Below are 86,743 nucleotides of genomic sequence, written 5' to 3' on the forward strand. Positions count from 1 at the left end.
ACGGCGGGTCTTCCCGCCGTCGTCCGCTTGGTCTGGACCGGCTCCCCTACAACGCCGACCAGCCGCCGTCGGAGGCAAGGATGGCGCCGTTGACGTTCGTGCCGTCGTCGCTGAGCAGGAACGTGATGGAGGCGGCGAGCTGCGCCGCGGTGGTGGGCGTGGGGACGGTGGCCTGCATCAGCGGGCCGAGACGTTCGGCCGCGAGCTGGGATCCCCCGTCGGTCACCACCCGCAGGACGGGCTGCATGTACAGGTGCTGGCGGAAAAAACCGGCCGGCCAGCAGCAGTCCGTGGTGCAGGTTGGTGCCCCTGTTAGCGCAGGGCCGGCAGGGCAGTGAGCTCGCCGATGTCCGGGGTCTGCGCGTAGCGGCCGAGCGTGATCAGCTGCAGCCGGGCCGTCGTCGGACGCCCAGCGTCGGAAGTCAGGCCGCAGAGGTCCGGCGTTTAGACCGCCCTATCTCCTGAGCAGCCCCTCCACCTGGTCGCCGATGAACGGGCCGTTCCGGTCCATCCAGTAGCGCCGCGTGACGTCGATGGCCACGCGCGTGTCCATCGACTGGATGCCGGGAAGCGCGCCGATGTCCCCGGTGATGAAGTCGGCCAGGCTCCCGGGATCCCGGAAGACCCCATGGAACACCACGGGCGCCTGGCCGGTCACCATCGTGACCATACGGGCCGATTCGTGACCGCCAAGCTGATCCAGCACGTGGGAAATCGCCTTCGGCTTGACCTGCAGGGAGACCACAGCGGTGAGGGGGAACCCCACGGCTGAGGGTTCCACCTCCACGCGAGGTGAAATCGCCCCGGTGCCCAGGAGCATCTGGATGGCACGGTAGGCCGAGGAGCTGCTCACGTTCAGGGTCCGTGCCACCTCGGCGGCGGAAGCCCTGGCGTTGCGCCCCAGCTCGCACATGGTGCCGAATTCCAGATCCGACAGTTCATCAATGGAGCTCAAGGCGGGCAGGTTGATGGGAACCACGTGCGCGGCCAGTGCGTCGTTCTGGTCCGCCGTCAGGCGCTGGATCCGCCAGCTCTGGCCCACGCGCCTCGAGTCGAGGATCAGCCGGCTCTCAACCGACCTGATGCCGGGCAGTGAGGGGATCTGGTTGCTGAGCAGATCATTCATGTCCGTTCCCAGCAGGGGGAATACATCGGCGTAGATGTCGCCGGTGCCGGAGGTGGTGATGGCGAACTGGACTTCAGGGAACGCCTTGAGCTGCTCCGCCACCTTGGCCGACCGCCCCGGCTCGCAGCAGATCCACAGCTGCTGCGGGTTGCCGGAGAGGATTAGCGGCCACGCGTACCGGCCAATCACCTTCATCAGCCGCTCGCTCTGCAGCCGGTTGAGCCGGCGGGTGATGGTGCTCGTCGGAATACCCAATATCTCGGCCAGCGCATTGGCCGGGACCCTGGGTGCGATCTGCAAGGCCGCGATGATGTCCAGGTCCGTCTCGTCGATGAGTGAAATGGTGGCCTCCGCCGGTCCGTGATTTGTGCCGCTGTGTTGACTCAAGGCTACCGCCAAACCACGAATTTGAAAGAAGAAAAAACCATTTGATTGAACTTTTTTGAATGATTTTTTCACCAACTCTTGTTACGCGACACGATCTGCCCTACGTTTGTAACTTGAGAGCTGGATCACTCTCAGCTGACGCCGACCCCCCAAGCTGTGGTCCCCGTCGATCCTCCGCATCGTGAAGAACAAAGGAGCGCTTGTGAACAACGCCCAATCGTGGCAATGGCCCGAAACGGAGTGGCGAGGGCACGTCAACCGCGTCCGTGCCGGGCAGTCCCTCATTCATCCCGATCCGGCCCAGCGTTGGAAAGGCGGCGCCAGGGCCGCGGTCCTGCTGTCCTTCGACTCGGACCACGAGACGCCCTCGCTCCGCGACGGCGAAACGTCGCCGGGGCGGATGGCGCAGGGAGAGTACGGCGCCCGGGCTGGGGTACCCCGCATCCTGGAGCTCCTCCGTCGCTACGAGTCACCGGCGTCGTTCTACATCCCGGCCGTCTGCGCGCTGCTGCGCCCCGATGAAGTCCCCACCTACGTGGAGCAGGGCCACGAGGTGGCCGTGCACGGCTGGATCCACGAGCGGAACACCCTGCTCACCCACGAGCAGGAACTTGATCTGCTGGGACGTGCCACCGACGTGCTGCACCGCCAGGCCGGCATCCGGCCGGTCGGCATCAGGACCCCGTCATGGGACTTCTCCGACTCCACCCTCGATGTCATCCGGGAACTGGGCTTCATCTACGACTCGTCACTGATGGCCGACGACGAACCCTACGAAATCCTGGCCGACGGCGCCCAAACAGGAATCGTCGAGATCCCGGTGGAGTGGATCAGGGACGACGCACCGTACCTGATGATGGACCGCTTCACCGGGCTGCGCCCCTACATGCCGCCCCGCCAACTCCTGCAGATCTGGAAGGACGAGTTCGACGCGGCCTACGCGGAGGGCGGAGTTTTCCAGCTCACCATGCACCCCCACATCATCGGGCACCGGTCCCGGCTGATGATCCTGGCAGAACTCATGGACCACATCCGATCCCACAACGATGTGTGGATCACAACCCACGCCGACCTGGCAGCCCACGTTGCCTCCCGGCTCACCACAAGGACGACCATCTCATGACGCAGCAGCTGACCGTGGACGAGGTCCACGCAACCAAACTCTCGCCCCAGGGCCGCAAGGCAATCGTCGCGGGAAGCATCGGCAACGCCGTCGAATGGGTGGACTGGGCCGTCTACACCACCTTCTCGTCCGTGTTCGCCCACCACTTCTTCCCCCAGGGCGACCCCATCGCGGCCCTCCTGGCCACGCTCGCCATCTTCGCCGTCGGGTTCGTTATGCGGCCCGTCGGGGCCGCGATCATGGGCGCCTACGCTGACCGCCACGGACGGAAGAAGGGCCTGGTTCTCACCATCGGCCTGATGGCCGGGGCCACCGCCCTGATCGGCATCGCCCCCACCTACGGCACAGTTGGCATCCTGTCGCCGATCATCCTGGTGATTGCCCGGATGGTCCAGGGCTTCGCCGCCGGCGGCGAGTTCGGTTCCTCCTCGGCCTTCCTGGTCGAATCCGCAGCACCCCGCCGCCGCGCCTTCGCCGGCTCCTGGCAGCAGGTCTCGGTCGGCGCCGGCGTCCTGCTCGCCTCCGGCATGGGCGCGATCATCACCAGCACGCTGTCCAAGGACGCCCTGGACAACTGGGGATGGCGGCTGGCCTTCATCGTGGCCGCACTCCTCGGCCTGGTAGGCCTGTGGCTGCGCTCCTCGGTCGAGGAAACCGAGTCGTTCGTCAACTCCAAAAGCCGTTCCGAGGCCGCGGGGGAAACGCGCCGCAACTCCGTCTTCACCATGTTCGTCAAGCACCCCAAGGCCACCCTGCGTGTGTTCGGCGTGACCATCGCCGGCACGTTGCTCTATTACATGTGGGTCTCCTACATGCCCACCTACGCGGCAGTTTCAACCGGCATCCCGCTGAGCCAGGCACTCCTCGCCAACTTCATTGCCGTCGGCCTGTTCCTGGTCCTGCTCCCCTTCGCCGGCCTGCTGTCTGACAAGATAGGCCGCAAACCCACGATGACGGCCTTCGCCGCCGGGTTCCTGCTCTTCTCCTGGCCCGCATTCGCCCTGCTCAACGGCAACTTCTGGATGCTGCTGCTCATCGAGGTCATCGGCATCATCCTACTCCTGGGCTACTCCGCCAACTGCGCAGTCATCATGGCCGAGCAGTTCCCCGCCGAGGTCCGCGCCACCGGCATCGGCCTGCCCTACGCCCTCGCGGTAGCAATCTTCGGCGGCACCGCCCCGTACATCACCACCTGGATGAACACCAGCGGCTACGGCGGCTTCGTCTGGCTCTACTGCGCGGTGGCCGCAGCGATCGGCGTCGCCGTGTACCTGACCATGCCGGAGACCAAAGGCAAGGCCCTCGATTGAACCGGCATGCGCTTATCACAGGGGCGGGCAGCGGCATCGGCCGCCAGGTGGCCCACCGCTTCGCGGGACTTGGCTTCCGGATCACGCTGGTGGACATCAATCCCGAGGCGCTGGCCGCCGCCGCCGAGGAGTGCCGGGCGGCCGGCGCGGAGGACGCGCAGGTCCTGGCGGCGGACCTCGCAACCCCCGCCGGGCCGGAGGACATGGTTGCCAGGGCCTGGGCCAACGCTCCGGTGGACGTGCTGGTCAACTCGGCCGGAATCTATCCGGCCACCCCCTTCCTCTCCCTGGACGCCGCCATCTGGGACGCGGTGCAGAACCTCAACACCCGCGCTCCCCTGCTGGCCACCGTTGCCCTCGCGCAGCGGGCCATCGAGGCCGGGCGGGGTGCCAGCGTCATCAATATCTCCTCGGGCGCGGCCTTGAGGGCCCGTCCCGGCGCCGCTCCCTACTCCACGTCCAAAGCCGCGATTGAAATGGTCACGCGGACCTCGGCCCTGGAACTTGGGCCGCACGGAATCCGCGTCAACGCCGTCGCTCCCGGCTTCGTGACGGTCAACAGCGATGCCAACCCGGTGACGGAGGAATACGCCGCGGCCGTGTCCGGCAACCCGCTGGGGCGCCGCGGCGAACCCGACGACATTGCCCGCGCCGTCGTATGGCTGTCCGGCCCCGAGGCCGAATGGATCACAGGCGAGACCCTGCGCGTCGACGGCGGTTCCTCCGCCGGCGCCATGAACCTGCCGCTGCACTGGCCGGCCAACGCGGCGGCGGGGTCCGGCGGCAACAACACGAAAGTATCTTAATGACGGAAAATCCATACACAGTAGTCGGCGCCGGAGCGATCGGCGGCACCCTGGCCGCGCACCTCCACGCGCAGGGCGTCCCGGTCCAGCTGGTCGACGCCGATCCCCTCCACGTCGCGGCCATCCGCGAGAACGGGCTGCAGATCAAGAGCCCCTCGGGGGTCCTGGCCGCGGACGTTCCCTGCTACGGCCTGGACGACGCCCCCGCCACCCTGGAACGGGTCCTGCTGGCGGTCAAAGCCCAGGCGACCGATAGCGCCGCGGCGTGGATAGCCCCCAGGCTCAGCAGCGGGGGCTACGTCGCCTCCCTGCAGAACGGCCTCAACGAGGCCACCATCGCCCGGCATGTCGGGGCCGACCGGACCGTGATCGCCTTTGTCGACCTCTTCGCCGACGTCCTGGAACCCGGTGTAATCAACGACGGCGGCATCGGCGCCATGGCGCTCGGGGAGTACGCCGGCGGCACCAGCGACCGGGTGCGGCAGCTGGCCCACGACCTGCGCCACTGGGGCACTCCGGCGGTCACTGACAACGTCGCCGGTTACCTCTGGTCCAAACTGGGGTTCGGGGCCATGCTCACTGCCACGGCACTGGCCGACGCCGACATGAGCGAGCTGATCGACCGGCACCGGCCCGCGATGAACGAACTCGCCGCAGAGGTTTTCGATGTGGCCGCGGCCGAAGGCATCACCCTGGAAGGGTTCGACGCGTTCGACCCCTCCTGCTACACCCGCGGCGCCAACACCGACCGGAACTCCGAGGCCACGGACGACCTCGTCAAATGGCTCTCCACCCAGACCAAGACCCGCTCCGGCATCTGGCGCGACATCGCGGTGCGGAAACGTCCCACCGAGGTGCCCACCCAGTACGGCCCGGTCCTGGAACTGGCCGCCAAACACCAGCTGGAAGTGCCCCTGATTGAGGAGCTGGTATTGATCATCACGCAGCTGGAGACGGGTGCCATCGCCATGGACGAAGAACACCTCACCGCCCTTGACCGGAAGGCCACCCGATGACCGCGATCGAGGAACTGCCGGCCTGGGTGGCCGGAAAACGTGCCGACCTCCTCGAAGACCTGACGGCTTACGTGTCCCGGGAAACCCCCTCGGATGACAAGGCGCTGCTCACGTCGGGCCTGGCCTGGGTGGAGGAATGGATTGCCGGCCGCATCGGCACGCCAGCCGCCCGCCGCCACATCGACGGCGGGGGCTGGGGCGACACTGTCGTACTCGACTACCCCTCCGACGACGGCGGCGAGGGCTGGATCACGGCCCTCTGCCACTACGACACCGTCTGGTCCGCCGGGACCCTCCGCGACTGGCCGGCGACCGTGGACGGGGACCGGTTCTCGGGACCCGGCGCATTCGACATGAAGGCCGGGCTGGTGCAGCTGGTGTGGGCCCTGCGCGCCGGGACCGAGCTCGGCCTGCCCCGCCCCAACGTCCGGCTGGTCCTCAACGGTGACGAGGAGGTGGGCAGCCCGGCGTCGCGGTCTGTCATCGAGCAAGAAGCCGCGCGGGGCAACGCGGTCCTGGTGTTCGAGGCCAGCGCCGCGGGAGCGTTGAAGACGGCCCGGAAGGGCGTGGGGATCTTCCGGGTCACCGCGACGGGAAAGGAGGCGCATGCCGGGCTGGATCCTGAAGTAGGTGCAAGCGCCATCGATGAGATAGCGCATGTGATCGTCCAACTTCATGCCGAAACGGACCTGGAAAAGGGAACCACTGTGAACGCAGGGCTTGTGGGTGGCGGAACGCGCACTAACGTCAAGGCCGGATCAGCTACCGCCGACCTCGACGTCCGGGTTACCTCCGATTCTGAAGTGGCGCGGATAGATGCTCTTCTGGGTGGTCTCACCGCGCGCAGCCCGGAAGCCTGCTTGCAGGTCAGCGGCGGGTGGAACAGGCCGGTGATGCCCCGCTCCGCCGAAACTGTGCGGCTATTCGCGGAGGCCGAGCAGGTGGCGGCCCGACTGGGCTTCGAGCTGGCGGAAACCTCGGTCGGGGGCGCCAGCGACGGCAACTTCGCCGCGGCACTCGGCCTGCCGGTCCTCGACGGGCTCGGCGCAGTGGGCGACGGTGCGCACGCCCGGCACGAATGGATCAGCATCGCCGGCATGCTCGAGCGGACCTGCCTCGCCGCGGGGCTGCTGGCTGCCCTAGCAGAGGTCCCGGAGGGAGCCATCAGCGCTGTCGTGGGAGCGGCCGCAGGCTAAGAAGTCCGACGGCGGGCGGCTTAGCAGTTCCGCTGCCCGCCGTCGTCGTGCATCACCACAGGGCCGACAACACCGTTGGCCGGGACGCTTGATTCGAAGAAGGATTGGAATGGATCGCGGAACATTCACAGAGCCGTTGAAGCTGCGCGGGGTCGAAATCGCCAACCGGGTCTGGATGTCCCCGATGTGCCAATACTCGGCCGGCCACGACGGCGTACCGACCGGCTGGCACCGCGTGCACTACGGTTCCCGGGCAGTAGGGGGAGCAGGAATGATCATGGTGGAGTCAACCGCCGTCGGCCCCCGGCACCGGACGACGGCCCACGACCTTGGCATCTGGACTGCCGGGCAGATCGAGGGGCACAGGCTGCTTGCCGCCCAGATCAAGGAGCTCGGATCCGTCGCCGCAGTGCAGCTCAACAGCGCAGGCCGGAAGAGCTCACACCGGCAGCCATGGGTCCTGAGCGGACAGAACAGCGCGGTTCCGGTCCAGGATGGGGGCTGGGTGCCACTGGCTCCCTCGGCCAGGGCATTCGGCACGCTGACCGTGCCCTCTGAAATGACAGTCATGGACATCGACGACGTGGTGGACGCGTTCGCCGCGGCCACGGGCAACGCCCATAAGGCCGGGTATGACGTGGTGGAAATCCACGCCGCACACGGGTACCTGCTCCACCAGTTCCTGTCCCCGGTTTCGAACCACCGCCACGACGGGTACGGCGGATCGCTGGAGAACCGGATGCGGTTCCCGTTGCAGGTCGCCAAGGCCGTGCGTGATGCCTTCCCGCCGGAGAAACCCGTATTTGTCCGGATAACCGCTACGGACTGGATCGACGGCGGCATCACCCTGGAGGAGGCGAAAGTGTTCGCGCAACGCCTGGGCAGTTTGGGGATCGATCTGCTGGACGTGACATCCGGGGCCCTAGCCGTGGACGCCCCGCCGCCAATCAGGCAGGGCTTGAATCTGGACTTCGCGGAGTCGCTGAAGGAAGCCGCCGGAACCGCGGTGGCACCGGTAGGCCAAATGGCGGACCCGGACCTGCTGCGAAACGTCTTCGAGTCGTCCAGCGTCGACGCCGTGATCGTCGGAAGGGCGCTGCTGCGCGACCCCTACTATGCGCTTCGGCTGGCGGGCGGCCAACCACAGGAATACTGGCCGAGTCAGTACCACCGCGCGCTGTAGCGGCGCCACGCAAGGCGCACGCCAAACAGACCGCCACAACGCGCTGAACCCCCACATCATGCTGAACCCGTCGCGGTGGCGGGGGTGGGGACGGTGGCCTGCATGAGCGGGCCGAGGCGTTCGGCCGCGAGCTGGGATCCCCAGGTGGCCACGATGTTGGTGATGGTGGGGCCGGGGGCAACGGCGTTGAAGCGCAGGCCCCTGGGCCCGTACATCACGGCCGAGTTTTTGGTCAGGCCGACGACGGCGTGCTTGGACGCGGTGTAGGCGGCGCCGGCGGCGGATCCGCGGAGGCCGGCCTCGGAGGCGACGTTGACCACGGAGCCGGAGCCGGCGTCCAGCACCAGGGGCACCACGGCGCGGGTGAGGCGCATGAGGGCGCTGACGTTGATCCGGAAGACGCGGTCCCAGAGATCGGCGTGCACCTCGTGGATCGGGGCGAAGTTGTCCATGATGCCTGCGACGTTCGCCAGGGCGTCGACCCGTCCGCCGGCGGCAGCGACGACGGCGGCCACGGTCTCCGCAGTGGAGATGTCGCCGGCCACGGGGACCAGGTCCACCCCGGCGTGCTCGGCCACGAGGTCGTCCAGGCGTTCCTTGCTGATGTCGGCGGCGATGACGCGGCCGCCTTCCCTGGCTATGCGCAGGGCGGCGGCCTGGCCGATGCCCGAGGCTGCGCCGGTGACGATGACGGTCTTGCCGGCGAACCGGCCGGCGGTGGTGGCTTCCTGCCATGTGCATACAAAGAAGCCCAGCCCTGCATCGCACGTTGTGACGCGCTGACAGTCCAGGCTTATGCTTCCGCGTTGGGCTGTCGGGTCCGCGGCCCGTCAGCGGTGGCGGAAGATGGTGCGTCGTAGATGTCTGCTTGTAGGACGGCCCGAAGCAGCTGTTCGATCACGCCGGCTTCGCGTAGGACCCTGAAGTGATGTGTCGACGTTGATTTGGTAACCGGTAGCTGGAAGGCGCTGCAGGCTTTGCTCGCATGGGGCGTCCGCCAGGTGACTCACGATCTGTCGTCGTATTGGGTCCGACAAGGCGGACAGTACCGCGGGTCGATCGTGCCTTGATCCTGACACAAAAAACGGGTGTGTCCCGGGAGGGTTCCTGGGACACACCCGGTTAAGACGTCGCTAATCAGCCCATGTAGGCCTTCGTGATGAGGTTGACGTACTCCTGCGGCGAGCCCATCACGTCGTTGACGAGCTTCTGTACATCGTTGCCGCTCGCGTAGTGGACCGGGCGCTTGGCGTCGGCCGCAGCCTTGACGAAGGCCTTGTCGGTCATCACCCTCTCGAAGGCGTCGCGGATCACCTGCAGCGTGCCCGGGTCCATCCCCGGGGGGGCGGCGATGAGGCGTCCGCTGGAGATAAGCTTCGTGTGCAGCGTCGCGAGCTCCTTCTGGTCTTCCTTCACGACGTCGACGAGGTTGTCAACGCCCTTGATCTCGTTCTCGCCGGTGTTCTGGCCGATGACGAGGACCGGTTTGAGATCGCCGGAGTTGATGCCCGGCTGCTGGCTGCCGAGCGAGCGCGAGTGCAGCTCGACGTTGCCCTGGATGACATTGAGGCTAGCCTCGTTGCTTGACGCGAAGCCGGTCACGACTTGGTTCTTCATGCCGAGCAGCTGGTTCAGGACGACGGCGTCGATGTACTCGTTCGAGCCGGGGCCGGTGGCCGCGAAGCGCTTGCCGGAGATGTCATCCTCCGATGCGATGCCGGAGGACTTGCTGGTCACGAGTACGTCGGGCTCGGAGCTGATCTGGCCGATGTAACTCATCGTCTTGGCGTCGTAAAGGACGCCGTTCGTCTTCGCGATCGCCGCACCGAGGTGGCCGGGGCCGTTCAGCAGCACGAGGGTTTTCCCGTCCGGCTTGGCGTGTACGGCCTCGTTCGTGGCGAGGATACCGCCCGCACCGGGTTTGTTCTCGACGATCACTGTGGCGCCGAGCTCGTGGCCAAGCTTTGGGGCGAGCATCCGCGCGTAAGCGTCGTAGCCCCCGCCCGGGTCGAAGGGGACGACCAGTGTGATCGTTTGGTTTTTGAGCTTCGCCGCTGCGTCCTCCGGGGAGGTCGACGCGCCGGTGGCGCCTGTCGACGAGCAGCTGGTGAGCGCGCCGCCGACGAGGGCGAGGGCGGCGGCGAGTCCGAGTGCGAGCTTGCGCATGGGACGGGGTCCTTTCGATTTCTGTGCGCCCCGATCGTAGGTGATCGGGCCGGGTGACACGGGAAGAGAGAGCAAGAGGGAGCAGGGAGCGGGCGCTCAGCCGAGGCTGAGCAGCCCGGCCGGCAACGGTAACTTGAGGGCGATCCCGAAGATTCCGTAGATGACGCCGCCGAGCACGATCGCGTAGATCCAGGCGAACCACCACGACTTGGCGGCTTGAAAGCGCAGGTAACTCACGGCGAAGGCGACCACGGCGACGTAGATCCCGAAGACCACCAGCGCGACGAAGAAGCCGCCGAGCCAGCAGATCGATGTGATCCAGTCCCGCAGCGCGAGGTTCTTGAAAAACTCGTACTCTTGCTCGGCCACCGACTTGGCGGCCTCGGGCACATCAGTCTTCGGGGCCTCCGGCTTGGGCGGGAAGAACAGCACCCGCACGAGGAAGGACGCGCTGGCGATCACGCCCGCGCCGCTGACGCCGAGCGGGAAGTAGGCGGCGAGGTCCCTCCAGCCCTTAGCCATCAGGAACGCCACGACGAACACCACGAGCAGAACGGACGTGATGATCAGGTCGGGCTTGTGCGCGCGGCGCCACGGCGAGCCGCCCTCGCCGTTGCCGTCGCCGTTGCCGTCGCCGTCGCCATTGCCATTGCCGTCGACGGAGCGGATCATTTGGGTGCTCATGCGTGGCCTCCGATGGTCAGGAGCTCGCTCTTTGCGGCGCGCTTTTTGCGAGCAATGCGGATCGCGGTGAACAGGATCATGCCGGCGATGATGACCTCGATGACGATCACGCCTGGCCGGCTGATCCAGCTGAACTGGAACAACGCGTAGCTGACGGTAAAGTACCGCTCAAGGATCTCGCCGAGCACCAGACCAAGCAGCAGCGGGATGCGGGGCCACTTGAAGCGGCTGCACAGCACGCCGATCGCGAGGAAGACGAGCATGATCCCGACGTCGTCAAGCGAGCTAGTGTTCGAGAACGCGCCGATGGTGAGCATCGCGACGAGGAACGGGACGAGCAGCCTTCCGGTCACCGAGGTGAGTCTGGCAAGGGGGCGGATCAGCAGGTAGCCGAGGATGACCGCCGCGATCGTGCTCAGCACGATGATCCACACGAGCGAGAGCGTAACGTCCAGGTGCTTGTCCAGCATCTCGGGGCCCGGGTTCAGGCCGAGGATCAGGAACGCGCCGAGTAGCACCGCCATGCTCGCGCCCGACGGTACGCCGAAGGCGATCGTCGGCACGAGGTGGCCGCCGTCCTTCGCTGTGGTGGTAGCGCCGGCGGCAATCACGCCCTCGATCGCACCGTTGCCGAACTCCTCGGGCCGCTTCGAGGTCTGCTTGGCATGGCCGTAGGCGATGAACTGGGACACCGATCCTCCGAGGCCAGGCAGCATGCCGAGGACTGCACCGATAGCGCTGGCGCGCAGCATCAGCCACCAGTGCCGGAAGGAGTCCTTGACGCCGACGAGGATACCGCCGAGGTGTGGCGCCACGGCCGCCTTGGTGTGACCGGACTTGTCGAGCATGGACTGCAGCACCTCGGCGCCGCCGAGGAGGCCGACGACCACGGGGACGATGCCGATGCCCTCCCAGAGGTGCAGGCTTCCGAAGGTGTAGCGCTCGATGCCTAGGTTTGGGTCGATTCCGACGAGCGAGAGGAGCACACCGATGGTGGCCATGACGAGGCCCTTATGAATGCTTCCGCCGGAGAGCGACGCGATGAACGTCAGGCCGAGCATGGCCGCGGCGAAGAGCTCGGGCGCGCTGATGCCCATGATGAGCGGCCGCATCACCGGGATCAGCGCCATGAGCAGGAACGCGCCGAAGATCGACCCGATCGCTGAGCTCGACAGGGAGGCACCGAGCGCGCGTCCGGCCTGCCCCATCTTGTTGAGCGGATAGCCGTCGAGCACCATGGCTGCTGCCGTGGGCTCGCCGGGGATCCCAAAGAGGATCGAGGTGAAGTCGCCGGCGATCGCGGAGACGACGTACATGCCTAGCAGGAGCGAGAAGGCCGGCACGGGATCCATGCCGAAGGTGACGGGGATGAGCAGCGCGAGCGTGACCGCGCCGCCGAGGCCCGGGAGGATGCCGACGAGGAAGCCGATCACGACACCGATGAACAGCATGAGTAGCGACATCGGGCTGACGGCCTCGCCAAGCGAGCTCCAGATAACGTCGAGCATTGGCGCTCCTTTCTGGCGTCCTTGCCAGGGTTGGATTGGGTCCCTGTATGCCGCGCGCTCAAAGGCCGGGGCGAGGGTTTCATAGTTCAGAGAACTTATTCTTAGGGAGCTTAGGGGCATTGGCCTTGCCATGTCAATGGACTAACCAATACATTCGAGGAGGGCGATGACGCTCCGCGAGAGGTATCCGATGCTCGCCGCCGATAACGAGACTTTCTCAGTCCGGTGGCGGCAGCGGGGCCACTCCACAGGCAACGGTGCATGAAAGGTGAAAGTTATGGATCCAAATCACGTGGGAGTCGTCGGACTCGGAGGGATGGGCAAGTCCCTCGCCGAGAGTCTCATCGCGGCCGATCATCCGGTCGCGGTATGGGACCGGCACATGGATCGCGTCGCGACAACGGCGATGATCGGCGCGGCCCCGTCGGTGAGTCCCCGCCAACTCGCGGAACAGAGCGATGTAATTTTCCTTGCCCTGCCGAATCCGACGGCAGTGCGCGAGGTGCTCTACGACGAGGAGACCGGAGTGCTTGCCGGGCTTCGTGCCGGTGCCGTGATCGTGGATATGACGACGGGAGACCGGGAACTCGCGCAGGACGTCGCGCGGCGCGTCGCGGCACTCGGCAACGGTGCCCGCTACGTCGATGCACCGGTGTCCGGCACGGCCCCAAAGCTCAGTGTCATGATCGGCGGCGAGGCGGGTGTGCTCGGCGGCGCGGAGTCGATCGTGCAGGACATCGCCGGTGCCCTGATCTACATGGGCGCCCTGGGTGACGGCTTCGCCACCAAACTCGTGCACCAGCACGTGAAGTACGCGACCCATCTGGCTGCGGCCGAGGCCCTCGTGATCGCCCAGCAGGCTGGTCTCGATGTCCAGATGGTGATCGATGCGATCGAGCGGTCGAGCGGTGTCATCGGCGGTTTCAAGGGCGTCGCTGAGTACTACGGCGGGAACAAGCGCGCGGTGGCAAAGCACGCGCCCGCGACGACGATTGCCAAGGACATGCGGCTGGCCGCAGCTCTCGCCGACTCGCTGGGTGTTACGAGCGCGACGCTGTCTGCCGCGGCGGAATTCTTCGGTGCTGCCGCGGAAGGAGACTATGCGAAGCGTCCCTATCCGGAGAGCACAGAGCTTCTCGCACAGTTGCGCACGACCGCGCGGGAGAGCTGATGGCGTTCGACGCATCGGCACGAGAGCTGCTCGCCGAGGCCTGCCGAATCATCGCCCATGCCGGCTTAGCGGAGGATGTCCTCGGCCACGTCAGCCTGCGAACCGACGCCGGCATCGCAATCCGCTGTCGCGGGCCGCAGGAGAGCGGGCTGCTGTTCACCAAGCCGGGGGACATCCACGAAATCGTCCCCGAGCGCGCGCTTGAGGGGGGATACCACGCGCCGAATGAACTCCCGATCCATGCTGAGGTGCTGGCGGCGCGCCCTGACGCGCAGGCGGTGGTGCACGCGCACGCTCCCGCGGTCATCGCGGCCGACCTTGCCGGTGTCGGCCTGCTACCAGCGGTCGGCGCGTACAACATTCCGGCGATGCGCATGGCCGCGGAGGGGATCCCGACCTACCCGCGCAGTCTGCTGATCAACACGTCCGAGCTCGGACGGGAAGTCGCCTCCGCGCTCGGCGCGGCGCCGGCGCTGGTTCTGCGCGGACACGGGATCGTGACGGTGGGCGCCACGGTCGAACAGGCCCTAGTGCGCGCGCTGAACGTGGAGATCCTCGCGCGGATGCTCGTGAGCGCGAACGCGCTAGGGACGGTGAGCTACGAGGTCCCGGAAGCCGATATGGCGATGATGCCCGACCTTGGATCAGCGTTCAACGACGGCTTCGTCTGGAACTACCACCGCGCGCGGCTTCGACACGCCGGTCTCGCTGTGCGCTGAGCGCTCGGGGAACACAAATGATGCCCGCCTGGCACTCCTGCCGGGCGGGCATCCTCATTGGTTTGGCGCAGCGCGTAGCGCTTCCTCAATCTGCACGGCAGCAGCGTGAAGCTGGCGGGCGATCTGCTGCTGTCCCTGCTGCGCCGTACGGATCGACGGGCCGGCCGCGTCTATCGCGGCGATCGTTGTGCCGCGCGGATCCTGGACGGTCATCGCCGAGGACGTGATGTCATCCGGACGAGCGTTGAGCGCGGAGCCGAACTCGCGGATCTGAGCGGGCTGCGCTTCGAGGGCGGCGACATCGGCGTCCTGGACCGCGAGCCGCTGGAGCATCTGCGCGAGGTGGTCTGGTCGGAGATCTGCGAGCATCGCGCGTCCCGATGGCATTTGTATGCGCAGGGAGCACCTGGCCGGTGCGCTCCGCAATGCGCAGTTGCTGCGGTCCCGCGGCGCGGGACACTAGCGGACGTTGGCGCCTTCTAGGTGTACTGAGCCATCAGGTTGGTGACACCCGGGAGATGGGTGTGGTTCCGATGCCGGTGTGGATTCGTTCAGTGTTGTAGTGCTGGAGCCATGGCGCAAGGGTGGCATGGCGGTGGTTGCTGCTGGTGAAGACCTGCCGGTAAGCCCATTCGGTTTGCAGGGTCCGGTTGAAGCGTTCGGCTTTGCCGTTGGTCCAGGGGCAGTGGGGCTTGATGAAGCGCTGAACGGCTCCGAGGTCCAAAACGGCCTGATGGAACGCGGCGGAGTTGCGGTAGGCGAAGGCATTGTCGGTGATGACGCGTTCGATCCGGTGGATGCCCTGTGCGGCGAAGTAGCCTGCGGCGCGCGTGAGGAACCCGGCCGCGGTGGCACCCTTCTCGTCGGGGAGGACTTCGGCATAGCCGATGCGGGTGTGGTCATCGATCGCGACGTGGACGTAGTCGTATCCGATGCCGCGTCCCTTGACCTGCTCCGAGCGGCCGTGGGCGCGCCAGCCGCCGCCGTCGGGGATGCGTCCGAGCTTCTTGACGTCCAGGTGGACGAGTTCCCCGGGCCGGGCCCGCTCGTACCGGTTCGCCGTGGTCCGGGCCGTACGGATCGGGGCGCCGGTCAGCGGATCGCAGTCCGCCAGCCGCGGAACCCCGTGCCGGTGCAGGATCCGGGACACCGTCCGGGCCGGAACGCCGGTGAGCGCAGCGATCCGCAGTGGCCCGAACCTCACAGAACGCCGGGCGTCCAGGACGGCCTGTTCACGTTCGGAACTCGTCCGGGCCGGTGATGACTTCGGCCGGCTCGAACGGTCCGGCAGGCCGGCCGCGCCCTCGGCCCGGAATCGTCTGACCCACCGGTACGCGGTCTGCCGGGAAACGCCCAGCTCCGCAGCGATATGGGCGACCGGGCGGCCTGCGGCCACACGGTCAACGATCAGGCGTCTTCCATGAACTGTCAGACGGGCATTAACGTGGGACACGAGGACCTCCGAGCGCAAAGTGTGTGAACTAGACAGCTCCACTTAGCCCGGAGGTCCTCCTCGTTTCAAGACCTACATGTCAACAACGTCCCGGCTCAGTACATCTAGGACGGCGAGATGGACGGAGTCGTCCAGTCGCATGGCCAGATCTGCGAGAATGGGGCGTGCCAGCAAGCGCGCATGCATGTACCGCACGGCAGACAGGCTGAGGTCGAGAAGCACCGAGCCCGTCCGGACTTCTGGCTCATGGGAGGAGACGGAGGCTGTTGCCGACCGAGGAGACCGGATAGTTGGGCTGTGTTCTCGTTTCGGCGGCAGGCATACTCCAGCCCTACTCTCGCTAAAGAAGGTTCCCACCTTGCGGAAAGGCAGGGGGCGCCTTTCCGCAGGGCGGGAATGAGGGAGGGAGACGTGTTCTCGGGCGGCACCTGTCGTCAGAGGAAGACGGAGAGGTTCTTGGCGAGTAGCACTGTCTGATCCAGCAGCAGGGAGCGGTTAACGACCTTCCATCCGTCGTCCGTCTTGCGGAGGGTGTCCTTGCGGCGCCCGACGAAGAAGTCGGTCTCGTCGGCTACACGGTTACGGTAAACGAGGAATCGGCTCGAGAGCTTGATCTCTGGCCAGGTTACTTCCTCGATGCGGATGTTGGTCACCAGGTGTGAGACCCGGGAGACGGGTTCCTCCGCCCAGTGCACGCCGGTGGCGAGCTGCATCACACGCAGCTCGACCGTCGATTTCGGCTCATCGAACCAGCAAACCTCGGACCCGGCCTTCGTCTCACCACGGGTGTCCGCATCGGCGTATTCGACGTTCATCCGCAGCGGAACGCTGTACTGGTAGTCGTCTGCGAGCAGATCCAGCCAGTCCTCATACCGGCGTTCGTCCAGGAGGTCCGCTTCGGTGAACAGAAACTCCGAGACCTCCTGCAGGAGCGCCCAGCGGTCCGGTCCCTTGGAGTAGTCAGGCGTCAACATCAGTGGTTACCTTTCCTGCGGCGGCTTCGGCAGCTGCTTCTTCGTCCTGGCGGCGAATAATCGCGTCAATCCGGTCGTCCGACTTCGCTATCTCCATGAGCTCGTCCCAGCTGAGGTTGTCGACGAACTCCGACCAGCGGCGGTAGAAGGCCCGCGCGTTCACTTCACCGGAGATCGCGTGGTTGGAATGCACCGCACCATCGAGCTCCGAGAGCTGCTCTGTGCCGAGACCCTGCTGGTAGTTGTACGGGTACCGCTGGGCGATGACGCCCTTTGACGCCTGGGTAGCGTAGTCCCAGTTCTCCATGTCGTCCTGCTCGGTCATGCCTGCAGGCCCGCCGTAGCGCATGTAGTACTGGCGCAGCCATTCGCGCACGTGCTCGGGGGCCTTCTTGTCCGTGAGGAACCAGCGCCACACCTCGGTCTCCGTGGAACTGATCGGATGCGCAACGAGGATGCTCCGCGGGAAGCCGGCCGCGAACGACATGTTCGGGAACATCGTCGCCGGGCCGCGACCGCCTAGGCGGCGGTCCTCGGCGTCCAGACGCTCCTTGCGGGTTGCCCAGGCCTGGTCGAAGTACTCGTTCATCTCCGGCTCGACAAACTCGGGATAGGCGATCTCATAGGCGAGGTTGTCGCTGGCGCCGTGACCATTGCGGAACGAGGTCTTCATGCGGCCTCTTGAGTGGCCGCCCTGGTCCTGACGCTCGCCGTGGCGACGTTTGCCGCGGCCGCCTGGGCCGATGCCGATGGCCTCGACGGAGGCGTGCGTCGAGGCGCCGTGGTATGTGTCGCCGAGGAAGTTTTCCGAAACGAACTTCCAGTTCGACTTGATGCGCCACTTGAGCACACCGTGGAACACCTCGGTGTCGCCGGGGGTGCCGTCGAAGGCGTCGGCGAGGTTGTCCAGCCACCAGTGGAAGTCGCCAACGTAGTCGAGGAAGTCCTCCGCGTTCTCATCCCAGTTGGCGAAGACGAGGCCCTTGTAGTTGTAGACCTTTGGGCAGCGCACCAGGCCCCAGTTCTGCTTATCGAGCTTGCCGCCGTAGGCGACCTTCATGTGCGGGACGCCGAAAAGGTCACCGGGCACGTTGACCAAGCTGCCGTCCATCGAGTAGGACCAGGCGTGATAGGGGCAGGTGAACTGCATGGTATTGCCCTCATCATAACGGGACACGCGCATGCCGCGGTGGCGGCAGGAGTTCAGCAGCACGTAGATACCACCGTCCACATCGCGCGTGAGCAGGACCGGGTCGCTGCCCATCCACGAGGAGAAGTAGTCACCCGGGTTGGGGACCTGCGACGCATGGCCGACGAATAGCCAGGCACGGGGAAACAGATTCTGCATTTCGAGATCGAAGATCTCCTGGTTGACGAAGATCTCGCGGCTGACCTGTCCGGTCTGCAAGTCGACCAGATCGCGTGCGCGGCGCGGGTCCTCGGTCTGAGGAGCAGGCGTGAGACAAGATTCTGACGTGGGACAAGTTTGTGAACTGGAGCAAATGTTTGTGGTCATCGTGAAAGCTCGCTTTCGTGTACGGAATGGGAAGGAAACGACCGGCTTCAACCGGCGGCGACAGTGCGTGCGCCCGCGGCGAGCTTCTCGAGCTCGCTGAGCATCTCGGCGGTCGTCGGTTCGAGCGGCATCAGGCGGCGCACGGCGACCATGCCACGCGGCCAACCGAATGTGACGACGGCACCGCAACCGTCGTCGTCGCCGTGCGTGTAGATCGCGATCCGACGCGGGGTGGGGCCGTCCAGCGTCAGGAGATCGACGTGGGCGTCCGGCTCCGGGTGTCCGGCGACCTGGATCTTCTCGCCGAACTGGTCCGACCAGAAGTAGGGCGCCTCCCGGTATCCGATCGGATCCTGCGGATGCAGGATGTTGTGGGCGACGACGGTAGCCTGATCGGCCGCGTGCGTCCAATGGCCGACCCTGCGGGGCTTGGCGGAGTGGACATCGTAGAAGTGCGCAACGTCCCCCAAAGCGTAGACCCCGGCAGCGCCGAACGCGCGGCACCGGGCGTCGGTGATCACGCCGACGTCGACGCGTATGCCCGAGCCCTGGAGCCAGGCGGTGTTGGGCTCTGATCCGATGCCGGCGACAAGGGCGCCCGCGTGGATCCGCTCGCCGCCCTCCAGCGTAATCACGGCGCCGCTGCCGTCACGCGTAATCGAGGTGATCCGTGCGTGCGTGCGCAGGTCGACGCCGCGATCGCGATGGGTAGCCGCGATGTGAGCGCCGACGACGGCACCGAGACTGCGCTCGAGCAGTGTACCGCGCCGGTCGATGATCGTGACCGGAAGGCCGAGTTCGCGGGCCACGGACGCTGCTTCGGCCGCGATGAACCCGCCGCCGACCGCGACGACGTGCTCGCCCTCGCGGAGCTGGTCGCGGAGGGCATCGGCGTCGGACGCCGTCCCGATGACGTGGCCGATCGGCTCGCCGTCGTCCGCGACCAGGCGCCGGGGCGAGAGACCGGTTGCGATCACCAGTGCGTCGTAGCCGATCACTGGTCCGTCGGAGAGCGTAATCCGGCGTTCCTGCACATTCAGCCCGGTGGCGTGTGCTGGGATTACCGTGGCATCCAAAGACGCCCAACCACCGGGGATCAGGTCGAGTTGCGCGCGCGACCACGTGCCGGTCAGGTACTCCTTCGAGAGTGGCGGGCGGTCGTACGCCTCCCCGGCCTCGGGCTCGATGACGATCAGCTCGCCTGAGAAGCCGTCCGCGCGTAGTGCCTGCGCGGTGCGGGCACCGGCCACGGAACCGCCGACGATGACAACGCGCATCGGAGGCGCGGTGAGGGTGGGCACGGTCACTCCCCGTCAACGAGGACGAGCGCGTTCACGGGGCAGCTGCGGATTCCCGCCTGAACGGTTGCGAGCTCACCGTCCGCGACGGAATCTCGGTTGATCACGACGAGCCCTTCGTCGTCAAGGTCGAGGTGCTCCGGGTCGATGGCTACGCAGTTGCCGTAGCTCTGGCAGAGGTGTCGCTTGGCTTCGATCCGCATTGATCACTCCTGGGACGTTTTCTTCACCCGGGAACATCTGAATTCCCGCGTGAATGGTTAGACCATTTGTGATAGCGATAATGGTCGATGTGGCCCTGCGTGTCAAGAGGGAGCTGCGTGAGGGCCTTAGGCTTCGGCTAGGCGAGCGGCCGTGCCGCCCAAGTGATCGCGCATGATCACGATCGCGGCGTCGACGTCGCGGGCGGCGACGGCATCGACGAAGCGACGGTGCTCCTCGACCCGCTGGCGTCATGGTGACCCGCATCCTGCAGTGACCGGAGGATCGGCCGCTGGATCGACGTGAGCAACATGAGGACCGTGGGGTCGTGCGCCGCGGCGGCGATCGGGGCCGGCGATCCCGGTGATGTCCTCGAGCGTGATGCCAAACATCGGCTGGCCGCTTCCTCAGGTTTTAGCCGCGCCGCATATGGACAGCGATCGACCCAATGCCTTTCGTCCTGGAAAAGCACATCTGTATAATGGACAAACCATTACACTCAGGGAAGGAGGCCGACATGTCACGCACCGACGATTCCGCATCACCGAACGATCCGCGGCGCCTTCGACGCGACCACTACCTCACCCAGTCGGCGAACATCGCCTTCTCGATCGCGCAGGCAATGGCGGCCGTCGTCGTGCCGATCCTGGCCGTTCAGGCCGGGCACTCCATCGAGCTGATCGGGATCATCGTCGCGGTCTCCGCGGTGTCGCAGACCGTCGCGCGCCTCGGCATGGGCACCCTAATGAGTCGGCTGCCCACCAAGCACTTCATCGCCGCAGCCACGCTGCTGCTGGCCACATCCTGTTTCCTCCTCGGCCTCAGCACCGCATTGTGGGCCTTCATCATTGCCCAACTCCTGCAAGGAGCGGCACGCGCCTATTTCTGGACCGGAAGCCAGACGCATGTCGTCCGCGCATCCGAATCCGCCGTCACCGCACTCTCCCGCCTGAACGTCGTCCAAGGCGTCGGCCAGCTGATCGGGCCGGCACTGGCGGGCTTCATTGGCGCCTGGTCACTGCAGATGTCCCTCCTGTCAGCCGCCGCACTCGCGGCGATCGCGCTCGCGCCGGCGATCGCCCTCATCCACTTCGCCCCGTTCCCGCAGCGGAGCCGCCACAGCACCGGGCGCCCGCGGCAGATCTGGCGGCAGCCAGGTGTCAGCATGGCCGCCAGCATGACAGCGGTCGGCGGTGCGTGGCGCGGGATCCTCAATTCCTACCTACCCGTCATCCTGACCCAGGTCGGCTACAGCGTCCCCGTCGCCGGCACCCTCGTGACGGTCGCCAATCTCGCTTCGCTTGGCGGCAGTGCCTTCTCCCGCCGCATCCAAGCCGCGGGTCCGCGCGTCGCGAACGCGATCGGCACGGCGGGGGCAGGTCTGGGACTCGCGCTCGCGTCGTTCTTCCCAAATCCGATCTGGGTGGTCGTTGTCGGGCTCGCCATATCGGGCGCAGGTGCCGGGATTCTGCAGACGGTCGGTCCGGCCTTGGCGGCAGATTCCGTCAGCGACGACGATCGTGGGCGCGCCATCGCATCCATCGGGACGTTCCGGTCCGTGTCGCTGCTCGCGTCCCCGCTGGCGACCGCAGGCCTCATCCTCATCGTCCCCAGCGCTGCTGTCGCCGCGGGGATCGCCGGTATCATCATTTCCACGCCGACACTGACCACCCTGCTCAGACCCGGACGCCAGGCGAGGACGCCCCAGGAAGGCACCGCACATGAAAGCAACGAGGACTACGACGAACAGTTCACAAACTGACCGCCCAGGGAGAACGGTCCCCACCGATCTGTTCACCCCGATCGAGGCGCAGCGTTCCTCTCAGACGGTCGCGGACAGGATCCGGACCATGATCCAGGAGGGCGTGATCGCAGTCGGAGATCGCCTGCCCTCCGAGCGCGACCTGTGCGTTCAGCTAGGCGTGAGCCGCGTCACGGTCCGCGAAACATTGCGAATCCTCGAGACGAACGGGCTGGTCGCCGTCAAGGTCGGTGTGAGCGGCGGCGCATTCGTCACGGTTCCACCGATCGATGTCGTGCGCGACAACATCGGCGACCTTCTCGCACTCTCCACTCTGATAGCGGCCGAAATCACGGAGGCGCGCACGCTTCTCGAGCTGAGCGTGATCCCGCTGGTGTGCGAGCGTGCAACGGATGCAGACATTGTGGAGCTCTACGCGCTCTGCGACCGAGCCCTCGCAGAGCGCGAGCGAGGCGACTACAATGTGCGCACATCCCTGAGCTTCCACCTCCGCGTCGCCGCCGCGGCGCACAACCCCGCGGTCCTCATGCTGCTCACATCGATCCAGCAGCCGATCCTCCGGTCACTGCACGACGCGGCTCACCACGACACCAGCGGCGTCGAGGAGCACCGTCGCTTCATCGATGCCGTCGCCGCCCGCGACGTCGACGCCGCGATCGTGATCATGCGCGATCACTTGGGCCGCACGGCCGCTCGCTTAGCCCAAGCCTAAGGCCCTGATTCTTATCGAAGGCGTCAGCCGAAGCTTGAAACCGCAATCAGGTCCGAAGCGACTTTCTCACCGCCCAGGAGTCGACAGTCTCACTCCGGGCATGACTGTGCGCCTGCAGGGTCTTCGTTTACGTGATCACATCACAGCCCAGGGCGGCACGTACGAAGAAGCTAAGGCGGCACTGGAGGCAGCAGTTCCGGAGAACGTTCACCATGGTGAAAGCTGTCCCCGTTACTACGGGTGTCGGTGCGATCCCACTGGACCTCTCGCGGCGGCGCCTCGGAGGCGCGCCGCCGCGTCCGTTCTACGATTGCCGCGTGCACTCAACGATGGAAAAGCCATGAATGAGCCCGCCGAGGAACTTTTGCCGGGAGGCGGGGTGGCCGGCTTGTCCCGCTGCGGATCATCGGACCCCCGACCGGTGCGAAGAGTCAACGGGCTACGGGCGGCCGCGTCCGAGCGTGGAAGACCGCCGAAACGGCCCACCCTATTGAATATCGGGGCAATTTCCTCGGGAACCGGCGCATAAGCCGTCGAGCCCGCGCCCCTGTACTTTACCCGCTGCGAAGAGAAAGTCGAGCCGATGGCCTGTACCGGGGAATCGAGCTCCTCCGCGACGGCGTCGTGATGTTGCCTGCCCCGGGTCCTCCCCGCTCATCTCATCTACGACACTCCCCTGATGGTCCGCGAGGGTCTGGATAGTGCCGAATGCCAGGGATGGATCCACCGGCAGCGCCATAAGGGACGCCCAGAGTGAGTCCCCGCCGAACAGGACCATGAACCAGGGGGCGCCAGATGTCGCCCTTCCCGCCGGAGAACCAGAAGAATGAGCCCTCAACTAAGGTGACCGCACCCGCGCCCAGTGAGCCGGCCGCCGTGTCAGCATTCCAACCAGCCCATCCCGCGTTCTACGCCCGCTGTGTGCTTCACACCAGCCACATACGCTGCCTGATGCGACTAAACGGCGCTGTAGGGGGCTGGGATTCCGGTGGAGTCGGCGCCGCTTGCTGCGCCCCTCGGCAGTGGCGCGTCCGTCTTGCGGTTAGAGCGTGCCTCTTACAGAAGTGCGTCGCAGGCCGGAGTGCCAGCAAGCGCCGAACGAGCCGGCAAATGGTCAGAGGGACCTCTTCCGGGCATCGAGCTGTTTCGTGTAGCCGAAGGGGACCGCTTCGCTCAGCCTCACGGTAAAGTGTCCGTCTCTCAGACGGGATACCAAGATGACGAGGCCGCGGCCCCGCCGGGCGACTCGATCATCCGGGCGACCGCCGCGTCCAAGCCACAGTCCATCGCGGCCCTGTCATGGACATTGACTTCGATGACGATGTCAGCTCCGGCGTCCATGAACTGTCCTTCGTGTTCAAAGACCGGCAGAAATGTGGAACCCTGCGCCTGCTCATACAGGGCGCGCAGTTCGACTCCGTGGGCTGCAATCCAGAGCGCGTCAGAAGGGCGTGATCGTTGAGTGAATGTCGACAGAGACATTCAAGGACGGGGACAAGAACGTCGACCGCAGCCCTGCGGCCGCCTCGGAGCGACGGTGCTCGCTATGGGTCGCGGGTGCACTTACCCGTCAAGTTTTCCATTGCCGTGCCTTATCCAGCTATGCCAACAGAGAGGCGTCTTCTAGGCGTCCAACACCAGTTTGGGGCACTTGGAGCGGCTGACGCAGATGAACATGGTGTCGTTCCTGGCCCGTTCCTTTTGCGAGAGGATGGTGTCGCGGTGTTCGACTTCACCTTCCAGGACCTTGGTTTCGCAGGTACCGCAGAACCCTTCCTCGCAGGAGGACATGAAGGAGGGGTTTACTTCGAGTACGACGTCAAGGACGGACTTTTCTGGTGGAACGGTCAGCGTGCAGCCGGATTGCCGCAGCTCAATTTCAAATGGTGCGTCTGCCTCTGTTTCCGCTGTGTCCTCGGTGCGGCTCGGTGGCGTGGCGGCGGCAAACAGTTCCGCATGGAAGGCGTCTGCACCGAGTGTGTATGCGGTGATGTCCTGAAGGTCGGCCAGGAGCCGTTCCGGTCCGCACGCGTAGACGGCTGTTCCGGCGGGCGCGTTCTTGATTTCGGCGAGCAGGTCGGCACGGCCGCGCTCGTCCCGGGGGTAGAGCGCAAGGGAGTCTCCCATGATCTCCTGGATCTCGTCGATGAACGCCATGGTCTGCCGGCTGGATCCGCAGTAGACGAGACGGGTGCTTTTACCGGCGGCCACCAGTTCCCGTGCCATGGCCATGATGGGCGTGATGCCGATGCCGCCGGCGACCAGCAGGTAGTGGGCTGCGCCGTCCTCTATCTTGAAATGGTTGCGCGGTCCGCGCGCCGTCAGTTTTGTACCCAGCCGGGTCTCGGAGTGGAGTTCCTCTGACCCGCCGCGCCCGCCGGTCTCGCGGAGGACGGCGAGACGGTATTTGTGCAGATTACGGGGGTCGGAGCACAGGCTGTAGTGCCGCACCATGCCCGACGGAAGGACGATTTCCAGGTGGGCGCCGGGCTGCCATTCGGGGAGTGTGCTGCCGTCGGGAAGGGCGAGTTCGAGGGAGATGACGTTGGTGGATTCCTGGCGCAGACCGTGCACAACGAGGTCGAGGGTGTCTTGGGACATGGTCAGGCTCCGGTGGGGTGTTGGAAGAGTGTGCCGGGAATGGCTTCCCTGGTTCCGCCTTTGAGGACCTCGATGAAGTCGCGTGCGAGGTCGGTTTTCCTGACGGTGACGAGCATGTCGAGTTCGCGGCGCAGCACCCGCATGGAGGTCGAGCCGGGCTCGGAATCCCAGCCGCCGAGGCCGACCAGGACGCCGGCGAGAAGTGTCCCCTGGTTCCGCCCTGCAGTGGCCATGGCCTCAACAAAATCGTCGGGAATCTCTTCGAGCCGCGACCCGAGGAACACCATCATGTCCGTGCTGGCCGCGAGGTCGCTGATGGTTTCGGTGATGGGTTGGGCCTCGGGTTCGTCGATCCCGCGCAGGAGTACGCCGTCCGGGTGGCTTGCGGGGGCGGCGACCAGGACTTCCCGCAGGCCGGCGTCGGACATTGACGAGACGAGTGCAGCGCCCGAGGGCCCGAGGGGTACGAGCAGGATGCGGGCCTTATAGTAGGCGCGCGACGTTAAACGTGTCATGGGTTTTCCTTAGCTTGGGTTGTCGCTGTTCAGAGCGAAGGTCGAACGACGACGTGCGGACTGCTGGGCCCTGACCGGTCCAGAAGAGTGCGGAAGAGTTCGTCGACGCCGTCGAGCCCCACCTCGATGCTCGGCACGTGTTCCAAGCCGGTGTCTCCGGCCGCCAGAAGTTCGATGCTCCTGGTGATAGCTTGCGGCGAACGGCCGCGTACGCCGACGACACCGGACGCGCCGCGCACCAGGGTCTTCAGGTTCACTTCTGCGACGGGGGTATCCCCGAGTCCGGCCAGGACCAGACGTCCCAGTTTCCGGAGGTGTTCTGTGGTTTGGAGTGCTGGTCCACCAAGACCGACGGTATCGACGATGACGTCGAATCCGCTGGCGTTGCCGTGCCGGCCCAAGGCCGCGGACGTTGATGAGGCGTCGTCGTTGACGAGGATGGAGGCGCCCATGGCCTCGGCGATCTCCAGGCGGTCGCGGCTGGTGCGCGAGTTGCGTCCGAGCACGACGATCTCCTGGGCGCCGGATGCCCTGGCGGCCGCCACGGCGGCGATGCCGTGGTAGCCCGGCCCGATGATGGCCACGCGCGAGCCACTCGTGGCGCCACCGATGTTGATGACCCAATCGACCGCGTTGGCGAAGGGTTGGGTCCAGGCGGCGAGGTTCGAATCCAGATCCCGGGGCAGCTTGTGCAGCACTGTCTGGGTCGACAGTTCCATGTATTCCGCGTTGCCGCCGTGAAGACCAGAACTCTCGTGGAGTCCCAGCATTCCTACCCGGCGCTGTCCGCCCCACAAATCCGCGTCCGGGCAGAAACGGTAGATATCCGGCTGCAGGCAGGTAGCGCAGGTGGCCCGCCCGCAGGGGAGGTACTCCTCCAGTGCCACTCTGTCGCCGACCTCGACGTCCCACGACCACTGCATGACAGGGGTGAGAGAGACGATTTCGCCAACGACGTGGTGGCCCATCACTGTGGGCCGGGCGAGGCCCTGTTGGTACAGGTCCAGATCGGTTCCGCACAGGGCGGAGGATTCGACCTTCAGCCAGCCTGCGGCGCTCGTGGATAGTCTCGGGTCGATCGATTGGACCGTGGTGGTCGAATCAGGCAACGACACGGCCGCCCTGACAGCATCGGGAAGGGGCGCTGCCAGCATCCCGGCCGTGTCGGGAGAGGCAAACATGGAACCGTGGTCTTTCATACGGAACTCCTAGCGGGTTCGGGTCTAGATGGAAACGAAGTCGGTTCCGGGGACCACCTGGATGGCCTGGTGCGCACCCTCGTGGAACGGGACGTCCTTGGGGAGCAGCATTGACGTCGAGCGCACGCGCTGGTCCGCGGTGTCGATGCCCGGCAGGGCCTCGTCCTCCATGGAGTCCAGCGCTGCCAGCAGGCGGCGCCGTGCCAGGATGATGGCGGCGTCGGAGGTGCCCAGCCGCTCCTTGGTGCGGTCCGCGATGTCGCCCATGCTCTCCTGCAGGGAGAAATCCTGCGCGGCGATGCCCTCGATGCCGGAGAAGGTCTTGTTCTGCTTCTGGGCCTCACGGTCCATGAGATAGTCATTGCCCTTGTTGGCGAGGGTCCGATAGGTTCCGGGAATGTATTTGGCGTGGATGCCGTCGCCATTGCGCATCTGCTCCAGTTCGTCTTCCCGCAGGTCGCGCGTCGGGTGGTAGTTCCAGGACCAGGCCCAGCACGTGGTGTCGTCGATCGGGACCCAGGCGTGCCCGCCCATGGGATTGTGGGTGCCGAAGGGCGGAATGATCGTATAAAAGGGCATGATCCACTGGGTGATGCGCCAGTAAAACTCTTCCTCGTTCGCGTTGCGGCGGGCTCCGATCAGCAGACCGCCGTCGCTTTCGGCAACCTCGAACTTCGGGCGGGTGTCAGCCTTGATGTACTCATTGCCCGCCGTTCCGGAGTGCATCGGGTCATCGTCCAGGTTGAAGCGGTGGGCGAAGGACACATGGCTAGAGTCGATGCCACCCTCCATGGCCTGGAGGTAATTAGTTTCCTGAAGGCGCTTGGAAATAAAGCGCTGCCCGTCGCCAAGCAGGGCCCATTCGAGTTCCGGAAGCTCCGGCAGCTGCTCCCCGGCGCCCATGTACGCCCACAGCACGCCTCCCCGTTCTACGAGGGGATATGACTTCTGCTTGATCCGGCACTTGAACTTGGAGTCTTCCGGCTCGGACGGCATGTCCGCCAGGTTTCCCTCCACGTCGTACTTCCATCCGTGGTAGGCACACCGGAGGCCGTTTTCCTCGTTGCGTCCGAAGTACAGGGAAGCAGTCCGGTGTGCGCAGAACTCGTCCAACAGGCCCAACCGGCCGGACGTGTCGCGGAAAGCGATGAGCTTCTCGCCCAGGAGCTGGACTCGCACCGGCGGGCAGTCCGCTTCGGGGAGTTCCTCGGCGAGGAGCGCAGGGAACCAATACCGCCGGAATAAGCGCCCCATCGGCGTTTCCGGGCCGGTCTGGGTCAGCAAGACGTTCTGTTCTGAAGTGAGCACTGTAGGAGCCTTCCGAGGGAGCAACATTTTGTATCCATTTTCCGCGCTTCTGCGCGCTATTCGGTTGAAATAGTGTTGCATGGGTCTCATTGGACGTCAAGCAGGGCTGCGCGGTGGGCAGTTGATTTGCGGGGCAATGGTTTAGATTCGAGAGTGTGAATGCATCAATGCCGGCCGCCGCAGAGCTCGCGGCCACAGACCCGGACTATGTGGACTCCCTGGAACGGGGCCTATCGGTCCTCAGGGCATTCAGTGCGCGGGAAGAGGCGCTCTCCGTCACGGACGTGGCTTCGCTTGTGGGTATTACGCGCACTGCGGCGCGCAGGTTCGCCCTCACCTTGGAGTACCTGGGCTATGCAAGCCAGTCGGCCGAAGGATACAGGTTGACCCCCGGGGTGCTCGCGATCGGCGACGCATACCTTCGCAGCAGCCCGCTGCCGGACGCCGCCCACCCCCATCTGGTCGAGCTGGTCCGGGCGGTGGGGGAAACTGCTTCCCTGACCGTCCTGCACAGGCGCCGCGTCTATTACGCCGCCCGCGTAGCTGCCGACAGGATCGTCACGGCAAATATCACCGTCGGCACCAGCGTTGCGGCCTACAGCACGGCCACCGGCCGCATTCTGCTGGGCGCCCTCTCTCCGGACGAACTCGAGGATTACCTTGAGTTCATTGAGCCCGGCTCTGGTTTCGACCCCGACTACGTGCGGAAACGCATCGTGGAAGCCCGCGAGCGTGGCTGGGCGGTGGCGGATCAGGAGTTGACGCCGGGAATCCGGTCTGTGGCCGTTCCCCTGCGTGACCCGGAGGGCCGGATCGTCGCCGCACTGAACATTGCAGCCCACGCCACACGCGTGGACGCCGAGGTACTCGAGAACGACTTCGTTCCGCTGCTCCAGACTGCCGCGCAACGGACCGCGGCCGTCCTCTGGCCGGCTTCCGGAGCAGCTCCGGCCAGGTCCGTGATGGCGCCTGCCAACGATGCTCGCTCCAAGGTGCGCCCATCGGATGTCATCCAGTCGGTAGAACGGGGGTTGTGCATCCTCACCGCCTTCGATGAAGGCCACCCAGCCATGAACCTGGCACAGATATCCGCGCGGTGCCGGCTGCCGCGCTCGGCGGCGCGTCGCTTCGTCCTGACCCTGGCCTCCCTTGGCTACCTTGAGCAGCAGGGGCGCAGCTACGCCCCGACCCCCCTGGTGCTGGAGTTGGGATACTCCCTGCTGTCCCGGCTTTCGCTCACAGACGTGGCCAAACCCCGCCTCGAAGCATTGGCGCGGAAGCTCGGCGCGTCCGTTTCCATCGGCGTTCTGGACGGCATGGACCTGCGCTACGTAGACAGGGCCAGCGCGCCGAGCCCCTTGATCGTGAACATTCGCCCGGGCACACGGGTTCCAGCAGAGCGCACGGCCATGGGCCAGGTCCTCCTGTCCCTTCTGCCGTCCGCCGCCCTTGAAGACGCCAAGCGTTCCGCGGGCAGAGACAGGGCCGCCAACGGCCTTGCAGACCTCGAGGTCACACTGGCGGCCGTTCGAGAGCAGGGCTGGAGCTACGTTGACCAATTGCTTGAGGCCGGAATACGCGCCGTTGCGGTCCCCCTTCGGAACCGCCGAGGTGAGGTTGTAGCAGCCATGAGCGCCTCAGTCCACGAGGCCACTACCCCTGACCGGGACATGACCGAGAATTTCCTGCCGCCCCTGCGTGCCGCCGCCGAGGATTTCATCATGGATCTAAGGGATGGTCTCAACGCCTAAAGCGTCCGATTTACGCGCATCGTGACACTATGCGGATAAAAAAGATTGCTATCGGTGACTGAAGAGGGTTATATTCATCACACGCAAATTCTTGTTTTCGCGATGTCCCGCGGCAACGACGCCCCTTCAGAATGGGATACCCATGACTACCCTTGACCCTGCCCGAGTCTCCACCAATGTTGATCCATCCGAGCGCCCTTATCGCTGGCTGGTCCTTGTGCTTTGCTGGCTCGCCTTCACCGTCACCTCCGTTGACCGTTCCACGTGGGGTCCGGCGTCGATCTTCATTGGAGAAGACCTCGGCGTGCCCTTGGCAAGCCTGGGGCTGTTCGCCACCTTCTACTACATCGGCTACGTCGTCTCGAACGCCGGCAGTGGATTCCTCACCGATAAGGTTGGCGGGCGCCTACTCATTTCGGTTTCCCTCGTAGGTGCCGGAGCGTCCATGATGCTCTTCGGGTCCACGACGTCCGCGTGGGTCGGAATGGCCGTCCAAGCAGTTATTGGCCTCTTCGCCGGAGCCGAATATGCCGCCGGCATCAAATTGATCTCCAGCTGGTTCCATCCCGAGAAGCTCGGCATGGCAATGGGGATCTACACCTCGGCTACTTCGCTGGGCGTCGTTGTGGCGAACACCGCCGTCCCCTACCTCATCGAGCACTACTCCTGGCATGCCTCCTATCTGCTTTTCGGAGGCATCTCCATCGTGGCCGGCATCGCCTGCTACACCATGCTGAGGCCCGGCCCGGTCATGTCAAAAAAGACCAACCGCACGGAGGGCCGGTCCGTCCTTATCGAACTGGGACGCAACAAGAACCTTCTTCTCCTGGCCCTGGCAGGATTCGGCGGCTTCTGGGGGACCTACGGCTTCATCACCTGGTCCAACGCCCTCATGATCAAGGGACACGGCATAGATCCCGTGGTCGCCGGCGGCATCGTGGCCATCTATGCAGCCCTCGGCGTCCTGGGCAAGCCCCTCATCGGCTGGATCGCCGACAAGTTCAACGGCGCCCGCAGGGTTCCCGCGATGGTCGTCCTTGGCTGCTTCTCCGTCATGCTCGTCGTCTTCGGCTTGCTGGACAACGCCGTCGCCTTCTTCATAGCTGCCCCGCTGCTCGGGCTCGGTGCCTACTGTTACCTCCCGCTCATTGTGGCCCTCGTGCCCCGGCTCGTGAGCAGCCGCGTTCTCGGCAGCGCCGCCGGAATAACAAACGCCATGTGGCAGATTGGAAGCGTCCTGGTCCCCTTGGCAGTGGGCGCCGTCTTCGCCGCAACCAACAATTCCTTCATGGCCGCCCTGATCACACTCGCCGCCGGCCCCTTCCTCGGCATGATCGTCATGTACTTCGTGAACGAGCACCCCGACGACGTCGAAATCGCTGTGGCGGACCAGGCAGAAGCCTAGCCTGCCGCAGACCCCTAGGCCCAACGATGGCCCCCCATCCATCCGGGATGGGGGGCCATCGTGCATGGAGGCGGACGCGTCAGCGCATGACCGTCGTGTCGATCGAGCCGAGGCCCCGCGTGAACTCGCCGCCCTTGAACTTCTCGACGCCAGTCTTCCACGCCGTGCCGCTCTGGTGGTCAAGGGCCACGCTCATGGCGTTGAGCCAGGCGTAGGCCCGCTCGTATGACATTGAGCTGACGTGCCTGCAGGCCTCCTTGGCCGCGGACACGACGGTCGGGCTCTTGGACTAGAGCTTGCCTGCGATCCCGTCCACCGTGGGCACGCAGCTCGGATGTTAGTACAACCAGACACATACCGCGATAAGGGTCTAACCATTGCACCTTTGATGGATTCAAGGCATACTCAAAGAACCATTGGTCCGATAAAAAGGAGTGCCTGTGTCGACGAAGACCACCACCAAGACCAGCCATTACCACGTGCAAAAAGCGCGACGCGAGAAGTACATCGAAGATTGGCGGGCCAACCACCGCGCCGTCATCCGCATCGAAGACGTTGAAGCCCGCCTCAAGCTGACCCAGCGTGGCTCCAAGATCGGTGTCTACATGGGCGAGGACGGCGACAACCCGACCCGCACCATCGATGCCCTGCTGCACGAGATCGACCCCGGCGTCGTCACCACGATTCACCGCCACTCTTGGGACGCCATGGTCTGGGGCGTCGGCGGTGAAGGCTGGATCGAGATCGACGGCGAACGCGTCAAGATCACGCCCGGCGACTCCGTGCACATCCCCGCGTGGGCTTGGCACCGCTCGGGCAACGACGGCGCCGAAGCCGTCCGCTACGTGACCTTCAGCTCGGAGCCGCTCATGGCCACCATGGGCTTCTCCATCCTTGAGGACCGCGGACACGAAGAGTTCTCCACCCTGCCCGGCCGGCCGGGCTACACCTCGGCCGAGGGCATCGAGGGTGACGACGCTTATGCCCGCCGTCTGCGCCGTCTCGGCAACGAGCAGGCCAAGCGCCGCAGCGGTCGTCTGCGCACCGACTGGGAAGAGCTGGAAATGCTCAACACCCCCCGCGGTTCCCGCACCACCTTTCTGCTCGACCGCGCCATCGGCTACGAGGCTTCCGGCATCACGATGGCCATGTTCGAACTCGGCCAGGGCCGACAGCAGTCGATGCACCGCCACCCGGGTGAGGCCTGGCTGTACGTTGTCGACGGTGACGGCCACTCCTACCTCGGCTCGGAAACCGAAGGCGGCGAGAACCACCCGTGGAAGAAGGGCGACCTCGTCTCGGTTGACCACTTCCTGTGGCACCAGCATTTCAACGACTCCAAGGACAACACGGCCCGGATGGTTCGTGTCCACATGTTCGACTCCTTCCTGGACACCATGAAGGCCATGATGGACCCGATGGTGCTCTTCGAAGAGCCGCCGACAGAGATCCGGGACAAGCAGGCTGGCGATGTCAACACCATCGTGTGGCCTGAGATGATCCGCCCGAGCTGGCCATAAGACCCGATGAGCGCAGATCTCCAGCACACCGAGGGGCACTCCCACCATCATCATGATGGGGGCACCCCTCATCGCACCCTTCCGCCGGGGGTCACAGGCCTGCATGCGCTGCCTGCCGACCACCACGACGGGCCGTGGGACTCCATGATTGTGCCCCCGGGCACCAAAGAGCGCTTGCTCAGCACCGCGGTGTTAGTCCTGCGCCAGGGGCGGCTCCTGACTAACCTGTCGGGAGCTCCCCACGGGCTCATCGTTCTTGCCGGTCCTCCCGGAACCGGCAAGACCACCCTCGCGCAGGGTCTCGCTCAAGCGGCAGCCCTCGCGGTGTCCAAGCGAGGTGCGACGACGCTTGTCGAGGTCGATCCGCATGCCTTCCCGAGCGACATGCTCGGCGAAAGCCAGCGGGCCGTCTCGAAGCTGTTCCACGACACCTTGCCGGAAATCGCGGCTCGGCGCCCACACACTGTAGTTCTCATCGACGAAGTTGAGGCTCTGGCTGTTCGCCGCAGCTCGGCATCGTTCGAGACGAACCCGGTGGACGTGCACCGCGCCACGGACGCCGTCCTCGCCGGACTGGACGCGCTCCGCGCGAAGTGCCCGCACGTCGTTCTGATCGTCACCACGAACTTCCTGCAGGCCGTGGACGAAGCTGTGCTGTCGCGTGCCGACCTCGTGCTCACCACGGAGTTGCCGAACGCGGAGACGATCGAAGGCATCGTGCGAGGCTCGCTCGAAGAGCTTGCCGGCCAGTGGCAGGAGATCCGCCCGCTGGCTGAGGACAAGGCCATGCATGTGGAGCTGGCTTCCCTCCTGGGTGGCCTCGACGGACGCCGCGTCCGTAAGACCATGTTGTCGGCACTGGCCAGCCGGACCGAGGTCGCTATGGAACCTGGTTTGGTCACCGCAGATGATCTACGCCGTGCCGCCCAGTTGGCCAGCGACACGGGGGCGCTTTTCTAGGCAGCCTTTCGCCGAGTTGACACTTCACGGCAATCCGGCTCGCGTGGAATGCCGTTGAATATCAACCCGGCGCTGTTCGACGGCGCACCAACAATAGTGCCCCGGCAGGAATTCCTGCCGGGGCACTATTAGCCCTAGGTAATGGGCCCTAGACATCTCGGAGGAGAGCGATCCTACGGGCGAGCACCCGCAACGATGACGACTTTCTCTTGCATGGGACTTCCGTTCTCTCAGCGCCCGGTGACGGTGCCGAAGATGCGGGCGATGGGGGCCAGGACGAGGGGCCGGGCGGCGATCCAGCCTGCGGCGATCACGACGAGCGATGCTGGCCCGCCCGATGATGACGCCGTCGTACGTCTCCGACATAGCGCTCCCCCCTCCTTTGGAAAACCCTGTGATTGTGAAATCTGTTCGCCATAGAAGAACGCTAGCCTGCAAGGAAGAACTTGTGGGATGCGATTCCGCAGGACGCAGCGAAGTCAAGCGACCGGCTCGGCGGCATCGAAGCCGCGACGCCGGATCCAGCAGAAGGGAATCATGTGACCACTCAGACAGCACACGCCGATGGCGGGCAAAGTCGGCCTCATCACCGGAGCGGGGCAGGGCATCGGGCGCAGGTTCGCCCTGGGGTTGCGGCCGCTGGCGCCGCGGTCGTCGTTGCGGATCTCGACGCGGGCAACGCCCGCTCGGGCGCCGAGGTGATCGAGGTGAACCTCACGGGCTCGTTCCTCTGCGTCAAGGCCGTGTCCACACCGATGCGCGAGCAGGGAGCCGGCGCGATCGTCAACCTCTCGTCGGCGACGGTCCTCAGCGGCCGGCCCGACTACCTGCACTACGTCACGTCAAAGGCGGGGGTCGTCGGCATGACCCGCTCCCTCGCCCGCGAGCTCGGCCCCGACGGCATCACCGTGAACGCGATCATGCCCGTCTCGGTGGACACCGGCATCGCCCACGACTCCGCCCGCCCGGAGGGGGTCGAGAGGATCGTCGGGGGGCAGTCGATCAAGCGCCGGCTCATCTCCGACGACATCGTAGGCGCGGCGGTCTTCCTGGCCTCGCCCGGCGCGAGCGCCATCACCGGACAGACGATGGTCGTCGACGGAGGGATGAACTTCCTGTGAGCAGCGGATACCAGGGCGGCGCCGACGAGCGCGTGGAACTCACGCTGGCCATCAACGACTCGGATCAGATCCGCGACATCGCCTCGGGCGTGGTGCCGGTCAACGGGGTGCGCCTGCGCACCGTGCACCACGAAGTCGAGGAGATCTTCTTCCGTTTCACGAAGTTCCGCGAGTGGGAGATCAGCGAGATGTCGCTGGGCAAGTACTGCTCGCTGCGCGGCGCCGGCGACGACTCGGTGGTGGGCCTGCCGGTCTTCCCCTCGCGATCGTTCCGGCACTCCGGCATGTACGTCCGCGCCGACGGCCCCGTCGACGATCCCGCGGCCCTCGCCGGCGCCCGCATCGGTTTCCCGGAGTGGACAGTCACCGCGACCGTGTACCAGCGCGCACTCCTGCAGCACGAGTACGGCATCGACCTGACCGGCGTCGACTGGGTGCAGGGCGGGATCAACGAGCCCGGGCGCATCGAGACGCTGCCGGTCGGCCTGCCCGACGGGGTGCAGGTGCGCGCCGAGCGCGAGCGCTCGCTCAACCGGATGCTCGTCGACGGCGACCTCGACGCCGTGATCGTGCCGCACACCCCGGAAGCGGCCGAGGACGGATCCGGTCGCGTCGTCCAGTTGTTCTCGGATGTGCGCACGGTCGAGGAGGACTACTACCACCGCACCGGCATCTTCCCGATCATGCACCTGCTCGTCATACGCAAGGACGTGTTCGACCGCTATCCGTGGATCGCCCCGAACCTCGTCACCGCCTTCACCGAGGCGAAGAACCGCAGCGTCGCGCGCATGCTCAGCGGCACCGCCCCGCACATCCCGGTGCCCTGGGGACCGACCTCCGCGCAGGCCGCGACGAAGGTGCTCGGCCCGGATCTCTGGCCCTACGGCGTCGAGGTGAACCGCAAGACGCTCGAAGCGTTCACGGCATACGTGCACGAGCAGCGGCTGGTGAAGCAGCCGCTCGCGATCGAAGACCTGTTCCCCGCGTCGGTGCTGGAGAACTTCCTGATCTGAGCCGCCGCGCCGCCGTCGATCGCGTCCGGCCCCTCGATGGCTACGGCAGGAGCTCGCTGATGCGCGCGGCGGCAGCGTGCAGCGCGTCGGCGACCTGTGGGGCGTCCGATTCCGCGAGACGAGAGGGCGGTGCCCCGACGGCGAGCGAGGCGACGGCGGTTCCGTCGTGCCGGCGGATCGGCACGGCGACCGAGGACACCTCGTCCTCGCTCTCGCCGACCGACGTGGCATAGCCACGCAGCACGCGGCCCATTCTTGCTGGAATCCCTCGAGACCTACAAGGGGCTGACGGTCGGTGGCCGGGCCGGGCAGCTAGTGCCCGCCTATGCTGCGGCGAGCCTCGACCTGGGCGATGCGTCCTCCGTCGCATCGGAGCTCAACGCCGGGAGCACGGGTGACCTGCGCGCTTGCCGTCGCGTGCGGCATCCGCTCGGCCGGCTCGGTCCGCGACGCGGTCGACCGCACCGTCCGGGAATTCGGCGAGCTCGACATCGTCGGTGCCCCCGAAGGAATTCCTGCCGGGGCACCGTCATTGCTAGGTACTGGGCCCTACCTGCCCCAGACCTTCTCCACGAAGGAGGTGTCGATCACCTTGGAAAGGTCTACCTTCCGGATGTCCGGATTCGTCTTGGACAAGGATTCCTGAGCGGACTTCAGCTGCTCTACGGTGACCAGCGGCTTCTTCGGGAGAACCTCCTTGGCGTAGAAGTCGAAGGTTTCGTTCAGAGCCTCCCCGTCGTTCTCGTTGAGGCGCGCCTTGATGACCTCAGGGGCGTACTTCTCATCCGAAAGCTCGCGTTCGAATGCCTTCTTGAGGGCCGTCAGGAACTTCGTGACCGTGTCAGCATGGTCCGTCGCGAAGGTGTCGGTGGTGGCGATGCCTACGTTGATGTTCGGCACCTTGCCCTCGGCGCGATTGATGATGCTCTTGAACCCAGCCGCCTTGAATGCCGCGGATGCTGGCGGGTGAGAGACGGCGGCATCGACAGTTCCTGCGAGCAAAGCGTTGTTGACGTTGGTCACCGAGCCAAGAGCAATCAGGTTGACGTCATTGGCCGTCAAACCGGCTTCCTTCGGTGCCGCGAGGGTCGCGACATAGACGGAGCCGCTAGCGGAACTGACACCGACCTTCTTGCCCTTGAGTTCCTTGAGGTCCTTGACGCCCTTAGCCCACATTTCATAGGGGAACACGGGGGTCAGGGTAGCGATGGTCTTGACCTCGGCGCCCTGGGCCACACCGGAGAGAATCTGGGATCCGCCGATGGAGGCAAGCTGGGTCTGGCCAGCGATAAGCGCCGGGAAGCCATGGTCGCTGGGCAAGCTCACGAGCTTGGCTGAGAGTCCCTGCTCCTTGAAATAGCCCGCTCCATCCGCGATCCACAGGGGCAGCTCGTCAGCGATCTCCTCGCTGTAGCTGACGGTGATCGCCGTCGGATCGGCGGGGTGCCGCTGCCATTGCTGTTGCTGCTGCCACACGCTGTCGTGGTGAGCATGAGCGCCGCGATGGCGATCAGGCCCAAAGCTTTGGCTTTCTGTGATGCCTTCATTTCCTTGCTTTCTGCCGAGTACGGATAGCCGGCGCCTCGGCGTCTGACCTCAGTCCCAGTTAACGGCCGAAGCGGGAAGCAGGTGACATACCTGCTTCCCGCTGACTGTTCAGGCCTTAGGACTACTTGCCCCAGACCTCATTCGCGTAAGACGCATCGATCACCTTGGTGAGGTCCACATTCTTGATGTCGGGGTTCTTCTTGGACAGCTCGTCCTGGGCGGACTTGAGCTGCTGGACGGTCGGTGCCGGGTTCTGCGGCAGCACGTCCTTGGCATAGAAGTCGTAGGTCTCCTTCAGTGCCTCGGCATTGTCCTCCTTAAGGTGTGCCTTCAGCAGCTGGGTGGAGTACGCCTCGTCCGAACGCTCACGTTCGAAGGCCTTCTTGAGCGCCGTCAGGAACTTCGTAACGGTGTCGGCATGATCCTTCGCGAAGGCGTCGGTGGTGGCAATGCCGACGTTGATGTTCGGGACTTTGCGCTCAGCAAGATTCAGGATGCTGTTGAAACCGGCCGCCTTGAAAGCAGCGGATGCCGGCGGGTGGGACACAGCGGCGTCAATGGTGCCCGCCAACAGTGCGTTGTTAACGTTGGTCACGGAGCCAAGCGCGATCAGGCTGACGTCATGCGCCGACATGCCAGCTTCCTTGAGCGCAGCAAGCGTAGCGATGTAAACCGAACCGCTGGAGGACGTGACACCAATCTTCTTGCCCTTAAGCGCCTTCATGTCCTTCTCCTTCGACCACAGCTCGTAGGGGAACACCGGGGTCAGGGTGGCGATCGACTTAACCTCCGCGCCCTGGGCAACACCGGAGACGATCTGGGAACCTCCGATGGAAGCCAGCTGAGTCTGCCCGGAAACGAGGGCTGGGAAACCCTGGTCGCTGGCGAGGCTGACGAGCTTGACTTTCAGGCCCTGCTCCTTGAAGTAGCCAGCCTCATCCGCGATCCACAGGGGCAGCTCGTCGGCTACCTCTTCGCTGTAGCTCACGGTGATGGTGCCGCTGGCGTCGGTAGCACCGCTACCGCCACAGGCGGTAGCGGAAAGGGCCAAAGCCGTGACGGCGACGGCGCCGAGAACCTTGGAGTTGAACCATGACTTCATTGTCGGTGCTTTCTTTTCGGGGGAGGGAGGAACAACACATCCGCGCTAGAACGAACCAGCCGGAAATAAACTTAGTGCGACTGCGGGCGCCACGCCGCGAAGTGCTTCTCAATGCGACGGAGGATACCCGTCACTGCGACGCCGGCAAAGGCAAACAGGAACAGACCTGCGAAAACCTTTGGGGTCTGGAACTGCTGCCCTGCGGTGCTCATCATCATGCCGACACCGTGCTCGGCACCGGCCAGTTCGGCAACGAACACGCCTATGAGAGCTTGGCCAACGGCCAGGCGCATGCCACTGGCGATGAACGGAACAGTGCCCGGCAACGCCACAGTGCGGAATAGCTGGAAATCATTCGCGCCGAAGCACTTGGCAACCCGAACTGCGCCTTGGTCCAGGGCGTGAACGCCCTGGACGGTGTTGATAAGGATCGGGAACAGCGCCATCAGGAAGACAATGGCGAACTTGGAGGTGGAACCGATGCCGAGCCAAATGATGAGAAGCGGCGTCAGGGCAATACGGGGCGTGGCATACAGGAAGTTGATGAAGGGATCCAGAGCCCAGCCAACGCGCCGGTACCAGCCGATCAGCAGGCCAAGCGGCAGGCCAATCAGAACCGCGAACGCAAGGCCAACGAGAAGTTCCTGGGTGCTCGTCCACAGGTCAATCCAAATATCGCCGCTACCGAAGAGGTCGGCAAATGCTTGGATGACGTCCGCCGGACCCGGCAGCAGCAATTTCTTGTGCTGGATACCTGCGGCGACAGCCCAGAGAATGATGGCAACGACGACGGCGCCGATGCCCCAGAGTTTCTGTTCATCCAGCCAACTGGGCAGACTTCGCTCGGGCATGCTCTCGCGGGCAGCCTTAGGCTTAGCGGTCGATCCCGAAGAGGTGGTGGTAGTCATCAGTGTTCCTCCTGCGCGGATGATCCGGCGGCAGACTTTGAGCTGTACAAGACGTCGGCGATCTCGTCGCACTTCTCGAGGAATTCCCGCGAGCGGCGAAGCTCCTGGCTGCGCGGACGCTCCCAGGGAATCTCGATCTCCTTGACGATCTTGCCCGGGCGGGGTCCGAAGACGCAGACGCGGTCGGCCAAGAAGGCGGCCTCGGCAATGTCGTGCGTGACGAACAGTGCGGTAACGTCGCGAGCGGCGCACACCCGAAGCAGTTCCACCTGCAGAACCTCGCGGGTCTGGGCGTCGATAGCGGCGAACGGCTCGTCAAGTAGAAGCAGTTCGGGTTCGACGGCGAGTGCGCGGGCAAGGTTGACACGCGACTGCATGCCGCCGGAGAGGTTCGCCGGGTACTGGTGCCCGACGTCGCCCAGTCCGACAAGGTCGAGCAGTTCGCGGGCGCGGTCGCGCTGTTCAGCCCTCGGCATCTTGGTGGACAGTTCCAGGCCATAGGTGACGTTCGCCACCACTGTGCGCCATGGCAGAAGGTTGGGCTGTTGGAAAACCATGGCCCGGTCGGGACCCGGTCCCGGGATGTTCCGGCCATCGAGCTGAAGTGAGCCCCCGCTGATGGGAACGAATCCCGCGACGGCATTGAGGAAGGTGGTCTTTCCACATCCCGAGGGTCCGACGAGGCAGATGAATTCGCCGCGCTTCAGCTCCATGTTGCAGTCTTCGACTGCGGTGACAGTCGGACTGGATTTGTTGGAGTTGTATTGGATGAGGACATCGCTTGCTGTGAGGTGTCCAGATTCTTTTTCGGTTCGACCATCCAGCCCCGTGGGGCCGGAAGCCCCGGACAGCGTCGTCCGACTAGGTATAGCAGTCATGGATTCACCATAGGTTCAATTGTTAGTCCAAAGCAACTTTTTTCGTGAGTTCTGACACATGAATTTTTCGCAACCCAACTTTCCCGGACAAGCGCGCCTCGCAAACCGCGATCCGGGGACACCGGCCACCACACCCCTCCGCGCCTTGGAATTCGCGAGATTGTTGTGACTCGGCTCTCGCCAAGTGGCACCTCGCCGCGCTAAGGTTTAATGGACTAACCAAAGGAGCTCTCATGACCCCCTCCGCCGCCGCTGCCGGAACCCTTATCATCGGCGCCAGCCAGGCCGGCCTGCAGATTGCAACGTCGCTGCGCGAATTCGGTGACACCGATCCCATCATCCTGGTCGGCAACGAAGACGTTGCCCCCTACCAGCGCCCGCCACTGTCCAAGGCCTACCTCGCTGGCAAGGCAACGGTCGAGTCCCTCGGCTTCCGCTCACTGGACTGGTACGCCGAGAAGCAGATCGAACTGCGCCTCTCCACACACATCGAGAACATCGAGCTTGACGCCCCGGGCTCGGGTAGTGGCGTCGCTATCACCAGCACGGGAGAGAAGATCCCCTTCGCGCGCCTCGCGCTCACCGTGGGCGGCACACCGCGCCAGCTCCCGATTGCCGGCGCCGAGCTCGACGGCGTGTGCGTGCTGCGCGATATTGCGCACGCGGACGATCTGCGCACCCGCCTGGGAGCCGCGTCTACGGTCGTCGTCATCGGCGGCGGGTTCATCGGGCTAGAGGCGGCTGCAGCCGCGACGGCCGCTGGCAAGGACGTGACCGTGGTCGACGTCGCTGATCGCCTTCTCGGGCGCGCCGTGGCTCCCGAAGTCTCCGCGTTCTACCTGGCAGCGCACCAGCGCCGCGGCACCAAGGTGCTCCTCTCCACCGGCATCGAGGCCATTGAGGGCACCGAACAAAATTCGGTGACCGGCATCCGCCTCGCCGACGGCACGGTGCTGCCCGCCGACATCGTGCTCGTGGGTATCGGGCTCGTGGCACACACCGATCTCGCCGCGAAGCTCGGCCTCGAGATCGATCGCGGAATCGTCGTAGACACCCTCGCACGCACCAGCAACCCGAACATCGTTGCCGCTGGCGACTGCGCCACCCTCCCACACCCGCTCACCGGTGAAGGCCGCCACCGCATCGAGTCCGTCCAGAACGCGATTGCACAGGCGCAGATCGCCGCGGCAACGCTCGTGGGACGCCCGCAGAGTCCGGCCGCCGTGCCGTGGTTCTGGTCAGACCAGGCGGACCTCAAGCTCCAGATTGCAGGCCTCTCCACCGGCTACGACGAAGTGGTGGTTCGCGGCGAGCCGGACACGGAGCAGTTCTCGGTGCTTTACTACACTGCCGGACGCCTGATCGCGATCGACTCCATCAATGCCCCGCGTGACTACATGGCGGTCCGCAAGCTCCTCGGCACCGGCGGCACCATTCCCGCTGAGCTCGCCGAAGACACGAACATATCGCTCAAGGACCTCGTGGCGGCCCCGGCAGTCTGATCCAGCCAGCAGTGTGAGCGGCATTCAGCACACGACGGCGCCCTTCACCTCCGCGGAGGCTTGGGTTCTAACGGTCGTTGCAACACCCCGGAGTTTGGGAGTTGCAACGACCGTGCCTCGTTTAATAGATGGGACAGCGGGATCAGGCGGACAAAGAACGGACGGATCTATCCGGACGGGCGGCGGATCGATTACACCAGTGGTGTGATGACGATGACCGCTGCCGCCGGCGCTGCCGTTTCCTTCCCGTTTCCAGGTCTGGCCGCACTGGAAAAACAGCTGGATCCGCGGTTCCTTTCGCTGGAGGACCGTCAACGGATCGCAGACCTTCATGCCCACGGGAAGTCGCTTCGGAAGATCGCTGAAGAGCTGGGCCGGGCTGCTTCAACGATTAGCCGGGAGCTCGCCCGCAACAGCGTCAGCGGAGGCGGGTACTACGCCTACGCAGCGCAACCGGCGGCCACCGCCCGCAGACCGCAGCCTAAGGACCGCAAGCTGCTGGCCGACTCGCGGCTGCGCCAGCACGTGAAGAACCGCCTGCACAGACGCTGGTCACCCGAGCAGATCTCCCGGAAGCTGGTCAAGAAGTTTCCCAACGATCCGGAGTTGTGCGTGAGCCCAGAGACTATCTACCAGGCCCTCTACCTCCAGGCCGCGGCGGGCTCAAACGCGAAGTACAGGCCGCCCTGCGCACCGGCCGGGCCCCCGCAAACCCCACAAAGACCCGCGGCAGCGCCAGTCACGGTTCGTTGATCCGATGGTGATGATCTCCGAGCGGCCAGCCGAGGTCGAGGACCGGGCCGTGCCAGGGCATTGGGAATCTAAATGTTTCTGTCAAGCCGCTTGAGCGGTGCCGGATCGGTTTGGTTCCTGGTAGGTGGTGTGGTCGCGGAGCATGGCCCAGAGGGTGTTGATGCGGCGGCGGGCGAGGGCGATGAGGGCCTGTTTGTGTGGTTTGCCTTCCCTGCGTTTGCGGTCGTAGAAGGCTCGTGAGGCCGGCTGTTCTTCAGACTGGAAAGAGCGGCAAGGTAGCAGGTGCGCATGAGCCGTCGGTTGTAGCGGTGTGGTCTGTGGTGGTTGCCGGTGATGCGGCCTGAGTCTCTGGGGGCGGGGCGAGGCCTGCGACACTGGCGAGCCGGTCGGCCCTTTCGAAAGCGCTCAGGTCTCCGCCGGTGTTGGCCAGAAACGTCGCGGCCAGCACGGGGCCGAAGCCGGGCATGCTCTGGAGGATCTCGGCGCTGTCTTGCTGGCGGAAGAGGTCTGTGATCTGTTCCGGCAGCCGCGTTTTCTGAGCCAGCCGGTGAGCCGGGCCAGTCCTGTCCGCCGGATGCCCTCGGGAGTCTGGTGGCCGCCCAGGAGGATCAGGGGAGCTTTCTTGGAGTAGTCGAACGCCCGCTCAAGCGCAGGGAAGTACTCCAGCAGAGTGGCCCGGAGACGGTTTATTGACCGCACCCGGTCGCACACCAGGTCGGTGTGGCGGGCGGTGAGCAGGCGGAGATCGGTGCTGATCTGATCGGCCCCGCGAACGGGCTGCAGATCGCTGCGCATGCGTGCCTGGTCCGCGATGATTCTTGCGTCTTTGGCATCCGTCTTGCCGTCTCCGCGGTAGGTTGCAGCCGCGTGATGGACCGTCCGTCCCGGGATATAGAGCAGGTCCTGCCCATGTCCTGCCAGGAGTGCGATCAGCAGCGCTGCGCCGCCGGAGTTCAGATCCGTTGCCCACACCACCTCACCGCCATCGGCCAGGTCCAGGACCGTGCCCATGAGCTGCAACAAAGCGGTTTCGTCGTTCTCGACCCGCTTCAATGAGCGGTCGAGCTGTCATTGGGGCGGCGGGCGGCCATTCCCATTGAGCCGTCCATGCGGCAGGGCGACCTCAGCCATACCCGCTGCCCCAAGGGGAGCGATCAGGACCCTACTCCAGCCCGGAAATCACCCACCTGAAAATCGTAAGGAAGGGATCTGATCACCGGGGCGAACAACCAGTCCGGGATCGGGACCCTGGTCGAGCGCACGACCCGTTACGTGATGCTGGTCCACCTGCCCGGAGACCACACCGCCGAAACCGTCCGTGACGGGCTGATCGCCACGATCTCCACGCTGCCGGACCACCTGCGCGGCACCCTAGCCTGGGTCCAGGGGGCGGAAATGGCCGCCCATAAATTCTTTACACTGGCCACCGACATGCAGGTCTACTTCTGCGACCCGGGCAGTCCCTGGCAGCGGGGCTCCAACGAGAACACCAACGGTCTGCTGCGCCAATACTTCGAAAAGGGCACGGACCTGTCCGTCTACAACCCCGAGGACCTCGAACACGTCGCCCAGGAACTCAATGGACGTCCACGCAAAACGCTCGGCTGGGATACCCCAGCCGAGCGTCTACGTGATTTACTACTAACCACCTAACCAGCAGGTGTTGCAATGACCCCTGGAAACCGCCAGGTGAGGGGCGCCGTCGTTAAAGCCGGGATGCTCGGCTCAGAAAGCCGCGGGGACGCGCGCGGCCAGTCCCGGATAAACCTCAAGGGCGTTCTCTCGAAGGATCCGGCGTTCATTCTCCTCAGACAGACCGGCACTCTTGACGTAGACCAGGGTGTTGTCCCACTCCACCCCGGTCTCGGGGTCCGCGCCACGCACGGCACCGAGCATCTCCGAAGCGAAGAGGATGTTGCGGGACGGGACAACGCGGGTCAGCAGGTCGATGCCCGGCTGGTGGTACACCGCGGTGTCGAAGAAGACGTTCTTCAGCAGCTCGGAGGGGTCCTGCCAACCGTTACGCATGGACAGACCACGGTAGCGGCCCCAGTGGTATGGGATCGCGCCGCCGCCGTGCGGGATCACGAAACGCAGTCCGGGGAAGCGCTGGAAGAGGTCCGACTGCAGCAGCTGCATGAACACGCTTGTGTCCGCGTTCAAATAGTGCGCACCGAGGGTATGGAAGTTCGGGTTGCACGCCGTGGAAACGTGGATCATGACGGGGATGTCGAGTTCCTGGATGACCTCGTAGAGGTCAAACCAGGACTCGTCCGTCAGTGGCTTCCCCGCCCAGGTCCCTGAAGGATCCGGGTTGAGGTTCGCGCCCACGAAGCCAAGCTCGGTGACAGCGCGTCGCAGCTCGGCAATGACGCCAGCGTGGTTGCCCTCCGGTGTCTGTGGCAGCTGGGCCACCGGCGCGAAGTGCTCCGGGTACAGCTGGCTCACACGATGCACCAGGTCATTCGAGGCCTGCGCCCAGCCGTTCGCGATCCCGGCGTCCGGAATGTGATGTTCCATGCCCGAGGCCCGGGGGGAGAAGACCATGAGGTCCCCGCCGCGCTCCCGCAGCACGCGCAGCTGGTTTGGCTCCACGCTTTCGCAAAGCTCGTCGTCGCTGATCACCGCGAGCGTGGCGTTCTCACCGGCGAGCTGGGCCTTACGGAAGGCGAACAGCTGCGCAGGCTCCGTGGTGTAGTGGCCGTGGATGTCGATGATCACTTCTGGGCCTCCTGAATCCAGTCCTCGTAAGGGATGTAACGGATGCCAGCGTTTTCAATCAGCGGACGCATGTTGTTGACGTCCAAGGCAATCTCGCCAGCCTCGTACCGCGCACGTGCCTTCGCTTCCTTCTCCTCGCGCGCCCTCGAGGCGGCGAGCACCTCGGCTGCCTTAAGGCGAGGCACGACGACGACGCCGTCGTCGTCGGCGATCACCACGTCACCGGGATTAACAATTCTGCCGGCGATCGAGATAGGGACGTTGACATCGCCAAGGGTTCCCTTGCCGGTGCCCTCGGCCGAGACGGCCTTGGACCATACCGGGAAGCCCATCCCTTGAAGATCGGCCACATCCCGCACCCCCGCTTCGATGACGAGTCCGCGCACGCCGCGTGCTTGGAGCGAGGTGGCAAGGAGGTCGCCGAAGTAACCCATATCGCACGGCGCGGTGGGCGCAACAACCAGCACATCACCGTCGGCGCACTGCTCCACCGCAACGCCGATGGTGGTGTTGTCGCCCGGGGCGACCGTGACGGTGACGGCGTTGCCGGCGATCCGGGCTCCTGTCTGCACCGGGTTGATGTGCGAGCCGAGCAGGCCTTCGCGACCCTGGGCCTCGTGAACGGTGGCGACGCCGTAGCTGGCGAAGGCGTCCACAATGTCGCGTTCGGCGCGCGGCGGGTTCGTCACAACAAGGCCGGCCATCAGCGCACGGCTCCGCCGGGTTGACCGATCATTTCGGGCATCATCGAGACGTGGATGGCATCCTCGTCGGTTTCGCCGGCGAGCACGCGGATGGCGTGGTCCACCTGGTCGATGCCGTAGCGGTGCGTGGCGAGCTTCTCCAACGGGTAGCGGTGGGAGGCAAGCTGAGCCACCGCTAGTTCGCAGGCGTTGAAGGAGTGGCCACGGGCCGATTTGATGGTGATGGCCTTCTCGGTAACCTGTTTGACCGGGAAATCCGGGAACGCCGCCAGCTCGCCCTGGATGAGCAGGGTTCCCTCGCGGCGCTTGAGGACGTCGACGCCGAGCAGCACCGGAGCCGTACCGGCGCGGGAGGTGCAGTCGAGCACAAAATCCAGGCCCCTGCCGTTAGTCAGATCCATGATCTTCTCGCGCGGGTCCTCGGTGAGAACGTCGATGACCTCATCGGCGCCCAGTTCCCTGGCCAGCTCGAAACGGGCCTTGTCACGCGTGGTGCCGGAGACGATCACCTGGGCAGCGCCGGCGGTCTTCGCGGCAACAAGCTGGGCAAGGCCCTGCTGGCCGGGACCCTGGATCAAAACGGTGTCGTTGTAGCCGACGCCGGCGGTCAGGAGCGCCCACTCGATGCCGTTGGATAGCGGCATGACCAAGCCGGCCTCTTCCGCGGTGATGGTGTCCGGGATCTTGTGGAGCACCGCGTTCCACGGCAGATACATGTATTCCGAGAATCCGCCCCAGAGAGTTCCGGGGAAGTCAACGGAGGTGTATCCGAAACGGCGCGCGTCCGGGTTGGTGCGCCAGTCGGTGGCCTCACAGTGGCGATATTCGCCAATACGGCACCACTCGCAACTGAAGCAGGCAACATAATGCTCCACGAAGACGCGGTCGCCTTCTTGGAGTCCCTGGCGCTTCTTGAACTTTTCGCCGGCCTCCACGATGACGCCGACGTTTTCATGGCCCATGATCACCGGGCCCTGCGTGGCCGGGGTCTTGGGCGGTTTGGAATAAAGCTTCACATCCGTGCCGCAGATTCCTGCGACCTCGATCCTCAACAGCGCCGACTCATCGTCGATATTCGGCCGGTCAAATTCGCGTATTTCGGTGGTTCCCGGAGCAACCCGGACCGCCGCAAGCACCTTCTCAGACATCTACTGGCTCCCTCGAGCACGGCCCATAGGCCTTGGCAAAATGGTTAGTCCAATCTAACATGCAAGTGTTGACCATCACTAGACCTCATCGGAGGCAACATGCCCGTCCAGCTTTCCGCTCTTAGCCGATCCCAAGGGAATACCAGCCGTGTCAAGGACGGTACGGTTGTCCCTGAAGGCTACTCGCTCGATTTCGAGGAGGTGCCCGTCCTCGTCAAGGGATTCCGTCGCATGGTCCGCGAGCTTGCCTTCGACGTCAGCGAAATGGCGCTCACCACCTACCTCACCGCCAGGGAACACGGCGTGAGGTTCACCGCACTGCCGATCTTCCTGGTCCGCGGTTTCCACCACAACGCGATCGTGGTCCGCCGCGGTTCCGGCATCACCGATCCCGGACAGCTCGTGGGCAAGCGCATCGGCGTGAACCGAGGCTACACCGTGACCACCGGCGTCTGGGCCCGCTCAATAATGGCAAATCAGTACGGCCTTGACCTCGACTCCGTCACTTGGGTCCTCTCCGGCGACGAGCACGTGGAGGCGTACACGCCGCCGTCGAACGTCATCTCCGCCCCCGCTGGCAAGAGTCTCGAACAGATGGTGCTCGACGGCGAGCTCGAGGCCGCGATCGGCGTCAGGAGCGACTCCCCCGGCCTTGTCCCGCTCATCCCCAACGCGAACGACGTCGCCCTCACCGCCTTGCGTGAAACAGGCCTCTACCCGATCAACCACCTTGTGGTCATCAAAGACGAGGTCCTCGAAGCCCACCCCGATGCAGCCGTGGCCGTCTTCGAGGCCTTCGCCGAGTCCAAGCGCCAGTACGTGACAACCCTCAAGGCCGGTGCCATCACTGAGCCCGACTCCGCGGACCGCCTCCACCTCAAGGTTCTCGAGGCGACAGGCTGGGATGATCCGCTCCCCTACGGCATAGAACCCAACCGCGGCGTGCTCGAAGACCTCATCGAACAGGCAAGAAAGCAGCACATCCTGACCAAGACCGTGAAGCTGGACGAGCTCTTCGCGGAGTCCGTTCGCGGGCTCGTTGGCTAGGTCCCCATACGTATCGCCGTCGCCGCCGACCAACGGCATCGAGCTCAAAGCTCGGCTGCCGCTGTGGCTCGGCGAACGTGGTCATGAGACGTTCCACGCCGGAGCTCACGAGCCCGGCGTCGTCGTCGACTATCCCCGCTGCGCGCGGCGGTAAGCCGCCGTGTCGCCACGAAGAAGCGGAGCTGGCGATCGTGATCGGCGGCAGCGGGCAGGGCGGGGGCATCGCGGGGCCGCAATGAGGCGAACGTCATGGTCCTCGGCAGCAAAGTCCCCGGCGACGATCAAGCGCTGGCTCTGGCGGAACGGTGCCTGGAAACACCGTTTAGGGGAGGGCAGGGCGCCGCGCGCATAGAGAGGATCAGGGAACTGGAATCCGCACCTGAAGGGCATTGGCCTGAATGGTCAGCGGGATGGCGGTTCCCAGCTCGCTGCGAGCGGTCTCCTCTAAAGACCTACCCGTGCACAGGTGCATCAGTGCTCGCAGGGCGTTGCCATGCGCAACCAGCACCACGCAACGGCCCGCTGCAAGCTCTGGAGCCAGGATATCGCGCCAGTACGGCGTCATACGTTCCGCCACGTCTGCCAGGCTCTCTGCTGCAATACCCGCCGCCTCGGGAAGTGCGGCGTACCGCGGATCGGTGCGCTGGGCAGCCAGTACAGCGTCATCGGCCAGCGGTGGACGGCCGTCGACGCTGCGGCGCCATCGCTGTACTTTCTCTGCACCAAAGCGCACTCTGGCCTCGTTCTTGACCAGACCCTGAAGCGCGCCATAGTGCCGCTCGTTCAGCCGCCAGTGCGCGCTCGGGGACAGTTCCCAGCCGGCCCCCTCGATCAGCAGGCGGGCCGTTTCCACGGCCCGCCCGAGGACTGAGGTGTGCACCGCGTCCGGACGCAACCCGGCAAGGCTCTGCGCGGCGTCGCACGCTTCGGCACGGCCGCGCTCGGTCAGGGGAACGTCTAGCCAACCCGCGAACACATCGTCGGCATTCGCGACGCTCTCGCCATGGCGCAGCAGCACCAGAGGACGCACTAGTGCTGCTCGAGGAACGCCCGAATCCGGGCAGGTGACGTTTCCGGAGTCTGTTCGACGACGGGAACATCCCAGTATTCATGAACCGGGAGGCATTCTTCGAGATAGCGCGCAGCAGACGGCGCATGGGAGCTGTCCTGGCCCGGCACGATCAGACCGGGCACCGGGAGGGTCATGAGATCCTCGGCCTCGACACCCGGCACCGTATCCCGGTCGAAGAGACCGCGCACGGTTCCGTCCACGATGAGCTCGTACTTCTTCACGTCCATGGCTGCGTAAGCCGCGGCGAACTCATCGTTGCTGCGCAGCGGCGCCGCCCAAGGCCCGACGCGCGGATCCTTACTGAATCCGGCGGTGCTCGAACGGGCGAGCTCGACGACGGCCTGCATCCCGTGCTCCATCGCGAAGGCGAGGTGCTGGGTGAAGCGGCGGTGCTGTCCCATACGGTACTGCGGCCCCCCGGCGGGCGAGAACAGCACCATGCTGCGCACGCGTTCCGGGTGCTGGACGGCCAGTGCGGCCGCGGTCGAGCATCCAACGCAGCCGCCCATGGTGTGGACGGCGTCGTAGCCGAGGTGATCGATGAGCCCCAGCGCCTGGGTCACATAGCGGTCCCAGGTGAGTCGCTCCACACGGCCACCCGACTGTCCGGACTCGCGACGGTCAAAGACCACGCAGGTGTAACTGTCCCTGAGCGCAGCGACGAAGCCGAGGTCGCGGTAGCGGCCGAAAGTGGTCCAGTTTTCCAGGGTGGAGTCGAATCCGCCCGGGCTGAACATCAGCAGCGGCGGGCCATCGCCCACCGTCTCGTAGCGGGTGGGGATTCCATCAATTTCGACGACGGGCATGACCAACTCCTGTTATCCCTGGCCGCGGAGGTGCTGCGCCCCGCGGATATCGGCGATGCACTCAGTGAGGGCGTCATATGCGACGCGACCCACATTGGCGTAGGTGGTGGGTTCCTTGTCGATCCACTTGGCGTTGTAGCCGATGGCGGCGGTGGACATCCGGATCCGACCGTCAAGCCATGGACCGCCGCCGAAACCGCCGAGTACCGGGATGGACACTGCGTCCACCACGGCTGGCCCCACCACGGGACCCGAGTTCGTGAAGTTGAGCGCGACGGCGCCCGCAGACTCGAGCCGCTTGGCCTCGGCAATGAACTGCCCCACCATCTCGTCCGGGACCAGGGCGCCTTCGGCCTGTGAATACGCGACGCCGTACTTGAGGGCCGTCTGCGGCGTGATGCCGAACTGCGCAAAGACGGGCACCCCGGCACGTGTGACGGCCTCGACCGCCTCGGGGAAGTCGGCGGCGCCGTCGAGCTTGACGAGATCAACCCCGGCCTCTTTCGCGAGGCGGATGGCTGCACTGACAGCCTCTTTTAAACCCTCCTGAAGGGGGCCGAAGGGGAAGTCGCAGCTCATGAGCGCATTGTCGACGCCACGGCGCACCGCTTTGGCGGCCACGAGGATCTCCTCCATGGTGATCTCCAACGGATGCGACTGGCCCCATAGGTTGACGCCCACGGAGTCGCCCACGGAGATGATGTCCGCGCCGGCGCGGTCGGCGATGCGTGCCATCTGGTAGTCCCATGCGACGATGCACGCACTCTTCCGGCCGGTCGTCTTCATGGCTTGGAGCTGGGGAATGGTCATGGTGCTCATGCGCGGGTGGCCCTGAGCAGTTCAATCAGATCGTCTTCTTCCGCCGGGACCAGCAGAATCCGCGCGTGGGGACGGAGGTGGAAGAGGGCGTCACTGGTGAGCGCACCCGGGGTGACGACCAGTCCTGCCGTCATGATGCCGCGTTCACGGGCGAGGTCACCGATGGCGGTGACCGCTGTCGCGTTCTCGCCGGAAGTGGCCACCATGACCACCGTGTTGGTGTCGGTCATGACCTCATCCAGGGGCACGTTCGAGCCGTCTACCTCAGCCAGCATCTCGCCCGGGTCGGTTATGGAGAAGAAACGAGCCTGACCCCACTCAAGCAACGCCGCGGAGCGAATGATTCGCTCCGCCTCGTCGTCGAGGGCGACGACGCGGGTGTTCCGCGCGGCCGAGAGAGGGTAGTCGATTCGGTAGGCCGCTTCCTTGGCGGTCGCAGCCTCAGCGCACGAGCTCGGGCCAGCCGGCACCGAGCGCGGACCACTCGCGTGGTCGTGATCGTGGTCAGACATGGCTCAGACCGAGGTGTGCGGCTTGGCAGGTTCGGCGACCATGGCTTCGCCGATGCCCTCGACGAAGGACTGATCGGCCGGGAGCACGATCGCGACCGAGCGGACCTTCTGGTCCTTGGCGCGGTTGCCTGTGGGCTCGACGCCGTCCTGCAGCCCCTTGACGGCCTTGTAGAGTTTCTGGCGCGCCTTGATGATGCCGGCGTCGGTGGCGACGAGGCGTTCCTTGGTCCGGTCGACGAGCGGGCCCATCGACTCCTGCAATGAGGAGTCCTGCAGCGCGATCCCCTCGATGCCCGAGTAGTTTTCGCCGCGCTTCTGGGACTCACGGTCCATCAGGTAGTCGTTGTCCTTGTTCGCCAGCGGCCGGTAGGACGGGTCGTTCGCGCTGTGGACACCCTTGCCGGCGCGCATCGCAGCGACCTCGGTGTCGGTGAGCTGGCGGGTGGGGTGGTAGTCGAAGCTGTATGCCCAGCAGTTATCGTCGTCGATCGGCACCCAGAAATGACCGTGGACGGGGTGGTCGCCACGTGGGGGAACCATCGTGAAGTTCGGCAGTACCCACGGTGTCACGCGCCAGTAGTACTTACCTTCTTCAGCGTTGCGGCGGGCGCCGATCAGCAGGCCGCCTTCGGAGTCGACTACCTCGAAGAAGGGCTTGAGATCGCCCTTGTTGTACTCGTTGCCCTTGGAACCCTTGAAGAGCGGGTCGCTCTCCAAGTTGCCGCCGTGCAGGAAGGTGACGTGGCTCGAGTCGATGCCGCCCTCGAGAGCCTGGAGCCAGTTGCACTCCTGCAGGCGCTTGGAGGTGAAGACCTGGCCGTCCGGAACGGTGTAGGCTTCCCACTCAGGCAACGGCGGCTGAGCGGCAGGGTCGCCAAGGTAAGCGAAGAGCACGTCGCCTCGCTTGACCATCGGGTAGGATTTCAGCTTGACGTTGGCGCAGAAGTTGCTCGACGCCGGCTCGCTCGGGACCTGGACGGCCTGGCCGGTGACATCGTACTTCCAGCCGTGGTACGGGCAGCGCAGGCCGCCTTCTTCGTTACGACCGAACCACAGCGAAACGCCCCGGTGCGCGCAGAACTCGTCCATCAGGCCGTAGCGGCCTTCGGAGTCCCGGAAGGCGATGAGACGCTCGGAGAGCACCTTCACGCGTACCGGCGGGCAGTCGTTCTCAGGGAGTTCCTCGGCGAGCAACACCGGCTGCCAGTAGCGGCGGAAGAGGTCGCCCATGGGAGTTCGCGGACCCGTCTGGGCCAACAATTCATTGATGTCCGTACGCAGCATTGCGAAGGATCCTTTCGTCCTGACTGGCATTGAGGTACTTACTGCTGTCCGGGCACTACATGTACTTGTGCCCGGATCGGGAGATTTAGGGCTGCGTGGGCGGCAGGTCGACAACCAGGCCGTTGAGCTCGTCTTCGAGCACAATCTGGCATCCGAGGCGGCTGCAATCGCGCGGCTCGGAGACGCCCATGTCGATTAGGTCCGCCTCGATGTCGCCCGGGATGCCGACGGCCTCCCGGAATTCTTCGCGTACCCATACGTGGCAAGTGGCGCAGGAGTTGTTCCCGCCGCACTCGCCGATGATGCCGGACACGCCATTGCGGAGAGCGGCAGACATGACCGAATCGCCGGCCTCGGCGTCAACGACAGTGGTTTCGCCGACGGCACTGACATACGAAATCTGAACCATTTGAACCTCCTGATAATGGTCTAACCATTATGCCCTTCGAAGACCTGGGATGTCAACGGCTTTCGGGAAGCTGAGTTGCCGAGGCGTCATTCTTGGGGGAAGGCGAGGTCAGAATGGCGGACCATCGCCGCTCAATCCCGGTGAATTTCCACACCGCAAGCGCCACGAGCCAGACCGCCAAGAAGAGCCCGACAATCGCAAAGCCTGCGTAGTCCAGCCTGATGCCCGCGATGACCGCAATCGGGCCGCTTTCTATCCCAAACTGTTCCGCGATAACGCTCAGCAGCTCAATCCCGCCGATCACCACGGCCACGAGAACGGAGATCAACGTCACCGTGAGGTTGTAGTAGACCTTGCGCACCGGTTTGGCAAAGGCCCAGCCATAGGCCGTATTCATGAATACGCCGTCCACCGTGTCCGCCAGACACATGCCTGCCGCGAAAAGCACCGGGAGCACCATGATGGCGTACCACGGAATGTGCACCGCAGCCGCTCCGCCAGCGAGAACCAGCAGCCCCACTTCGGTGGCGGTGTCGAAGCCAAGCCCAAACAGCACGCCAACAGGGTAGATGTGCCACGGCTTGCGGACCCCGCGGGTGAGGCGCCCCAGGAAGCGACTAAAGAAGCCGCGCGAATCAAGGTGCCTCTCCAGTTCGGCTTCGTCGAAGATGCCCCGCCGCATATTGAGGAATACCCTGCCAATCCCCGCAAGAGAAGTCATGTTGAGGAAGCCAAGCGTAAGAAGGAAGATCGCCGAAACGAGCGGGCCAATGACGCCAGTCCACTGATGGAGCGCCGAAGAATCGTCCCCCACTTGCACAATCAAAGCCTGAGCTCCGAGCGAAATGAGAATGGAAAGCGCAAAGACGATCGTCGAGTGGCCCAGCGAGAACCAGAATCCGAGCGAGAGGGGCTGTGGCGGCAGAACGCCGCCCACGGTTCCGGCCCGAGCACGGTCGTCGATGAGCTTTCGGGTGGCATTGTCGACGGCGGCAATGTGATCGGCATCGAAGGCATGACGCAGGCCAAAGGTGTAGGCCAGCAACCCTACGCCTACCGTAAAGATCGGATAGTCACCACCGAGGCTAAAGCGTTCCGGCGCAACAAGCCCGAAGAGTACGCAAAATCCCACCACATGAAGCAAGACAATGAAGAGACCCATGCCCTTCAGACTTCGCCAATCCCGCACGCTGAGGCCGTTTGTGAACCCTGCAAGTCGCTCTCGAGCAGTGATCCGAAGACTCACGGCGTCCTCCGTCGTTGGATAATGGTATAACCATTATCCTATTCACAATTCCTGCAAGGTCAATAACATGTGAAGGTCGCCCACCCCGGTGGTCCGCGAGTACAGGTCAGCGGCCAGGCCGACGTGGACGAACCCGGACGAGTCCGTTCGTGCCCCCGGTGCGCGCCAGCCGGTTCGCGGCGTGCTGGGCTTCGGTCCCGGTCATGGCCCTGGCGCAGGAGGCCGGCCTGCGGGACTTGGCCGACGAAAGGTTCTCCATGCCTACCGACAAGGGCGCCAATGCCGGGCTGAAAGTCGCCTCGCTGGTGTCGAGGATGCAGGGATCCGGCGATGGCTACTCCGACGTACGGGGCTGAACGCGCTGCTTGCCACCGTGTCCACCCCGGATTCGGCTCCGGTGATACTCGCCCAGCGTCTGCGCAAGGGCTCCGCCGGCTCCCCGCACGGAGCGAACCGGCTGGTCGCCGACGCGCTGGCCACGATGGAACGGCTCCGTGCACGGCACGGATTGCCACCGGGACAGCATCGCGCAATAATGTTTAGCAGAGCTAATTAGCACCGCTAAGTAAATTCGAGGAGACAGCCGAATTCAATGACCACAACCCCCACAGCGGCGGATCACGGACCTGGGGTCAGCATCAGACCGGATGTTTTGGCCATCGACCTGCGGACGGCGGTGATGCGCACATCCCGCAAGCTCCGCGTCGAGGCGACCGGTGATGTCATTACGCCCGGGCAATACACAGTCCTGGCACACCTGCGCAACGGGCCGCAGACCCTTCGCGAACTAGCCGAGCGCGAACACGTACAGGCGCCGTCGATGACCCGGATCGTCAACGCCCTCACCGATCGGGGCTTTGCCACACGGACAGCCCACCCCGAGGACGGGCGCCAGGTACAGGTGAGTATCACTCCGGCCGGTGAGGATGTCCTCGCTGAAGCCCGCGAACAGCGCACCGCCTGGCTGGCCCAACGGGTGGCCGAGTTGGGCGAAGACGACCGCCTCATCCTCAGCCGCGCCGCCCACATCATGCAACGATTGAGCGCGAAATGAGCGCCATGTTCCGGTCGCTTGAGAACCGCAACTACCGGTTGTGGGCAGGAGGGGCACTCGTCTCCAATATCGGCACCTGGATGCAGCGGGTGGCGCAGGACTGGCTCGTCCTGACTATCCTCACCGACCACTCCGGCACCGCCGTCGGCATCACCACCGGACTGCAGTTCCTCCCAATGCTGGTCCTGGGCCCCTACGGGGGAGTCCTCGCAGACCGTCTCCGGAAACGCATGATCCTGCTGTGGACCCAGACAGCCATGGGACTCTGCGGGCTGGCGGTGGGACTTTTGGTGATGACCGGGTCGGCACAGCTCTGGCAGGCCTATGCAGCCGCCCTGTGCCTGGGACTGGCCAGTGCCATTGACGGGCCGGCCCGCCAGGCCTTCGTCTCGGAATTGGTAGGCGCGGAACACGTCGCCAACGCGGTGTCCTTGAACGCCGCATCGTTTAATACCGCCCGGCTTACCGGACCCGCCGTCGCCGGTGCGCTCATTGCCTGGATCGGCACCGGGCCCGTCTTCCTCCTCAACGCGGCCAGCTTCGCGGCGGTCCTTCTCTCATTGTGGCGGATCCGCACCTCGGAGCTGGCATCGGCCGTCCCTGCAACCCGAAGCAAGCACCAGGTGGCCGAGGGCCTAAGCTACGTGCGGCGGCGCCCGGATCTGGTACTCATATTTGTCATGGTTGGGATCCTCGGCGCATTCGGCATGAACTTTCCCATCACCAACGCGCTAATGGCCACGGCCGAATTCCGAATGGGCCCCGGAGAATTCGGCCTCCTAGGCTCCGTCATGGCAGTAGGGACACTGGCCGGCGCCCTCCTCGCGGCCCGCAGGTCCGCCCCACGGCTGCGTTTCCTGCTCGGCGGAGCCCTCGGATTAGGGTTCTTCACGCTTATGGCCAGCATCTCGCCGTCGTTCTGGCTCTACGCCGCCATCCTCATCCCGGTGGGCCTGGCCTCCATCACCTTCCTCAACAGCTGCAACACCAGCATCCAACTTTCCGTGGAACCACGGCTCCGCGGCCGGGTGCTTGCCCTCTACCTCGCCCTGCTGCAAGGCGGGACCGCCCTCGGGGCACCGCTGATGGGATGGATCGGAACGGAATTCGGCGCCCGCTGGGCGGTGGCCGCCGGAGGCACCGTTGTGTTGCTGACAGGCCTCTCCTGCCTAATCGCCATCAGCCGGAACAGCCCACTGACCTTCCGCGCGAACCTTAGGACTGCGTTCCCCGGTAAGAGTGCAGACCGCACCTCCTAAAAGCGCCACGACACGCCGAAAGACTACAGCGTGTCTGCCGCGGCAAGAGGCTGTTTGTTATTCCATTGCGGTATCATGCCATTAGGCTTCTTTGCCCGCAGTAATTACGGGGAGGCTGACACGTTAGTTCCGATCGCATCGCCAAACCGTCTGATTGACGGCCGACCAGGGGGCACAATGGCCACCAACACCCCGGAAATGTTCCTTCCCGTCAACGTTGACCGGGCTTCCCAAGTCATCGTCGACCAGATCAAAGCGCTCATTCGCGAGGGTAAGTTGAAGCCGGGCGAGCGACTGCCAAGCGAACGCGAGTTGTGCCAACGGTTCAACGTCAGCCGAGTGACTGTCCGCGAGGCGTTCCGGGTACTCGAGACCAACGGACTACTCACCATCCGCGTCGGCTCACGTGGTGGCGCCTTCCTCACCACCCCTTCGGCCGAGCGACTCGGAGAGGGCCTGGCCGACCTCATTTCGCTCGCGCCTCTCACGGCACACAACGTTACCGAAGCGCGCATCATCATCGAGCTTGGCACCCTGCCCCTGGCCGTCGAACGGGCCACGGAGGACGACATCGCCGCGCTTTTCGCGATGGTCGAGGAGGCCGAGCAGGCCGTTGAGGCGGGCAAGTACAACGTGGAGCTCTCCGCCAGGTTCCACACCCGGATCGGGCAGTGCACCCACAACCCCGCGATTGAAATGCTCATGCAGAGTTTCAACGGTCCCATGCGGATGTCGCTCGAGGAGTCGCACATTTCCGCGCCTATGGGCCAACAGGGTGTTGCAGAGCACCGCAGGCTTGCCGAGGCCATCGAAGCCCGCAACGTTGAAGCCGCACGAACGGTCATGACTGAGCACCTCGGCCGGACTGCCGAGCGCGTTCGCACTCAGACTTCCTAGGGCGGGACCGGGCGAAGAACGCCCTCGTTGCAGCGCGAAAGCGACGGGCCGGGCCGTGCCGGAGAGTTCCGGCTCGGCCCGTCTGCTCAGTTCCGGCGTTACTGCTTCGCGACGTGTTCGTCGTACTCGGGGGCGTTGCGGGCTCCTCGAACTCATGTCCGGCTGAACTACACCCCAAATTGAGGTCAGGCTGGTGGCCCGGAGCCGTCAGGATTTGGTTCGATTCTTCTTTTTCTGACAATGGCTCATGAAGCTCTTAGGGCGCAGCCTGACACTTCTGATTCGACTTGCCCACCAGCCTGGCAAGGTTGGCACCTCTTCAGGTGCCACAGTTAGCCTCTAGATTCCGCAAACCGACGGCTGGTACATTACCCGCCTCAGACCGACCGGAAACCTGGGAGGAAACCGTGGAAATAGCCGATCCGCACACTTTTCATACCGCATGGGCCGAGCGCTTCAACGCCCGCGACGCTGACGGAATGATGGAACTCTTTGAGCCTGACGGGGTCTTGGTCCCACAGCCAGGCACACCCACCACCGGTGAAGACAGCCTCAACGCCCTGAAGGGATTCCTTCAGGCAGGGCTGCCCATCAGCGTCACCACCCGCCATGTCTACGTCGCGGGCGACCTCGCCCTGGTCATCGCCGAGTGGGCCATCAAGGGCACCGCGGACGACGGCAGCGACGTGGACCTCCAAGGCAGAACTGCCGACGTCCTGCGCAAGGGAAGCCAGGGATGGAAGTTGGCCATCGACAATCCCTTTGGCACAGCCTGAATCGCGCTGCTCCAAACCGCAACGTGCCGAAAAGCTGCGGTCGATGCCCGCTAACCGGGGCGGGTTCTGCGGGCATCGTGCGTCAATCTTGGTTGTCTGCATCTCCCACGATTCCCTGCTCCAGCGCAGCCGATATGGCAGCCGGAGAGGGAAGTGCTGCACGTTCCTCGGCGGGAACTGTCTCATACGTGCAGGAAATGACGGCGATGGGCCGGAAGGATCCATCCAGTGCATAGAGGACCGTTGGTTCGTGCTTGGACCCGCAGACGAGGATCCCTGCAGTGGGGCCATCTCCGGGAATTTCACGAGGTCGTTAACGGCGGCGACGTGGAAGTTCAGCTGCCCGAGGTGCTCCGGCTTGAATTTGCCTGACTTCAGTCCGACAACGACGAAGCCCGTTGACCGCACTAAATCGTCGTGGGACGCCACTCCCCCAGCGCCGTGTCTGCAGATAGCGGATATTTCGTAAGCCTCAGTGAGCCACCCACTTTGATACTTCGCGTCAAATGAGCAAGACCGATGGCAGCACATATGCCAGCCGGGGACCCGAGCCCCGGTGGGCCGCCCCCCTAAACCTCCGCCACCGGAGCCGCGAACTGGGCAGCATAAAGCGCGGCGTACGCCCCGCCCGCCGCCAACAAGGAAGTGTGTGTCCCCTGTTCCACGATCTGCCCGGATTCCATCACCAGGATGAGGTCGGCGTCGCGGATGGTGGAGAGCCGGTGGGCAATGACAAACGAAGTCCGGTCCGACCGCAGAGCGCTCATCGCCTTCTGCACCAGCACCTCGGTGCGGGTGTCCACCGAGCTCGTCGCCTCGTCGAGGATCAGCACCGACGGCCGGGCCAGGAACGCCCGTGCGATGGTGAGCAGCTGCTTCTCACCAGCCGAAACGTTGGAGCCCTCGTCCTCCAGCACCGTGTCGTAGCCCTCCGGCAGGGACCGGACAAACCGGTCCACGTACGTCGCCCGGGCCGCCTCCAGAATGTCCGCTTGGGAAGCAGAAGGCCGGCCGTAGGCGATGTTGTCCCGGATGGTCCCGCCGAACAGCCAGGTGTCCTGCAGGACCATGCCCATCCGCGAGCGCAGCTCGTTGCGGGTCATGGCGGTGACGTCCACGCCGTCGAGTGTGATCCGCCCGGCGTCGATCTCGTAGAAGCGCATCATCAGGTTCACCAGGGTGGTCTTGCCCGCCCCGGTGTGCCCCACGATGGCGACTGTCTGGCCCGGCTCCGCCACCAAAGAAAGGGAAGTGATCAGCGGCTTGTCCGGGGAGTAGGAGAAGGAGACGTCCTCGAACACCAGCCGCCCCCGGCCCCCGTCCGGTGCCACCGAAGGGACAGGATCCGGCCCCTGTTCCTCGGTGTCCAGGAGCTCAAACACGCGCTCGGCCGAGGCCACGCCGGACTGCAGCAGGTTCGCCATGGAGCCCAGCTGGGCCAGCGGCTGGGTGAACTGCCGGGAATACTGGATGAACGCCTGCACGTCGCCCAGCTGCATCGCCCCCGAAGCCACCTGCAGGCCGCCCACCACGGCGATCCCCACATAGACCAGGTTCCCGATGAACGTCATGGCCGGCATGATCAGGCCGGAAATGAACTGCGCGCCGAAGCTCGCCTGGTACAGCTCCACGTTCTTCTGCCGGAACCGCTCCTCCACCTCGCGCTGCCGGCCGAAGACCTTCACGAGCGCGTGCCCGGTGTAGGTCTCCTCGATCTGCCCGTTGAGCTCGCCGGTGTGCTTCCACTGGGCGACGAACAGCTTCTGCGAGCGCTTGGCGATCATCGCCGTCGTCACCAGCGTCAGCGGAATGGTCACCAGGGCAATCAGCGCCAGCGTGGGCGAGAGCAGGAGCATCATCACCAGCACGCCCACCACGGTCAGCAGCGACGTCACGGCCTGGCTGATGGACTGCTGCAAGCTCTGGGAGATGTTGTCGACGTCGTTAGTCACCCGACTGAGCACCTCGCCGCGCTGCACCGAATCGAAGTAGCGCAGCGGCAGGCTGTTGATCTTCGCCTCAATCCGTTCGCGGAGCCGGAACACCGTGCGCTGCACGACGCCGTTGAGGATGTACGCCTGCAGCCAGCCGAACGCCGAGGCCAGGACATACAGCACCAGCGCCCACTGCAGCACGGTGGCCAGCGCGGTGAAGTCGATCCCCGTGCCGGGCGTGAGCGTCATGGCGCTGAGCATGTCCGCCTGCTGGGTCTCCCCCGCGGCACGCAGCTGGGCGATCACCTGGGCCTGGGTCTCCCCGGGCGGCAGCTGCTTGGACACGACGCCTGCGAAGATCAGGTTGGTGCCTTCGCCCAGCAGCCGGGGCCCGATCACCGAGAACGTCACGCTCACGACGGCGAGCAGCAGTACCAGCACCAGCCACAGCCGTTCGGGGCGCAACTCCCCCAGCAGCCGCCGGGCCGACGGGCCGAAGTTCATGGCCTTCTCCGCCGGGATGTTCATCCCGGCAAAGGGCCCGCCGCGGCCGGGCCCGCCCGCGGGGCGGGGAATCCGCATGGGGGTCTGCGCGGCAGGCGCAGCGGCGGGGGCGGCAGAACCAGCGGAAGGCCCGGCAGAACCGGCGGCGGGGGCCGGCGTCGGCGCCTTGTCGGTGCGGCTCATGCTGCCTCCTCCGCCGCGAGCTGGGAGTTCACGATCTCCTGGTACGTCTCGGAGGACTCCAGCAGCTCGGGGTGGGTGCCGTGCGCGACGATCCTGCCGCGGTCCAGCACCAGGATCTGGTCCGCGTCCACAATGCTGGAGACCCGCTGGGCGATGATCACCAGGGTGGCCCCGGCGGTGTGCCGCTTGAGCGCCTGCCGCAGCCGGGCGTCCGTGGCGGTGTCCAGCGAGGAGAAGGAGTCGTCAAAGATGTAGAGCTCGGGCCGTTTCACCAGGGCCCGGGCGATCGCGAGCCGCTGCCGCTGGCCGCCGGAGACGTTGGTGCCGCCCTGCGAGATGGGTGCGTCCAGCCCGCCCTCCAGTTCCTCCACGAAGTCCTGCGCCTGGGCAATGGTCAGGGCCCGCCAGAGCTCGTCCTCGGTGGCGTCCGGCTTGCCGTAGAGCAGGTTGCTGCGGACGGTGCCGGAAAACAGGAAGGGCTTCTGCGGGACCAGGCCGATGTGCCCCCACAACAGGTCCGGATGGAGCTCCCGGACGTCCACGCCGTCGATCCGCACCGAACCGGACGTCGTGTCGAACAGCCTCGGCATCAGGTTCACCAGGGTGGTCTTGCCGGAACCGGTACTGCCGATGATCGCCGTCGTCTGCCCCGCGCGGGCGGTGAAGCTCACGTCTTGGAGCACCGGCTGCTCGGCCCCCGGGTAGGCGAACCCGACGTCGCGCATCTGAAGCTCTCCGCGGGCCGCCCGCCCGGCCGAGCGCGAAACCGGGTGCAGCGGCGGCCGGACGCTGGACTCGGTCCCGAGCACCTCGCCGATCCGGTCCGCCGAGACGGACGCGCGCGGGATCATGATCGCCATGAACGTGGCCATCATGACGGACATCAGGATCTGCATGAGGTAGCTCAGGAACGCGATCATGGTGCCCACCTGCATGGAGCCGTCCTCGATCCGGAACGCGCCGAACCAGATCACGGCTGTGCTGGAGACGTTGAGGACCAGCATCACGGTGGGGAACGCGAGCGCCATCAGCCGGCCGGCGCGCAGCGCGGTGTCCGTCACGTCCTCGTTGGCGCGGGCAAAGCGGGCCGTCTCCACGTCCTCCCGGACGAAGGCCCGCACCACGCGGATGCCGGTCAGCTGTTCGCGCAGCACCCGGTTGACGGTGTCGATCCGGGCCTGCATGAGCCGGAACAGCGGCACCATCCGGATAATGATCGACCCCACCCCGATCAGGAGCACGGGCACGCTAACGGCGATCAGCCAGGACAGCTGCACGTCCTGCCGGATGGCCATGATCACCCCGCCGATGCAGAGCATGGGCGCAGTGACCATGAGCGTGGCGGACATCAGGACCAGCTGCTGGACCTGCTGGACATCGTTGGTGGAGCGGGTGATCAGGCTGGGCGGGCCGAACCGGGTGACTTCCTGCTCGGAGAACTCGGCCACCCGGGTGAAGATGGCACCGCGGACGTCCCGGCCCAGCGCCATCGCGGCCTTCGCGCCGAAATAGACGGCGGCGATGGTGCAGGCGATCTGCAGCAGGGTGACGCCGAGCATCAGCCCGCCGATGTGCAGGATGTAGTCGGTGTTTCCGGTCGCGACGCCCTGGTCGATGATGTCCGCGTTCAGGGTGGGCAGGTACAGCGAGGCGATGGACGCCGCCAGCTGGAAGACGACGACGGCGAGCAGCAGCCGCCGCTGCGGCCGCAGGTACTCCACGAGCAGTTTCCAGAGCATCCGGTCTCCACCTCACGGTTTAGCCAGTGATTCGAACGTCAGTTTACGTCCGCAATCCCGGAGTGGACTGGGTTCCTCTCACGGCGAATCCGACCGCGAGCCCAGCGACGAGGATCGCCGGCCGAGCCTAGCTTGCGGGGTCGTACTGGAAAGCGCGCACCTCCTGCGCGCAACGGCAGGCGACGGCGATCTTCGCGGCCCACTCCAGGGCCGCATCGTACGAGGGCAACTCCAGCACGGAGTAGCCGCCTTCGAGCTGCGCCGTCTGCGGGTAGGTGCCCTCGCGCACGGTCCCGTCGCCGTCGACCATGACGGGCGGGATGCTCTCATCGATGCCGCCGCCGAACACCCAGACGCCGGCGTCCTTCGCTTCCTGAACGACCGCGTGCGACGCATCCGAAACGGCCTGCAGGTCTTCGTCAGGGAAGACCATGGCGGCACCCGGGAACGAGATCAGATACTTGGTCATCGAGTCCAATCCTTCTTCGTAGCATAGGGGATGGCACTCATCCTCGCCGACGCCATTCGGGCCGCGCAAGATCCCGGCGATGCCGGTGCCCGCTCACGGATGCAAGAGACGATGCCGGTGCCCGCTCACGGATGCAAGAGACGATGCCGGTGCCCGCTCACGGATGCAAGAGACGTCGGCACCCGGTGTTCACAAAGCACCGCCAACTAAGCGCCAGGGCCCGCAGTCCGGGTGTAGATTGACCGGATGCTGAGCATTGGCTCGATCGTGATCCGGGTGGACAACCTCGAACGCCAGATGCGTTTTTGGCAGGCCGCGCTGGGCTACCAGCCGCGGCACGAATCCGACGGTGACTTTGTGATCCTGGCGCCGCCGGACGGCGTGGGCACCTGCATCTCCCTGGACCGCGTCCCCGCCGCCGTCCAGATTCCCCCGCGCCTGCATCTGGACCTGTACACGGACACGCAGGATGCCGAGGTGGACCGGCTCCTGGCCTTGGGCGCCACCCGGGTGGAGTGGAGCAAGCGACCGGCCGACGCGGACTACGTGATCCTGGCAGATCCGGAAGGCAACAGGTTCTGCGTGGTGGACACGGCCCGGCCGGACAATCCACCCGAGAACGTGTAGCCGCCCTCTCAGGCCTCCCAGCCCGTCTAGCCTCCCAGCCCTCCTAGCCAGTCTGATCGATGGCCCCCATATCGCCGACTCCAGGCGTGCCATCGGCGAGAGCGTAGCGCTGCAGCACCGCACCCTTCGGTGAGGCGGCCACCGGCTCGATGAGCCTGAGGTTCGTCGGAACCACCCCATCGGCGAAGACCTTCTTTCCGTTGCCGAGGAGGATCGGATACACCCAGAGCGTGAGCCGGTCGAAGAGCCGCTCGGCGAACAGGGTCTGCACGAAGTCGAGGCTGCCGATGACGTGGATGTTCTCGTGCCGGTCGCGCAGTCCGCGCACGGCGGCGACGACATCAGGACCGAGCAGTGTGGAGCCGGCCCAGTCGACCGTCGGCGTCTGGCGCGAGGCCACGTATTTCGGGAGGCGGTTGAACAGCCGAGCGATGTCCCCGTCCGCCTGCGGCCAGTACGCGGCGAAAATGTCATAGGTCCGGCGCCCCAGCAGCAGCGCATCCATCCCCGCCATTCCGGAGTCGACCTGTGCGTCGACCACCTCGTCCCAGAGCGGCGCCTGCCAGCCGCCAAACGCGAAGCCGCTGTCCGGGTCCTCGTCCGGTCCGCCGGGCGCCTGCGCGACGCCGTCGAGCGTGGTGAACAGGTCGATGTGGATGAGTCCCATGCCGTGCTCCTTCTCGTCCGCCCGTCGTCGTCGCCCCGGCGATGGGATCACTTCGAGGCTGGCACACGATCCCCTGCGGAGCAACGGGTATCAAAGAAGCAACGGGTATCAGCTGATCAGCCGCCCAGCACCACATTCACCGGCGGTTCGCCGGCCAGCATGAGCCCGATCTGGCGCTGCAGCAGCCGGCCCATCCGCGGGCGCATCGCCGAGCTCGCCCCGCCCACGTGCGGGCTGATGATGACGCCCGGATTCCGCCACAGCGGGTGGTCCTGCGGCAGAGGCTCGGGATCGGTGACGTCCAGCGCGGCCCGGATCCGGCCCGAGGAAGTGTGCCGGACCAGGGCATCAGTGTCCGCCACCGGGCCGCGGGCCACGTTCACCACCAGGGCGCCCTCCGGCATGGCGGCGAGGAAGGCGTCGTCGATCAGGTGCCGGGTGGAGTCACTCAGCGGGACCCCCACCACCACGACGTCGTGCTCCGGGAGCAGCGCGTGGAGTTCCGCGATGCCGTGGATCCGGCCGCGTTCGTCCGTCCGTTCCCTGCTGGCCACCCGGGTCACGCTGGTCTCGAACGGAAGGAGCCGGTCCTCGATCGCCTTGCCCACCCCGCCGTAGCCGACGATCAGGACGCGGCGGTCGGCCAGGCTGGCGGTGGGCCGGCCATCCCAGCGGCCTTCGGACTGGTTCTGGATGATGCGGGGCAGTTCGCGCTGGCTGGCGAGGATGAGGGCGAGTGCCAGCTCCGCGGTGGACGCTTCGTGCACGCCGGCCGCGTTGGCGAAAACCCGGCCGGACGGCAGGAACTCCGCCACGCCGTCGTACCCGATCGACTGGCTCTGCACCAGGGCCGTGTCCACCGGTGCCAGGCCCTGCAGGACCTGCGGGCCGCCCATGTAGGGCGGCACCACGATGTCGATCCGCGGCAGGGGCGGCTCACCGGTCAGGTCCCACTCCAGGATTGTGACGTCCGGGTGCGGCTGAAGGTATTCACGCAATGCGGCGTCCGGCAGGCTGACAGTAATATTCCGGGTCATGAATGCCAGCGTAGTAGACCGTCGCGCGGGAATTTTGCCCGACTTCGGCGCTTCCCCGCGCGCTCCGTGGACTTCACCCCCGGCCAGGCTTAACGTCAGAGGCACCACCCCCGCCGAGTCCGGAAGGCCACGTACATGACGAATCCGGGGCCCCGGCCGGCCGCTCCCAAGCACCGCAGGAACCTGGTCCTGGTCTGGGCCGCCGCCGCGCTGGTGCTGGCCGCCGTCGTGGTCCTCGGCGTCTCCCGCACCGTCACGTCGGGCGGTGATTTCCTGACCGGCGATTACGCGACGGTCAGCGACAAGCTGGCACCGAGTCCGTCCGCCACTGCGACGGCGGCCCCGGCACCCGCCGTCGACCTCCCCGCCGAGATCCAGCGGATCATCATCGAACACCCGGACCACAGGATCGGCGTCGCCGTGGTGGACACGCGCGACGGCCAGCTCCAGAGCTACGGCGACGTGGCACCCTACACGGCGGCGAGCACCGCGAAGGTCCTGACCGCGGCCGCCTACTACCACCTGGTGGAAACCGGCGATAAGTCCCTCGACGCCCCGCTCGGCTCGTTCAACGCCGCGTTCCAGCTCAAGGCCATGATCAACACCAGCAGCGACGACTCCTGGCTGCTGCTGATGCAGGATATCGGCTACCCCAACCTCACCGCCTACGCCGCCACCCTCGGCATCACCTACGATCCCGAGCAGAACCTCCTGGCCCCGCCGGACATGGCCCGGCTCCTTGCGCAACTCGCCACCGGCAAGCTGCTCAACGCCGACCACACCGCGGAACTGCTCGGCTACATGCAGCACACCAATGACGAGGACCTCATCCCGGCGGCCGTGGACCCCAGCATCACGGTCCATCACAAGTACGGCGTGGTGCAGGGCTACGTCCACGACGCCGCCCTGCTCAGCGTGGGGGACCGCTCCTACGCGGTGGTCATCTACACGTGGGGCCCCGACGACGCCGACAGCGCGAACCGCCTGGACCTCATCCACGATCTGACGCATCAGCTCACCGGTGCCCTGTTCCGGCAGTAGCGGCGTGGGTAGGCGTCCAGTAGGGGCGTGAGTAGGACGTCCAGTGGCGGCGTGCGGCTGCGCGGGAGCTGTTAACAGCCTGAAATTCAATCGATCAGAGGTGGCGCACGCCCCGCTACAGGGGCAGGATGAAAGAAGCTGGAATAGCCTCAGCCGCAGCTGCATGATGGAGCCCACACCGTTGGGCCGTCCTCTGGAGGAGCACCCAGATGCCCATTCCTTCTGAATCTCGTATCTGCCGTCCCGCCGAAGCAGGGACCCCCGGTCCCGCACGGCCGGCCGCTCCTCCCTGACCGGAAACCCGCGCCAATAAGACCGCGGGCCCCGCACCAGGGGCCCGGACCCCGCCCGCACTCCGGGCAGATCGAGGCTGCTGGGGCCTCGGAATTCCTCCCGGCTCGTGCGCAGGAGACGCCGCAGTATTGGGGCAGGCCAGGATCCAGCGCATGACATCCGCGCCAATGCGCGGCCCAAGGGGACCTTCCGGATCCGGGCTTTTCCAGGGAGCCACCTTGATCCGCATCCTCATCGCAGAAGACGAAGAACGCATCTCCCGCTTCATCGAAAAGGGACTGCGCGCCGCCGGCTACGCGCCAACCGTGGTCGCCGACGGCGTCACGGCCGTGGACTACGCGTCCAGCGGCGAATTCGATCTCCTGCTCCTCGATATCGGGCTTCCCCGGCTGGACGGCTACGCCGTCCTGGCGGCACTGCGCCGCGGCCAGGTGGGCATCCCGGTCATCTTCCTCACGGCCCGCGGTTCCTCCACGGACACGGTGGCAGCGCTGGAGGGCGGCGCCGACGACTACATCGTCAAGCCGTTCCACTTCGAGGAACTGGTGGCCCGCATCCGTGCCCGGATCCGCAACGCTGACCCGGGCGACCCGATGGCGACAAACGTGATGCGGTACGGTCCCCTGGAGCTGAACCTGCTCACACGCACCGTGAGCGTCGACGGCAAGATGGTGGAGCTCTCCTCCCGCGAGTTCTCCCTAGTGGAAATGTTCCTGCTCCACCCGGGTCAGGTCCTGAGCCGGCAACAACTCCTCAGCCACGTCTGGGGCTACGACTTCGACGGCACATCCAATGTGGTGGACGTGTATGTGCGCCAGTTGCGGAGAAAGATCGGCGCCGAACGCATCCTCACCACCCGCGGCGCCGGGTACCGCCTGAGCTAGGCGAAGAGCGGCACGGGAAGGGACGTCGCAGAAAGGAGCGCAGTGACCACGTCGGATGAACACCGCAGCGGGAGCGGCCAGGCCGCGCCGGCCGCTGGCTCCCCTGCGGCCGAAACCCAGGACCCGTCCGGCTGGGGCGCAAAGTTCCACTCGGTGCGTTTCCGGGTGGTGGCCGCCATGCTGGGCATGATGCTGGCCGGGCTGGTCACCGCCGGGCTGGTCACGTTCATCGTCCAGTTCCAGGAGTCCGACTCCAGGATTGACCAGGCGATCCTGGACAAAGCCAACGCCGTGGTCAAGCTTGTCCAGACCAACAAGAAGACGTCCGGGGACTACGCGAACCGGACGTACATCAGCGCGCTTCACGAGGCCGCGGAAGATATCGAGCCCCGCAGCAACGAGGTCATGGCCGGCATTGTGGACGGGCGCGTGGCGTGGACCGTTGAGGGCAACTCGGACAATGCTCTCCTGGATAACACCATGTTCGCCGACGCGGTCGAGCTCAGGAGTCAAGTCGGCGCGTCCTTCGGCGAGCTGAACGCGGACGGCAGACCGCTCAGGACTGTGGTGGTGCCCATGAAGGGCGCCACCGGTACATTTTTCCTGGTTGGCCGGGACGCCGGCGATCAACGCGAGCATAACGCCGACTCGGTCCGGACGTACTCGCTGGTGGCCCTCGCCATGCTCATGGCTGCGGCGGTGATCGGCGGGATTGTTGCCGGCCGCCTGCTCAATCCGCTCCGCCGCCTGCGCGAGGCCTCCAGGGCGGTGGGCCCGGAGGACCTCACGCAGCGGGTAGAGGTACGCAAGGGCGAGGACGACGTCACGCTGCTGGCCAAGACCTTCAACACCATGCTCGAACGCCTGGATGAAGGTGCCCAGCAGCAGCAGCAGTTCCTGGACGACGCCGGCCATGAGCTGCGGACCCCGCTGACCATTCTCCGCGGTCACCTCGAGCTCGTGACGGTCGATGATCCGGACGACGTCATCGCCACCAGGGACGTGCTGCTGGATGAGGTGGACCGCATGCAGCGCCTGGTGGACGACCTCCTGCTGCTCGCCAACTCCGGCGATCCCGGCTTCATCCGGCGTGAGCCCGTCCGGATCCCCGAACTCATGGACCAGGTCATGGAGAAGGTGCACGTCCTTGCCGACCGCAACTGGCTGATCGATGAACAAGCAGACTACGTCGTGGAGGCGGATCCGCAGCGCCTCACCCAGGCCCTGGTCCAGCTCGCCGCGAACGCCGTCAAGTACACCGGCCGGTCCTCCACGATCGCGCTCGGTTCCAGGGTTGAGAGCCCGACGACGAACGACGGCACTACGCTGCCCCAGCACGACACCCTCCTGCTGTGGGTGCGGGACGACGGCATCGGAATCGCCGCCGAGGACCAGCAACGGATCTTTGAACGGTTCGGCCGGGCGCACACGGGCCGCGGCGAGGAAGGCTCGGGACTGGGCCTGGCAATCGTCGCGGCAATCGCCCAGGCTCACGGCGGCGTGGCCACCGTGGAATCCGAATACGGCCACGGGGCCACCTTCCTGATCAAGATCCCCCTGCAGGCCGCCGGCGTCCGCGTCTGACAGTGTGTGCGTCTGATCCGGTCCGCTGATTAGCGCGTGGCCGCAAAATCCGGCCCTTGGATGAGAAATCCTTAATCTTCCCCTCATCCCGCCCTCACTCTAGGGGCGCAGGCTGATGCATATCATCAGACAGCGCCGGCATCGGACCCAGCAGCGATCAGAAACAGTTGCGATCACGGCTGTGTCCCGTGCACCGGGGGCGGGAGGATTTGCTGTGGAGCCAATGCGGATCGTGCTGTACTCACATGATTCAGTGGGCCTGGGACATGTGCGTCGGAATCTCGCACTGGCCCACGCGCTGAGCAATCAGCTACCCGGGCTCATCGGCCGCCCCGTCACCGGAATCCTCATCACCGGCACGTCCCTGGCCCCAGCCTTCCTGTTGCCCGAGGGGTGGGACTGGGTTCTGCTGCCCGGTGTGGCGAAGGGGTCCGAGGGTTACCTGCCCCGAAACCTGGCGTTGCCCATGCAGGAGTTCGTGCCGTTGCGTGCCCGGCTGTTGCAGGCAACGCTGGCCGGTTTCTCCCCCCACCTGGTGGTGGTGGACCGGCACGCCACCGGCGTCCACGGCGAACTCGAAACAGCCTTGCGGCACGCACGCACTGCCGGGCCGGTGCGCGTGGTCCTGGGCCTCCGCGAGGTCCTTGACGCGCCCGCCGCGGCCCTCGCCGAATGGGCCAAGGTGGGCGGGCCCCGCGTAGTCAGAGACCTTTTCGATGCCATCTGGGTCTACGGCGATCCTGCCGTCCACGATCCCGTGGCCGCCGGCGAGATACCGTTCGCCCTCCGGAAGCTCATTCGGTACACGGGCTACCTCGCCGAGGGACGCCCGGCGGTCTCCGGCACCAGCTGCATGCCCGGGCGGTACTGCATGACAACTGTCGGCGGAGGCTCGGACGGCTACGCCCTGGCCAGCGTCGCCGTGGCCGCGCCGGTCCCGGACGGGCTGGGACATCTGGTGGTTGCAGGACCGCAGATGCCCGCCGAGCAGCTCTACGACCTCCGTAAGCGGGCCCGCCCCGGCGTCAAAGTGGTGGCCGCTGTGGATGACCTCGTGTTCCACATCCGGCACGCCAGCGCCGTCGTCGCCATGGGCGGCTACAACACGGTGTGCGAGATCATGAGCACCCCGGTCCCGGCGCTGATCGTGCCCCGCACGCAGTCGCGCGCCGAGCAGCGGATCCGGGCCGCTTCCCTGGCCGCGGCAGGATACCTGGAGCAACACGACATCGGCACGCTGACGCCGGAAATCCTCGCCGGCTGGCTTGCCGCCCGGCTCGGCACCACTGTGGACCGCCGTCGTGCGGTGCTGGACGGCCTGATTCGTGTTCCGCAACTGGCCGCCGAACTGCTGCACCCGCTGACCAACTCCGATCAGTTCCGCGCCGCTGAGTTCCAGCAGGACGAAAGCGAAGCTGCGGTGCGCGCGAAGGGCGGTGCCAGCCGTGTCGCCGTTTGAACCTGGGACTGCGTACGTCCTAAAGATGTATCCGCGTTTCTCCGAAACGTTCATCGTCTCTGAGATCCTGGCCCGCGAGGCGGCCGGGGACCGGATCGAGATCTTCTCACTCCGGCCCACCGACGACCCCCGGTTCCACCCTGAGCTCGCCCGGGTCCAGGCACCGGTGACGTACATTGAACGACCCATCAAGACATCGGTCCTGTGGGAGAGCCTCCGGCTGGCCGAGGCGGCCGGGCTCACGGCCGCCGTGGGCCGGAATCTGGGCGAACTCGCCGCCGCCACGGCGGACGACGCCATCCAGGCCATCAATCTGGCCACTGCTATGCAGGACCGGAACATCCAGCACATGCACGTCCACTTCGCGTCGAGCGCCACCACCGTGGCGCGGCTGGCGTCCCTCATCACCGGGATCCCGTTCTCGTTCACCGCCCACGCGGTGGATATCTTCCATGAATCGGTCCAGGACGAGGACCTGCGGCTCAAGCTGGAGCAGGCCCACCACGCCGTGACCATCAGCCAGTACAACATGCGCTACCTGAACCACCGCTTCCCCGGCTCGACGGCCCGGCTCCACCTGGTGCGCAACGGCCTGGAGCTGGAGCGCTTCCCGTACCGGGAGCCCCGCCCGCTCGGAGCCACGCTGCGGATCGCCGCCGTCGGCCGCCTCATAGAGAAAAAAGGCTTCCAGCATCTGCTGCCCGCGGCCGCCGAACTGCTGGACCAGGGCATCAAAATGGACCTCCGGATCGCCGGGACCGGGATCATGGCCGAGGAACTGGAGGCCGGCATCGATCAGCTCCGGCTCCGCGAGCACGTCCGCCTCCTGGGCCCCCAGACCCAGGACCAGGTCCATGAGCTGCTCCACTCATCCGATATCTTCGTGGCGCCCTGCGTGATCGGCGCCGACGGCAACGCGGACGGCATGCCCACGGTCCTGCTCGAAGCCATGGCCACCGGCGTCCCCTGCGTCAGCACATCCGTCACCGGGATCCCCGAGGTTGTCCGCAACGGCACCACCGGGGTCCTGGTCCGGCCGGGCAACGAGCACGCCCTGGCCCGCGGGATCCGCACGCTCGGCTCCCCCGCCACGGACAGGGTTGCCGTATCCCGCAATGCCCGTGCCCTGATCGAGGAGGACTATGACGTCCACCGCCAGGCCGAGCTCCTGAGGTCCCTCTCCCGTTCGGAAAGGAGAGTTGCATGACACGCGTCGCTTATCTCTGCGCCGACCCCGGCGTGCCTGTTTTTGGCACCAAGGGTTCCTCGGTGCATGTCCAGGAAATCGTCCGGGCCTGGCGCGGGACAGGCGCCGCCGTGACGGTCTACTGCACCCGACTTGGCACCGAGCGGCCCCGGGATCTGGCCGATCTCGACGTCGTCGAAGTCAAACCGGAATCCGTCCCCGGCCCCGCGCGGGAACGGGCGGTCCAGGACGCCGCGCTGGGATTGGCGGACGAGGTCCTGCGCAACGGCTGCGGGCTGTACTACGAGCGCTATTCGCTGTTCAGTCCGGCGCTGTCCGTGGTGGCCCGCATCCTGGACGTGCCCTCAGTGCTTGAGGTCAATGCCCCGCTCATCGAGGAGCAGCAGCGGTACCGTCAGCTGCTGGATGTGAAGAAGGCCGAGACGGTGTTCCGCCGGAACGCCGCAACGGCCGACGTCGTGGCGTGCGTCTCGGACCCCGTGGTGCGCTGGGTCCAGGCGCGGGTGCCCACCGCCCGGACCGTGCTGGCACCGAACGGAGTGAACGCGGAGCGGATCCCGGCCCGCCGCCCCGGTCGCCGGAATGCAAACCATCTCACGGTCGGGTTTGTCGGAACCTTAAAGCCCTGGCACGGCGTCCCGGGCCTGCTGCACGGCGTGGCCCTGGCCAACCAGCAGACCATTGACCCGGGCCAGCGCTGGCAGGTCAAAGTGGTGGGTGACGGCCCCGGCCGGGAGGACCTTGAACGCCTGGCCGTGGTCCTGGGCGTGCCGACGGTGTTCACCGGCGCCGTTTCGCCGGCTGACGTGCCCGGCCTCCTGGCAGAATTCGACGCCGCCGCCGCCCCCTACCCCCCGGACGGGCCCGGCCAGGACGACTACTTCTCGCCGCTGAAGGTCTTCGAGTACATGGCGGCCGGCCTGCCCGTGATCGCGAGCGCCGTGGGCCAGATCCCGTCCATCATCCAGGACGGCCGCACCGGGCTCCTGGTCCCGCCCGGGGACCAGGCCGCATTCGCCGACGCCCTCATCCGGCTCGGGGAAGACTCGAACCTGCGGGACCGGCTGGGGCAGGAGGCCCGCAACGACGCCGTGCTGAAGTTCAGCTGGAGCGGGGTGCTGTCCAGGATTACCGGGGCGCTGCCGCCTGCACGGAGACTGGCACGCCAATGAGCACAAATTCCCGGCATTCGCTCCCCCTTAGCTGGCGGACCCTGTGGCGAAGGACCCGCGCCAACGCACCGGCTGAACCCTCGCCGTTGCGGCGGACCATGCGGTGTATCCGCCCCCATTTGCGCGGGCACAGGCTGCTCATCACCTGGGGATTCATTGCGATGGCCACGGAAATCCTGTTCCGGCTTCTTGAGCCGTGGCCGGTGAAGGTGGTCCTCGACTCCGTCTCGCACTCGCTCGGCGCCAATCTGCGCAGGTCCCCGCTCAACGTGGAGGCAAGCGCCGAGGTACTGCTCCTCTGCGCGGGCGCAGTGATTGTCATCGCCCTGATCCGGGCCGTGGCCAGCTACCTCTCCGCCATTTCGTTTGCCCTGGTGGGTACCCGGATTTCCTCCGAATTGCGCGCCCGGACCTTCCGCCACCTCCAGGGCCTGTCGATGCGCCACCACAGCCGCGCCTCCACCGGCGACACGGTCCAGCGGCTCGTCGGGGACGTATCCCGGCTTCAGGAGGTGGCGGTCACGGCGGGGCTCCCCCTCATCGGCAATTTCGTGTCCCTGTTCGCAATGATGATCATCATGCTCTGGCTCGATCCCTTTATCGCCCTGGTGACGTTCCTGTCGATCGGGATATTCATCATGTTGTCCCGCAAGAGCTCTGGATCGATTACCACCGCGGCCCGCAAGTCGCGCAAGGGCGAAAGCGCCCTGGCCACCACCGCCGCACAGACGCTGACGGCAATGCGCGAAGTCCAGGCGTATGGACTCGAGGACACCCTCAGCTCGGGCTTCCGCAAGAGCAACCAGGCAGCACTTGGCTCCGGGGTGGCAACGCTACGGCTCTCCGCCAGCTTGCAACGGAAAACCGACGTCCTGACGGGGCTCGCGACGGCGGTGGTCCTGGCTGCCGGCGGCTGGAGGGTGATGCAGCATGCGATGACCCCCGGAGATCTGATCGTGTTCCTGTTCTACCTGAAAACCGGGCTGAGGCCGCTCAAGGATGTGGCCCGGTACACCAGCCGCATCGCCCGCGCGACGGCCTCCGGGGAACGTGTGGCGGACCTGCTGGAGGCCCAGAGTGACGTGCCCGAGGCACCGCACGCCACCGCCCTGAAAAACCCGCATCCGGACATCGTGTTCGACGACGTCTGGGCCGGCCACTTCGACGGAAACACGGTGCTCAAGGGCATCACCCTGACCATACCGGCGGGCCAGCACTGCGCTGTGGTGGGACCCTCCGGGGCCGGGAAGTCCACGCTGGCGAGCATGATCCTTCGGATGGTGGATCCGTGGGAGGGGAGTGTCCGCTTCGGCGGGGAGGACCTGCGGGACCTGACCATCGCTTCCGTGCGCGCCCACGTCTCCATCCTGCTCCAGGACTCCGTGCTGTTCGGAACCTCCGTCCGGGAGAACATCAGGTTCGGCCGGCTCGATGCCACCGATGAGGAGATCGAAGCCGTGGCGGTCCTTGCCCAGGCCGACGGTTTCATCCGCGCATTGCCCGAGGGCTACGAAACAGTCTTGGGCGAGGCGGCCAACGATCTCTCCGGCGGCCAGCGTCAACGGCTGGCGGTTGCCCGCGCCATGCTGCGCAAGGCCCCCATCGTGATCTTGGACGAGGCGACGGCCGGGCTTGATCCGGCGTCCCGGGACTCTGTCCTCGGTGCCCTGGATACCCTTACCGAGGGCCGGACCTCCATCACGATCACCCACGACGTCAACGCGGCCCAATCGAGTGACCGGGTGATCTGGCTCGAAGACGGCGAAATCCTCGAAGATGGCTCGCCGCAATCACTGCTGGCCGATCCGGACTCCCGCTTTGCCGGTTGGGTCCAGCGGCAGCAGACCGGAGAACCCGGTGAACTGTTCAGGGTATCGACATGACTAGCGTGCCGACATGAGCACCGACATGAGCGCTGCCCCGCAGGGACAGAGGCTGCAGGCGCAGCGGCGCGACGCTGACCGGGAGCTGGCGGCCCGGGACGCCCTGATCCCGGGCCTGAACTGGGTCCTGGACGACGAGCTGCTCTCCGAACTCCTGGGCGAAAGCGTCCGGATCACCAGGACCCGCTACAAACCGCACACCTCGGCCCTGGTCGCCTTCCGCCGGGCCGGCAACGGCGGCGGCAGCTACGGCTGGGCCTTGACCACAGCACCGGAGCACGTCGGGAAAATGCAGCGGCGGGCGGACAGTTCACAGAAGCGCGGCGGCGGCATCCGGCTTGTCCGGCCCAGCGATCTCCACGGCGACGTCGTCGTGGCTGTTGGCCCGATCGAGGAGGACTGGCCGTTGCGCCCCAATCTGAGGTGGCTCCGGGGCCACGGACTCGGACGGCTCGGTGCACTCCCCGCGGCAGCACGCTTCTTGGACCCCCCGGTCAGCGTGCTGAGATACAACCCGGGGCGCAGGCTCGTTGCCAGGGTCCCCTCGGCGACGCTGCCCGTCGTCGTCAAGGCCGCAGTCCAAACTGACGGAGCTGCCGCGGGCCTCGGCCTGCGGCAGCGGCTGGAAAGCCACGGCATCCCGGTCCTGCCGGAACTCGCCGATGCGGAATGCGCCGCGCACGGCATCAGCGCTTCCCCGGACTGGGGCCACGGAGACCTAAGCGGCGCCGGCAACGATTCTGCCGCCTACCGTGCCGGCAAGGCTCTGGCGGCGATTCATGGAATGGACGCGGGACCCGGGGCGGATCCCGCCGCGGAAGCAGCGGACCTGGAACGCCAGCTCGCCGCTACCCGGTCCATGATCGCCTGCCTGCTCCCGGGCCTCGAGGCTCCGATAACCAGGCTCACCGGCCGGCTCCTGGCAACTGTCGGCGCCGCCAGCCCCCACGGGCCCGTCCTGGTTCATGGCGACTTCTCGGCGGACCAGGTACTGGTTGACGGCGAGGACGTCCGCATCATCGATTTCGACCGCGTTCGGACCTCCGACCCGGCCAGGGACCTCGGGTCCTTTGCCGCGGTGGAGGACATCGCAGACCCCTCCGGCGTCGGGCCCGTCGCCGGAGGCCGCAAGACGGCCCAGCTGATCGACGGTTACCGCGCGGCTGGCGGCCACGTATCGCTGGCCAGGGTGGAGACCTGGGCAGCGTTCCGGTTGTTCCTGAACAGCGTGGACCCGTTCCGGAACCGGGTAAGCGACTGGCCGGCCGACACGAACTGGCAGATCCGCCGGGCCTTGGAGTTGATCGCATGAACTGGCACCCGCCGGTCCCGGCGTCCGCCGTCGACTCTTCCGGACAAACCTGGCAGATCCGGCGGGCGTGGCCTGACAAAACGGTCGGCGATTACATCTCTGAGGTCATTGCGCCAGGGCAAGCCGGCGTCCGGGGCGGCGTGCTGCGCGCCGGAGCGTTTGAGCTGTTGCCCGAGGACGATCCGGCGCTCCCGTCCCTCCGGGCAGAGGCCCGGCACGGGGAACTCGTGTCCTACCGGCCGCACATGCGCGCCGTCATCCGGACCGATGCTGGCTACATCAAAGTCTTCCTGCCGGGCGGCGCCATTGTGCCCGCCGAACGCTGCACGCAAACCGAAATCCTCTTGGACCCCGGGACCTTCACCGCACCCAGGGTGCTGCGGAACTCGCCGGACGTTATCCTCTTCAGCGCGGTTCCCGGCCGGACCCTGGGGGATTTGGGCGACGACACCGCGGGCATCAGCGATGAAGGGTTCGACCGTTTGTGGGAGAAATGGCAGCACGCCTGGACCGCCCAGGTGGGTAGCTCCGCCGGGCACGCAGCCCTTGCCGCCCTGCCCCTCCGTTCCCCGGAGGTGGAGGTCGCCGATCTGCGGCGCTGGATGAACCGGTGGCTGCGGCACCACAACGACATCCCCGAAGCCGCATCTAAAGGCGCCACCCTGAGCGCCCGGGCAGACCAGGTGACCCAGAACCTGCTCCGGACCGCACCGGATCCACTGGTCTGGGCGCACGGGGATCTCCACGACAAGCAAATCCTTGCGGTGGAGGGACCTTCTCCGCTGGGCCTGCTGGATTTCGACGACACCGCCCAGGCCGAGGCCGCCCTGGATCTGGCCAACCTGGACGTTCATTTGGAACTGCATGCCCGCCGACAGCGCATTCCGCTTCACCGGTATCTGGCGGCCCACACGCGGATCCTGGCCGCGGCCGAAGAGCTGCACGTCAGCCCGGACCGTTTCCATGCCTATTCCGACGGCTCGTGGTTGCGGCTCGCCTGTTCCCCGCTGCCCAAGCCCTCGGCCATAGCCCTGGCCGTGCTCGATGAACGTGCGGCGCGCCTTCCGCTCGTGTCCGGATATGAGTGCGGCTACGACCCCGACCTCGTGTCCGGCTTCGAGTCCGTCTTCGTGTCCGGTTTTGCGAGCGCGGCGATGGAAGCCGGGGGCGGCTGACATGGGCTGGCGCCCGCCCGTCCCGGCCGTCGTCGTGGATGAGGACAACACCGAATGGCAGGTCGTACGGTCCTGGCCCGGCGAGTCCGCGGAGGAGTATGTCCTGGAGCTGGCTGCCCCTGGCCGGGCGGGGGTCCGGGCCGCCCACCTCCGGGCGGGGCAGTTGGAGCTCCTGCGGGACGGCCGCGACCGGCGCCTCCCTGCCCTGAAGCTAGCTTCGCCTCTGGGGGTGGTGGTGGTACACCGGGCCCACAAGCGGGCCGTGGTCAGGGCAGGCGGGCACTACCTCAAGATCTTCCGGATCCGCCAGGCCGACGAGGCAGTAGACCGCCACGCCCGGATGAACGAGCTCCTCGGCGCCGAGGACTTCCTCACCCCGGAAATTGTTTCCTGCAGCCCGGGGTCCCTCACCCTCATGGCGTTGCCAGGCCGTTCCCTGTTCGAGCTGGGAAACGACCCCGCGGTCAGCGATGCACAGTTCGACGAGGCCTGGCAAAAGTGGTCCCGGGCCTGGGTCCGGCAGCATTCCCTGGCCCGGACTCCGGCGCACCGCCCCACCCTCGAGGCGCTCCCGCCCCAGCCGGCCGCCGTCGAACTGGAAAACCTGCGGCGCACCGTGAACCTTTGGCTCGTGCACGCCCGGGATGTTCCGGCGGCCCAGGCGCAGGCCCAGCGCACCGCAGTACGCGTGGCCGCGGGACAAACCGCCGAAAAGCTGCTCCTGACCGATCCGGATCCGCTGGTGTGGTCCCACGGTGACCTGCACGACAAGCAGATATTCACCGCGGATCCGGGCGCTCCGCTGGGCCTGCTGGACTTCGACCAGGCCGGCCGGGCCGAGGCCGCCGCCGACCTCGCAAACCTTGCCGTGCACCTGCAGCTGCGCCTGCGCCAACACCGTCTGACCGCCGAAAGGTACCAAGCCGCACTCCGCCACGTCATCGCCACTGCCGAGGAACTGCGGGTCACCCCCGCCCGGTTCGACGCCTACGCCAGCGCCACCCGGCTGCGGCTCGGCTGTCTCTATTCCTTCCGGCCGCAGTGGGCCGCGCTGGCGGCGGAGTTCCTCATTCCGGATGGTGAACAGCCACTGGCGGCGGGGATCGCGGCCGCTAGAGTGGGGCACACGTACTGACTGCAAACCGAACCGCACCGAATTGATTCGCACTGAACCGCACCGGGAGGACCGCTGGCATGGCTTACATCAAGGTTGGAACCGAAAACAGCACAGACGTCGAGCTCTACTACGAGGACCACGGATCCGGCCAGGCCGTGGTCCTTATCCATGGCTACCCGCTGGACGGTTCGTCCTGGGAAAAGCAGACCACAGCGCTGCTCGGCGCGGGCTACCGCGTCATCACCTACGACCGCCGCGGCTTCGGGCGGTCCAGCAAGCCCACCGAGGGCTACGACTACGACACCTTCGCCGCGGACCTGAACACGCTCCTGAGCGACCTCGACCTGAACGACGTCGTGCTCGTGGGCTTCTCGATGGGCACCGGCGAGGTAGGCCGGTACCTCGGAACCTACGGCTCCGCGCGGGTGGCGAAGGCCGTATTCCTTGCCTCCCTTGAGCCGTACCTCCTGCAGGGCGAAGACAACCCAGGCGGCGTCCCGCAGCAAGTGTTCGACGGGCTGCTGGAGGCCGTGACGGCGGACCGGTACGCCTTCTTCACGGAATTCTTCAAGAACTTCTACAACAGTGACACCTTCCTCGGCACCCCGCGGCTCAGCCAGGAAGTGATGCACGCCGGATGGAACCTCGCCACAAAGTCCGGGCCCACGGCATCGGTGGCAGCGCAGCCGACCTGGCTCACGGACTTCCGTGCCGACATCCCCAAGATCGATGTTCCGTCCCTGATCGTGCACGGCACGGCGGACAACATCCTGCCGATCGACGTCGCGGGCCGGCAGTTCGCCAAGGCACTGCCGAGCGCCGAATACGTTGAGATCGACGGCGCCCCGCACGGCCTGCTGTGGACCCACGCCGCGGAGGTCAACGAGGTGCTGCTGCGGTTCCTGCGGAGCTAGCCGGGGCCCACCCGGAACCTGGTCTTCCCGGTTGACACCCGCCACACGGTACGGTTCAATCTTTTGCATATGCTGAAATAACAGTTCCACGATACGAATATTTGTCCGTATAGCCCTACACCGTGGATGCCAGCATTGACACAAAGGATCTGGCACATGCTGTTGGAAGACTTTAACGTTGCCGGACGCGAGGAGGCCGCCGCCGCCTTGCGACCCTGCCTGGACATCGGGCGGTGGATCGAGGAGCTCGTCGATTCCCGGCCCTTCGACAGCACCGGAAGCCTGCTCGGGGCCGCCGGCCGCGCGGCGGATCCGTTCACCGGCGCGGAGGTGGCGGCCGCCCTTGCCCACCATCCCCGCATCGGCGAACGGGCCGCGGGCAACAGCACGGAGGCCCGGCTCTCCCAGTCGGAGCAGGCGGGCCTGGGCGCCCCGGATCCGGCCGTCGCGGCAGCCATCGCCGCGGGGAACCGGAGCTACGAGGAAAAATTCGGCCAGGTGTTCCTGATCCGCGCCGCCGGCCGCAGCCGGGAGGAGATCCTGGCCGCCCTCAACGCCCGGCTCGCCCACACCCCCGAAGAGGAACAAGCGGTCATCGGCCAGCAGTTGCGCGAAATCGCGGTACTCCGACTCGAAGGACTGATCGGCGCATGAGCACTTCCCCCACCACCTCCCACGTCACTACGCACGTCCTGGACACCGGTTCCGGCAAGCCGGCCGCCGGCGTCGCGGTCACCCTTGACATGCTCGACGGCGAACGCTGGGCCAGGATTGCGGCCGGAGCCACCGATGACGACGGGCGCGTCAAGGCCCTTGGCCCCGAACGCCTGGATTCCGGCACGTACCGGCTGGGCTTCGACACCGGAGCCTATTACGCCGCCGCCGGGACCGAGACCTTCTTCCCCGAAGTCACACTGACCTTCGCGGTTTCCGAGGCGCAGCCGCACTACCACGTGCCGCTCCTGCTGAGCCCCTTCGCCTACTCCACCTACCGCGGCAGCTAGGGCCAGCAAAGCCACCGGCCGCACGTTGCGCTGTCAGATCGGGCTGCTCTGAAGGCTTCAGAGCAGCCCGATCTGACAGCGCATGCGGTTTGGTGGTGGGCGAAGCTATGTCACCGCCCCGTGCCCAGCAAAGCCGTGCCCAGCTAAGACGTGCCCGGCCCAGCCATGCCCGCCAAGCCATGCCCGACAAGCCGTGCCCAGCAAAGCCGTGCCCAGCTAAGCCGCGCCCGCCCGCCCGGGAACCCAGGCCAGTCACAATCGATATTTTTCCTCCGACCCGGCCCGGCCGGCCAACACCCCTTGACAGTGCCCCACGTCACTTCTAATCTCTATTTTGGGATCCCAAAACGGGATCCCAAAACAAATAAGCTTGCCGGGCCCCGGCTTCGCACCCGATCTTCACCCGATCCGTACTTGATCGCCGGACTGATGTCAGCGCTGATTTCAGCCCCACCATCAACACTCGGCAGCCCGCACGCGGGACGCCTCGCACGCCAGCACCCTGGTCCATAAAACACCCCCATCACTCGCCGGCATTTTTCCTCTCTATCAAGGAGAAGTTGTGTCTCTTCCAAATACCGAAACCGCAAATACTGAATCCGCAAACACCGAAACCCCAAGTTCGGCAACGGCACTAGAACCCACCCGCACAGGTTCCAAGGGCGGCGTGCAACGGCGCACCAATGTCCGCTGGAAACTGTTCCTCCTCCTGCTGGTCCTGGTCTCCGTGAACTACATCGACCGGGGATCCATCTCGGTGGCCCTGCCCATCATCCAGAAGGAATTCAACATGGCCCCGGAGCTCGTGGGCCTCCTGCTCTCGGCCTTCTTCTGGACCTACGCCCTCATGCAGATCCCGGTCGGCTGGCTGATCGACAAGTTCGGCCCGCGCAAGGTGATGACCGCATCCTGCGTCGGCTGGGGCGCCGCGACGGCGGCCTCCGGCCTGGCCGGAGGCTTCCTCAGCATGTTCATCGCCCGACTGGGCATCGGCGTCACCGAGGCCGGGGTCATGCCGGCCGGCGGAAAGCTGAACGCCATCTGGATGCACAAATCCGAACGCGGCCGCGGCGCCACCATCCTTGACGCCGGAGCCCCTTTGGGCGCCGGACTGGGCGGCATCCTCATCGCGGGCCTGATCGCCTCGACGGGCAGCTGGCGGACCGCCTTCATCATCGCCGGCGCCGCGACCGTCCTCATGGGCCTCGCCGTCTGGTGGTACGTCCGGGACAACCCCCGCCAGCACCGCGGAGTCAACGACGCCGAGGCCGAGTACATCGAGGCCTCCCACGCCGCCGAGGACGCAGAAGCCGAGCTCGACGGCAGCAAGGGCAAGCGCGCCTTGCTCCCCTACCTGAAGTTCCGTTCCTTCTGGGCCATGTGCTTCGGCTGGCTGGGCTTCAACGGAGTGTTCTATGGCCTGCTCACCTGGGGCCCGCTCTACCTGGCCCAGGCCAAGGGCTTTGACCTGAAGACCATCGGCTGGTCCACGTTCGTGATCTTCGGCGCCGGGTTCGTCGGCGAAATCCTCGGCGGCACCATCGCCGACAAGTGGCGCGCCGCCGGCGCCTCGGCCAACCGCGTCATGCGCACCCTCCTGGGCATCTCCAGCGTCGTAGTGATCGGCGGCCTCGTCGGCGTCACCGTCGTGGCGGACCCGACGACGGCGGTCGTCCTTCTCGCCGTCGTCATGTTCTTCCTGCGCTGGGTGGGCCTGTTCTGGAGCATCCCGTCCATCCTGGGCGGCCGGACCAACGCGGGCGTCCTCGGCGGCGCCATGAACTTCAGCGGCAACATCTCCGGCTTCGTCACCCCGATCGCCGTCGGACTGATCGTCGGCGCCACCGGCTCGTACACCTGGGCACTGCTGTACTTCGTGGGATCGGCCATCATCATGGGCGCCTCCGTGCTGACGCTGGACTACAACAAGCGGCTCCCTGTCTAAGCTAGGCCACGCAACACCTGTTCCCGGAGCCGGGAACGCAGTGCCACAAGAACCCGAAATGGAGCACCATGCTTACCGCAGACGAAACCCAGGACAAGGAACGCCCCCTCCGCGAGGCCGTCCGGGACACCCTCCGCACCAGGATCTTCGAAGGGCACTACGTTCCCGGCACCAGGCTGGTGGAACGCGACCTCGCCGCCGAATTCAACGTCTCCCGCCTCCCGGTCCGCGAAGCCCTGCGCATGCTGCGCCAGGAAGGCCTGGTCAGCGACCGCGGCGCCCGCGGGGCCGAAGTCAGCTCGCTCAGCGCCAAGGACGTGGAGGATCTCTTCGATGTCCGCCAGTCGCTCGAAGTACTGGCCTGCCGGCTGGCCGCGTCCCGCGCCACTGCCGAGGACCTCAGCGCCCTCGAAGCCCTGCTGGACGCGGCCGAACAGTCGCTTGCCAAGGGCGCCATCATGGACGCCCACCGGGCCAACAGCGAATTCCACGACGCCATCACCCGGATCGCGGACAACGGTTTCCTCAAATCCGCGCTCGAACCCCTCCAGGGCCGGATGCACTGGCTGTTCCGGCACGTTAGCGACCTCCCCGAACTCATCGAGGAACACCGCGCCCTCTTCGCCGCGATCGCCAGCGGGGACGCCGACCGCGCGGCCGCCCAGTCGGCGTCGCACATCGACAAATACCGGGAACAGTTTCCGGAGAATTTCCGCCGGACGGAACCCGACCTTCATCGGAAGAAGAAATGAAACTCCTTGTCATCAACCCCAACATCAGCAGCGACGTCACCGCGCTGATCGAATCCGAAGCCCGGCGTTCCGCCTCGCCCGGAACCGAACTGGTGGTCCGAACCGCCGGCCACGGCGTCCAATACATCGAAACCCGGTTTGAATCGCTGATCGCCGCCGGGGCGGTCGCCGAGATCATAGCCGAGTACACCGGCGCCGCGTCCGGCAGAAGCATCGACGGCGTCGTCGTCGCGGCGTTCGGGGATCCCGGCATGCCCGCACTGAAAGAACTGGCCGATGTGCCGGTCATCGGGATCACCGAGGCGGCCCTGTGCGCCGCCGCCCTGCAGGGCCACCGGTTCTCCATCATCGCCATCTCCGACCGGATCCGGCCCTGGTACCTGGACTGCGTGGAACGGTTCGGGCTCGGCGGCCGGCTGGCCTCGATCCGCTCCATCAACGAGGCCCTCAACGGGATCGGTTCCGTGCAGGAGGACTTCAAGGAGACCCTGCTGGCGCTCAGCCGCCAGGCGGTCACCGAAGACGGCGCCGACGTCGTGATCCTCGCCGGCGCGCCGCTCGCCGGACTTGCCCGCGAGCTTGCGGGCCAGATCCCCGTCCCCGTGGTGGACGGCATTTCCGCGGGCATCCAGATGGCCCAGTCCGTGGTCAGCCTCCAGTCCGGGCCGCACCGGGCCGGCGCCTTCGCGCCCCCGCCGGTCAAGACCCGCAAGGGGCTCTCGAAAACCCTCGATGCCGCCCTCGCGACGGCGCAGCACGCCGCGCGGCTGCCCGCGCCGACCGCGCAGTCTGCGCAGTCTGCCCAGCCCATGCAGCCGGTCCCGACCCACTAATTTTCGTTCCCCGAAGGAGGACAACGATGTCCCATACCCCAGACCTTGTCATTGCCAACGGCACCGTGGTCAACAGTTTCGGCCGCCAAGATGCGCACGTCGTGGTGCACGCCGGGCAGATCGTCCAGCTCGTGGACGCTTCCGGGCCCGTCCCCGCCGCGGCCAGGACCATCGACGCCACCGGCCACCTGGTGATTCCCGGCGGCGTGGACGGCCACTGCCACGTCGCCCAGGTGACCGGGCGGTTCCGGACCCTGGATGACTACCGGACCACCTCCACCGCTGCCCTCTGGGGCGGCACCACCACCATCATCGACTTCGGCATCCCCCGCGACACCCGCGAGACCCCGCTGGCCGCGGTCCTGCACAAGAAGGAACTGGCGCGCGAGTCCCGCTGCGACGTCGCCCTGCACGGCTCGGTAATCCAGTGGGACGAAACCGTGCCCTGGCAGCTCGAACAGCTCGCCGCCGAAGGTGTCCGGTCGGTCAAGATGTACACCACCAACCGGGGCAGCACCATGGCCGACGGGGACACGATCCTGAAGGTCATGCGCGAGATGGTCCGGCTGGACGGCCTGACGTACATCCACGCCGAACACGATCCCATCATTGCCGACTGCACGCAGCAGCACGCTGATGACGGCCGGATCGGCATCGAGCACCTGCACCGCACCCGGCCCGAGCTCGCCGAGGAGATCTCGGTCAAGGAGACGCTGGCGATGGCCGAATACACCAACGCTCCCGTCTACTTCGTGCACCAGTCCACGCCGGGGGCCGTGGACCTCGTCACCGAGGCCCGCAGCCAGGGACGCGACGCGTTCTCGGAAACCTGCCCGCACTACCTCACCCTGGATGATTCCGTTTACGGCACGACTTTTCCCGAGTGGTACGCCTGCTGCCCGCCGATGCGCAGCCCCGAGACCGTGGCCGCGCTGCGGGACCGGCTGGCCGCCGGCGCCATCCACACCGTGGCCTCGGACCACTCCTGCTACGACCTCTCGCAAAAGCGCGAGCGGACCGATGACATCCGTGCCATGCCGCACGGCCTGCCGGGCGTGGAAACCCGCATGCCCGTCACCTTCACGGCCATGATGGACGCCGACGGCGGGGCGGCCCGGGTTGAGGACTTCGTGGAAGTGTTCGCCGCCGGTCCGGCCCGGATCAACGCCCTGCCGGGCAAGGGAACGATCGCAACAGGGTTCGACGCCGACCTCGTCGTCTTCGATCCCGCACAGGAACGCACCGTCCACGGCGCCGCCCTGCACATGGGAACGGACTTCTCGCCCTTCGACGGCAGGACGCTCACGGGCTGGCCCGCCGTCGTCGTGTCGGCCGGACGCGTGGTGCTCGACGCCGCCGGCTTCCATGACCCCGGCCCCACGGGCCGTTTCGTGGCCCGCAACGGATTCCGCGAACACCAGGCCGCCGCCGCGGCCGCCTCTCCCGTGGCCGCCCCCGCGGCCGCCTCTCCCGTGGCCGCCCCCGCCGGCATCTACCCCGCTGCACTCTAGGAGCACCCATGCCTTCCGCAACCCGCCCCACCCGCATCGGCATGATCGTGCCGTCCTCCAACACCTGCCTGGAGCCGCAAAGCTACCGGATCCTCGGCGACCGCGACGACGTGACCATCCACTTCGCCCGGATCCAGGTCACGCGGATCGCCCTGGACGATTCCTCCGACAAGCAGTTCGACGCCACCGTGATGCGGGCCGCCGCCGAGATCCTGGCGACCGCCGACGTCGACGTCATCGCGTGGAACGGCACGTCGGGCTCCTGGCTCGGCGCCGGTCACGACCGCGAACTCGTCCGGGAAATACAGGACGCCACTGGCATCCCCGCCACCACGTCCACGCTGGCCTTTATGGAGGCCTTCCGGTCCTTCGGCACCGGGCGGATCGGGCTGTTCACCCCGTACACGGAGGATGTCAACGAACGGATCGTGGCGTCCTACGAAAGGGACGGGATCATGACCCTTGACCACCGCTTCCTTGGCCTGAGCGAGAACGAGTCGTTCGCCCGGGTCTCCGACGCCGAAATGCGGCCCGGATCGCTGGAACTCGCGGCATTGAATCCGGACGCGCTCGTGTACCTCTGCACCAATCTCTACGGTGCCAACATTGCCGAGGAAATCGAGGCGGCCATGGGCGTTCCCGTGCTCGACTCGGTGGCCGTGACCCTGTGGCACTGTCTCAAGATGGCCGGCGCCCCGCTGCTCTCCCCGCGCTGGGGCAGGCTGCTCGCCTCGGCCTGACAAAGCAACGCGGCGCCAGATACCGCCCATTCCGGGGGCCTCAATAGGCCGTGCCTGACCCCGCGTTGCCTGTGCCGCCCTTGGCACCCGATTGTGACTGCACTGATTGTGACTGCACTGCCCGCGGTGATGGGCCGCTGATCTTGACGCGCCCGGGCCCGCGTCGATAATCTCGAAATGCAAGAAAGTTTTTTCACATAATGAAAATTACTGGCCGCCATTCAATGATGAAGAGTGAGGTGGACGTGGCTGCAGGAGAAGATACCTCCCATATCCTCAGCGGGTTGACAAACCAGCTGCCTGATCGTGATCCGGAAGAGACCGCCGAGTGGCTGGAGTCCCTGGATGCCCTGATTCAGGAACAGGGCACCGAGCGTGCCCAGTACATTATGCGCAGCCTGCTCCAGCGGGCCGGGGCGCAGAGCGTGGGTGTTCCGATGGTCACCACCACGGACTACGTCAACACCATCCCGGTGGACCAGGAGGCGCCGTTCCCCGGCGACGAGGAGATTGAGCGCAAGTACCGGGCCTGGCTGCGCTGGAATGCCGCGGTGATGGTGCACCGGGCGCAGCGGTCGGACATCGGGGTGGGCGGGCACATCTCGAC

General features: G+C 65.9%; 78 protein-coding genes and 7 pseudogenes. 45 read left to right on the forward strand and 40 right to left on the reverse strand.

The window, feature by feature from the left end:
• Positions 1 to 46: 46 nt before the first annotated feature.
• Both ACFVTM_RS20900 and ACFVTM_RS20905 read right to left on the reverse strand, forming a co-directional pair.
• Positions 47 to 211, reverse strand: a pseudogene (locus ACFVTM_RS20900) (short-chain dehydrogenase); the annotation flags it as partial.
• Between the two features lie 243 nt (positions 212 to 454).
• Entirely contained in the window at positions 455 to 1,513 is a 1,059-nt protein-coding gene (locus tag ACFVTM_RS20905) for an Lrp/AsnC family transcriptional regulator (RefSeq protein ID WP_390205986.1), read from the reverse strand.
• 202 nt (positions 1,514 to 1,715) lie between these two features.
• On the opposite strand from ACFVTM_RS20905, the gene ACFVTM_RS20910 reads away from it, so the two are divergent.
• From ACFVTM_RS20910 to ACFVTM_RS20935, 6 genes are all read left to right on the forward strand, one after another.
• Positions 1,716 to 2,636, forward strand: coding sequence for a polysaccharide deacetylase (locus ACFVTM_RS20910; RefSeq protein WP_390205987.1), 921 nt, complete (start codon positions 1,716 to 1,718; stop codon positions 2,634 to 2,636).
• Entirely contained in the window at positions 2,633 to 3,946 is a 1,314-nt protein-coding gene (locus ACFVTM_RS20915; protein ID WP_390205988.1) for an MFS transporter, read from the forward strand. The genes ACFVTM_RS20910 and ACFVTM_RS20915 overlap by 4 nt, the downstream gene beginning before the upstream one ends.
• Positions 3,943 to 4,752, forward strand: a complete 810-nt coding sequence (locus ACFVTM_RS20920; protein WP_390205989.1) for an SDR family NAD(P)-dependent oxidoreductase — start codon at positions 3,943 to 3,945, stop codon at positions 4,750 to 4,752. The genes ACFVTM_RS20915 and ACFVTM_RS20920 overlap by 4 nt, the downstream gene beginning before the upstream one ends.
• Positions 4,752 to 5,768, forward strand: a complete 1,017-nt coding sequence (locus ACFVTM_RS20925; protein ID WP_390205991.1) for a ketopantoate reductase family protein — start codon at positions 4,752 to 4,754, stop codon at positions 5,766 to 5,768. Before ACFVTM_RS20920 ends, ACFVTM_RS20925 begins: the two co-directional genes overlap by 1 nt.
• Positions 5,765 to 6,964 carry a M20 family metallopeptidase gene (locus tag ACFVTM_RS20930; protein WP_390205992.1) on the forward strand — a complete coding sequence of 400 codons (1,200 nt, stop codon included), beginning with the start codon at positions 5,765 to 5,767 and terminating at the stop codon, positions 6,962 to 6,964. Before ACFVTM_RS20925 ends, ACFVTM_RS20930 begins: the two co-directional genes overlap by 4 nt.
• A gap of 109 nt (positions 6,965 to 7,073) precedes the next feature.
• The gene (locus ACFVTM_RS20935) at positions 7,074 to 8,147 is read left to right on the forward strand and encodes an NADH:flavin oxidoreductase/NADH oxidase (protein WP_390205993.1); all 1,074 of its coding nucleotides are present in this window, start codon (positions 7,074 to 7,076) and stop codon (positions 8,145 to 8,147) included.
• 71 nt (positions 8,148 to 8,218) lie between these two features.
• Here ACFVTM_RS20935 and ACFVTM_RS20940 read toward each other — a convergent pair.
• The 4 genes and pseudogenes from ACFVTM_RS20940 to ACFVTM_RS20955 form a co-directional block, all read right to left on the reverse strand.
• Positions 8,219 to 8,902, reverse strand: a pseudogene (locus tag ACFVTM_RS20940) (SDR family NAD(P)-dependent oxidoreductase); the annotation flags it as partial.
• Between the two features lie 382 nt (positions 8,903 to 9,284).
• Positions 9,285 to 10,313: a Bug family tripartite tricarboxylate transporter substrate binding protein gene (locus ACFVTM_RS20945; protein ID WP_390205995.1), complete on the reverse strand. Its 1,029-nt coding sequence runs from the start codon at positions 10,311 to 10,313 to the stop codon at positions 9,285 to 9,287.
• A gap of 96 nt (positions 10,314 to 10,409) precedes the next feature.
• Positions 10,410 to 10,997, reverse strand: a complete 588-nt coding sequence (locus ACFVTM_RS20950) for a tripartite tricarboxylate transporter TctB family protein (RefSeq protein WP_390205996.1) — start codon at positions 10,995 to 10,997, stop codon at positions 10,410 to 10,412.
• Positions 10,994 to 12,505: a tripartite tricarboxylate transporter permease gene (locus ACFVTM_RS20955; RefSeq protein WP_390205997.1), complete on the reverse strand. Its 1,512-nt coding sequence runs from the start codon at positions 12,503 to 12,505 to the stop codon at positions 10,994 to 10,996. The genes ACFVTM_RS20950 and ACFVTM_RS20955 overlap by 4 nt, the downstream gene beginning before the upstream one ends.
• A 277-nt stretch (positions 12,506 to 12,782) precedes the next feature.
• Here ACFVTM_RS20955 and ACFVTM_RS20960 point away from each other — a divergent pair, with 277 nt between their 5' ends.
• Positions 12,783 to 13,676 (forward strand): NAD(P)-dependent oxidoreductase, encoded by an 894-nt coding sequence (locus tag ACFVTM_RS20960; protein WP_390205999.1) that lies wholly within the window; start codon positions 12,783 to 12,785, stop codon positions 13,674 to 13,676.
• Positions 13,676 to 14,395: a class II aldolase/adducin family protein gene (locus tag ACFVTM_RS20965; RefSeq protein WP_390206001.1), complete on the forward strand. Its 720-nt coding sequence runs from the start codon at positions 13,676 to 13,678 to the stop codon at positions 14,393 to 14,395. Before ACFVTM_RS20960 ends, ACFVTM_RS20965 begins: the two co-directional genes overlap by 1 nt.
• Positions 14,396 to 14,449: 54 nt before the next feature.
• Here the strand turns inward: ACFVTM_RS20965 and ACFVTM_RS20970 are convergent, their stop codons facing one another.
• The 7 genes and pseudogenes from ACFVTM_RS20970 to ACFVTM_RS21000 all read right to left on the reverse strand — a co-directional run.
• Complete coding sequence (locus ACFVTM_RS20970) at positions 14,450 to 14,764, reverse strand: IclR family transcriptional regulator C-terminal domain-containing protein (RefSeq protein ID WP_390206002.1); 315 nt, start codon at positions 14,762 to 14,764, stop codon at positions 14,450 to 14,452.
• A gap of 127 nt (positions 14,765 to 14,891) precedes the next feature.
• Complete coding sequence (locus ACFVTM_RS20975) at positions 14,892 to 15,848, reverse strand: IS481 family transposase (RefSeq protein WP_390206003.1); 957 nt, start codon at positions 15,846 to 15,848, stop codon at positions 14,892 to 14,894.
• A gap of 434 nt (positions 15,849 to 16,282) precedes the next feature.
• Positions 16,283 to 16,822: a 3-phenylpropionate/cinnamic acid dioxygenase subunit beta gene (locus ACFVTM_RS20980; protein ID WP_390206004.1), complete on the reverse strand. Its 540-nt coding sequence runs from the start codon at positions 16,820 to 16,822 to the stop codon at positions 16,283 to 16,285.
• Entirely contained in the window at positions 16,809 to 18,230 is a 1,422-nt protein-coding gene (locus ACFVTM_RS20985) for an aromatic ring-hydroxylating dioxygenase subunit alpha (protein WP_390206005.1), read from the reverse strand. Before ACFVTM_RS20985 ends, ACFVTM_RS20980 begins: the two co-directional genes overlap by 14 nt.
• 155 nt (positions 18,231 to 18,385) lie before the next feature.
• On the reverse strand, positions 18,386 to 19,639 hold the full coding sequence (locus ACFVTM_RS20990; protein ID WP_390206006.1) for an NAD(P)/FAD-dependent oxidoreductase: 1,254 nt from the start codon (positions 19,637 to 19,639) through the stop codon (positions 18,386 to 18,388).
• A gap of 2 nt (positions 19,640 to 19,641) precedes the next feature.
• The gene (locus tag ACFVTM_RS20995; RefSeq protein WP_390206007.1) at positions 19,642 to 19,839 is read right to left on the reverse strand and encodes a ferredoxin; all 198 of its coding nucleotides are present in this window, start codon (positions 19,837 to 19,839) and stop codon (positions 19,642 to 19,644) included.
• Between the two features lie 126 nt (positions 19,840 to 19,965).
• A pseudogene (locus ACFVTM_RS21000) lies at positions 19,966 to 20,043 on the reverse strand (hypothetical protein); the annotation flags it as partial.
• Between the two features lie 311 nt (positions 20,044 to 20,354).
• Between ACFVTM_RS21000 and ACFVTM_RS21005 the strand changes: the two are divergent.
• Positions 20,355 to 21,599: an MFS transporter gene (locus ACFVTM_RS21005; RefSeq protein WP_390206008.1), complete on the forward strand. Its 1,245-nt coding sequence runs from the start codon at positions 20,355 to 20,357 to the stop codon at positions 21,597 to 21,599.
• Positions 21,559 to 22,311 (forward strand): FadR/GntR family transcriptional regulator, encoded by a 753-nt coding sequence (locus ACFVTM_RS21010; RefSeq protein WP_390206010.1) that lies wholly within the window; start codon positions 21,559 to 21,561, stop codon positions 22,309 to 22,311. Before ACFVTM_RS21005 ends, ACFVTM_RS21010 begins: the two co-directional genes overlap by 41 nt.
• Before the next feature lie 1,200 nt (positions 22,312 to 23,511).
• On the opposite strand, the gene ACFVTM_RS21015 is transcribed toward ACFVTM_RS21010, so the two are convergent.
• The 5 genes from ACFVTM_RS21015 to ACFVTM_RS21035 all read right to left on the reverse strand — a co-directional run bounded on the left by ACFVTM_RS21015 (position 23,512) and on the right by ACFVTM_RS21035 (position 27,934).
• Positions 23,512 to 23,652 carry a hypothetical protein gene (locus ACFVTM_RS21015; protein WP_390206011.1) on the reverse strand — a complete coding sequence of 47 codons (141 nt, stop codon included), beginning with the start codon at positions 23,650 to 23,652 and terminating at the stop codon, positions 23,512 to 23,514.
• A gap of 282 nt (positions 23,653 to 23,934) precedes the next feature.
• Positions 23,935 to 24,912 (reverse strand): PDR/VanB family oxidoreductase, encoded by a 978-nt coding sequence (locus ACFVTM_RS21020; RefSeq protein WP_390206012.1) that lies wholly within the window; start codon positions 24,910 to 24,912, stop codon positions 23,935 to 23,937.
• A 2-nt stretch (positions 24,913 to 24,914) separates the two neighbouring features.
• Complete coding sequence (locus ACFVTM_RS21025; protein WP_390206014.1) at positions 24,915 to 25,427, reverse strand: hypothetical protein; 513 nt, start codon at positions 25,425 to 25,427, stop codon at positions 24,915 to 24,917.
• 29 nt (positions 25,428 to 25,456) lie between these two features.
• Complete coding sequence (locus ACFVTM_RS21030) at positions 25,457 to 26,626, reverse strand: zinc-binding dehydrogenase (protein WP_390206015.1); 1,170 nt, start codon at positions 26,624 to 26,626, stop codon at positions 25,457 to 25,459.
• 24 nt (positions 26,627 to 26,650) lie between these two features.
• A complete protein-coding gene (locus ACFVTM_RS21035; protein WP_390206016.1) occupies positions 26,651 to 27,934 on the reverse strand; it encodes a Rieske 2Fe-2S domain-containing protein in 1,284 nt (427 codons plus the stop codon).
• A gap of 167 nt (positions 27,935 to 28,101) precedes the next feature.
• On the opposite strand from ACFVTM_RS21035, the gene ACFVTM_RS21040 reads away from it, so the two are divergent.
• Together ACFVTM_RS21040 and ACFVTM_RS21045 are read left to right on the forward strand one after the other, a co-directional pair.
• Entirely contained in the window at positions 28,102 to 29,685 is a 1,584-nt protein-coding gene (locus ACFVTM_RS21040) for an IclR family transcriptional regulator C-terminal domain-containing protein (RefSeq protein WP_390206017.1), read from the forward strand.
• 142 nt (positions 29,686 to 29,827) lie between these two features.
• A complete protein-coding gene (locus tag ACFVTM_RS21045) occupies positions 29,828 to 31,090 on the forward strand; it encodes a nitrate/nitrite transporter (protein WP_390206018.1) in 1,263 nt (420 codons plus the stop codon).
• Positions 31,091 to 31,169: 79 nt separating this feature from the next.
• Here ACFVTM_RS21045 and ACFVTM_RS21050 read toward each other — a convergent pair whose 3' ends face one another.
• Positions 31,170 to 31,322, reverse strand: coding sequence for a hypothetical protein (locus ACFVTM_RS21050; protein ID WP_390206020.1), 153 nt, complete (start codon positions 31,320 to 31,322; stop codon positions 31,170 to 31,172).
• A 208-nt stretch (positions 31,323 to 31,530) separates the two neighbouring features.
• Here ACFVTM_RS21050 and ACFVTM_RS21055 point away from each other — a divergent pair, with 208 nt between their 5' ends.
• The 4 genes from ACFVTM_RS21055 (at position 31,531) to ACFVTM_RS21070 (ending at position 35,704) form a co-directional block, all read left to right on the forward strand.
• Positions 31,531 to 32,610 (forward strand): cupin domain-containing protein, encoded by a 1,080-nt coding sequence (locus ACFVTM_RS21055; protein ID WP_390206021.1) that lies wholly within the window; start codon positions 31,531 to 31,533, stop codon positions 32,608 to 32,610.
• Between the two features lie 6 nt (positions 32,611 to 32,616).
• Entirely contained in the window at positions 32,617 to 33,570 is a 954-nt protein-coding gene (locus tag ACFVTM_RS21060; protein WP_390206023.1) for an AAA family ATPase, read from the forward strand.
• Positions 33,571 to 34,109: 539 nt separating this feature from the next.
• Positions 34,110 to 34,691: an SDR family NAD(P)-dependent oxidoreductase gene (locus ACFVTM_RS21065; protein WP_390206094.1), complete on the forward strand. Its 582-nt coding sequence runs from the start codon at positions 34,110 to 34,112 to the stop codon at positions 34,689 to 34,691.
• A complete protein-coding gene (locus ACFVTM_RS21070) occupies positions 34,688 to 35,704 on the forward strand; it encodes a hypothetical protein (protein WP_390206024.1) in 1,017 nt (338 codons plus the stop codon). The genes ACFVTM_RS21065 and ACFVTM_RS21070 overlap by 4 nt, the downstream gene beginning before the upstream one ends.
• A gap of 40 nt (positions 35,705 to 35,744) precedes the next feature.
• Here the strand turns inward: ACFVTM_RS21070 and ACFVTM_RS21075 are convergent, their stop codons facing one another.
• The 5 genes from ACFVTM_RS21075 to ACFVTM_RS21095 form a co-directional block, all read right to left on the reverse strand.
• Positions 35,745 to 35,948 carry an IclR family transcriptional regulator C-terminal domain-containing protein gene (locus ACFVTM_RS21075; protein WP_390206025.1) on the reverse strand — a complete coding sequence of 68 codons (204 nt, stop codon included), beginning with the start codon at positions 35,946 to 35,948 and terminating at the stop codon, positions 35,745 to 35,747.
• Between the two features lie 305 nt (positions 35,949 to 36,253).
• Positions 36,254 to 37,180, reverse strand: a complete 927-nt coding sequence (locus ACFVTM_RS21080) for an ABC transporter substrate-binding protein (RefSeq protein ID WP_390206027.1) — start codon at positions 37,178 to 37,180, stop codon at positions 36,254 to 36,256.
• Between the two features lie 193 nt (positions 37,181 to 37,373).
• Positions 37,374 to 38,354 carry an ABC transporter substrate-binding protein gene (locus ACFVTM_RS21085; RefSeq protein WP_390206028.1) on the reverse strand — a complete coding sequence of 327 codons (981 nt, stop codon included), beginning with the start codon at positions 38,352 to 38,354 and terminating at the stop codon, positions 37,374 to 37,376.
• 71 nt (positions 38,355 to 38,425) lie between these two features.
• A complete protein-coding gene (locus ACFVTM_RS21090) occupies positions 38,426 to 39,262 on the reverse strand; it encodes an ABC transporter permease (RefSeq protein WP_390206030.1) in 837 nt (278 codons plus the stop codon).
• A complete protein-coding gene (locus tag ACFVTM_RS21095; protein WP_390206032.1) occupies positions 39,262 to 39,975 on the reverse strand; it encodes an ABC transporter ATP-binding protein in 714 nt (237 codons plus the stop codon). The genes ACFVTM_RS21090 and ACFVTM_RS21095 overlap by 1 nt, the downstream gene beginning before the upstream one ends.
• A 398-nt stretch (positions 39,976 to 40,373) precedes the next feature.
• Here ACFVTM_RS21095 and ACFVTM_RS21100 point away from each other — a divergent pair, with 398 nt between their 5' ends.
• Positions 40,374 to 41,642 (forward strand): NAD(P)/FAD-dependent oxidoreductase, encoded by a 1,269-nt coding sequence (locus ACFVTM_RS21100; protein WP_390206033.1) that lies wholly within the window; start codon positions 40,374 to 40,376, stop codon positions 41,640 to 41,642.
• A 207-nt stretch (positions 41,643 to 41,849) separates the two neighbouring features.
• Entirely contained in the window at positions 41,850 to 42,395 is a 546-nt protein-coding gene (locus ACFVTM_RS21105; RefSeq protein WP_390206035.1) for a transposase, read from the forward strand.
• Between the two features lie 81 nt (positions 42,396 to 42,476).
• Here the strand turns inward: ACFVTM_RS21105 and ACFVTM_RS21110 are convergent.
• Positions 42,477 to 43,445 (reverse strand): annotated as a pseudogene (locus tag ACFVTM_RS21110) (IS110 family transposase); the annotation flags it as partial.
• A gap of 156 nt (positions 43,446 to 43,601) precedes the next feature.
• Between ACFVTM_RS21110 and ACFVTM_RS21115 the strand changes: the two are divergent.
• A pseudogene (locus tag ACFVTM_RS21115) lies at positions 43,602 to 44,048 on the forward strand (IS30 family transposase); the annotation flags it as partial.
• Positions 44,049 to 44,120: 72 nt separating this feature from the next.
• Here ACFVTM_RS21115 and ACFVTM_RS21120 read toward each other — a convergent pair.
• From ACFVTM_RS21120 to ACFVTM_RS21130, 3 genes are read right to left on the reverse strand one after another with little or no spacing between them, the layout of a single operon-like run.
• Entirely contained in the window at positions 44,121 to 45,116 is a 996-nt protein-coding gene (locus ACFVTM_RS21120; RefSeq protein ID WP_390206036.1) for an amidohydrolase family protein, read from the reverse strand.
• Entirely contained in the window at positions 45,113 to 45,820 is a 708-nt protein-coding gene (locus tag ACFVTM_RS21125; protein ID WP_390206038.1) for a 4-carboxy-4-hydroxy-2-oxoadipate aldolase/oxaloacetate decarboxylase, read from the reverse strand. The genes ACFVTM_RS21120 and ACFVTM_RS21125 overlap by 4 nt, the downstream gene beginning before the upstream one ends.
• Positions 45,820 to 46,968: a zinc-binding dehydrogenase gene (locus tag ACFVTM_RS21130; protein WP_390206039.1), complete on the reverse strand. Its 1,149-nt coding sequence runs from the start codon at positions 46,966 to 46,968 to the stop codon at positions 45,820 to 45,822. Before ACFVTM_RS21130 ends, ACFVTM_RS21125 begins: the two co-directional genes overlap by 1 nt.
• 99 nt (positions 46,969 to 47,067) lie before the next feature.
• On the opposite strand from ACFVTM_RS21130, the gene ACFVTM_RS21135 reads away from it, so the two are divergent.
• Complete coding sequence (locus ACFVTM_RS21135) at positions 47,068 to 48,015, forward strand: hypothetical protein (protein ID WP_390206040.1); 948 nt, start codon at positions 47,068 to 47,070, stop codon at positions 48,013 to 48,015.
• A 358-nt stretch (positions 48,016 to 48,373) separates the two neighbouring features.
• Here the strand turns inward: ACFVTM_RS21135 and ACFVTM_RS21140 are convergent, their stop codons facing one another.
• The 7 genes from ACFVTM_RS21140 to ACFVTM_RS21170 form a co-directional block, all read right to left on the reverse strand.
• Positions 48,374 to 49,045 (reverse strand): 2,3-bisphosphoglycerate-dependent phosphoglycerate mutase, encoded by a 672-nt coding sequence (locus tag ACFVTM_RS21140; RefSeq protein WP_390206041.1) that lies wholly within the window; start codon positions 49,043 to 49,045, stop codon positions 48,374 to 48,376.
• Entirely contained in the window at positions 49,045 to 49,893 is an 849-nt protein-coding gene (locus tag ACFVTM_RS21145) for an alpha/beta fold hydrolase (protein ID WP_390206043.1), read from the reverse strand. Before ACFVTM_RS21145 ends, ACFVTM_RS21140 begins: the two co-directional genes overlap by 1 nt.
• Positions 49,894 to 49,905: 12 nt before the next feature.
• On the reverse strand, positions 49,906 to 50,703 hold the full coding sequence (locus ACFVTM_RS21150) for a 3-methyl-2-oxobutanoate hydroxymethyltransferase (protein WP_390206045.1): 798 nt from the start codon (positions 50,701 to 50,703) through the stop codon (positions 49,906 to 49,908).
• A 5-nt stretch (positions 50,704 to 50,708) separates the two neighbouring features.
• A complete protein-coding gene (locus ACFVTM_RS21155; protein ID WP_390206047.1) occupies positions 50,709 to 51,224 on the reverse strand; it encodes a hypothetical protein in 516 nt (171 codons plus the stop codon).
• Between the two features lie 3 nt (positions 51,225 to 51,227).
• Positions 51,228 to 52,508, reverse strand: a complete 1,281-nt coding sequence (locus ACFVTM_RS21160; RefSeq protein ID WP_390206048.1) for a Rieske 2Fe-2S domain-containing protein — start codon at positions 52,506 to 52,508, stop codon at positions 51,228 to 51,230.
• Positions 52,509 to 52,593: 85 nt separating this feature from the next.
• Positions 52,594 to 52,917, reverse strand: a complete 324-nt coding sequence (locus ACFVTM_RS21165; RefSeq protein WP_390206049.1) for a 2Fe-2S iron-sulfur cluster-binding protein — start codon at positions 52,915 to 52,917, stop codon at positions 52,594 to 52,596.
• 52 nt (positions 52,918 to 52,969) lie between these two features.
• Positions 52,970 to 54,079 carry a HoxN/HupN/NixA family nickel/cobalt transporter gene (locus ACFVTM_RS21170; RefSeq protein ID WP_390206051.1) on the reverse strand — a complete coding sequence of 370 codons (1,110 nt, stop codon included), beginning with the start codon at positions 54,077 to 54,079 and terminating at the stop codon, positions 52,970 to 52,972.
• 287 nt (positions 54,080 to 54,366) lie between these two features.
• On the opposite strand from ACFVTM_RS21170, the pseudogene ACFVTM_RS21175 reads away from it, so the two are divergent.
• The 5 genes and pseudogenes from ACFVTM_RS21175 to ACFVTM_RS21195 all read left to right on the forward strand — a co-directional run.
• A pseudogene (locus ACFVTM_RS21175) lies at positions 54,367 to 54,665 on the forward strand (hypothetical protein); the annotation flags it as partial.
• Positions 54,666 to 54,755: 90 nt separating this feature from the next.
• Positions 54,756 to 55,217: a MarR family winged helix-turn-helix transcriptional regulator gene (locus ACFVTM_RS21180; protein WP_390206052.1), complete on the forward strand. Its 462-nt coding sequence runs from the start codon at positions 54,756 to 54,758 to the stop codon at positions 55,215 to 55,217.
• On the forward strand, positions 55,214 to 56,476 hold the full coding sequence (locus ACFVTM_RS21185; RefSeq protein WP_390206054.1) for an MFS transporter: 1,263 nt from the start codon (positions 55,214 to 55,216) through the stop codon (positions 56,474 to 56,476). The genes ACFVTM_RS21180 and ACFVTM_RS21185 overlap by 4 nt, the downstream gene beginning before the upstream one ends.
• A gap of 177 nt (positions 56,477 to 56,653) precedes the next feature.
• A complete protein-coding gene (locus tag ACFVTM_RS21190) occupies positions 56,654 to 57,373 on the forward strand; it encodes a FadR/GntR family transcriptional regulator (RefSeq protein WP_390206056.1) in 720 nt (239 codons plus the stop codon).
• Positions 57,374 to 57,780: 407 nt separating this feature from the next.
• Positions 57,781 to 58,149, forward strand: a complete 369-nt coding sequence (locus tag ACFVTM_RS21195; protein WP_390206058.1) for a YybH family protein — start codon at positions 57,781 to 57,783, stop codon at positions 58,147 to 58,149.
• Positions 58,150 to 58,718: 569 nt separating this feature from the next.
• On the opposite strand, the gene ACFVTM_RS21200 is transcribed toward ACFVTM_RS21195, so the two are convergent.
• The 3 genes from ACFVTM_RS21200 to ACFVTM_RS21210 all read right to left on the reverse strand — a co-directional run bounded on the left by ACFVTM_RS21200 (position 58,719) and on the right by ACFVTM_RS21210 (position 62,978).
• Entirely contained in the window at positions 58,719 to 60,770 is a 2,052-nt protein-coding gene (locus ACFVTM_RS21200) for an ABC transporter ATP-binding protein (protein WP_390206060.1), read from the reverse strand.
• Positions 60,767 to 62,509, reverse strand: a complete 1,743-nt coding sequence (locus ACFVTM_RS21205) for an ABC transporter ATP-binding protein (RefSeq protein WP_390206061.1) — start codon at positions 62,507 to 62,509, stop codon at positions 60,767 to 60,769. Before ACFVTM_RS21205 ends, ACFVTM_RS21200 begins: the two co-directional genes overlap by 4 nt.
• A 127-nt stretch (positions 62,510 to 62,636) precedes the next feature.
• Positions 62,637 to 62,978 carry a YciI family protein gene (locus ACFVTM_RS21210; protein ID WP_390206062.1) on the reverse strand — a complete coding sequence of 114 codons (342 nt, stop codon included), beginning with the start codon at positions 62,976 to 62,978 and terminating at the stop codon, positions 62,637 to 62,639.
• Positions 62,979 to 63,224: 246 nt separating this feature from the next.
• Between ACFVTM_RS21210 and ACFVTM_RS21215 the strand changes: the two genes are divergently transcribed.
• Complete coding sequence (locus ACFVTM_RS21215; RefSeq protein WP_390206063.1) at positions 63,225 to 63,605, forward strand: VOC family protein; 381 nt, start codon at positions 63,225 to 63,227, stop codon at positions 63,603 to 63,605.
• A gap of 43 nt (positions 63,606 to 63,648) precedes the next feature.
• Here the strand turns inward: ACFVTM_RS21215 and ACFVTM_RS21220 are convergent, their stop codons facing one another.
• The gene (locus ACFVTM_RS21220; protein WP_390206064.1) at positions 63,649 to 64,272 is read right to left on the reverse strand and encodes a dihydrofolate reductase family protein; all 624 of its coding nucleotides are present in this window, start codon (positions 64,270 to 64,272) and stop codon (positions 63,649 to 63,651) included.
• Between the two features lie 116 nt (positions 64,273 to 64,388).
• On the reverse strand, positions 64,389 to 65,309 hold the full coding sequence (locus ACFVTM_RS21225; protein ID WP_390206066.1) for a 2-hydroxyacid dehydrogenase: 921 nt from the start codon (positions 65,307 to 65,309) through the stop codon (positions 64,389 to 64,391).
• Positions 65,310 to 65,444: 135 nt separating this feature from the next.
• On the opposite strand from ACFVTM_RS21225, the gene ACFVTM_RS21230 reads away from it, so the two are divergent.
• The 19 genes and pseudogenes from ACFVTM_RS21230 to ACFVTM_RS21320 all read left to right on the forward strand — a co-directional run.
• Positions 65,445 to 66,350, forward strand: a complete 906-nt coding sequence (locus ACFVTM_RS21230) for a serine hydrolase (RefSeq protein WP_390206067.1) — start codon at positions 65,445 to 65,447, stop codon at positions 66,348 to 66,350.
• A gap of 512 nt (positions 66,351 to 66,862) precedes the next feature.
• The gene (locus ACFVTM_RS21235; RefSeq protein WP_390206068.1) at positions 66,863 to 67,528 is read left to right on the forward strand and encodes a response regulator transcription factor; all 666 of its coding nucleotides are present in this window, start codon (positions 66,863 to 66,865) and stop codon (positions 67,526 to 67,528) included.
• A 42-nt stretch (positions 67,529 to 67,570) separates the two neighbouring features.
• Positions 67,571 to 69,112: a sensor histidine kinase gene (locus ACFVTM_RS21240; RefSeq protein ID WP_390206070.1), complete on the forward strand. Its 1,542-nt coding sequence runs from the start codon at positions 67,571 to 67,573 to the stop codon at positions 69,110 to 69,112.
• Positions 69,113 to 69,335: 223 nt separating this feature from the next.
• Complete coding sequence (locus ACFVTM_RS21245; RefSeq protein ID WP_390206095.1) at positions 69,336 to 70,571, forward strand: glycosyltransferase family protein; 1,236 nt, start codon at positions 69,336 to 69,338, stop codon at positions 70,569 to 70,571.
• 25 nt (positions 70,572 to 70,596) lie between these two features.
• On the forward strand, positions 70,597 to 71,778 hold the full coding sequence (locus ACFVTM_RS21250) for a glycosyltransferase (protein ID WP_390206072.1): 1,182 nt from the start codon (positions 70,597 to 70,599) through the stop codon (positions 71,776 to 71,778).
• Complete coding sequence (locus ACFVTM_RS21255; protein WP_390206074.1) at positions 71,775 to 72,950, forward strand: glycosyltransferase family 4 protein; 1,176 nt, start codon at positions 71,775 to 71,777, stop codon at positions 72,948 to 72,950. Before ACFVTM_RS21250 ends, ACFVTM_RS21255 begins: the two co-directional genes overlap by 4 nt.
• Positions 72,951 to 73,111: 161 nt before the next feature.
• Positions 73,112 to 74,833 carry an ABC transporter ATP-binding protein gene (locus ACFVTM_RS21260; RefSeq protein WP_390206076.1) on the forward strand — a complete coding sequence of 574 codons (1,722 nt, stop codon included), beginning with the start codon at positions 73,112 to 73,114 and terminating at the stop codon, positions 74,831 to 74,833.
• Between the two features lie 13 nt (positions 74,834 to 74,846).
• On the forward strand, positions 74,847 to 76,145 hold the full coding sequence (locus ACFVTM_RS21265) for a phosphotransferase family protein (RefSeq protein ID WP_390206078.1): 1,299 nt from the start codon (positions 74,847 to 74,849) through the stop codon (positions 76,143 to 76,145).
• Positions 76,142 to 77,320, forward strand: coding sequence for a phosphotransferase (locus ACFVTM_RS21270; RefSeq protein WP_390206079.1), 1,179 nt, complete (start codon positions 76,142 to 76,144; stop codon positions 77,318 to 77,320). Before ACFVTM_RS21265 ends, ACFVTM_RS21270 begins: the two co-directional genes overlap by 4 nt.
• A 1-nt stretch (position 77,321) precedes the next feature.
• The gene (locus ACFVTM_RS21275) at positions 77,322 to 78,455 is read left to right on the forward strand and encodes a phosphotransferase (protein ID WP_390206081.1); all 1,134 of its coding nucleotides are present in this window, start codon (positions 77,322 to 77,324) and stop codon (positions 78,453 to 78,455) included.
• Between the two features lie 59 nt (positions 78,456 to 78,514).
• Complete coding sequence (locus ACFVTM_RS21280; protein WP_390206083.1) at positions 78,515 to 79,351, forward strand: alpha/beta fold hydrolase; 837 nt, start codon at positions 78,515 to 78,517, stop codon at positions 79,349 to 79,351.
• 156 nt (positions 79,352 to 79,507) lie between these two features.
• A complete protein-coding gene (gene uraD / locus ACFVTM_RS21285; protein WP_390206084.1) occupies positions 79,508 to 80,005 on the forward strand; it encodes a 2-oxo-4-hydroxy-4-carboxy-5-ureidoimidazoline decarboxylase in 498 nt (165 codons plus the stop codon).
• Entirely contained in the window at positions 80,002 to 80,355 is a 354-nt protein-coding gene (gene uraH, locus ACFVTM_RS21290) for a hydroxyisourate hydrolase (RefSeq protein ID WP_390206085.1), read from the forward strand. The genes uraD and uraH overlap by 4 nt, the downstream gene beginning before the upstream one ends.
• A gap of 562 nt (positions 80,356 to 80,917) precedes the next feature.
• The gene (locus ACFVTM_RS21295; protein WP_390206087.1) at positions 80,918 to 82,300 is read left to right on the forward strand and encodes an MFS transporter; all 1,383 of its coding nucleotides are present in this window, start codon (positions 80,918 to 80,920) and stop codon (positions 82,298 to 82,300) included.
• 68 nt (positions 82,301 to 82,368) lie between these two features.
• Positions 82,369 to 83,052, forward strand: coding sequence for a GntR family transcriptional regulator (locus ACFVTM_RS21300; protein WP_390206088.1), 684 nt, complete (start codon positions 82,369 to 82,371; stop codon positions 83,050 to 83,052).
• Positions 83,049 to 83,885, forward strand: a complete 837-nt coding sequence (locus ACFVTM_RS21305) for an aspartate/glutamate racemase family protein (RefSeq protein WP_390206089.1) — start codon at positions 83,049 to 83,051, stop codon at positions 83,883 to 83,885. The genes ACFVTM_RS21300 and ACFVTM_RS21305 overlap by 4 nt, the downstream gene beginning before the upstream one ends.
• A gap of 26 nt (positions 83,886 to 83,911) precedes the next feature.
• Positions 83,912 to 85,396 (forward strand): amidohydrolase family protein, encoded by a 1,485-nt coding sequence (locus tag ACFVTM_RS21310; protein ID WP_390206090.1) that lies wholly within the window; start codon positions 83,912 to 83,914, stop codon positions 85,394 to 85,396.
• Positions 85,397 to 85,404: 8 nt separating this feature from the next.
• Positions 85,405 to 86,136, forward strand: a complete 732-nt coding sequence (locus tag ACFVTM_RS21315) for an aspartate/glutamate racemase family protein (RefSeq protein WP_390206092.1) — start codon at positions 85,405 to 85,407, stop codon at positions 86,134 to 86,136.
• Between the two features lie 245 nt (positions 86,137 to 86,381).
• Positions 86,382 to 86,743 (forward strand): annotated as a pseudogene (locus tag ACFVTM_RS21320) (pyruvate dehydrogenase (acetyl-transferring), homodimeric type); the annotation flags it as partial.

The organism is Arthrobacter sp. NPDC058130 (assembly GCF_042884475.1).
Taxonomy (GTDB): Bacteria; Actinomycetota; Actinomycetes; order Actinomycetales; family Micrococcaceae; genus Arthrobacter.

What these genes read in the sequence shown, in the direction of transcription:
- ACFVTM_RS20915 (WP_390205988.1), top strand. Translation starts at nt 2,633, where the DNA reads ATGACGCAGCAGCTGACCGTGGACGAGGTCCACGCAACCAAACTCTCG.
- ACFVTM_RS20925 (WP_390205991.1), top strand. Translation starts at nt 4,752, where the DNA reads ATGACGGAAAATCCATACACAGTAGTCGGCGCCGGAGCGATCGGCGGC.
- ACFVTM_RS20930 (WP_390205992.1), top strand. Translation starts at nt 5,765, where the DNA reads ATGACCGCGATCGAGGAACTGCCGGCCTGGGTGGCCGGAAAACGTGCC.
- ACFVTM_RS20935 (WP_390205993.1), top strand. Translation starts at nt 7,074, where the DNA reads ATGGATCGCGGAACATTCACAGAGCCGTTGAAGCTGCGCGGGGTCGAA.
- ACFVTM_RS20945 (WP_390205995.1), bottom strand. Translation starts at nt 10,313, where the DNA reads ATGCGCAAGCTCGCACTCGGACTCGCCGCCGCCCTCGCCCTCGTCGGC.
- ACFVTM_RS20950 (WP_390205996.1), bottom strand. Translation starts at nt 10,997, where the DNA reads ATGAGCACCCAAATGATCCGCTCCGTCGACGGCAATGGCAATGGCGAC.
- ACFVTM_RS20955 (WP_390205997.1), bottom strand. Translation starts at nt 12,505, where the DNA reads ATGCTCGACGTTATCTGGAGCTCGCTTGGCGAGGCCGTCAGCCCGATG.
- ACFVTM_RS20960 (WP_390205999.1), top strand. Translation starts at nt 12,783, where the DNA reads ATGGATCCAAATCACGTGGGAGTCGTCGGACTCGGAGGGATGGGCAAG.
- ACFVTM_RS20965 (WP_390206001.1), top strand. Translation starts at nt 13,676, where the DNA reads ATGGCGTTCGACGCATCGGCACGAGAGCTGCTCGCCGAGGCCTGCCGA.
- ACFVTM_RS20970 (WP_390206002.1), bottom strand. Translation starts at nt 14,764, where the DNA reads ATGCTCGCAGATCTCCGACCAGACCACCTCGCGCAGATGCTCCAGCGG.
- ACFVTM_RS20980 (WP_390206004.1), bottom strand. Translation starts at nt 16,822, where the DNA reads ATGTTGACGCCTGACTACTCCAAGGGACCGGACCGCTGGGCGCTCCTG.
- ACFVTM_RS20995 (WP_390206007.1), bottom strand. Translation starts at nt 19,839, where the DNA reads ATGCGGATCGAAGCCAAGCGACACCTCTGCCAGAGCTACGGCAACTGC.
- ACFVTM_RS21005 (WP_390206008.1), top strand. Translation starts at nt 20,355, where the DNA reads ATGTCACGCACCGACGATTCCGCATCACCGAACGATCCGCGGCGCCTT.
- ACFVTM_RS21010 (WP_390206010.1), top strand. Translation starts at nt 21,559, where the DNA reads ATGAAAGCAACGAGGACTACGACGAACAGTTCACAAACTGACCGCCCA.
- ACFVTM_RS21015 (WP_390206011.1), bottom strand. Translation starts at nt 23,652, where the DNA reads ATGGACGCCGGAGCTGACATCGTCATCGAAGTCAATGTCCATGACAGG.
- ACFVTM_RS21020 (WP_390206012.1), bottom strand. Translation starts at nt 24,912, where the DNA reads ATGTCCCAAGACACCCTCGACCTCGTTGTGCACGGTCTGCGCCAGGAA.
- ACFVTM_RS21025 (WP_390206014.1), bottom strand. Translation starts at nt 25,427, where the DNA reads ATGACACGTTTAACGTCGCGCGCCTACTATAAGGCCCGCATCCTGCTC.
- ACFVTM_RS21030 (WP_390206015.1), bottom strand. Translation starts at nt 26,626, where the DNA reads ATGAAAGACCACGGTTCCATGTTTGCCTCTCCCGACACGGCCGGGATG.
- ACFVTM_RS21040 (WP_390206017.1), top strand. Translation starts at nt 28,102, where the DNA reads ATGCCGGCCGCCGCAGAGCTCGCGGCCACAGACCCGGACTATGTGGAC.
- ACFVTM_RS21045 (WP_390206018.1), top strand. Translation starts at nt 29,828, where the DNA reads ATGACTACCCTTGACCCTGCCCGAGTCTCCACCAATGTTGATCCATCC.
- ACFVTM_RS21050 (WP_390206020.1), bottom strand. Translation starts at nt 31,322, where the DNA reads ATGTCATACGAGCGGGCCTACGCCTGGCTCAACGCCATGAGCGTGGCC.
- ACFVTM_RS21060 (WP_390206023.1), top strand. Translation starts at nt 32,617, where the DNA reads ATGAGCGCAGATCTCCAGCACACCGAGGGGCACTCCCACCATCATCAT.
- ACFVTM_RS21085 (WP_390206028.1), bottom strand. Translation starts at nt 38,354, where the DNA reads ATGAAGTCATGGTTCAACTCCAAGGTTCTCGGCGCCGTCGCCGTCACG.
- ACFVTM_RS21090 (WP_390206030.1), bottom strand. Translation starts at nt 39,262, where the DNA reads ATGACTACCACCACCTCTTCGGGATCGACCGCTAAGCCTAAGGCTGCC.
- ACFVTM_RS21095 (WP_390206032.1), bottom strand. Translation starts at nt 39,975, where the DNA reads ATGGAGCTGAAGCGCGGCGAATTCATCTGCCTCGTCGGACCCTCGGGA.
- ACFVTM_RS21100 (WP_390206033.1), top strand. Translation starts at nt 40,374, where the DNA reads ATGACCCCCTCCGCCGCCGCTGCCGGAACCCTTATCATCGGCGCCAGC.
- ACFVTM_RS21105 (WP_390206035.1), top strand. Translation starts at nt 41,850, where the DNA reads ATGACGATGACCGCTGCCGCCGGCGCTGCCGTTTCCTTCCCGTTTCCA.
- ACFVTM_RS21125 (WP_390206038.1), bottom strand. Translation starts at nt 45,820, where the DNA reads ATGGCCGGCCTTGTTGTGACGAACCCGCCGCGCGCCGAACGCGACATT.
- ACFVTM_RS21130 (WP_390206039.1), bottom strand. Translation starts at nt 46,968, where the DNA reads ATGTCTGAGAAGGTGCTTGCGGCGGTCCGGGTTGCTCCGGGAACCACC.
- ACFVTM_RS21135 (WP_390206040.1), top strand. Translation starts at nt 47,068, where the DNA reads ATGCCCGTCCAGCTTTCCGCTCTTAGCCGATCCCAAGGGAATACCAGC.
- ACFVTM_RS21145 (WP_390206043.1), bottom strand. Translation starts at nt 49,893, where the DNA reads ATGCCCGTCGTCGAAATTGATGGAATCCCCACCCGCTACGAGACGGTG.
- ACFVTM_RS21150 (WP_390206045.1), bottom strand. Translation starts at nt 50,703, where the DNA reads ATGACCATTCCCCAGCTCCAAGCCATGAAGACGACCGGCCGGAAGAGT.
- ACFVTM_RS21155 (WP_390206047.1), bottom strand. Translation starts at nt 51,224, where the DNA reads ATGTCTGACCACGATCACGACCACGCGAGTGGTCCGCGCTCGGTGCCG.
- ACFVTM_RS21160 (WP_390206048.1), bottom strand. Translation starts at nt 52,508, where the DNA reads ATGCTGCGTACGGACATCAATGAATTGTTGGCCCAGACGGGTCCGCGA.
- ACFVTM_RS21165 (WP_390206049.1), bottom strand. Translation starts at nt 52,917, where the DNA reads ATGGTTCAGATTTCGTATGTCAGTGCCGTCGGCGAAACCACTGTCGTT.
- ACFVTM_RS21170 (WP_390206051.1), bottom strand. Translation starts at nt 54,079, where the DNA reads ATGGGTCTCTTCATTGTCTTGCTTCATGTGGTGGGATTTTGCGTACTC.
- ACFVTM_RS21180 (WP_390206052.1), top strand. Translation starts at nt 54,756, where the DNA reads ATGACCACAACCCCCACAGCGGCGGATCACGGACCTGGGGTCAGCATC.
- ACFVTM_RS21185 (WP_390206054.1), top strand. Translation starts at nt 55,214, where the DNA reads ATGAGCGCCATGTTCCGGTCGCTTGAGAACCGCAACTACCGGTTGTGG.
- ACFVTM_RS21190 (WP_390206056.1), top strand. Translation starts at nt 56,654, where the DNA reads ATGGCCACCAACACCCCGGAAATGTTCCTTCCCGTCAACGTTGACCGG.
- ACFVTM_RS21200 (WP_390206060.1), bottom strand. Translation starts at nt 60,770, where the DNA reads ATGAGCCGCACCGACAAGGCGCCGACGCCGGCCCCCGCCGCCGGTTCT.
- ACFVTM_RS21205 (WP_390206061.1), bottom strand. Translation starts at nt 62,509, where the DNA reads ATGCTCTGGAAACTGCTCGTGGAGTACCTGCGGCCGCAGCGGCGGCTG.
- ACFVTM_RS21210 (WP_390206062.1), bottom strand. Translation starts at nt 62,978, where the DNA reads ATGACCAAGTATCTGATCTCGTTCCCGGGTGCCGCCATGGTCTTCCCT.
- ACFVTM_RS21215 (WP_390206063.1), top strand. Translation starts at nt 63,225, where the DNA reads ATGCTGAGCATTGGCTCGATCGTGATCCGGGTGGACAACCTCGAACGC.
- ACFVTM_RS21220 (WP_390206064.1), bottom strand. Translation starts at nt 64,272, where the DNA reads ATGGGACTCATCCACATCGACCTGTTCACCACGCTCGACGGCGTCGCG.
- ACFVTM_RS21225 (WP_390206066.1), bottom strand. Translation starts at nt 65,309, where the DNA reads ATGACCCGGAATATTACTGTCAGCCTGCCGGACGCCGCATTGCGTGAA.
- ACFVTM_RS21230 (WP_390206067.1), top strand. Translation starts at nt 65,445, where the DNA reads ATGACGAATCCGGGGCCCCGGCCGGCCGCTCCCAAGCACCGCAGGAAC.
- ACFVTM_RS21245 (WP_390206095.1), top strand. Translation starts at nt 69,336, where the DNA reads ATGCGGATCGTGCTGTACTCACATGATTCAGTGGGCCTGGGACATGTG.
- ACFVTM_RS21250 (WP_390206072.1), top strand. Translation starts at nt 70,597, where the DNA reads ATGTATCCGCGTTTCTCCGAAACGTTCATCGTCTCTGAGATCCTGGCC.
- ACFVTM_RS21255 (WP_390206074.1), top strand. Translation starts at nt 71,775, where the DNA reads ATGACACGCGTCGCTTATCTCTGCGCCGACCCCGGCGTGCCTGTTTTT.
- ACFVTM_RS21260 (WP_390206076.1), top strand. Translation starts at nt 73,112, where the DNA reads ATGGCCACGGAAATCCTGTTCCGGCTTCTTGAGCCGTGGCCGGTGAAG.
- ACFVTM_RS21265 (WP_390206078.1), top strand. Translation starts at nt 74,847, where the DNA reads ATGAGCACCGACATGAGCGCTGCCCCGCAGGGACAGAGGCTGCAGGCG.
- ACFVTM_RS21270 (WP_390206079.1), top strand. Translation starts at nt 76,142, where the DNA reads ATGAACTGGCACCCGCCGGTCCCGGCGTCCGCCGTCGACTCTTCCGGA.
- ACFVTM_RS21275 (WP_390206081.1), top strand. Translation starts at nt 77,322, where the DNA reads ATGGGCTGGCGCCCGCCCGTCCCGGCCGTCGTCGTGGATGAGGACAAC.
- ACFVTM_RS21280 (WP_390206083.1), top strand. Translation starts at nt 78,515, where the DNA reads ATGGCTTACATCAAGGTTGGAACCGAAAACAGCACAGACGTCGAGCTC.
- uraD (WP_390206084.1), top strand. Translation starts at nt 79,508, where the DNA reads ATGCTGTTGGAAGACTTTAACGTTGCCGGACGCGAGGAGGCCGCCGCC.
- uraH (WP_390206085.1), top strand. Translation starts at nt 80,002, where the DNA reads ATGAGCACTTCCCCCACCACCTCCCACGTCACTACGCACGTCCTGGAC.
- ACFVTM_RS21300 (WP_390206088.1), top strand. Translation starts at nt 82,369, where the DNA reads ATGCTTACCGCAGACGAAACCCAGGACAAGGAACGCCCCCTCCGCGAG.
- ACFVTM_RS21305 (WP_390206089.1), top strand. Translation starts at nt 83,049, where the DNA reads ATGAAACTCCTTGTCATCAACCCCAACATCAGCAGCGACGTCACCGCG.
- ACFVTM_RS21310 (WP_390206090.1), top strand. Translation starts at nt 83,912, where the DNA reads ATGTCCCATACCCCAGACCTTGTCATTGCCAACGGCACCGTGGTCAAC.
- ACFVTM_RS21315 (WP_390206092.1), top strand. Translation starts at nt 85,405, where the DNA reads ATGCCTTCCGCAACCCGCCCCACCCGCATCGGCATGATCGTGCCGTCC.